An 86,159-nucleotide genomic window follows, 5' to 3' on the forward strand; every position below is an offset into this window, starting at 1 on the left:
GAGGTGAACTCTACTACTAGCTACGGGTCGTGGAAGCAGGAAGAAAGCCTCAACGCCGAGTGAAAGTCTGCTTTTGCCCGGGGTTGTGTAAGTCTTTCAGAGCGGTTCCTAGCGAAAGCGGAAAACCCGTTCCCAGGCCTGGCGGACAAACTCCCTGAGCCAGCCGGATTTTTGGGCGCTCTCCACCTGGGCCTTGACCACCGCCTGCATGCCTCCCTCTCCCCAGCTTTGGTTGCGCTGGAAGTACTCGATAAAGCTTTTGCCGGCAATGCGGGTGAGATAGCCAGCGCTGGCTGCCTGGATGGGTGCTGTCAGCCAAAAGCCAACAACGCTGACCTCAGCCACTGTAGCTAGGATCCCGGTGGTCAGTTGGATTGCCCCTTCCACCAGACCCAAGCCAGCCAAGGTCTTAGCCAAGGACAAAGCCAGCTCCCGCCCCTGCTGCAGGTTCATCTTGCAGCCGTAGAGGGATCCCAGCTCCACCACCATCTGGGCGTTGATGGCGGCAATGGCCAGGAGATCCAGCGCTGGGATGGGGTTGGCAAAGACCACACCGGTTACAATCCACTGAAAGCGATCGACCACTTCCTCCGCCTGGCGGCGCAACTGCGCCTGGAGAATGCGCTTGGCCTCCTCGCCCAACTGCTGGGATTGCAGGAGGGCATTGTCCAAGGCCAGGGAGCTCCCCTCCGCATAGAGCACCGCCTGCACCCGATCCCGCACTGCCGCCACCTCGGGTTGCGGCTGCCAGGTTTGGGATCCCAGGCGCACGGGGGCCGGATTGGCAGCAGCTGGCAGCACGTCTTCCGGTTGGATAAGGGGGTAAACCCGTTCCCGCAGCCGCTGGAGCAGAAGCTGCTGTTCCTCGGGAGTGTAGAGGTCAATTTTGTTGAGCACCAGGAGGGCCCGTTTGCCCAAGGCCAGAAGGCGGCGCAGGGGCTCCAGCTCCGACTGGCGTAGGTCCCCATCCACCACTACCAGTAACAGCTCGGCAGCCTGGGCTTGAGCCTGGGCCTCTTCTTCCCGCATGGCTCCTGCTGGCCCAATTTCCAAAATGCCTGGACAGTCCACGATCTTCACGGGGTGGAGGATGCCGGGCAGGTTCCAGTCGTAGACGGCCACGGCTTGCGTGGTGCCTAGGGTGGCCCCCACTGCTCCCACTGGCCGCCCCAGGAGAGCGTTCACCAGCGAGGTTTTGCCCGACGAGCCTGTGCCGAAAACCACCACCTTCAGTTGGGGCTGGGCCAACTGCTGGGCTAAGCGGGCTGACCGTTCTGCCAGCGCTGCTCGGGCCACCTGATCCTGAATCTGGGCTACTTGAGCCTCCAGTTGGGCCAGGTTGCGCCGGGCTGCCTCCCACTTTTCGGCGGGGGTTGTCGGGGGGGCTAGCTGAGGAAGGCGCTGGGTTGGAGACGAGGAAGCTCGGCCAAAGAGAAACAAGTAATAGACCGAGGCGGCCAAAAACACCACTAGCAGCAGCGTCAGCACTCCAACTAACAGACCCCCTAAAAGGGGGTGGTAGCGGGTGGCGTAGTAGAGCTCGAGAAAGGACTGAATCAGCCACACAATTAGGCCTGTAAACAGGGCCAGCAGCGCCAACAACAGCAGCAAGCGCAGGTAGAAAGCCAAGCGCATGGGCCTCAATAGCCACAACCGATTGACTCTAGCCGCGGCTGCCCCTATCCCGCCAGCTTGAGGTCCTGCCGCTGCGTTCTGGCAAACTTCCAGCTAGGAAGGAGGGCGCTCGAGGATGCCACCTCCCAGCAGCAGATCCCCCTGGTACCAAACGGCGGCCTGGCCGGGGGTGACGCCAAACTGGGGCTCGGCAAATTGCAACTTCACGCGTTCCGGCGATTCCGGGATCAAGGTAGCTGGCACGGCAGGGGTACGGTAGCGCACCTGCACTTCTACCTCCAAGGGCTCGGTTGGCGCTGAGATCGACACCCAGTTGACCTGCCGCACCCAGGCTTCTGCTTGGGTGGCTTCTTCCCGCTCTCCCACCACCACGCGGTTCATGGCTGCATCGATGCGCACCACATAGAGCGGACGAGGGGCAGCAATGCCTAAGCCCTTGCGCTGGCCAATGGTGTAGTGGTGAATGCCCTGGTGGTACCCCAGGACCCGCCCCTGAGTATCGACAATTTCCCCTGGCCTTTCCCCCAAGTGCTGATCCAGGAAGTTGCGCATCGAGCCGTAGGTTTCAATTAGGCAAAGATCCTGGCTCTCCGGCTTGTTGGCGGTGGCCAGGCCGTAGCGCCTAGCCATCTGGCGGGTCTGGGCCTTGGTGTACTCGCCCAAAGGGAAGAGGCTGTGGGCCAGGTGCTCTTGGCTGAGGTCGTAGAGAAAATAAGACTGATCCTTTTGGCGATCCACAGCCCGCAGCAGTTGGTAGCGCCCTAGCTCGGCGTTGAAACGTACCCGCGCGTAGTGGCCAGTGGCAATCTGCGAGATGCCCAACTGCTCCTGGGCATAGGCCAGCAGGGGACCGAACTTGACCAGCCTGTTGCAGCGGGAGCAGGGCAGGGGTGTGATCCCGTCCGCATAGCCGGCTAGCAGGTACTCGACAATGTGGGCTTGGAACAACTCGCGGCTATCCACAATGTGGTGCGGGATCCCCAGTTGCTCACAAACAGCAGCAGCATCCACCAGGCCGTCGGTGCAGCACTGGCCTTTCCCCCGCATCAGCCACAAAGTAACCCCTTCCACGGCGTAGCCCTGTTCGTGGAGGAGAGCTGCCACTGTGGAGCTGTCTACCCCCCCAGAAAGAGCCGCCACGATGCGGGGCCGAGAGGGAAGTCCGGCTGTCTCAGGATGGGGTTTGGTAGCCATCATAGAGCAGGGGATAAGAACAGCAAAGCTTGCCTCCTCCTCAAAGGAGCCCTCCAGCAAGCTGAACCCCGATCTTCAGCTTAGCTTGCTTCTAATCCGCTGGTGGGGATCCTGCTTCTAGGAAGCCCCTTTGGCGCAGCCGTCGCAGGGAATCCAGAGCGGTTGCGGCAACGCTATCGTTGGGATCCTTGGCCAGATAGTTGAGAGCGGAAACGCTCTTAGGCGAGGGCAGATTTCCCAAGGCCTGGGCCAGCCGCTGCCGCACCAGCCAATCTTCCGATTGGGCAAAGCGCAAGAGGTGATCCAGCGCCCGCAGATCTCCCAGTTCCCCCAAGGCAGCGATGGCCGCCTGCTGGAGCAACTCTTCCGGCCCCTCCAACGCCCGCAGCAGTACGTCGTAAGCTCGGGGATCCTTCAGGTTGCCCAACGCTACGGCAGCACTAAAGCGCACCAGCCACTCCACATCTTCGTAGAAGGCACGCACCAGCGCCTCGAAAGCCCGGGGGTCTTCTAGGTATCCCAGAGCGCCTGCTGCATTGGCGCGAATGCTGTAGTCCGGGTCCTGGGTGAGGATCTCCACCAACTTAGGCAGACAGGCGTCAGTTTGCTTGACCCCGAGCGCAAAGACGGCAAAAGAGCGCACTTGCAGGTTTTCATCGTCAACGACCTGCAGAATCAGCGGCACCGCCTGCTCTGCTGGCACGTCCCGCAACTGCGCCAGGGCCCGCATCCGATCCGCTGGTCGTGGGCTGCGCAGCCGCTCGGCAATCTCCTGTAATTGGCTAGGGTTGGCGGGATCCAAAGTGGGGAGAGCCAGAATGCTTACAAGTTTTAATTATGGCAAACTTTGCTGCCTTGGGTCAGGAATTGCTGTTCTAGTGGGAGAGGCTTGACAAAGAGGCAGATCGAGGTTAGCCCCATTGCGAGGATTTTGGATATTTTAGTCCAGAGACGCTCTCCCAGGGGTTTTTATGGTTCGCCCACTGCTTTTGCTTGGGATCCTGCTGGGGTTGGCAGGAGGCATGTCTCTGGCTCCCGCTTTGGCCAACGCCCAGGCAGTTCGGGACGCCGAGCTGGCCCTGCAGCCGCTTTTGCCGCCGGGATCCCGCATCCTCCGCTCCCGCCGGCTCAGCAACACGGAAGCGGAAGTCTGGGTAGAATTTCGCGGCAACAGCAACCCCGTGATCATGCGGCTCAACCCCTCAGGCCGCTGGGAACAGGACATGAATGCTACCCTGGCCCGTGGAGCTAGCCAGCTGCGGGCTCTTGCCCGGCAACAGACGGCGGCTTTGCCCGAAGGCTTTGGCCAGACTGCTCCCGACCAGCCTCGGCCCTTGCCAACCCAACCTGCCTCCATCCTGATCCCACCTGTGGATCGGGAGCAGGAAACCCAGCGGGCTCTGAGTAGGGCGGGACGGGCGGATCCCTTTGTGCCCCAGAACGTGCGCGCTCCCGAGCCCCCTCTACCACCCCTAGATCTGCCGCCCCTTCCAGAACTGCCTCCCCTGGAGGGCGCTACGCCGCTCCCCACACCCACGCCAGATCCGGCTGCTTTTGCCCGCAGCGTGCAGGTTTCTGGGGTTATCCAAATTGGCGGTGAGTCCTTTGCCCTCATTTCTGCCCCTGGCACCCTTCCCGCAGTTGTGCAGGCTGGGCAAAACTACCAAACTGCCCAGGTAGCCAAGGTATCGGTGCCAGAGCGGCAGGTTGTGCTCTCAGAAGGGGGGGAGACGGTGGTCAAAACGATGCAGAATACAACAGTGATTGTGGGGGCGCCGTAGCTTGTCGGCCCTGGTGGCAAAACTTAGAAGCGGGGCTCACTGCCCAGGCGGGAGGGCTGCTGTTTGAGGTAGCGCAAGAACTCCCGCAGCTCAGTTTCAGTCAACTGGTGGCGAGATTTTTTCTGGAAGCGACGTTCCAAAAACTCTTGGCCCTCCTTGCGGCCCCAGCCAATGCGCTGCATTTCCACGTCCGTTTGCGCAATGAGATCCGAAAGGTCGTCGCTTTGAGTCTCCGCTTCTTTAAGGGCCTGGGATCGGGCTGAGATCCCTGCTGCTTCAGGGGTTGGAGGGGTAGAGGAAGACTGGGACTGTCCATTGCCCAAGTTAGGAGTTGGCCAACTGGGAGAGGACAGATAGGAAGCCCTGGCAGGGGCAGCGTCTAGGCCTAAACTTAAAGAGGAGGTAGGGCGACCAAATCCTGCATGCTGGAGAGCCCGCTTCAAGGCAGCATCTTCAGCTTCTTCGATGGTGTTTGAGCCGGCCATGCCACTGCCCAAAACGGTGTTGTTCACCACTACCTGGGCTTTGACGATGTAGATCCCTTCTTCCACGCGCAACAGATCGGTGAGCAAGCTGCCCATGGGGTACCGCTCTCGAAAGTCTTGAATCATCTTGGCGCCGGAATCTGTTGCTTCTAGAGCCCCAACTCCAGGCTAGCTTGAAGGTACGCCCTACATCCAGATCTTCTTGCCCACATTTAAGCCAGTCGATATTGGCTAGAAATGCTTGCCAATAGGAGAAGTCTTTCCTAGCAGTTAACGTCTGGCTCGGCAAAGGTATGCTTAGGCTAGGAATCTACCAGCAGCACCCAGGGAGGCACAGCAAGTATGGCTAGCGATACCACGGCGGCCAAGTCAGCCAGCTTGGGGCAGGCAGCTATTCGAGAGCGCAACTATGGCACTGCTTTGCAGTTGTTGCGGCGGGCTTATCGGGCCGATCCCAGCCCTGAAAATGCCCTTTGGTTGGCCACTGCCTACGAGGAGGCAGGCTACCTTCAGTTAGCTGCTCTCTATCGAGAATTGGCCCAAGAGCGCAGAGAGACTCTCAAAGCAAAGTCTCCTCGCACCCTTGAGGAGCTAAAGCAGCCATCTCCCCAATCGCCGGCTCGCAAGACCCTTCCCTCGCCGCAGCCGATCCCGCTGTCAAGTCCGTCCACCTCTTCTGGGGATCAGCCAATTGAGCTCTCCAAGCCCACACCCCTGGATCCCAAAAGCCTCAGCCGTCGGGTACCTTTGCGAGGGCAAGCCACAGAGGCTGCCTCTTCCGGAGAACAACCGGCCCAAAACGCCAGCTACCTGCCAGTTCAACACGCTCCAGATCTGCAAAACCCCCAGCAGGGATCCCCCTTCGTGCGGCGGCTCAACCAACTGCATCGGCAATTTAAGGATCGGCCTACGGCAGAGCTGGCTCTGCAACTGGCGGAAGCCTACGACGAGCAAAAGAACTTCAAAGAGGCCCAGCGCTACTACCGGGAAGTTTTGGATTTGGATGACTCTTGGCTGCTGCGACCGATGGTGCTAGAGCGCCTGGAAGAACTGCAGCGCCTGCAGGGGCAGGAAGGCCAAGCGAGATCCCTGGCAGAGCCTTCAGCCCAGAACTTGCTCAAGCTGGCCGAGAAACTGGAACAGGAGGGGGAAATGGCTCGGGCTGAGCAGGTTTACCGGCAAATCCTGAAAATGAATGCCACCCTGGACATCCATGCCAAAGCGCGCAAAGGACTAAACCGGCTCTATCCCAACGGCAAGCCGTGATGCCAACCAGCCCAGGCAGACTCAATCGCCCAAGGAATAGCTGGGGCAAGGTTATCGAGGAAAGGGGACGCGGAGACCCACCGCTTTGGCTGTGGGGTAGCTTACTTCCCTGCGGGCTGCGGCAATGGTCTGGGGCAGCACCCCTACCAGCCGCGCCAAAACCTCATCGGGGAGTTGGCTGACCACCTCAGCAGAGAAAAACTCTTCTAGGCTAAAGAGCAAGATTCGTGCCCGCTGGGCCGACAGGGGGTTGTCGGTAATCTGCTGCAGCCAGCGCATCCAGTGCAGCCGCTTGGCATAAGCATTCTGCCGCTCTTGGTAGCTCCGGGGATGCAACAGAGCCACATCCCCAATCGGAACCACACTGCTCGACTCCACATCCAAAGGACCCCCCACCGCAGCGCCCGGCCCGGCAAACTCGGCATGAAACGTTTTGCAGATGATCAAGGCGTTGTGTCGCTGGGGATCCACCATCAGCAGTTGGCCACTGCTGAGGCTGCAGACTAGCTGCTCTGGATCAACCCACGGAACCAGGCTGTGGCTGTTGGGAGAGGACTCGTTCATACCCCTCCAAGATATCTCGTTCCCCTTACATGAGATCTTCAACTTTTGCAGCCCTGCTTGACCAAATCTTCATCTTGGGATCTCGCCGACAAGCCGGATGGCGATCCCTTCACCGGCCTGGCAGCGGCCAATGCGACGGGCATAGGGGTAGCTGGCCTCCTGCAGTTCTTGCAATAGCTCCGCCGTGTGGCTCGGATCTACAGCCACCAACAAGCCGCCGCTGGTTTGCGGATCCGACAAGAGCAATTGCTGCCACTCGGGCAGAGAGTTGGCCTCTATTCCCTCATAGCTTTGCCAGTTGCGACGGGCCGCGCCTGGGAAGATCCCAGCCTCAGCCAAGGAGAGGGCTTCTGGCAAAAAGGGAATGGCAGCCAGATCCAACTCAGCGCTCACCCCCGAGCCACGGCAGACCTCTAGCAAGTGTCCCAAAAGACCAAAGCCCGTTACATCGGTTAGGGCGTGAACCTGGGCTCGCCGGGCCAGTTGCGGGCCAATGCGGTTGAGCTGGGTCATCACTTGTAAAACTTCTGCATAGCCCGCTGTGCTGAGCTGACCCTTCTTCAGGGCGGTGGTCATTACCCCGATCCCCAGCGGCTTGGTCAGGATGAGATCGTCGCCAGGCTGAGCAGTGGCGTTGCGACGGATGTGCTGCGGGTGGGCCAGCCCTGCCACCACCAGGCCGAAGATGGGCTCAGGGGAATCGATGGAGTGCCCCCCAGCTAGAGGGATCCCCGCTTCCTGACAGACTTGGATCCCCCCGGCCATGATCTCCCGAATGACCAACGGGGGCAGGGTGTTGACCGGCATGCCCAGAATGGCCAGGGCAAGGATAGGGGTGCCCCCCATCGCGTAAACATCGGAAAGGGCATTGGCGGCAGCGATGCGGCCAAAATCCACCGGATTGTCCACGATGGGCATGAAAAAGTCGGTGGTTAGAATGAGGGCCTGCTCGTCGTTGAGTTGGTAAACAGCAGCGTCGTCGCTGGTTTCAGCTCCCACCAACAGGGCTGGATCCGACCAGAGGAGGGGCAGCTCCTTGAGAATCTGCTGCAGCAGCGCAGGGGCAATCTTGCAGCCGCAGCCGCCACCATGGGAGTACTGGGTGAGGCGAATAGGAGGCTCCATATCAGGCGAAGGGCGAAAAGGTGGGCTTGACTTCACTGTAGCGGCCTCTGCCGGCAACTGGAAAAGGAGAGCGCTGGGTTAAGGTTGAAGGGATCCCTTATCCCTACCGTTGCCATGGCCTTTGTTCCCTTGCACTTGCACAGCGAGTACAGCCTTCTAGACGGGGCTAGCCGACTGCCACTTTTGATTGAGCAAGCAGTGGCTATGGGTTTCCCAGGGCTGGCCCTGACGGATCACGGCGTTATGTACGGGGCCATCGAACTGGTGAAACTGTGTAAAAGCAAAGGGATTAAGCCAATCATCGGCAACGAAATGTATGTTATCAACGGCAACATTCGGGACAAAAGCCGCAAGTACCCCAAGTATCACCAAGTGGTCTTGGCCAAAAACACCCAGGGCTACAAAAACTTGGTGAAGCTGACCACCATTTCCCATCTCCACGGCGTTCAAGGCAAGGGGATCTTCGCTCGACCCTGCATCAATAAAGAGTATTTAGTGCAATACAAGGAGGGGTTGATTGTTACCAGCGGCTGCCTTGCTGGAGAGGTTCCCCAGGCCATTTTGCAGGGGCGGCCAGAAATTGCTCGTCAGGTTGCTGCCTGGTACCAGGAACAGTTTGGAGATGACTACTACATCGAGATCCAGGATCACGGCTACCGGGAAGACCGCTTTGTCAATGTGCAATTGGTTCGCATTGCTCGGGAGTTGGGGATCCCAATCATCCTCACCAACGATACCCACTTTATTTCTTGCTGGGATGTGGAGGCCCACGATGCCCTGCTCTGTATCCAGACAGGCAAATCCCTCACCGAGAAAAATCGCCTTCGCTACACGGGCACAGAGTACCTAAAAAGCCTAGAGGAAATGCGCCGCCTCTGCCGCGATCACCTCGAGCAGGAGGTCATCGACGAGGCGATTGCCAATACCCTCAAAGTGCTGGAAAAGATTGAGGACTATGACCTATTTGGGGAAATACGCATGCCTGACTACCCAGTTCCCCCAGGTCATTCTGCCGATAGCTACCTTGCTGAATTGGCCTGGCAAGGCTTGGCAAAGCGCTGTGGCGTCGCCCATCCGGATCAGATCCCCCAAAACTATCGGGAGCGCCTGCGCTTTGAGCTGGATATCATCCAGCAAAAGGGGTTTTCCAGCTATTTCTTGGTGGTCTGGGACTACGTTCGCTATGCCCGTGAGCACGGGATCCCAGTGGGCCCAGGCCGTGGTTCGGCAGCCGGATCCCTGGTGGCCTACGCCCTACAGATTACCAATATCGATCCTGTCAAATATGGGTTGCTCTTCGAGCGTTTTCTCAACCCAGAACGGCAATCAATGCCAGACATCGATACTGACTTTTGTATCGAGCGTCGGGGAGAGCTGATCGAATACGTAACCCGCAAGTATGGACAGGAGCGAGTGGCTCAGATCATTACCTTTAACCGCATGACTTCCAAAGCTATCCTCAAGGACGTTGCTCGGGTTCTGGATATCCCCTATTCAGAAGCTGACAAAATGGCAAAGTTGATCCCGGTGTCCCGGGGCAAGCCGGCAAAACTAGAGGAGATGATCGGCGAGAACACTCCTGCTCCAGAGTTCAAGGAAAAATATGAGAAAGACCCAACCACCCGCCGCTGGATTGACCTAGCTCGATTGCTAGAAGGCACCAACAAAACCTTTGGAGTCCATGCCGCTGGAGTAGTCATCTCCAAGGATCCTTTGGACGAGATCGTGCCTTTGCAGTACAACAATGAAGGCCAAATTATTACCCAGTACTCGATGGAGGACATCGAGTCTTTGGGCTTGTTAAAGATGGACTTTTTGGGGCTGCGCAACCTAACCCTGATCCAGCGGACTGTAGAGCTAATTCGAGAACATAGAGGCGTTGTGATTGATTTGGACAACCTACCACTGGACGATCCAAAGACTTACCAACTTTTGGAAAAAGGGGAGGTGGAAGGGATCTTCCAACTGGAATCTTCCGGGATGAAGCAGGTGGTGCGAGAGCTCAAGCCCTCAAATCTGGAAGATATTTCCTCGGTCTTGGCTCTCTACCGACCGGGGCCATTGGATACGGGCATGATCCCAGACTTTATCGATCGCAAACATGGCCGCAAGCCGATAACCTATGCCCACGACCTTCTCAAGCCAATCCTTCAAGATACCTATGGGGCTATCCTCTACCAAGAACAGATCATGCGCATTGCCCAGGACATGGCCGGCTATACCCTGGGCCAGGCTGACCTGCTGCGGCGGGCGATGGGGAAAAAGAAGGTCTCGGAAATGGAGAAACACCGCGAGCAGTTTGTTCGAGGAGCAGTCGAGCGAGGTGTGGCTAAAGAAGTAGCCACGGAGCTCTTCGACCAGATGGTTGCTTTTGCCGAGTATTGCTTTAACAAATCCCATTCTACAGCCTACGGATTGATTACTTTCCAGACCGCCTATCTAAAAGCCAACTACCCAACAGAATACATGGCAGCGCTGCTTTCTTCTGTAAGCGGGGATCAGGATAGAGTCCAGCGCTACATCACCTACTGCCTGTCAATCGGAATCCAAATTGAGCCGCCTGACATCAACCGCTCCGGCCTAGACTTTACGCCTCAGGGATCCAGCATTTTGTTTGGTTTGGGGGCAGTGAAGAATGTAGGCGAGGGAGCGGTGCAAAACATTCTGGCCACTCGCCAGGCTGGCGGCCCCTTTACCTCTTTGGCCGACTTTTGCCAGCGGGTCGATCTGCGCATCGTCAACCGCCGGGCCATAGAGTCGCTCATCTGTGCAGGCGCTTTCGACGGTATTTCCGGCAACCGCAAACAGCTCATAGCGGATCTGGATCCCGTCCTCAGTTGGGCGGCGGAGCGGGCCAAGTCCAAAGCCATCGGCCAAGCCAGCCTATTTGATTTGTTGGGCAGCAGCAGTCAGGGCTTTACGGAAGCGCCCCAAGGGCCTGCAACTGAAGATTTTCCACCGCAGGAAAAGCTGAGGCTAGAGCGGGAACTGTTGGGCTTTTATGTTTCGGATCACCCTCTGCGGCGGCTCCAAAAGCAAGTACAGCTGCTAGCTCTTGTCAACCTCGCTGACTTGAAGACCTGCTCGTCTGAGGTCTCAGTCGGCATTCTCGCTCTAGTGACCGCTATCAAAACCGTCAGCACCAAAAAAGGGGAGCGCATGGCCATTTTGCAACTAGAAGATCTGACAAGCACTTGCGAAGCGGTGCTCTTCCCCAAGACTTACAAGCGTTTGCGCAGTTGCCTGCAGGTGGATCAACGGCTCTTGGTTTGGGCTAAGGTCGACCAGCGGGATGAGCAGGTGCAATTGATTGTGGAGGATCTGCAGCCCATTGAAGCGGTAAGCTGGGTCACGGTGGAAGTTCCCCTGGACTCTGCTGGAACCGTAGAGGAGCGGCGCCGTCTGCAAGCGGTACTTGCCGGTCAACGCTCGGAAGCTCAGGAAGAAAATCGCATTCCCGTGGTGGCTGCCCTCGTCGCCCACCCCCACACCCTCTGGGTGCGGCTGGGATCCGAATTTTGGGTGAAAGATGCCGAGGCCACCGTTGCAGCTCTGCGCCAGGCCGGCTACACTGCCCGCAAGGAAGCGCTAGCCTCCTGAGAGACCACCCAACTGTTGTCCCAGCCAGCTGCGCAACTGCGCTACCGTTAGCCGCGGAGAAGGGCGCGGTAGGGGCCGTTCTGGATCCCCAGCCACCTTCAGCACGGGAACCTCGAGGGAGTACTGCTCCCACCAAAGGGGGTTGGAAGTAATGTCACGGATTTCCAGCTCCCTGACTTCAGGGATCTGCTGCAACTTCTCCGCTAAGCCCTCGCAGAGGTGGCAGCCAGGCTTGCTGTAGAGAATTAGCGGCGGCCAAGGCATAGGGGATCCCTCAGGCAAGCCGACGGTGTTGCAGCGAGGGCATCTGCCGTCGGACAAGCTGCAGCCGCTCTGGGTCGATCTCAGCAATGGCCGCACCTGGTTTTTCGCCGCCGGCATCCGCCAAGATCGTCCCCCAGGGATCCACGATCATGGCGTGCCCGTGGCACTGCCGCCGCGCGTAGTGGGTGCCCACCTGGGCAGGGGCGATGACATAACAGGTGTTTTCAATAGCCCGACACTGCAGTAAAACCTGCCAGTGATCCCGGCCCGTGTATGCCGTAAAGGCGGCAGGGATCAGCAACACCTCTGCCCCCCGATCCACCAGGGAGCGATACAGCTCGGGAAAGCGCACGTCGTAACAGACCGAAAGGCCAAGGGTGCCTAGCCGTTCTTCCTGGTAGACAACCACCTCGTTGCCGCTCACCACCGTGTTGGACTCGCGGTAGGTGTTGCCGTCGGGCAAGTTGACGTCGAAAAGGTGGATCTTGCGGTAGCGAGCCAGCTCTCTGCCCTCTGGGCTGTAGAGGGCGGCCGTGTTGTACACCTTGCCCTCTCCATCTGGCACCGGGTATCCCCCACCTAACACAAATACCTGGTAGCGCTGGGCCATCTTGGCCAAGAATTCCTCCGCCCGCTGCGCGATCTCTGGAGCAAGACGAACTTTCTCTTCCTCTGGCCCCATGAAGGCAAAGTTTTCCGGCAGGGTTACGAGCTCACAGCCCCGGCGCGCCGCAAAGTCAATCCACTCCTCTGCCTGCTGGAAGTTGCCGGCCAGATCAGGCGTGCTGGTCATCTGAAGGGCGGCTGCCAAGTAGGATTGCATAGGGAAACTCCGGGAAAACTCAAAGGATCCAGCTGGCTAGCCCGCCAGATGCCACCAGCCGAAAGCAGGCCCCACAAATCGCACTATCACCCAGACAATGGCTAGGAGAATAATGCCGGCCCAAGTGCCTCGAGTTGTCCAGTTGTAGATCGTGCGGGCTTGGGCTTTGGTGAGAGGAATGCTTTTGAAGCTGGGAAACAGCAACTCTTGGTCGGGATCTGGGCTGCTGCGGGTTTTGCGGCGTTTGGCTTCGCCCATGACCTGGCCTCCAAGGGTTTTGGCGCAGTCGCGACTTTCATCTTAACCTAATTCCCTTTGGGCCTCTCCTAGGCGGTGGGGTCGGCTGCAGTTGAGGAGGCAAGACTTAACTAGAAGCGCTGGTGTAGAAGCGCAAGGCAAAGCGCCAGAACAGATGGGATCCCCACAGCAACCCTGCTGCCAACAGGGCGGATCCCACAAGCCAGGGCCATTGGGCTCGCCCCAACAAAGCTTCCGCCGGCACTGTGGTCAAGAAAGCCACCGGCACGACGAAGGTAAAAAACAGCCGATAGGCCACCGGATAGGCCACCAGCGGGAATCGCCCGGCCTCTACCAAGCCCCGCAGCACCTCGGTGACGTTGTAGATCTTAACAAACCAGATGCTGGTGGCCGCCAGCATAAACCAGAGGCTGTAGAGAATGACCAGCCCCAGCAAAAAGGGCACTAGCCCCAGGACATAGGCCCAGGCTGGCAGCTCCAACTGGATCCCGGCGTAGAGAATCAGCAACAGGCCAGAGCCGATATCCACCAGGCCCCAGGGAGAGAACACCCGCGTTGACAGCCAAAACTGGCTGCTGATGGGCTTGAGCAAAACAAAATCCAGGGTGCCCTCCTGCACCTGCTGCACGATGCGATTGAGGTTGACGTTAAAGAGGCTGGTCGACACCCCCTGGAGGATGGTGAACACCCCCAGGACGATGAGCGCCTCCGGCCAACTCCAGCCCCCCAAGCGGTGCCCCTGCTGGTAGAACAGCGACAGCCCAAACAAGGCTGACGCCAGGCCGCCTAAGCTGCTGAGGCTGGCAAAGAAAAAATTGGCCCGGTACTCCATTTCTGCTGCTACAGAAGTGCTCCAAAACAGCCACAACACCTGCAAGTAGCGCAGCACTTGGGTTCTCTCCAGTCTCAGCCTTTATTCCACTTGCGGTAGCAGCGGGCAGTGATGAGATAGGGATGAAACACTTCCAAAAAGTGACTTTGCAGCACCTGGAAGAATTGCTCAACTTTCTGGGGGTCGTCCAGGTGGAAAGGAAACTCGTCGTTAAACCCCTTGAAAAAATACCAGTTGATCAACAACTTACCTTCCGGCTTGAGCCAAGCGTAAAACTGGCGCAACTGAGCTGCTGGATCTGGCAGGTGTTCCACCACATCGAAGCAGAGGATGGTATCAAAGATCCCTTCTGGCAAGGTTTCTGGACAGTGGATCCGCTCGCTTAGACCCAATTTTTCCGCCCGCAGTTGTACAAACTGCCGATGGATGGGGTTGATATCCCAAAAAATCACCTGCTCCACTGCTGGGCAGAGGGCTGCCCCAATGGTGTGGGTGCCAATGCCTCCGCCAAAATCCAGCACCAGCCCGCGGGCCTGATCCGCCACCAGGCGCAGGGTGTCACCGATGTAGTCGGTGCTGCTTAGGTGCCAAGCGGCCAAGTCCAGCAGATAGGCAGATCCCACCCGATCCCGGTAAAAGGCCTCTACCTGATCCCAGCCGAAGTCGCGCCGGCCCAGCTCTGCCAACTGTTGTTGCCCAGCTCGCAGCTTTTCCTGCAGCTCGGCGGCTTCAAGACCGAGGAAGGCTCCCAGGTGAGCTTCCAGGTCAAAGCCATTTTGCCAGTAGCTGCTCAGCGCAGGGGGAATGGAAGCCACGGGAACCCAAAGCTCACTAGGCTGCTGGTCTCAGGATACCGCAAGGCAGGGGATGGCAGTGAAGCTTTCGTTCTCTCTGAGCGCTTCTTTCTCGGTGTCCTGCTGGGATCCCGGCTCAGGAACATTGGGCGGCGTCTTCAAAAGGATAGCCAAGGTATCGGGACTGAAGTGGTCGGTGCTCCTAACAATGGCTGTTACCCTCGGCCCAAACCCGATCTGGTCAAAAAGCTGCAGCCGATGAGAGGAGACCCGTTTCCCATTGACGAACAAACCGTTGGTGCTTTGACGAGAGCCAGGGCTGCCGTCAAAGATCACGTAGCTGTATCCAGCCTGGCTTTCTTCAGGAACGCGGATAATGACAGCGTGCTGGCGGGAAACAAAGGGGTCATAGAGACGGATGTGGCTGTTGGCGGCTCGCCCTACCGAGTAGTAAATCTTGTCCAACACAACGCCGCGCTGACCTAGCTGATCCTTAAAGATCAGGATTAGGCGGGCAGGGCTGTGTTGGGAAGCATCCATGCTCATCTGGAACAAGGTCTAGCATTGCCCTGGCCTTCAAAAAGGCAGGGCGTTACACAGAAGCTGCAGCTCGGTTCAAGTGGGGCTTCTCCTCTCCCTGGGTTTGCTACAGTATACATCGCCAATCTGAAGGGAGGTGGAGTAGAGCTCTATACCTGGCGGCCGAGCTCTTGCCCAAGGCAAAGAGGTGGGTTGCGAGTTTACCCTGGAGAGGAGATCATAGAGTCCTATCCGAGCTAAAAGTTCCCATTAACAGCGTGACAGTGGAACCTAGGCAGATTCAGTTAGATCCTCAAGCCCTTGGCCCCACCACAGCTACTGCAGCCATCAAAGCCCACTTGGATTTGCTGTTGTTGGGCCTGGAGTCCTTGAGCGGGGAGAGTTCCGAGGCCGTTCTGGCAGCAGCCAAGGCCCTGAACCTAGAAGAGTACATTGGCGATCGGGTGGCCCTCTGGCGCCTGCGCAACGCCAATCCCCTCCGCCGCACTAGCGGTGAACCCAAGAAAGTCGAGATCGCAGAGGCCCGCGCCCTGGCCAGAGTAATTGCCTATCTGGCAGCCCAGCAACAGGCCCGTATCCGTAGCACGCTGGAGCAACTGGAAGCTGCCCTCAAGCAGGAGCTCAGCCCTTTCCGTCAGCCGCTGGTGGGCGATTATCTAGGCGAGTTTATCTCCCACTACCGCAGCCGTATGGTGGATGGGGATGTCCGCGATGAGGATAGCCTTGCCGAACTGGCTCTGCGCATCCTGATTGAGCTGCTGTTCTACAGTAGCCCCCGGGGAGCAGAGCGGCTGTGGAAAGCCTTGCTCAATCGCCCTGAGATGGATCTCCCTGCCAGCAGCAAGGTAGGATCGGATGCCCTGCCCTCTTCCTAGCCCTCAGCCTTGGAATTATGCCCAGCCTCACCCTCAGCCAAACCTATCACCAACCCACCTCGACCCTCACCGTGCGCGGGGAAGCGCCCCTCCCTTCCCGGCCAGTTGATGGCTCTGCTAGGTTGCCATTACAAGCGATTGAGAGCAACTTTGAGTGTCAGCTGGAAATCCGCCAGGGAGAGACCACCAAAACTCTGCAGGGAGACAGCGTTTGGCTCAAGAATTTGATCACGGTGATCGACCGCTACGTTGGATCCCAGCTCAGCGGTACGCCCAAGGGAACTTTCAGTGGTACGGCGGCCATCCGTCCGCTGGATTTTATTTCCCACCGCCTTACGGTGCGGCAGGGGGAGGATCGCATTGCCCAGGTGGATCTGTCGATGACGCAGTTGTATGACCTCCTGGAAAACCTCTCGCAGGCGGCTGAAGATCTGCCCCAACTGGACAAACTGGCAACGCCGCCGACGCCGGCTTGGTATCGACAGCCCACCGCAATTGCTGCCTTGCTGGCAGGCGGGATTGTCCTGGCGGCTGGGGTTGGCCTCTGGGTCAGCCGCAGGGATCCCCCCCCTCCTCCCTCCCCACCCCAGGAGCAGCTCACTGCGCCGGAAGCCGCTGGAGATCTGCAGCAGCGTCTGGAAAGCACCCCGGCCCAGTAGTGGCAGTCTCCCCCAGGTTTGCAGGAGAGCTTAGTCTACTACTGGGTAACGGTGGATGAGACGGGATTCCCCTTGGCTGCCGAACCAAAGAATGCGCCCGCTCGGGAGCGCCGCGCCATAACCCCCTTTGCCGACGTGCCTGAGGTAGCGCCGGATCCCTTGCCAAGGGGGGCTAGGCAGTTTCGCGTCAGCCTGGGGCCGGCTGACCAAGTGGAAGTGGCCGCAGTCCAGTAAAGCTGGGTTCAATTAGGAGCTGGCGCCTTTTGGAGCGGGTGGGGATCCCCAGCACGGGCAAGGTTTTGGTAGCCAATGCCTCCTACGAGCCGCTCAACATCACCAGTTGCGCCGGGCTATCGCGCTGCTCAAGGGCAAGGCTGAGCAAATCGGGCACAACGGTAAAGTAGTCCACGGCAACTTCCTCTGCCTACAGCCATCCGTCTTTGCCACTACTGGATTCCCCTGACGCAGCCCAATGTCCTCCATCGCGATGGGCACCGCTGCCAATACTGCGGCTGCTATGGTGAAGACCTCACCCTAGATCCCGTGATCCCGCGGCGGCAGCGATACCTGGGAAGTGGCTGAAGTATACCATTGGCCTGGAAGAAGCTTCGCCGCCACAGCCGTTAGATAACCTCGGCTAGATCCTCATGGATGGCGGCACTAGCGGGGAGGGGGAAGGGATCCTCTCCTCGATCCAGCGATGGATAATGGCATTAACCTCGGCGGGACACTCATCGTGGGGACAGTGGCCAGCCTCTAAGAAGTATTCCACTGCCGTGGGGTAGTAAGTGCGATAGAGCTGCGAGCGCTCGCGAACCCGCATCCAGGGATCCCGCTCGCCCCAGATGAGCAGCAGGGGTCGCGCTAGGCTGCGCAGCAGCTCGTCCACGTAGCGTCCTTTTTGTCCGCCTCGCATCAGAGCCACAAACACATCGACCGCCCCTGGCTCCCGCGTAGGCCGGTGAATGTCTTCCACCAGCTGGTCTGTCACTGCCGCCTGATTGTAGTAGACCTGCTTGAGCTTGGCCCGGATCACCTGGGGCTGGCGCAAGTACTGAAACAACAGGTAAGACACCAAGGGCTGACGCAGACTCCAACCCACCAGCTTGCCCAGCCACTGCCGGGATCCCTTGGCAGTGGAAAAGCCGCCGGCTCCATTGAGCAGCACCACACCCCGCACCCATTCGGGATGCTCCGCTGCCAGGCTAAGCACCACATAGCCGCCCAGGGAGTTGCCAATGGCCACCACTGGCTGTCGGATCACCTGTTGACAGAAGTCCCGCAGTTGGTCTTTCCAGAGCTCAGCGTCGTAGTTCCACTTGGGCTTGGCGGAACGGCCAAAGCCAAGCAAATCAATGGCATAGACCTGGTAGTGTTGCGCCAATTCGGGAATGTTCTTGCGCCAGTGGTCAGTGGAGGCTCCAAAGCCGTGCACCAACAGCAGAGGCTGGCCCTGCTCGCCCTGTTCGACATAATGGACAGGCTGCCCTCGCCAAATCCAGCGGGCCGAGATAGGAGTGGCCAGTGCCGATGTTGAAGCCATAAGGGTTGCTCGCAAGCTTCTCTTCATCCTAGTCGATTTGCCTGGCCAACTCCGAAGGCTACGGGTCAGAGTATTAAACACGGGTTGGATACGCAAATGATCGCATTTTTAACAGGTCATCTTGTTGCTGTGGAACTGGGAGAGCGCAGCAGCCTCACTCTAGAGGTGCAAGGGATCGGCTATCGCATCCAGGCGCCGGCACGTTTTCTCAAGCAACTGCCCCCCATAGGGGAGCCCGTGCGAGTGTTCACCCATTTGCTCGTGCGGGAGACCGAGCTGGTGTTGTATGGGTTTGGCTCGGCAGCGGAGCGGGATCTGTTTGCGGAACTAATTAAAGTACCAGGGGTGGGGCCAGCCCTAGGCTTGGCATTGCTCAACACCTTTGCCCTACCGGAGCTGGTCCAGGCAGTGGTAACTGAAAATGCCCGCCTCCTCTCCCTGGCTCCAGGCGTAGGACACAAGACCGCCCAGCGGCTGGCGCTGGAGCTAAAAAGCAAATTGGCCCACTGGCGAAAAGGCCTGGAGAATGCCAATCAGCCTTGGTCGGGGGGGCCGCCTTCCCCTATCCGCGAAGAGGTGGAAATGGCCTTGCTGGCCCTTGGCTATAGCCCCCAGGAAATCCAAGCAGCCCTCCAAGCCCTGCCACCCCAGCCCCGGCAAACAGAGGATTGGCTGCGCGATGCCATCAGCTACCTCAGCCAACAGCCATGAATTCCTCTGCTCCCAAGCAGCGCCGCGTTGGCATTCTCGGCGGCACCTTTAACCCCGTCCACCACGGCCATCTGATCATGGCCGAGCAAGCCCTCTGGCAGTTCAACCTGGATCAGGTGCTGTGGATGCCGGCAGGGGATCCGCCCCACAAGCCCTTAGCTGGGGGCGCCAGCAAAGAGGATCGCCTGGCCATGGTAAAGCTGGCCATTGCTGACCATGAGCGCTTTGCCTGCTCGGACTTGGAGATCCGCCGTCCCGGCCCTTCTTACACTATCGAGACCCTACGCTGCCTCATCCAGGAGCAGCCCAACACCCAGTGGTACTGGATTATCGGCGTGGATGCCCTGCGGGATCTGCCCCAGTGGTACCAGGCAGAGGAGCTGGCCCGCCTCTGTCAGTGGATTGTTGCCCCTCGCCTTGATGCTGGCGACGCTGCCCAGGTGCTGCGGGCGGTGGCTGAGAAGCTACCCATCCAGGCGGAAATCCTGGAAGCCCCTACCCTAACCCTTTCTTCCACCTACCTGCGCCAGCAGATCCAAAAAGGGGGATCCATCCGCTACTTGGTACCCCCCGCCGTGGAGCACTACATTCGCCAACACCGACTCTATCTCGATCCTTGAAGAAAGGAAGAGGAGGGATCCCTCCTCTCCGAATAAACCAACTGGCTACAGCAACGGCTCGCCCAACTTTTTTTCCTGTCGAGGAGAGACTGAGGGTTAAAGGTGCTGTTTTCCTATGGTGGGAGGGGCTTGAGCGAGCAGGCAATCTCCAGTGAAAACTGCAACCCAACCTGCTTAGTAAGCCAGGCCCATGCTGCGGGTGGTTTCGGGGCCCAGATAGACGCGGATGCTCAGGAAATCGGTGGGGCAAGCGGTTTCACAGCGTTTGCAGCCAACACAGTCTTCGGTGCGGGGGGCTGCGGCGATCATGCCGGCTTTGTTGTTCCCCTTCCAGGGCACCATTTCCAACACATCGGTGGGGCAAGCCCGCACGCACTGAGTACAGCCGATGCAGGTGTCGTAGATCTTGACCGTGTGAGCCATTGGTGTTCTCCAGTCGAGCAGTTCAAAAGATTTACCGAAGAGCGCGGCAGCCAAACCGCTGCGCAGGTGCCCCCAGTGTACTGTAGCCCTGTCCAGCCACCCCAATCTCCGATGCAAATGTTTACATCCTCCGTCTTCCCAGCGGACTGCTGGTGGGGTTGGGCTAGGATGACCTGAGGAAGGATAGGGCAAGGGATCCTCCCGATGAGGCACTCGCCGCGGGATTGGAAACAGCAAGCCCAAGGCCAGCTGCGCCGTCTTTGGCCCATTTTGGCCGAGATCTACACAGAGAACGTCCCTCGCTTGCGCCGCTGGGATCAGCAGCTCACCAACTGGGTGTACCGCCGCGGCTGGAGGGTGGATCCCTCTCTGCCCAAGGTGGCCATCTACGTGCTGGCGGCGGTGGCGATCCTGGCGATCCCACCTCTCACCTTTGTGGCTTTGGGGGCTTTTCTCACCTTTCTGGGTGTCCAAATTGTTCAAAAGTGGGCAGAGGTGGATCCCGACCGCCAAGTTCAGCGCCGCTACTTGCCCAGGGCTCATGAGGATGAAGATGACTAAGGAGCTGGCAGACGGGCAACTAGCCCTCTCCAGGTGGTGGGGGCTGCTGGATGCCTAAGCGTTGCTTTACCTGTCTGATCACCTTCTGGTGGGAGCGGTTTTCTAGCCTCTCTAGGCCGATGGCGCCAGCCAGGATCCCTAACTGCAGGGCCAAGCTGGGCAAGGTGGTCTCTAGATCCCGCCCTGCCAAGGCCTGAAAGAAAAACACCAACGCACCAACTGTGGCCGAGAATCCCACCGCCAGGTAGATAAAGCGGCGCAAGCTGCGGTAGGGAGCGGCCACTTCGGCAAGCAACCTTGCCCGCTCCAGGGTGGGATCCCGACTGGGTGACAGAGGTGCGCTGGCTTTGGGTGAAGGCTTGGAATGCAGTCCTGTCATTCTATACCTCCTCAGGCAACAGCAAGGGATCCCGCCCAGAAATTGCCGCCAGGCTTTCCTCAGCGGCTCGACAGGCGGCCAGAATGTCCTGCTCTTCTCCGCCCAAGTACACGCGGCCAAAGCTGCCAAAGGGCATTACCTCGAGGATGTTGATCCGGGCCGATTTTTCTGCCTCGTTGGCGGCCAGGGGGGCATAGCCTGCCGGCTGCACCTCCAGGATGTAGAGGGTTTGGCCCGCTAGGAGCATTTGGCCGCGGCGGAAACGGTTGATCAGCTGAGTCTGGTGGGGATCGATGTTGCGGATAATTTGGCTGGAGATGATGCGCGGCCTTAGGCGCTCCTTTTCGCTTACCCCCAAAGCCGCTAGGATGGCTTGCCCAGCCGTGCGGGTATCCCCCTGGTTACTGGAGTGAACCTCCAAAAGGCCGTAGAGGCGCTCCACCACCTGCAACCCTGGCCTTACCGAGGTGGCTTTGAGGGCAATGTCCATGACGCGGTTGATCTCGATGCCGGGGGAGATTTCGACCCAGAGGGAAGTGTCCCCTGGCAGGGGCAAGAAGCCCTGGGCCACCGTGCCCAAGTAGGCGGCGTACTGGGGCTGGAGCCGATCCAAGAACACGTAGCTGCGTAGATCAATCCCCAAAGGAGTTCCCCCCTAGTCGCTTGGGCTCTGTAGGATGACAACCTGGGAGTGGATCCCTATCTTCAGTCTCGCCTGGTCCGGCCAGCTTTGGAGAAGGGGGTCAGCGGGACTACAGGTCGCCCTAGGTCACTCCTTTCACCGGGCTCAGGGCTTCCAGAATGAGAGCCGCATCCACTTCCTCCAGAAAGCGCTGGGCCGCCGATTGGCTGTTTCCGACTGATGGTAGCTGCGAGGCGATGGCCTCTGTCAAATCCGCCACAGCTAGAGACGCAGATGGCGACGCCTTTCCCCCAGCGGCTGGAGCTGCGGAAACTCCTCCAGGATAGGAGCGGCGGCCTGGACATGGGAAGCCTCGACCAGAGCTGGCAGGTGGCTAGCGGCCCAGTCGGCATGGATTAGCAGCCCAAGGGTAGAGATCCCTTCTGGGCCATAGCGAGCCAAAGGATCCAGCAAAGCCGACTTCGCCAAAGGTCAGGGAGCTGTGTAGCCCAGGTGGGTAGCTAGGATCGGCACTTTGCTAGCCTGCAACAGGAACTCCACCCAGCCGGGGCGGCCACGTAGCGGGTTTGCCGCAGCAGCAACAGCAGCAAGTCCTCTTGAGGATTGGCTGCGGGGTCTCGAGCGGGCAAGACCTGGATGGAACACTCCCTTCCCTCTTGCCTAGCCGACCGGCGACAGACCTGAGAAATGGCTAGATCCACAAGGGCTGAAACTGAGGATCCCGTAGGCGCAGGGGCTGGCCACGATCCCAAGCCTCTCAAGGCCGCCGCAGCAGCAGGATTGCCGTCACCATCAACAGCGTTAACAACAGGCAAAGAATCAGGAACCCACTGAGCAACTGGGTTTGGCTGGGGAAGAGCACCGCGCCGAAAAACCCCACGGCCAAAATAACCCCCAAGCTGAGGGTAAGGCCCAAGAGCATGGATCCCTGGAGGGTATTTTCCCGCCGCAGCACCCATTGCTGGCCGTTCCAGAACCAGATCTTGCGGTAGGGATAGGAAACAGCCAACTGCTCAATGTGCAGGCGGTCGGGGGTAATGGCGAAGATATGCTGGCAACGGCTGCACCCGAAGGCCTCAGTTAGGGTGATCAGGCGCAGCTGGCCTTGCTGGTAACACGGGCAGGGGTAGATCTTGGTGGGCTCGATGGGCTGAGCCACCCGCAGGGACGATTTCCGCCGAGGACACTTGCGGAGAGAAGAAAACGCCACAGCTCTCAGTTGGTGAGAAGTCGGGATCCCTCACATCTTAATCCCTAGCCAGGTTGATTCAAGCTACCCAGAGATGGTGGGCATAGCGCCAAGTGAGGATTTGGTTGAGGGCGAAAAAGATGAAAGCCAAAAGCACATACCCCAGCTTTAGGGTATTGCCAAGATAGGGCCGGATCCGTTCGGGGATGAAGCTAAAATCGGTGTACTTAGCCCAATGCACCAACGCCAATACCTGCACGATGTGAACCGGTAGGCAGTAGCGAATCATGCTTCGCTGGCCCAGGGGACTCATGCCGGCTACAGCAATGTAGAACATGGCCCAGGCGGCTAGGTGAAACCCCAGTCGCTCTTGCCAGCACCGGCTCTTGCCCACCAGGACACTCAACCCATCCAGCAAGCCTGTAACAACTAGGGATCCCAGCGTAACAGACACAAACAGTTGGCTAAGAGCATCAGACCACAGCCCAGCATCCTTCACAGGTGCAGAAGGAGAGAGCAAGACTTGCCATCGCTCAGGGGAAAGGACATAGGTAGAAGCCTGGAAAAGGGCTTGGTAATTGGCCTGCACGCCGGTAAAGTAGCGCTGCATTTCGATGTAGAGATCCCAACGGCCAAAGCGGAGCTGACAGTAGAGGAAAAAACTCAGCCCGCCCAACAAGGCCAAAACAGCGGCGCCGGCTGTCCAAAACCAACGGCGGGATCCCTCCCCCAGGCGCAGCAGAGGAAGCAACGCCACCGGCAGGCCCACAATGCGAGTGGCACTCATCGCCAAGCCGTGGGCCCCAGCCAAAAGTGCCGCCCGGAGAGAGTTCAAGTCCATTGACCAGTAGAAAAAACCTAGCAGGCTGGCTACGAACAGAGACTCGCTGTAACCTACTACCAAGTAGAAGCTACTAGGATAAACCAAGATTATTAGACTTGCCAAAACCTGCCAAAGAGTGGGGATCTGCCAGCGGCGGTAAAACAGGAAAAGGTAAATCCACATCAGCCAGCAAAAGAGCTGGGCAGTAAGATAAAGCCCCAGCTCCGGCTCAACTCCTAACAGGCGGCTCGTGATGGCCACCGCCAGAGGATAGCCCGGAAAGAAAGCCACATTGCTCTGCTCGTAGGCGATCTTGTCAAAGCCCACAAACTGATAGCCCCGCCGCACAATGCTCAGGTACCAGTAGCTATCGCGCTGGGTTAAACCCTTGAAGATAGAAGCATAGTCATCCCCCTTGCTCCAGAGGGAGATCAAGAAGATCTCCAGCCCTGTCAAGGCTAAGCTTGGCAGCAAAACCTGGATAGAGAAAGGGGCAAGACGCTGCCAGCTTTGCCGCAAAAGAGGGCCAAGCGAGAAGCTCATCGTCGGACCTTCGCGGGTGCGGGTGGCACTTTGATCTCTTCTTGGTAATCGCTGTCGGAGTTCACCTGCCAGAGATCGTGGCTGCCGGGGCGGAGAACGTTTTCGGCCGCCAATAGGCCCATCAGCAGGCTGTGATCCTGGTTGTTGTACTTAAACGAGCCATAGCGGCCCACCAGTTGCAAGTTTTCAAACTGGCCGAGGTACCTTCGCAAGATGGCCAAGTCTTCTTTGTAGCTGCCGGTGTAGATAGGATAGGTGCGGGGTAGGCGCACCACAAAGCCGCCAGAGATCTTCTGGCCTTGCAGCAGGCCAATTTGGCGTAGCTCCCTCTCGGCCAAAGCCAGCAATTGCTCCTCGGGAGCTTGCCACAAGGGATCCCCAAAGTTGCACCAATACTCACAGCACAAGGGGGTTTGTTCTCGGTTGGGGAGCATAGCCGGCGACCAATTGGCGAAGTTGGTTACCCGACCGACCTGCACTGTTGGGTCGTTGATATACAGCCAGTTATCGGGGAAAAGCTGGGATCCCTCCACAATCAGATAAACCAAAACGGTGTTGCGAAACTTGAGGTTGCGGGCTGCCTGCAGTACCTCTGGAGGAGGCAACTCCTGTAGGCTCTGCACCAAAACTGTCAGAGGGATCGAGGAGATGACGTGGGAGGGGGAGACCCATGTTTCACTTCCATCCTGAAGATTGCGCAATTGCAGCTTGACAATCCGGGATCCCTCATGCCTAAGGGCAATGACCTCTGTATTTAGCCAAACTTTTTGACCTTCGGCCAGCAAAAACTCCTGCATTTTTTCGTAGAGCTGGCCGGATCCCAGCCGAGGAAACTGAAACTGATCGATTAGAGATTTCACCAAACCTCGATTCCACCCCAGTGCTTTTCGTATGGCCTCTCCAAGACTGAGACCTTTGATGCGCTGGGCAGCCCAATCAGCACTGATCTCGGTGCAAGGGATCCCCCAAAGCTTTTCTGTATAGCCTTCAAAGAAAATCTGAAAGAGTCGAGCGCCAAATTTGCCCTTGACCCAATCGGCAAAGTTGCGGGGAGCTGGCCGCGGAATGAGTTGTGCCCAAAGATAGGAAAGGACAATGGGCAGGCTTTCCCACCACCCCACTTTGCGCAGGACTTCCCAAGCTTGAATGGGGTACTGAAAATATTGCTTGCGGTAGTAGATGCGGGTAAGCCGCCGGACAGTTACTTGTTCGGATCCCAAAACCTGGTTCCACAACTCCAGCACCGCTGGGATCTTGGTAAAAAACCGGTGCGGGCCATAGTCGAGAATGAACCCCTGGTAGCGAATGCTTTTGGCCAAGCCCCCGACTCCCTCTTCTCGTTCCACTACCACCACGGGGAAGCCCAGCTGGGTCAAGCGGTAGGCAGCCGCCATGCCCGCCGGCCCTGCCCCCAGGATATAGATGGGATCCCGCATCTGGCCTTGCGCTCGCCTTCAAGCCTTGCCGACATTGTAGTACCTGCGAAACCCTGGGAAAATGGGCAGAGGAGGCTGCGGCTGGAGGCTGGCCTGTGCTGTTGACCAAGGGCTTTGAGGTAGAAATGTACACCGGCACCGCCGCCGGGGAAGTGGTGGGGCTGTCGGATCGCATCTGCCGGGCCTTGCCGGGGTTCATGCGAGAACCGGATCGGCGCAACGTGGAGTACATCACCCCGCCCCTTCGCCGCTACGAAGATCTGCTCTGTGCCCTTCTTCGGCCCCGCCTGCAACTGCGGCAGTTTTTGCGCCGCCTGGGCCCTTACACCCTCTTGCCGGGGAGCACCCTGGCTTTGGGCGGCAGTGACCACTTTGAGCGCTCGGATCCGGGCAACCCCTACCACGACTACATCGAGCGCACCTATGGCACGCGGGTGGTAACTGCCAGCATCCACATCAATGTTGGCCTGCCGGATAGCGAGGCCATTTTCCTCGCCTGTCGTCTGCTGCGGGCGGAAGCCCCTCTTTACTTGGCCCTGAGCGCTTCTTCCCCTTTCCTAGACGGCCAAGTAACGGGCTATCATTCCAGCCGTTGGCAGGTGTTTCCCAAAACGCCAGCTCAGGTGCCCTTCTTCCGGGATCACGCCCATTACATCGCCTGGATGCAGGAGCAACTGGCCCTGGGCACAATGCAGAATGTGCGCCACCTCTGGGCTTCTGTGCGGCCTAATGGTCCAGAGCGGCCCTACCATCTCAACCGGGTGGAGCTGCGCATCTGCGACCTGGTGGCGGATCCAGTGATGGTCCTGGCCATTGCTGCCTTGGTGGAGGCCCGCCTCTGGCAATTGCTATCCCAGCCGGAGGTTCTGGATCCTTTGCAGGGGCCCTTTACCCCAGCGGAGCTGGAGAGCCTTTGCGAGGCTAACGAGCAAGCTGCCGCCCGCGAGTCCCTGCAAGCTCGGCTGATCGATTGGCGCACCGGCCGCGAACGCTCAGCCCAGGAGTGGATTGAAGAGCTGCTGACCGAAGCCTGGCGCATTGGCCAACCCCAGGGCCTGGGCTGCTTCTTGGCTCCCCTGCAAACTCTGCTCCAACGGGGCAACGAGGCCCAGCGCTGGCTGCAGCAGGTCAGCCAGGGATCCACCCCTGCCCAGGTGTACCAACAGGCCATCCAAGAGCTAGAGGACCAGGATCGAGAAAGACAAAAAACCCTCTGCCAGCTTGTTGGTTAGGTTCTTGCCAACGGCAGCCGTCCCTCGTTTCAGTTTTCTTGGGCGGCATTTCATCCAAAGGTTGTGCCATTCCATCCCCAGAGGTAGCCCTTGGCCTCAGTGAACTCGATGAAAATCCTCTTCTTCGGGATCCCCAAAGCTGCCTCGATGGCGTTGCAAAAAAACTCACTCATGGCCCGGGTTTGCTCGGCGGAAAATTGACCCACGCTTTTGATTTCCACGTAGCAGCAGGGATCCGCACTGCCGCCAAAGGTCATTGGGATCCCTCCTTCAAAGGCGGTCATCACGTAGGCTTCCGGCTTGCTCACCTGTTTGGCCAGAGCGGCAGAGAGCGACTTGAGCAGCTCCTCCACAGCGGCAGGTTCAGGCTGCAGCGGCGTTTGCAACTTGATTAAGGGCATAGGTGCTTCTTTTGGCCGACGAGTAGATCTTGCCATTGCCGGCTCGTTTTTTCCGGGATCCACCTGTGGTAGGTTAGCTGCAGAGTTCCGCCAATCCCCATGGAGCAGAGGAAGCCGGTCAGTTCTGAGCCTCAAGCCGGGGCAGGTCCCCGGGAGGTGCGAACCGAGGCTGCTCCTGCCCCTGTAGGTCCTTACAGCCAGGGCGTTGTCGCTTCCGGGCCTTTCCTGTTTACTGCTGGCCAGTTGGGCTTGGATCCCAAAACCGGCAGGTTGGTGGGAGAAGATGTTGCCTCGCAAACTCGACAGGCGCTGCTAAACCTAAAGGCGGTGCTGGAAGCGGGGGGAACGTGCCTAGCCAATGTGGTAAAAACCACGGTCTTTTTGGCGGATATGAAAGACTTTGCCGCCATGAACGAGGTTTATCGAGAGTTCTTCGCCACCGAGCCCGCACCAGCCCGCTCCTGTATCCAGGTGGCCTGTCTGCCCCTCAATGCTTTGGTGGAAATCGAGGCGGTAGCCTGCTACCGAGATTGAAGCGTTCAGTTGCGGCTGGGGCGACAGTTTTCGTCGGCTGCAGATCCCGGCAAGTCAGGCACTGGATCGTAGCCCCCTGGGTGCCAAGGATGGCAGCGGCAGAGACGGCGGATCCCTAGCCAACCCCCTCGGATGGCCCCATAGCGCCGCACCGCTTCCAGCATGTATTGGGAGCAAGTGGGGTAGTAGCGGCAGGCAGGCGGTAGCAGAGGGGAAATGGCCACCTGGTAGCCTCGGATCAGGGCGATGAGGCTGCGGGTCAAGAGATCCGATTGTTCCCGCATGGGCAAACCCTTACCTAACGGCGGCGTCAAACCTTAGCTTACAGGCTACCTAGGTTCTACAAAGCCACTAAGGAAGCCGATGCCGACCGCTGGAGCTCCGACAACAGCAGAGCTGGGTATTCTTTGTAAGGCCAGGCAAAAGCGTGGCGAAAAGCCGCCTCCTGACACCGCTTAAGCTGATCGAAATCGATGATGTCGTGGGTCAGTAGGTTCTCGTACTCAAACGGCAGACGCACATTGTGCAAGCCGGCGTTGTCGGTGCAGATGGCGATATCCACCCCCGCCTCAAAGCAGCGGTCAAAGACCAGTTTAAGGGGCTCCAAGCTGGGCAGCGTACCTGTCTTCAGGTAAGTGGTAGGACAGACCTCCAGGCATTGGCCCCGCCGCGCCAGCTCTGGCAGCAGCTCTGGGTAGTGGAGAGGGATCTGAATGCCATGACCAATCCGCAAGACATAGGGCAACAGCTCTGGATAACAGCCATCCAGCGTCTCATAGAGGTGGGCAGTAGTTTTGAGGCCACGGGCCAGGGCATACTTGAAGAGCTCAATCCACTCGTCCATCCGCTCGCCGTAGGCCTTATCTCCTCCGGCCAGGTCGATGCCACTGACATACTCCGACTCAGCAGCCGCCTCGACCATGGCGCGGTTGATGTGGCTGGGCAGGCGGGAGTGCAAACACACGATCTGGGTGGTGATGATGGGATATTCTCGCTGCTGGCAGGCCTGCCCCACTATCTCAATGACTTGCCGCATCTGCTTGAGGCGATCGGCCTCGTCCAGCTTAGGATCCGTGCGTAGGTAGGGGGTGTAGCGAATTTCCAGATAGGCCAGGTCTTCAAAGACATAGGCCCCCCGGATCAGGCGATAGACGAAATAGGGTAAGCTCTCTAGAGTCTGCACCTGCTCCACCAGGGTGTGCAGCTCTAGGTACTCTTCCAGGGTGTTGCGGGGGCGGGTGTAGAACTCCTCAAACTCGGCGTAGTCGGGAAAGCGTTCTGCTAGGGGAGATCCGTGGCGATGCAGGTAGCGCCACAAAATCCTAGGAACAACCGAACCGCCTAGGTGGCGGTGCAACTCCGCATGCAGTGCCATACCTTAAAGCTTCGCCTGGAGCCACCCCTGGAGCAGACTTGGCTTGGTTGTTAAGTACTGTTTCTGCCTATTGTTATCCAGCAGCAGTGGCCTTGTCCAGGCCCAATTGTGCAGGGTTGGCTAACCAGGGATCAGGCAGTGAGGCTTGGGAGGGGCACCGGTTGGAGCATCCCCGGCGACGAAGAGCGAAGGAGCCTTGAGTAAGATAGTCCTGGAGGTTTACTGAGCCGAGATACTGATGAAGGGCTGTTGGCTGTAGCCGACAGCAATCTTCCTGGAAGGGTGTGGCACGAACTTAGCGTAACGAGGTTATCTTCATGGCGCTGCCCAGCTTGCACGAGTTTCCCTGGCTGACCACGGTCATTGTCTATCCGGTGGTGGCCGCCCTCTTCATTCCGGTGATCCCGGCGCCGGCGGGGGATCCCACCACCCGGGCCTATGCCCAAAAGTTGGCGGAGCGGATCCGCTGGTTTGCCCTGTTTGTTGCGGTTACTGACCTGCTCATCCTGCTGGCTGGATTCTATGTGGGCTACGACCCCAGTCAGACGGGCTTACAACTGCTGGAGCGCTACACCTGGGTGCCCCAGGTGGGCTTGAGTTGGTCAGTTGGGGCTGATGGCCTTTCCATGCCGCTGATCCTGCTCACGGCCTTTGTAACCACCCTCGCCATCTTGGCCGCTTGGCCGGTTACCCTTAAGCCGCGCTTGTTTTACTTTCTCATGTTGGCTATGTACGGCGGCCAGATTGGGGTGTTCGCCGTGCAGGACATGCTGCTGTTTTTCCTGATGTGGGAGCTGGAGCTGATCCCGGTGTATTTGCTCCTCTCCATCTGGGGGGGACCTAACCGCCTCTATGCGGCTACCAAGTTCATTCTCTACACCGCCCTCAGCTCCTTGTTTATCCTGGTGGCGGGCTTGGCTATGGCCTTCTACGGGGATCCCGTCAGCTTTGACATGACGGATTTGGCTAGCAAAAGCTATCCACTGAACTTCCAGTTGCTGCTCTACGGAGCTTTCCTCATTGCCTATGGGGTGAAGTTGCCCATTTTCCCCTTGCACACCTGGCTGCCCGATGCCCACGGCGAAGCCACGGCACCCGTTCACATGTTGCTGGCCGGGATCCTGCTCAAGATGGGGGGCTATGCCCTGATGCGCATGAACGCGGGCATGCTGCCGGATGCCCACCTTTACTTTGCACCCGTCTTGATCGTGCTGGGGGTGGTGAACATCATCTTTGCTGCCCTCACTTCCTTTGCCCAGCGCAACTTGAAGCGGAAGATCGCTTACTCCTCCATCAGCCACATGGGCTTCGTCCTCATCGGCATCGGATCCCTAACGGAGATCGGCATGAGTGGCGCCATGCTGCAGATGATCTCCCACGGGCTCATTGGGGCCAGCCTCTTCTTCTTGGTGGGGGCCACCTACGACCGAACTCATACCCTGGAGCTGGAAGAAATGGGCGGCGTCGGCCTAAAGATGCCCAAGATTTTCTCGATGTTCACCGCCTGCTCGTTGGCCTCTCTGGCGCTGCCCGGCATGAGCGGCTTTGTGGCTGAGCTGATGGTCTTTGTCGGCATGGCTACCAGCGATGCCTACTCCCTTCCCTTCCGGCTGGTGGTGGTTTTCCTAGCCGCCGTTGGAGTGATCCTGACCCCCATCTACCTGCTGTCGATGCTGCGCCAGATCTTCTTTGGCCCGGAAAACCAAGAGCTCACCGAACACGAAGAATTGGTGGATGCCGAGCCGCGAGAGGTGTTCATCATCGCCTGTCTGCTCATCCCTGTCATCGGCATTGGGCTTTACCCCAAGCTGGTAACTAGCCTCTACGACCAGTCCACGAATGCCTTGGTGGCCCTGCTGCGGCAGGAACTGCCCCAGGCCAGTGGGACAGTTGCCCAAGCTCCTGCTCTCTCCAACAGCCGTTGAAGGAGGTAGCTGCCTTTTGCCGGCTTAAACCCGCAGCCAGCCAAACAATGTCTCGATGCTCAGTTGGATCCCTTGGGCAAAGGCGGGAACGGGGATAACCTCTTGGGGATCCTCATGCACTGTCGGCTGTTGCCCGGCAGGGTAGACAAAAACAACCCTTTCTTCGGGAGCTACGATCCACCCCATTTGGCAGCCGTGGGCCAAGCCGATCAAGATTTTTTTGACCAGCTTCACTTGGTTTTGATCGGGAGAGAGAATCTCGATCACCCAATCTGGGCAGAAAGGTATGAGGTTTTGAATAGTGCCGTCTTCATCCACAGGAATCCGCTCCCAGACGATCACAGAAATGTCGGGCACAATTGCATATCCGGCGAAGGTGCAGCGTAGCTCTGGAAAGGCCATCCCTAGTTGAGGAGGCTCCAACAGCTCGTTGATGAAGCTGCCCAGTTTTAGTTGGAGACGGCTATGTTTTGCTTGTGGCATCGGTTTTTGGGTAATTTCTCCTTCCATGAACTCGCTAGGAGGCTCAGTTTCCGGCTGCTGTAGAAACTCCTCCAGAGTTAAAGACTTGGCAGGTAGACTGACCATGCTTTTTTCCTCGCAAGTTGCCTTTGGAATCTGACAGTCAGAGCTACAGATCTAAGTCTGGGTAGTGCTGCTGCTGGCGGTCATAGGGGCTTTTGCCAGCAAACAGCCCCATCAAGGGCCCCAAGATGAGGCCAAACACAAAACCTCCGGCATGGGCCCAGTAGGCGATCCCTCCCCCCTCCATGCCAATATTGATAGGAGTCTGCAGGCTAGCAATGCCATAAAATGCCTGTTGCACAAACCAAAAGCCCAAAAACACCCAGGCAGGAACATAGACGGTTGTGGTAAAAAGGCCCAGGGGCACCAAAGTCAGGATCTCAGCCTGGGGAAACCGCAGGATGTAGGCTCCCAACACCCCCGCAATAGCCCCACTTGCCCCCAGCGAAGGGATGGCGGACTCCATATCGAAAAACCATTGGGTTAGGGCGGCCAAGGCTCCACAAGTTAGGTAAAAAATGAGGTAGCGCACATGGCCCAGGCGATCCTCGACGTTGTTGCCGAAGACCCACAAAAAGAGCATGTTGCCGCCGAGATGCAAAAAGCCCCCATGCAAAAATTGTGAGGTGAATAGAGTTACCCATTCGGGGCGCAGCGAAGAGGTGATCTCGCCTCGGAAGCTGGCCGTTAGTTCCGCTGGCACCACTGCCCACTCTCGGAAAAAGGCCACCAGTTCTTGCGGGGATAGGGTAAGCTCATACACAAAAACCAGGATGTTGATGAGGACCAGGGCATAGGTAACATAGGCCGGGCGGGTAGTGGGGTTGCGATCTTGGAGGGGTACCACGGTTAGAATCCGGTTGACATCACCCTCTAGCCTAGCTCGATAGGTCTTTCCCGACCCAGCTTGAGGCTACACTAGGGTAGCTTGCTGGTAGGATCCCTAGACTGCAGGGGTGTGCTCGCTGTCCCTCACAGCTGACAGTGGATTTGAGGAGAGGATTGATGTCTGAGGTTGAGAGCCGAACTGCCCCGCTTAAGTTTTTGGTGGTCGAGGATCATCCCGAGGTCGCCCAAAACAATTGCGAGTGGCTACAGCGGATTGCAGCCGATGCCCAGTGCATTGCTGTTTCCAATCCGATGGACGCCATCCGGCGGTTGCAGCGGGAGCAGCCAGACCTGGTGGTGGCCGACTTGCTCTACGGTCAAACCACTGGCGAGCAGTCTGCCGAGCCGGGCCTAGAGTTGTTGCGCCATATTTTTGAGAACTACCCCACCCTGAACGTGATGGTTTATTCCAGCGAGCCCCTGCTGCTAACTCCCCTGGTGGGCCTAATCAGCAAGCACCAGGGCGGATTTGCCGCCGTCAACAAAATGGAGCGGCGCAGCGTCTTCCTGGAAGGGGCCAAAAGTGCTCTCAACGGGGAATTGCGCATGCCGCGAGAGTTGCGCGGCCTAACGAAGTTGACGGAGCGGGAAATTGAAGTCTTAAACTTACTCTGCAAGGAGGCCCTTACTGACCAGGCCATTGCTGACCGCATCCACACGAGCAAAAAGACCGTACAAAACTGTATTCAAAGACTCAAAGAAAAGCTTGATATCTTTGGGTCGGAAGATGAGATCAATGCTCGCGTTGCCATGTGCATGGCAGCAGTCCAGAGAAAGCTCATCCAGTGGTAGTTGTTTAGCCTCGAGTGAGGGTAGACAAAGAAGGCAGAATGTCTTCTCGAAAGGGAACCTCGTTCTGATTGACTCTCTCCAGCTCGGCCAACACGAGGGGATTGACGCGGTTTAAATAGGGCACCAAAACCTGCCCTAGCCGTGGACGATAGAAGCGGTGGTAGCTATACACTGGCGTGGCTGGGAATCCCCGTCGGATCTTATGGGATCCCCCGGCTCCGGGATCGAAGTTGCGGATTCCCTCCCGGATGGCTAGGGCAATGGGCTCGTAGTAGCACACGTTAAAGTGCAAGAACTTCACCTCTTCCCGGCAGCCCCAGTAGCGCCCAAAGAGGCGATCCCCTTTGCGGACACAAAAAGACATTCCTATCACTTCTGAATCTCGCTCTCCGGCTACTAGCACCAGTCGCTGCCGGTAGTTGGGATAGAGGGATTCAAAAAAGCGGCGGTTAAGGTATTTGCTCCAGTTCCAAAACTGAGCGCAGGTGTTGCTGTAGAAGTCGTACATGAGAGAAAGTAGACGCGGCGTGATTTCCTCACCGGTGTAGACCTTGAGTTCTATGCCGCTTTTTTCCATGGCGGCCCGCTCTCGCTTGATATTGCGCCGCTGGTTGGCGTTGAACTGGCTCAAAAAGTCTTCGTAAGAGCGGTAGCCAGGATTGTGCCACTGGTAGTTGTGGGTAATTCGGGGGGTGAATCCGTCGGCTTCTAGCTGGGATCGCCACTCCAAATCCACATAGAGCAGGCTGAACACGGAAATATCGTTCTCTTGGCAGAAGCGATCGATGGCGGCCAACATCAAGGGCCACACCTCTGCCTCTGAGTAGTCGGGGTGGACAAGAGGGCGATAGCCGGTGGCCGGCGTAAAGGGAGCCATGCCAATCAGCTTAGGGTAGTAGCGTTCCCCCAGTCGGGCGGCCACAGCAGCCCACTCCTGGTCGAAGACAAATTCTCCCTGGCTGTGGCTTTTCAAATACAAGGGAGCCGCCGCAATCAGCTGCCCCCCCGCCTCCACAAGCAGGTGACAAGGCAGCCAACCCGTGTTGCGGCCGGCACAGCCGGAAGCCTCTAAGCTGTATAGCCACTCGTATTCCAAAAAGGGAGAGGTGCGCTCCGCTTGCAGAGCGTGCCAACTAGAGGCAGGGATCTGGCGGATATCGTGACACCAGCGCACTTGCAAGCCCGTTGACATTGACCTGCTCTGCTTTTTGGGCAACTTCAAGAACTCTTGGAAAAGAGATCCTTGAGGGCAGTGCGGGCAGCCAAGTGCTTGCAGGCGGACTCGAGGATCTCGGCTTCCCGCCGCAGCCGAGCTTCAGTGCTGACCATTTCCAATAGCGCCTGCTGATCGCGAGGGGCTCCATGGAAGTGGCTAGCAACCCAGTAGGATAGCTCTACAGGGTCGGTGGGCAACGAGTCTGGCAGTGCCGCCTCCCGTTCCATCAGCTTGCTGGAGAGGCGCACCACCTCTTGGAGCAGAGTAGAAACCTGAGCGACCAAGTCTTGAAGATCGCCCTGGGGGGGCTCGTCCTCAATCCACTCCACCAGCCCAATCCGGAAAGGCTTTTCCCGCACGTAGTCCAGCACGCGGAAGCGCTGCCGTCCCACGGTCATAATATCCATGCGGTCGTCCGGCAGCCTTTGCACCTGCACCACCTCTGCACAGCAGCCCACTTGGACAGGGGATCCCTTTTGGGGATCGAACATCAGCACCCCAAAGCGCCGATCCGTCTCCAGGATGGTGTTGAGCATCATGCGATAGCGGTACTCAAAAATGTGCAGCGGCAGGGGACGGCCTGGAAACAACACCACCTCTGGCAAGGGAAATAGGGGCAGCTCGCAAACATCCACAGAAGAGGAAGGCATAAGGCTTTTGTATTTTGCGCTCCTGAGTCTAGTTTAGCGATCCCGAAAAAGCCCTAGGCAAAGCGGTGGTGCCAGAGGGTGATGGCAAGGGCTAGGGCATCGGCAGCGTCGTCGGGACGGGGTAAGCAGGGCAGGTTGAGCTCGCGGGCCACGGCAGCCTGTACGGCCTGTTTGTCGGCGCGGCCATAGCCTGTTAGGCTTTGCTTCACCTGGGCGGGGGTAAACTCCACCGGCACTAGCTGATGCTGGGCCAAGACGAGCAAAATCACCCCCCGCGCCTGGGCAATGGGGATGGTGTTGCTCATCTTGTAGAAAAAGAGCTTTTCCAGGGCCACCTGCTGAGGCTGCAGCTGCCGCAGGAGCTCCCTCAAATCCTCGTAGAGAATCTGCAGCCGTTCGTGGATGGGCTGCTCCCCGGGCGTGCTGATGATGCCGTAGTCCAGAGACTGGAGACCATCGGATCTGGCCAGAATGCAGCCAAAGCCCACCGTCCCCAAGCCGGGGTCGAGGCCGAGGATGCGCTGCTCGGGAAGGTTGTCAGGCCAGGGAGTCTTTTGCGGGGGAAGAGGTTGCGGCGGCATGGTTGCTGCGCAAGTAGATTAGCCCCGAAATCAGGGTAAGGGCCACCGCCACCCAAAAACAGGGGATCCCACCCGGCCAATTGAGGATTAGCAGGGCGATGGCTAGGATTTGAATCACCGTCTTGGCTTTGCCCCAGAAATTGGCGCTGTGAACCTGACTTTGGTTGGCCCGCCAGCCAGCGATGGCTAGCTCTCGCCCCACCAACAGGAAAGCCCCCCAGGCCGGGATCCGCCCCAGCTCCACCAGGCCCAGCAGCGGCGCCAGCACCAGCAGCTTATCCACCAAGGGATCCAAGACCTTGCCGAGGTCGGTGACCAGCCCATAGCGGCGGGCCAGGTGGCCATCCAGCCAATCGGTTGCCGCTGCCCCTAGAAACGCCCAGAGGGCCAGTCTTTCCCCCTCTGGGGATCTCAGGCTCAGTCCCCCCAGGATGAAGGGGATCCCTACTAGGCGCAGCAGGGTAAAAGCCGTGGGCAGGTTTAGCCACGCCGGTTTGCCAAGGGGAGCTGGGGGGGTCTGGCTCATTGTTTTCCTCTTTAGCTAGCGATAGCGGCCCAAGCGCTCAGTGAGCAGGCGGTAGAACCCTTCTGCATCCACCCCAAAGGCCACCTGCACGTTGGCCGGGCGGCCGCTGAGGCCCCAGCGATCCACCACCGTCCGGCCCAGGTTGAGCGGGCTGACGGTATCCACCTCTACATAGCAGGGTTTGAGCTCAAACAACTGCGGCTGCAGGAGGTAAGCAATGACACAGGGATCGTGCAAGGGCCCTCCCGGTAGGCCGTAGCGCCGGACATCAAACTTGCCGTAGAAGGTAAGCATGTCGGCCACCGTTTGCCCAACGCGAGTGCCCAGAGCGCGGATGCGCTCGATCCGCTCTGGGGTGCTGAGGACTTGTCCGGTAACATTTAGGCCGAGCATGACGACTTCGGGGATCCCGGCACTGAGGACAATCTGGGCGGCGTGGGGATCAGTGAGGATGTTGAACTCGGCAGCCGGCGTGACATTGCCCTCAAAAGCGGATCCTCCCATAAACACCAGCCGCCCGATGCGCTCCACAATCTGGGGCTGCTGCACTAGGGCCACCGCCAGGTTGGTCATCGGGCCCAACAACGCCAAGGTTACGGGCTGCTGCGCCCCCCTAAGGGTCTCCATGAGAAACTGCACCGCGTGCTGGGATCCCAGCGGCATCTGCGGCTCCGGCAAATTGGCCCCGTCGATCCCGCTTTTGCCATGCACCTCCTCCGCGGTTTCCAAGGGGCGCAACAGCGGGCGGGGACAGCCGGCATAAACTCCCACCTGCGGGCGGCCGGCCAACTCGCAGATCTGCCGGGCGTTGCGGCTAGTCTTCTCCAAAGAGACGTTGCCGGCTACCGTGGTAATGCCCAGCACCTCTAGCTCAGGCGAGGCCAGCGCCAGCAGCAGGGCTACAGCGTCGTCTTGGCCAGGGTCACAGTCGATAATCAAAGGCAGCATGGGGCACCCCCCGTGTAGGCTTCTTGAGCGCGAGGCAGATTCCAGGCCGTTTAGGAAGATTTAAGATTAGAGACAGTTCTTATCGTTATATCCTGTTGGAGACCAGCGCCTATCCGCTGCACGTTTGCTTTTTGCTCGCCTGGGAGCCGGCTGGAGGAAAGCAGCTGGCGCTAGAGGTTTTGCTGCCGCCAGACCGTTTTGTAACTGAGGTTTTCCAGGATCCCCAGACTCTCCTGGAAGCCCTGCAACAGGAAGAAAGCCATCCAGACTGCCTGGTGCTCTTGGTAGCCTTGGAGCGGCTACCCACGCTGGAGGCGCTAGGCCAACAGCTCTGCAAGCAGGGGCTGCTGTTGCCAGCCGTGGTGGCTATGGTTGCAGAGGCGGCAGAGCTCCAACCAGAAAAAGCTGCCAGCCCCCCCGCTGAGCCTCCCCTTTCTCCAGAGGCCAGAGCTTTGCTGAAGCGAGAGCAATTTTTCTACCACAACGCTACCCTGGTTCGCCTTGTCTCGCCCCAAGAGCTGCTTTGCCCCCCGACCCCGACTTCCCCTTCCACCTTGGAGCTGCTTGTTAGTCGGGCCATTGCCTTCTTTCTCCAGGTTTCTCCCATCTGCAGCTTGCCCCCAGCCCTCCCCCACCCTGAGGATAGTTACCGGCAACAGCAGCGGCTGGCAGAAAAGCTGCGGGAGCGGCTGGGCTATGCCGGGGTGTACTACCATCGGGATCCAGCCCTGTTTTATCGCCACCTGCCCCCCGAGGAGCAACAGGCCCTCATGCGGCGGCTGCGCAATCTTTACCAGGCCATTGTCTTGGACTATTTCCAATCTCCTGAGACGGTCAATGCCCGCATTGACGAGCTGGTGGCGCTTGCCTTTTTTGCCGACATCAGTGCTGCCCAACTCTTGGAGCTGCACATGAACCTGATGGAGGATTTTGCCAAACAACTGAAGCTGGAGGGTCGCAGCGAAGAGATCCTGCTGGATTACCGCCTCACCCTCATCGACGTGATGGCTCACCTCAGTGAAATGTACCGCCGCTCCCTTCCCCAACCTGCTCTAAGGGATCCCTAGCCATGTCCAGTCGCAAAGCCTATGTCCTCAAGCTCTATGTGGCGGGCAATACGCCCAGTTCTCTGCGCGCCCTCAACACCTTGCAAGAGATCCTGGAAAAGGAGTTCGGCGGCGTCTACAGCCTGAAGGTAATCGATGTCTTGAAGAGCCCGCAACTGGCAGAGGAGGATAAGATCTTGGCGACACCAACCCTGACCAAAGTTTTGCCGCCGCCGGTACGGAAGATCATTGGCGACTTGTCCAACCGCGAGAAGGTGCTCATCGGCCTAGATCTACTCTGCAAAGAAGCGGACGAAGAGGATTAAGAGGAGAGAGTAGGATGAGCCAGCCATTGGAACCTTCTGGGCCGGAAAACCTGCAGGAGAATACTGCCGAGGAGCTCCTTAGCCGCCGCAACGGCAGCCCAGAGCTGCGCGGGATCCCCAAGAAGCAAACGGGCATCGAAGGTTTTGAAGACATCAGCCACGGCGGCCTGCCCCTGGGGCGCGCCACCCTGGTCAGCGGCACCTCGGGTACGGGCAAGACCCTGTTTGCCTTGCAATTTATCTACAACGGCATCGTCAAGTACCAAGAGCCGGGAATCTTCGTTACCTTTGAGGAAACCCCTGCCGACATTATCCGCAACGCCTCCAGCTTTGGCTGGGATCTGCAGGCCCTCATCGACAAAGGTCAGCTCTTTATCTTGGATGCTTCTCCAGACCCGGAGGGCTACGAGGTCAGCGGCAACTTCGATTTGTCTGGCCTCATCGAACGCATCCAGTACGCCATTCGCAAATACAAGGCCAAGCGGGTTGCCATCGACTCGGTGACCGCCATCTTTCAGCAGTACGACCCTGCCGGCGTGGTGCGGCGGGAGCTCTTCCGCTTGACGGCCCGCCTCAAGCAGGCCAACGTCACCACCGTCATGACCACGGAGCGCACGGACGAGTACGGCCCGATTGCTCGCTACGGGGTGGAGGAATTTGTCTCCGACAACGTGGTAATCCTGCGCAACATCCTGGAAGGAGAGAAACGGCGGCGCACCATCGAGATCTTGAAGCTGCGCGGCACCACCCACATGAAGGGCGAATATCCCTTTACCATCACCCACGAGGGGATCAGCATCTTCCCCTTGGGGGCGATGCAACTTACTCAGCGCTCCTCCAATGTGCGCATCTCTTCTGGAATTGAGAAGCTGGACGAAATGTGTGGCGGTGGCTTCTTCAAGGACTCAATTATCCTGGCCACCGGCGCCACGGGAACTGGCAAGACTTCGCTAGTGAGCAAGTTCCTCGAGCGGGGCTGCCTGAATGGGGAGCGCTGCCTTCTCTTTGCCTATGAAGAGTCGCGGGCGCAGCTTGCCCGCAATGCCTCTTCCTGGGGCATCGACCTAGAGGGGTTTGAACGGCAGGGCCTCCTCAAGATCATCTGCGCCTACCCCGAGTCTGCTGGTCTGGAAGACCATCTGCAGCGGATCAAAGCGGAGATGATGGCCTTCAAACCTTCCCGCATGGCCATTGACTCCCTCTCGGCGCTGGCGCGGGGCGTAAGCCAAGATGCTTTTCGGCAGTTTGTTATTGGTGTAACTAGCCTAGCCAAGCAGGAGGAGATCACTGGCTTTTTCACCAATACTACTGACCAATTCATGGGATCCCACTCCATCACTGAGTCCCACATCTCCACCATTACCGACACAATTATTCTGCTGCAGTACGTGGAGATTCGGGGCGAGATGGCGCGGGCCCTCAACGTCTTTAAGATGCGGGGATCTTGGCACGACAAGGGCATCCGCGAGTACGTCATCTCCAACTCGGGCATTGAAATTCGCGATTCCTTCCGCGGCTACGAGCGGATTATCAGCGGATCCCCGACCCGAATCAGTGTGGACGAGAGAAGTGAGCTTTCCCGAATTGTGCAAAACCTAGATTAGGTGAAAGGTTCACCAAACGCTGCTCATTCAACCGTAACCGACTTGGCCAAGTTACGCGGCTGATCCACGTCGGCTCCCCGGCGGAGGGCCATGGCATAGGCAAACAACTGCAAGGGGATGACGTTCAAAACCGCTGACAGCAGAGGAGTGGTGCTGGGCACCTCGATGACGTGGTCGGCTTTCTCCCGCACCTGGGTATCTTCCGGGTTAATTAGAGCAATGACCCGCCCGCCCCGCGCCCGCACCTGCTCGATGTTGGAGAGCATTTTTTCGTAGACAGGATCGCGGGTGGCAATGCACACCACTGGCATGCGCTCGTCGATGAGAGCAATGGGGCCGTGCTTCATCTCCCCTGCTGGGTAGCCCTCGGCATGGATGTAGCTCACTTCTTTCATCTTTAGCGCCCCCTCTAGAGCAATGGGGGCATTGACCCAGCGGCCCAGGTAGAGCATGTCGGTGACATGGTGGTACTGTTCCGCCAGGTGGTCGTAGAGGGCGGCGTCTTTCAGCAAGAGGCTGATCTTGGCTGGCAGCTCGATCAAAGCTTGCAGGTGGGGTTGGATCTGGGCTGGGCTGAGGATCCCTTTGGCCTGGGCCAGTTGCAGGGCCAGCAGGTACCCTGCCACCAACATGCCGGTAAAGACCTTGGTGGAAGCCACGGCGATCTCCGGCCCGGCGTGGATGTAGATAACCCCCGCATCCGCCAGGCGGGTGGCCTGGGATCCGATGGCGTTGACGATGGCTAGGGTGGGGATCCCTTGGCTACGGGCCTCGCTCATGGCTGCCAGCGTATCCACCGTCTCCCCGGATTGAGTAAGAGCCAAAAGCAGGCTGTGGGGGCGCAGCACCGGCTGGCGGTAGCGAAACTCGGAAGCGTAGTCCACCTGCACCGGGGTGCGGGCCAGGCTCTCAATGAAGTACTTGAGCACCAGGCAGGCGTGCCAGGCAGTGCCGCAGGCCACAGCGTGGATCTGCTCCACCTGGGCCAGTTGCGCTTCTGCCAGGGCCAGCCCCTCCAGGTTCACCCGGCCTGCTTCCAGATCCACCCGCCCCCGCAGCGTCTCGGTGATGGTGCGCGGCTGCTCGTGGATCTCTTTTTGCATGAAGTGCTTGTAGCCGCCCTTGGCCGCCGAGACCGGATCCCAGGCCACTGTAAGGGGGGTTTTGCGCAGCTCCTCGCCGGTAATGCGCTGATAGCGCACGCTGGAGTCGGTGAGGATGGCCATCTCTCCATCTTCCAGGAACACCACCCTGCGGGTGTGGCGGATGATGGCGGGCAGATCCGAGGCCACAAAATTTTCCCCTTCCCCCTCCCCAATCACCACAGCCCCGGCATTGCCCAGGCGGGCGGCAATCAGCCGATCCGGCGCCTCCCGATCCAAAGCCACCACGGCATTTCCCCCCCGCAGCCGTCCCATCACTTTGCCAAAGGCCACCTCAAAGGATCCCAGCTCCTCGACGTAGAGACCGAGCAGTTGGGCAATGACTTCGGTATCGGTTTGGGAGCGAAAGGTAACCCCTCGCCGCAGCAGCTCTTCCTTTAGCTCCAGGTAGTTCTCCACAATGCCGTTTTGAATAACCACGACGCGCCCCTGGACGTCGCAGTGGGGGTGGGCATTTTCTTCGCTAATGCCGCCGTGAGTGGCCCAGCGGGTATGCCCAATCCCCACCCTGGCTGTGGGCATGTTTGTAGTGAGTTTCACCACCAGGTTGTGCAGCTTGCCGGTGGCCCGCACGATCCTCAAGCCTTCTTCTGGATCCACGGTGGCAATGCCTGCGGAGTCATAGCCGCGATACTCCAAGGTGCGTAGGCCCTCCACCAGAATGGGGGCAGCCCACTGAAAGCCCACATAGCCGACAATGCCACACATTCCTCACACCTCAACCCTGGTCGACGGCGCGGCGTCCTATACCCGCAAAGCCTACCCCAGCTTCGGGATCCCTTCAATGGCTTTTGCCGCTGCTAGGGGAGCGGATCTCGGCAGGGATCTTGGCTTCCTCTTGGGGAACCGGCTGCTGCCCCATAGGGGCGAGGGTAAAAGAAACGGGCGCGACTTGGACGGCAGCGGGCTGAATCCCCTTGTCGGAAGGGGCGCTGGAAACCAAGTTGCTCAGCCCCAACACCAGCTCTCGCAGGGCGCGGCGAAACTGGGGATCCCCGGTAAGCTCGTCGATGTCAGCCGTGATCTTTTGCACGTTCTGAAAGGAGATGCGGGCGGAGTCCAGGGTTTGGCGCAAGGTTGCTAAGGTGCCCGGGTCGCTTAGGGCAGCCGCAAGCTGCCGCAGATCCTCAGTGGCCTTGGCCGCGTTCTCCGCCGTTACTCGTGCCCCTACTAGGATCTGGCGCACCTCCTCCTGCAGTTGCGGATCGGTAAGCAGCGGGCGAACCGCGCTCGACATCGCCTCCAGATCGGCGCTCACCTGCTGGATATTCTCTAGGGCGGCCTGGAGCGAGGCGCGATTTTCTAGAAGCAGGGCCGTGAACTGGTCGGCAGCCTCCTGGAGACTTGCGGCAGTTTGGCTCACTGCTCTAGCCGCCTCGGTGAATTGCAACAAGTCCAGATCTTCCGTGCGCAGGGCTGCCACCCGCTCTTCCAGGGTTTCCGAGAGGTTGGCCACGCTGTCGGCAACGCGGGTGATCCCTTCTAGGGTGGCGTTAAGGGTGCTAAAAACCTCATCATCGTCAACCCGTGCAAGCAACCGCTCCAGGGGAATCAGCAACTGGCCAAAATCCACCCCCGGTGTGCCCTCCACCACATCGCCATCGCAGATGATTTGGCTGCGGTCGCAATCGGCAGCTAGGGGGGATCCCACTGCCCCCTCGACACTCCCCCTAGGCAAGATGTCCACCACCGTCTCCCCCACCAGCCCTGTTTGCTTGGTAATAAACAGAGCATCGCGAGGGATGATCAAGGGCTGGTCGATGGCCACCTGGACCTCCACCTGAGCTGCCTGAGGCACGATGCGCTCCACCCGGCCCACAGCTACCCCCCGCAGCCGCACGCTAGAGCCCTCCGCCAGGCCGGCCACGCCGGGATAGGTAACGGTAAACCGAAAGCCGCGGCTGCCAAAGCGCAGGTTGTAGATCCACAGAAACAGCCCGGCAAAGATCAGCGCCCCCGCCAAGATCAACAGGCCCACTGCCCCTTCTCGGATGGCTCGCGAACGCATCACACCTGCCCTGCCACTTGAATTGGCCCTTCTACACTACCGCTGAAGAATTGCCGCACAAAGGGGTTGTCGCTCGTCTCAATCTCTTGCACGGATCCCTCCCACTGCACTCGCCCCTGGGCCAAGAGCACAACGCGGTCGGTGGCACGGTAGATGGTGCTGTGCTGGTGGGTTACGACGATGTAGCTCTCGCAAGCTTTTTTCACCTGTTGCAGATCCCGGATGAGGTCTTCGATTACGGTGGAAGCAATGGGATCCAGGCCCGCTGTGGGCTCGTCGTAAAGTAGCAGTTGCGGCTCGTCTTGGGGCAGAGAGGGATCCTCTATGATGGCGCGGGCAAAGCTAGCCCGTTTGCGCATCCCCCCAGAGAGCTCTTCCGGCAGGCTGTTCTCCTTACCCGCCAGCCCCACCGCCTCCAGCTTGGCCGCCACCAGTTCCCGAATGCGGGCTCGCGGCAGCCGCGAGTGCTCGTAGAGCAAAAACCCGACGTTTTCCTCCACCGTTAGGGAGTCGAACAGGGCCGCTTGCTGAAATACCATGCCCAGCCGCAAAGGAGGAGTGCAGTGGCCGGCCTGAATCTCTGGCAAAGGAATACCGCACCAGAGCACTTCGCCAGCGTCGGGCTCCGTTAGGCCCGCGATGATGCGCAACAGGGTCGACTTGCCAGTGCCGGAAGGCCCCACCAGTCCTAGGGCATCGCCCCGGTACACTTTGAGGTCAATCCGATCCAGCACCACCGTAGCCCCAAAGCGCTTAGAGACCTGCCGCAGCTCTACCAGAGGGATCGGCTCGTCTACCTTGGCTGGAGAGTGTCCACCCCCTACCCCTGCTGGGGGCTTCTGGTGGTTGTCCTTGCTTGTGGCAATGGCTTGCTGGCAGCACTTTGTCCACCACTTCCGGCAAAACTGCGGAATCAGGGTACGTTCCTCCGGTGGCTTGCCTCCACTGCTAGTCTACAAGGCCCTTCCCCTGCCCGGACAACCTGCTGGCGATTTAGTCCAGCTGTAGCTCGGCGGCAGACTCCACTTCAGCAAGAGCGGCTAAGCCGGCAGGGACCTCCTCTGTTAAACGGGGCAGAGCCGAATCTGGCTGGGCCACGGCTGGGGGAGAAGGACTGCGGCGCTGGGAGAAGCCCCAGACAAACACAGGGAACACAGCCACCACCATTCCCCAGTCCGGGATCTCGATCTGGGGGAAGAACACCTCCAGCAGCATGAGGCTTCCCACTAGGGCGATGATGGCAAAGGCAGCATCTTCCAGGCGGGAAAACTCATCCAGCCAGCGCAAGAACAAAGAGGCCATGTAGCGCATCAGGGTAATGCCGAGGATGCCGCCAAGGATGATCACCCACGCCTTGCGGGAGACGGCCACGGAAGCAGCAATGCTGTCGAAGGAAAACACAAGGTCGGTGAGCTCCACCATGACCAGCGTTTGCCAAAAATTGGCCTGGCGAGTGATGTCCTGCGCTGGGCCTTCCTCTTTCCCGCGAAAATGTTGCCAGGCCAGCCAGAGCAGGTAGCAGGCCCCCAAGAATCGCGCGGGCGGGTACTCGACCAACCACACCGCTGCAAACACGATGGCAATACGAAAGCCATAGGCGCTGACAATGCCCCAGCGCAAAGCCCGGTTCTGCTGCTGGGGGGTGGGCAAATGCTTGACCAAAGCAGCCAAGGCGACAGCGTTATCGGCAGAGAGGGCCGCCTCCAAAAACACCAGAGCCACCACCAAAAAGAGATCCGCCCAACTAAAGGACTGAATTATCCCTTGAACAAGAGCCACAGCAGTGTCTATTGCCTTGATTGACATAGCAGCGAGCTTCCTGTGCTCCGGTCAAAGAGTCGTTCGTCCCGTGCAGCCAACCCCAGACGGCTATCCTACGTCCATAACCCCCCTTTCGGAAGATTTTTGTGGTCGTTGAGGAAGCGCCCCAAGAAGGGTAGCTGGAGAAAGGCTCGACCCCTCAGCTTCCTCCCAGCGGAGAAATTCAAAGCTCCAGCATAGCTATGGCCCGAGTATAGCTTGTCCAGCTCAGGATCGTTTTACATTTCTTAACCTTCCCTATCTCCAGGGGTTGCAGGCGAAAGCAATCGCGTCGCTAGCCGCTGTCCACAGCGCAGGATCTGGCCTGCCAAAATGGCCGCCCCAAAGCCGTTGTCGATGTTCACCACTCCCACTCCCGCCGCACAGGAGTTGAGCATGGTCAGTAGGGCAGCCAAGCCCTGGAAGCTGGCCCCGTAGCCAACGCTGGTGGGCACAGCGATTACCGGACAGTCTGCCAGGCCCGCCACCACGCTGGCCAAGGCTCCCTCCATGCCTGCCACTACAATGAGCACATCGGCTTCCAGAGCGGCGCGGTGGTGCAGCAGGCGGTGGATCCCGGCCACTCCCACATCCCAGAGGCGGTTGACCTGAAACCCGGAGAGCTCGGCGGTGAGAGCGGCCTCTTCAGCCACCGGCACGTCGGCAGTGCCAGCGGAGATCACGCTAATCTGGCCGGGATAGCTATGCACCTTTTGGGGAGGGATCCAGCACAAGCGCGCTACAGGAGAATACTGGGCCTGGGGCAAGCGGCAGCGAACTTGGGCATAGACCGAGGGATCGACGCGGGTGGCCAAAGCTAGGGATCCCTGGCGGTGCAGCCGCTCCAGAATCTGGGCAATCTGCTCGGGAGTTTTGCCCGGCCCCCACACGGCTTCGGGAAAGCCGGTGCGCAGAAGGCGATGGTGATCCACACGGGCGAAGTCTCCTACCGCCTCAAAAGGCAGGAAGCGACAGGCTTGCAGGGCCTGCTCGGGAGAGAGCTTCCCCTGAGCCACCGCCTGGAACAGTTCCTTCAAGGTTTGGTCAAGCGGCATAGAAGGGGGGTTGGGCAGCTCTACTACGCTAAGGAACCGCGCGGGAAAAACAACACCGGATGCCAACTTTGCCGTAGAATCTCGCCGGTGAGGCTACGGATTGACCACTCCCAAAAGGTTCCCACCCGTGGGGAGGCGGTGGCAATGGCGGTCATGTCCTCCTCAGCAGCGGTGGCTAGGATTTCCTGAAGCGGGGATCCCACCCGCACCAAGGCCCGCAACTGCACCGGTTTTACCTGCTCGACCAGCGGTTCGACTAACCGGGCCAAGTCGGCCTCGGCCCTGCGCTTGAGCTCTTCTGCCGGCGATCCCTGGTTGCGGCGGGCGCTGGGATCCACCACATAGAGCAGCGTAATGGCCTGACACTGGGAAGTTCCTGGCAGCAGTTGGCCAAGACGGCTGAGGAGCTGCCGGCGGGGCTCCTCAAAGTCAAAAGGCACTAGGAGGGAGCGAAATAGGTGGCGGCTGCGCAGGCGCAATTCTTCCAGAGTAAAGGCGGCGATGAGTTGCGGACGCATCACCATTACCGGGATGGTCAGCTTCGGCAGCAGCTCCAAGGTGGTGCTTCCAAACAGTTTTTCGGTGAGCAGATTGTGGATCCCCATGCCTGTGATTAGCAAGTCGGAGCTGCAGGTTTGGATCCCTCTTAAAATCAGATCCACCGCCTTGCCCGCCTGCACCAAGACTTCGACTTCCAGCCCTGCAGGAACGGCGCTCAACACCTCTTGTAAGCGAGCCTGTTGCGCCTGCACTTTGGGGGTGAGGTCTTCGGGAAGGCCAATGTCGTCGTCCTGCCGAGCAACGCTATGCACAAAAGCAACGCGCTCAATCCCATTCAGGTAAAGTTCTTCTAGGCATTTGCCAAAACGCTGCAGTCCATCGCGGCAATCGGTGGCGATCAACAGGCTTTTGAACATATGGCTTTAGGCAGAGGGAGGTAGCCAGCAACAGCGACCTGCCCTAGGGGGGCAATCTCAGGCTAACACCTCGCACCCCGGACCTGTCCTTGAAAGGAGTCCCGATCTACTTCTGCTGCGGCTTTTTCTGCTGCGGCTTTCGCTCACCGATAGGGATCCGCCAAGTTGCGAAACTGGGTGTACTGGCTTTCAAACAAAAGGCGCACCGTGCCCGTGGGGCCGTTGCGATGTTTGGCAACAATTACCTCCGCAATTCCGCGATCGCTGGTGTTGGGATCGTAGTACTCGGGCCGGTAGATCATCATCACCACGTCGGCATCCTGCTCGATGCTGTTGTGCACCAGCAGGCCGTTGGCCACAAAGTTGTGGTGGCGGGGCATCTCGATGTCGTAAACCGGTTGCGGCTCCCCCGGCTCGCTAATGAAGACGACGGGATCCCAGATCAACCCCTCCTGCACCACCACCGCCACCTCCTCCTCCAGTTGCAGCTCGTCGAGGGTTTTCCAGCCGTCCCGAGTTAGGAAAGGGTGGTTGCCAGTGGCACGAATGGAAAAGTTGAGGCGGGTTTTTAGAAGACATGTGGGCTGCCGCCCACTGCAAAATACCCTCACTGGCTGTTGGGGCACCAGCCGCCCGCGCCCATTGAGGCTAAGCAGGCGCGGCAGTTCTGCTGAAGGCGGCAGGGCTGCCAGTTGCTCCAGCCGCCAGATCTTGCCGCGATCCACGTCCCTCACGCGGGTATCGCCGGCTAGACAACCCGACTCCCGCAAATCTGCCAGTTGCGGACGCTTGTCTGAGCGCGACTCCACTGCCCGGCTGAGCTGAGATAGCACCAGCACCGGCACCATCAGCTCTTTGGCTAGCGCCTTGAGGCCGCGGGTAATGCGCGACAATTCCTGCACCCGGTTGTCGGACTCAGATCCCTGGATTAGCTGCAAGTAGTCGATCAACACCAACCCCAACGTCCCTCCTTGCTCCACCTGCAGACGCCGCGCCTTAGAGCGAATTTCTGTAACCGTGCAGTTGGGCGTGTCGTCGATAAACAAAGGCAGTTGCGACAAAAAGCCAATCGCCTGCCCCAGGCGTTGCCACTCATTCTCGCTGATGCGCCCGGATCGCAGACGGCTACTATCAATGCGCGCCTCGCTGGCCAAGAGCCGCTGCACCAGTTGCTCCCGCGACATCTCCAGGCTGAAGATGGCCACCGGTTGCTTGACGTAGGCAGCCACATTTTGGGCAATGTTAAGAGCCAGGCTGGTCTTTCCCATCGAGGGACGGCCGGCTAGGATGACCAAATCCGACCGCTGCAAGCCCTGGGTCAGGTTGTCGAGGTCAATGAATTTGGTCGGGATCCCAGGGATCTGAGCCCCGCTCTGGAACCTCTCCTCCAACTCTGAGAAGATGTTTACCAAAACTTCCGAGGCTGGAACAAGGCTGCGCTGCACCCGTTCCTGGGTGAGGCTGAACACCTCTTGCTCGGCTCGATCCAGGAGCTGAGGGAGAGGCTGGCTAGTGTCGTAGGCCAGACGCGCCAAGGTGTTGCTGACTTGAATCAGCCGGCGGCGCATGTATTTGTCCACCACCAGACGGGCATACTGGTCAATGTTGACACTGCTAACCGTCTGCTCCACTAGGCGGCGAATTGCCGCCGTTCCTCCCACCCGCTCCAAGAGCTGGTGATCTGCCAACCAGGCAGAAACAGTGGTCAGGTCAGTGGGCTGGCCCTGGCTGTACAACTGCAGAGCAGCCCGGTAGATCTCCTGGTGGGCGGAGAGGTAGAACATCTCAGGCCGCAAGAGCCCCGCCACCCGCGCCATCGCCTCAGGGTCAAGGAGGATGCCGCCCAAGATCTCCTCCTCAGCTTCTATGTTCTGAGGCGGAAGCCGATCCCCACCGGTCAGGTCGTAATCGCTAATCACCACCAGCCAGGGTAGAAAAACCAAGCTCTCCCCCGCTCTCCGACTGCTAGGCTGCACACCCTAGCGCAGCGGGCCAAGTGGGCATAGCCGTCTGAACCAGAACCTCTTTTCTACTCAGGCGTGACCTGAATGCGCAGCGTAGCGGTAACCTCGGGGTGTAACTTCACCTGCACCAGGTAAACCCCAGTTTTCTTGATCTCCTCATCGAGTAGGACATTGCGGCGGTCGATATCGAGGCCACTGGTAGCCAGCACCACCTCGGCAATATCGCTGGCAGTTACCTGTCCAAAGAGCAGGTCTTTTTCGCCCACCTTCTTGCGGATGACAAAACGGCCAATCGTCTCCAAAGCCTTCTTGTAGTTTTCCGCCTGTTGCTTCTCAGCCAGCTTGCGGGCTGCTTCCTGCTCCCGCCGCATCTGCTGCTCCTTGAGAAGTCCAGGCGTAAGCCGCACCGCCATCTGCCGCGGGAAAAGGTAGTTGCGGGCATAGCCCGGCCTGACACTCACCACCTCTCCCGGCTTGCCGAGCCCAGGAACCGCCTGGCGCAGCATCACCCGCACATCTTTTGCCATAGGAGGAAGGCACCCACTCTCTTGACAGCCTTCTATTCTAGGCATTCCCCCGACCAATGTCAGCCCAGCCCCAGCCTCCCCCTGGGGTCTCTACCCTGATTAAGCCCGACAGTCGCGACCTCGGCTGCTGGGCCTAGAAATAACCTAGAAATAACCTGAGTTTAACCTCTTGTTAACCAAAAAAGGGTTGACCTTACGTTACATTAGCGACCGATTAGCGACTGAGTTGCAAGGGCTGGGGTCTCAACGAGATCCTGTGCTTTCTTCGGCCCGGTGGACTGAACTCTTGGAGTTAGGTTTCACAGTTGCAGCTTTTTGACCTGGGCTAGGACACGCTCTTCAGTGGAGAGATCTCTGTATGTTGATGTCGCATTCCTTGGGTCGTCGTTCCTTCCTTAAGTCCTTGTCGGCAGTTGCTGCTGGTTTTGCGGCAAGTCAGGCCGGCTGGCAGCGAGTGTTTGCCCAGCAGAAGACGATAACCATCAACGGCGCTGGAGCTACCTTCCCGGCCCCCCTCTACCAAACGTGGGCCCAAGAATTTGGCAAGAAAAACCCCAACATCCAAGTCAACTACCAATCGGTGGGGAGCGGCGCTGGCCGTCAGCAATTTGTGGCCCGCACTGTCGACTTCGGCGCCACTGATAGCGTGCCGCGTCCTGAGGAGATTAGCCAGATTGAGGGTGAAGCCAACCCTCCCAAGGGCATGGTGGCCGTGCCTATGGTGGGCGGGGCATTGGTGGCAGCCTATAACGTCCCCGGCGTAGGTCCTGAACTTCGCCTCTCTCGCCTGGCGCTGGCCAATATCTTCCTGGGCAAGATCAAGAAATGGAACGATCCGCTGCTGGCTGGCCTTAACCCAGGGGTGACTCTCCCAGATCTGCCGATTACTGTTGTGCACCGCTCTGATGGCAGTGGCACCACCGACATCTTTACCACCCACCTCAGCGCCATTAGCCCCGAATGGCGGCAAAAAGTGGGCCGTGGCTCTTCCGTGAACTGGCCAACTGGCGTGGGAGCTCGCGGTAACGAAGGCGTTTCTGAACAAGTCAAGCAGATTCCTGGCTCAATCGGCTATGTGGAGTACGGCTTTGCTAAGCTCAACAACCTAAATTTCGCTCGCCTGGAAAACCGGGCAGGCAAGTTCGTCGTCCCCAAAGTTGAGACGGAGCAGGCAGCGCTGGCGAGAATCAAGCTCGACGAGCGGCTGCTGGGGGTTGACCCAGATCCCGAAGGGGAAGACTCCTACCCCATTGTGGGCTACACGTGGATCTTGGCTTACCAAGTCTACCCCAAAGCTGAAACCTCCAAGGCTGTCAAAGAGTTTCTTCGCTACGGCCTCACCGAAGGGCAATCCTTTGCGGAGCCGCTGGGCTATGTGCCTTTGCCGGAGGAAACGCGGAAGAAAGCTCTGGCTGCCCTGGAAAAAATCACTCCGTAGAGGTTTGTACCCCCTACCCAGCAGATGACCACTACCTTTTCGGAGAGCAGTTCTCTATTTCGGCCCCGGCCCGTCTTCCAGCGCCGGCGCGACTGGCTATTTATTTGGGCAACGCGGATCGCCGTCTTTTTCTCGGCTTTCCTACTGTTGTGGATTGCCCTGGAGATTGGGATTCAGGCGCTACCTGCCATTCGGAAGTTCGGGCTGGGCTTTTTCTGGGGCACCACCTGGGATCCTGTTGTGGACATTTACAGTGCTTGGCCCCAGATCTACGGCACGCTGGTAACTTCTCTGATTGCTCTGATCGTGGGCGTTCCCTTAAGCTTTGGCATCTCCATCTTTTTGAGCGAGGACTTTTTGCCCAAGCCTTTGCGCACAGCCTTGATCATCGTGGTGGAGCTGCTGGCAGCCATTCCCAGTGTGGTCTACGGCATTTGGGGGTTGTTTATCTTCATCCCCTTCTTCCGCCCTATACAGATGTTTTTGTTCCAGCACTTCAACTGGCTGCCCATTTTCAGCACACCACCAGTAGGGCCTGGGATGCTGACATCGGGGGTTGTCTTGGGGATCATGATCATCCCCATCATTACTGCCATCGCCAGGGAAGTGCTGGTGTCCGTTCCGCCAGAGTTGCGGGCGGCTGCCTATGCGATGGGAGCCACTCGCTGGGAAGCCATCTTTGGTGTCGTGCTGCCGGCAGCAATTGGCGGCCTCCTGGGAGCGGTGGTTTTGGGTTTGGGACGCGCCCTAGGGGAGACGATGGCAGTAGCGATGCTGATTGGGAATGCCCGCGGCATTAGCATCTCGCTTCTGGCTCCTGCCAGCAGCATCCCAGCCCTATTGGCCAACGAGTTTGCGGAAGCGGGCCCCGAGCAGGTTGCAGCACTTATGTATTTGGCCTTGATTCTGTTAGCCCTCACTCTGGTGGTTAACATTGCGGCGGAGCTGATGATACGCCGTGTCAAGTTTGCGCTAACAGCTTCGTGGGAGTAGAGGAACATGACGGCGCAAGTGCAGGCGGTAGAGCAAGACAATTTGTTTAAGCGCAGAGCGAAGCCCTGGCAGCGCATCTTCTTGGATGTAGGAATGACAGCGCTGACAGCTATCTCCAGCATCTTCGCCATTTTTGTGCTGGCTCTCATCCTCTACTACGTTTTCACCAGGGGCATCGAGCGCCTGAACTGGCAGACGCTGACCCAGCTTCCCCCTCCTCCGGGCGATCAGGTGGGCGGATTTGGCAATGCGGTGCTGGGGACGATTATTGTGGTGTCGATTGCTATCTCCATCACATTCCCCATTGGTCTATTCGCAGCCATCTATCTCTCGGAGTTTGGCAAAAACAGCCCCGCGGCCTCCTTTCTGCGCTTCATTATCAAGGTGTTGACGGGGGTTCCCTCCATCATTGCCGGGGTGTTTGCCTATGGGGTGCTGGTGCTTTCCACCAAAACTTTCTCGGCCCTTGCCGGCGGGATGGCTCTATCGGTGCTGACCCTGCCTATCATCATTTTGTCCTGTGAAGAGGCGCTGCGCCTGGTGCCGGCCGATACGCGGGCTGCTGCCTATGCGTTGGGGGCTTCGCGAGTGCAGACGGTGTTTCGCGTGGTGTTGCCAGCGGCTCTGCCGGTGATCCTGACGGGGGTGACGTTGGCCATTGCCCGCGCTGCAGGTGAGACGGCGCCCCTGATCTTCACGGCTTTGTTTAGCTTTCTCTGGCCCAGCGGTTTGTTGAAGCCAGTGGCCTCGCTGGCTGTGTTGATCTACAACTTTGCCCTTGTCCCCTTTGAAAACCAGCAGAAGCTTGCCTGGGGAGGGGCTTTGGCTCTGGTGATTTTGGTCCTGATTACCACCGTCAGTTTCCGGCTCCTTGTGAGTCGTCGCCAAGAAGCCATCACTATCTAAGCCTTGCAGCAACGTTATCTTCTTTTCAACACGCCTATGCGCTCTCCACTCTCTGACAAGTCGGGCTCTCCTGAGCAATCCACCCGGTTGGAGGTTGAACTAGAGACGCGGGATCTGAGCGTCTACTACGGCTCCCACCTGGCGGTTAAGCAGGTTTCCCTGAGGATCCCGAAAAATCACATCACAGCCTTTATTGGACCCTCAGGTTGCGGCAAGAGCACCATTTTGCGCTGCTTCAACCGCATGAATGACTTAATCCCAGGGGCAAGGGTAGAAGGCTCCGTTATCTTCCACGGGAAAAACATCTACGACCCGGATGTGGATCCCTCTGAGGTGCGGCGGCGGGTTGGCCTAGTGTTTCAGAAGCCCAACCCCTTCCCCAAATCCATCTACGACAACATTGCCTTTGGGCCCCGGATTAATGGCTACCAGGGGGATCTGGACGAGCTCGTGGAGCGGGCACTGCGCCAGGCCGTTCTCTGGGATGAGGTGAAAGATAAGTTGAGGATGAGCGCCCTTTCCCTCTCCGGCGGACAACAGCAGCGCCTCTGCATTGCCCGCACCCTGGCCATTCAGCCGGAGGTAATTCTAATGGACGAGCCTTGCTCCTCGCTGGATCCGATTTCTACGCTGCGCATTGAGGAGCTGCTTAAGGAATTGGGCCGTCGCTACACGATCATCATCGTCACCCACAACATGCAGCAGGCAGCTCGCGTGTCCGACTTCACTGCCTTCTTCAACACTGAACTTGACGAGAGAGGGATCCGCTACGGACGAATGGTAGAGTTTGACCGCACCGAGAAGATCTTCAACTCTCCCGCCAACCGCGAGACGGAAGAGTATGTGAGCGGGCGCTTTGGCTAAGTCGCGGCTGACAGAAGGGATCCCGGTCGTCTATCTTGATGGAGTGGAAGGCCAGTGGCTAGGGCATGGCCGAGCGAGTCCGCCTGGATACCTGGCTGGTGGAGCGAGGGTATTTTTCTTCGCGCCAGCAGGCGCAGCGGGCTATCTTGGCGGGAGAAGTCTTCCTCAACGGAGCACGGGCGGAAAAAGCCGGGACGTGGGTAAGCGGAGATCCTGTAGTCCACATCCAGGCCAAGTCTGCTTTTGTCTCGCGAGGAGGAGAAAAGCTTCAGGGGGCACTGCAAGCTTTTCCCATTCAAGTCCAGGGTCGCATCTGTTTGGATGCTGGCATCTCCACTGGGGGCTTCACCGATTGCCTCCTGCGACGAGGGGCGCAGCGGGTCTATGGGGTGGATGTGGGCTATGGCCAATTGGCCTGGTCTTTGCGAACTGACCCGCGGGTAATCCTTAAGGAACGAACCAACTTGCGCTATCTTCAGCCAGCCGATCTCTACGGAACCGAGGTGCCCACTCCCAACTGGCCGGATCTGGCAGTGGTGGATCTCTCCTTTATTTCCCTGACTAAGGTGTTGGATCCTCTGTGGAAGCTGTTGCGCTCGCCGCGGGAAGCCTTGCTGCTAGTCAAGCCGCAGTTTGAGGCGGGCCGAGGCCAGGTGGGCAAAAGGGGGGTAGTGCGGGATCCGGCTATCCACGCTCGCGTGCTCCAGACGGTGATGCAGGCGGCAGTGAGTCGCGGTTGGCGGGTGCAGGGCTATACGTGGTCGCCTATCACTGGCCCTGCCGGCAACATCGAGTACTGGCTATGGCTTGCTGAAGGGGAAGGGATCCCTCTCCCCGACCTCGGTGCACTTCAGCAGATGAGCGAGCAGGCAAGAGCAGCTCTGTGCCCGTAGCTCCGCGCTGAGCTAAAACCCGGGGTAGACTTGACCTTGGCGGCGCTGGAACTGAAAAAAACAGGGGCACGCTGGTAGCAGATTGCTGGTGTCAAATCCAACTTGACGGAGGGAGGGAATCGCCGCCTCAATGGGTTGCAGGATTCACCACGGGTCATTTGAAGAAGCCTAAGCGGGCTCGAGCCAATTTTGCAACAAGAGTTTACGAAAATCCAGAGCTTTTTGCCTTAGTCTGTAACTCTTAACGCTCTTCTCATAGAGGCAGTGCTAGACTTCTCTTACCCAGTTAAAGGTATTGCCTAGCTGACCTAAACCCGAGCGCTCGGTTACTGAACCTCGAGAAGGGGTTGAGTTTGTTGCCTCTAGTTTTTGCCTAGCTTTGCCACTGCTTGCAGCAAGGTTAAGTCCTGTTCTTAAGTCTTTTTGAGGAGGAGTTGGAGGGACGCTGGGATGAACTATCAGACGGTCTGGATTAGGGAGGAGACGCGCAACCACCAGGGTCATTTTATCCCGCAATCGGAGTACATCCTAGTCGAGGCTAACTGCAACGGCTGGGCGCTCATTTGTGCGGACAATGCCCGCTGCTACTACGTAGATCCTGAAGCCCTTCAGTTTGAGTCAGGCTGAGGCTTGCTGCTAGGCAACGGCAGGCCCTCTTTGCAGCCGTTCTTAGAGCTGGGCAAAGCGATCGGTGGCCGCCAGGAGGGCGGTGCGGATCCCAGGCTCGGTAATGGAATGGCCAGCGTCGGGGATCAGGTGAAACTCTGCCTCCGGCCAGGCCTGATGTAACTCCCAGGCGGAAAGAGGAGGGCAGACGACGTCGTAGCGCCCCTGGACGATGACGGCTGGCAGGTGGCGCAGGCGCTCTACCCCCTTGAGGAGTTGATCCTCTGTCTCCAAAAAACCGCGGTGGATGAAGTAATGGCACTCGAGGCGGGCGAGGGCCTCAGCAAAGCTCTCCTGGCCAAAGCGCTCGATGAGTTCAGGGCTAGGGATAAGCTTGCTGGTGCTGGCCTCCCAGATGGCCCAGGCACGGGCTGCCTTCAGGCGCACCTGCGGATTGGGGTCGTTAAGGCGGCGGTAGTAGGCTGCCAGCAGGTCACCCCGTTCCTCTGGGGGAATGGGCTCGAGGTAGTGTTGCCAGGCATCGGGGAAAAGGTAGCTGGCCCCCTCCTGGTAAAACCAGTGAATTTCGAAGGAGCGCAGCAGGAAAATACCGCGCAGGATAAAGCCCAGGCAGGAGTTGGGGTGGGTCTGGCCATAGGCCAAGGCGAGGGCGCTGCCCCAGCTCCCTCCGAAGACAAACCAGCGCTCAATGCCCAAGTGCTGGCGCAGCTTCTCAATATCGGCTACCAAATCCCAGGTGGTGTTCTCCCGCAGCTCGGCGTAGGGGCGGCTCCGGCCGCAGCCGCGTTGATCAAACAGCACCACTCGCCAGCGGCGGGGGTCAAAGTACCGGCGGTAGAGAGGCTCGATCCCGCCCCCTGGGCCCCCGTGCAGAAACACCACTGGCTTGCCCTCTGGGTTGCCGCACTGCTCGTAGTAGAGGGTGTGCAGGGAAGAGACGGGCAGAAAGCCCTGGTCGTAGGGCTCGATAGGAGGGTAAAGCTCGCGCTGCATAGGCGGGATACTTGCTAGGGTCTACGCAGGGCAATGGTGGCCTTGGGGGGGATCCCTTCCAGAAAGGTTTCGCCGTCAGCAGCCACAATGGCAAACTGCAGCTCCTGCCCTGGCTGGGCGCCCAAATTGCTCCAGGGAATGGCCACCTCCAGGGAGGTATCTACCACGGCCTTGACCTGATGGCTGAGGGAGTGCCAGGTGTGGTACTCCCCTGCTTGGAGAAGTTGAGCCTCTACCTCCGCCGGGCGTTGACTAGGGGGCGGCAGCGACAGCCTCAACAGGTGGCGGTAGAGGTAGTTGAGAGGGGCTTCTGCGGGTAGTCCCTGCAGAGGGATGGGGCTGTTAAGGGTAATGCAGTTGGGATAAAACCAGAGCACCAGCAATTGCTTGGGCCGCTGCACCACTGAGTTAAAATCCAGCCGCAGATAGAGGTGGAAGTGATCGAAGCCATACCAGAGGCGGCGGACGGCGCTGTTGCGGTGCATGGTACCCCTGGCGGCGCTAATCTCCACCCGTCCAGCCTGGCTCCACTCCCGTTCGCTGGGACGGCCGTTGATGGCGGGATGGATAAACCCCTGCGGCAGCCGATCCCCTAGGCCGTCGTGATCCTCGAGGGGAAACTGCAGCACCGCCGGCACCGCCTCCCCCAGGGCGATGTAGATTGCCTGCAGGTGTTCCCGAAACAGCTGGTCGAAAACGGCGTCGTGGGCGGAAGAGTGCCCTGCCCCAAACCACCAGAACCAATCGGATCCCTCGGCGGCCCACAGAGCTTCCCAGGCTTGGGGGTTGGCGCGGGGGTGATCTTGAATCACCTGACGGGCCTGGGCTAAGAGCTCCCAGGCGCGGTTTTTGACGGGATCCCCGATCCAGGTGGTCAAGTCGGCCTCAATCCAGGAGCCGCTGTGCAGTTGTTCTGCGGGCAGAAACTCGGTGGGGGGAAACTGCTCCAAAAACTCCGAGACCGTCACTAGGCGCAGCGCGGGGTGCTGGCTGAGGCGGGCGTAGAGGTTTTCCAAGAAGGGCCGGCCATCTTGGGGGTAGTACTCCCAGCAATTTTCCCCATCCAGAGCAATGGTGACCAGCCAAGGCTGTTCGGGAGGCAGGCGGTTGCGGATGTTCTCCAAGTGTCCAATGAGATCCTTGGCGGCAGCGTCGGCAGGCATGGCGCTGTAGCTAAAGCCAATGAGATCGGAAAGGCGGTGATCCCGAAAGACAATGGCCAGATCCCCTGCCTCGCTCTCCAGACGGTAGGGGCGGTAGAGCTTTTCCGGCTCGAGGACATGGCCCTGCCCGTCGCGGTGAAAGGGCTGGCCCAGGCTCCAGCCCAGCACTCCCTCGTCAGAGATGATCCACTCAAAGCCCTGCTTGCGCACGATAGGCACGATAGCGGGGCTGACCGCCTGTTCGGAAGGCCACAACCCCCGCGGCTCGCGGCCAAAGCGCTCCCGGTAGATCTGCTTGGCCCGCTCCAGCTGGCTGTGGACATCCTGCTCCCAGTGGAAGGGGTAGCGGGGCAGGGGCAGGCCAGGCCGAGCCACCCGCGCCGAGCGCTCGCTCACCAATAGAGGCAAGATGGGATGAGTGTAGGGGCTGGTGGTCAGCTCCAGTTGGCCGCTACTTTGCAACTTGGCGTGCTGGGGCAGGATGGCGGCCAGGATCTGCTGCTGCTTGGCGTAGATCCGCTGCCGATCCGAAAGGGTAAAGCCAGATCCCATCTTGATCCAGCCCTCGATCTCGGGATCTTCGTGGAAGAGGGGATCAAACCAGGACAGATTGTGCCAGGCCAGGAGGTCGCTGAAGTCTTGCGGTGTCCAGTACTGTAGGCACCAGTTGATCCCTTGGGATTCCCGCTGTTCGTGGAGTTGGCGATAGCGGGGGTAGGGCTCAATCATGGTGGGGTAGTGGCTGTCGAAGAAGCGCTCGACAATAAAGCGCCGCTGCTCCAGGGTAAGCTTTTCAACGGGGGAGAGGGTCAGTTCCAAGTAGGGATCGAAGGCCGAGCCGGCCACGTAGTCTTCAATTTGCACAATCAGGGAAGGCACTAGGTTAACCGTTTGGTGCAAGCGGGGATAGCGCTCCAGCAGCAAAACCAAGTCCAAGTAGTCTTTGATCCCGTGCAGGCGCACCCAGGGCAAGCGATATTTGCCTGCCAGCGGACTTTTGTAGAGGGGCTGGTGTTGGTGCCAAACCAGGGCAACATACAGGGGGTGGGTCATGGGAGGCACGGGCTCCAACCATCACCCGGATAGTAGCCCATCTGTCCAGGTCTCTAGGGAACCAACTTGCCATTGGCCCAATTTCCCAAGACAATGGCGGCAGATGGAAAAGCCAGGCCATGACTGCTGCCACCAACGTTCTAGAACAGTCGATTGTCGTCTTCTCCCAAAACTATTTGCCCATTAGCCGGGTCAATATTAAGCGGGCGATTGTACTGCTGCTAACAGGCAAAGCAGAGCCGCTGAGGATGATGGATGTGCGGGTGTGGCAGGTGCGCTCCCCCAGCCGGGTCATCGAGGTGCCTGAGCACATTCGCCTCACCATCAAGGGCAAAGAGCGGCCCTGGCGGGTGCCTCCTGTTACTCGGCGCGAGGTTCTGCGGCGGGATCACTACACCTGCCAGTACTGTGGCAGCACCCATAACCTGACCCTAGACCACGTTATCCCTCTTTCCCGCGGTGGTTCCCACACCTGGGACAATGTGGTTACTGCCTGCGAGCGCTGCAACCAGCGCAAGGGCGACCGCACCCCCGAAGAGGCGGGGATGGTCCTGCGCAGTAAGCCGCGAGCTCCCCTCCATCCGACCGTGGCCTTTGCAGAGCAGTTCTGGCGGCAACAGCAAACTCGGCAAGAACAAACCGCTAGCTACAGCCCAAGCTAGAATCGGCAAATCCCGGTTGCTATCGATGAGGATCCGCGTCGGCCATGATGACCGTAATGGAGTTTTTTGCCCTCAGCGCTGGCGAGTGGATGTGTCAGCGCACCAGCCATCACCTGGCCTTTCGCCGCTCTGAAGGGGGAAGGTCGCAGCTGCAAATTGTTACCCTGGCAGCAACCGATCCGGAAGTCATTCGGGTTTGCGAACTGTTCAAGGTAGATCCACGGCGAGCCGTGGGGGCGGCGCGAGTCCAGTGGAATGGGGAGCAGGACTGGGACAACGAAGAGTACAAGGGCGAGGTGGTGCTGGTCCCAATTCCCGATCCTGACAACCCCATGCGCGGGCAACTGTTGCGGGATCAAGGCTATGCCGAGAAAGTGCCGGTGGCCGGCACCTACGTGATGGGAGCCGATGGCGCCCTCACCCTCTACACCGAGTACGAGATGACTGAGTCGGAGGAGCGCATTTGGTTTGCCAGCCCCAACCTGCGCCTGCGGACCAGCCTTGTCAAGCGCTTTGGCGGCTTTAGCATGGCTTCCTTCTGCTCTGAGGTGCGCAAACTCCCGCCCAGCCTCTCTCCCAGCCCAGCGGCGGCTTAGGCGCCAGCTTCCCCCTCTTGGGAGTTGGCTGGAAGGCTGGGGAGGATTCCATTGGCAGGTCAACTGGTGGGGAAAGCCCGGCTATGGTGGATCTCAGCAACTTTATCCAGGGCATAGAGCAGCTGATCGAGCTGGCCCAAAAGCTGGAGGAGAAAAAACAAAGTGGAGAACTGCGAACTGAGGTCCGCCTCCAGACCCGGCCTCTATCGACCTCCATCCCTCGCTCTGGTTCTATCCCCCGCCACTTCCAGACAGGGGATCCCGGCTGGAGCAGCAAGCTCCAGGGGATGGCTGCAACCTGCTTCCAGGAAGCCCCCGAGGCTAGTGGGCCAATCTCCGCTGAGCGCCCAGAGTCGAGGTCGGGGCTGCGCCTCAAGGACGTGGGGGGACTCAAGGAGCAACTCCAAGCCTTGCGGGAGCTGGTGGAGATCCCCCTCAAGCGGCCCGAGCTACTGGCCAAGTTGGGGCTAGAGCCGCCCCGGGGGGTGTTGTTGGTTGGCCCCCCTGGCACTGGCAAGACCCTGACGGCCCGCGCCCTGGCCGAGAGTCTGGGGGTGAACTACATTGCCGTGGTTGGCCCGGAGCTAATGGGCAAGTACTACGGCGAGGCGGAGGCACGCCTGCGGCAGCTGTTTGAGAGAGCGGCTAAGTCTGCCCCTTGCCTGGTGTTTATCGACGAAATTGACGCCCTTGTGCCCAACCGCAGCACCGTCGAGGGGGAGGTGGAGAAACGCCTGGTGGCCCAGCTGCTGGGGCTAATGGACGGGTTTGTGGCCCAAAAAGGCATTGTTGTGCTAGCGGCTACCAACCGACCCGAAGCCCTGGATCCGGCCCTGCGGCGACCGGGGCGCTTTGACCGCGAGATCGTCTTCAAGGTGCCGGATCGGGAGGGGCGGCGGGAAATTCTCGCCATTCACACTCGCAGCATGCCCCTAGCAGAGGATGTGGATTTGGATAGCCTGGCAGAGCAAACGCTGGGCTTTGTGGGGGCAGATCTGCGCGGCCTGTGCCAGGCGGCGGCCTATGCGGCCTTACGGCGCCAGGTGCCGGATCTGGAATCCCCTATCCCAGAATCCCTGAAAGTAACGGCAGCGGACTTTCAGGAAGCTCTGCAACAGGTGAAGCCGGCGGTGTTGCGCTCAGTGGAAGTCGAGTCGCCCCAGGTGAGCTGGGATCAAATTGGCGGCCTGGAGCGGGCCAAGCAGGTGCTGCAGGAGGCCATTGAGGGATCCCTGCTGCACCCAGAGCTCTACGAGCAGGCCCAGGCCCATGCGCCCAAAGGGATCCTCCTCAGCGGGCCGCCCGGCACGGGTAAAACCCTCTTGGCCAAGGCCATCGCCTCCCAGGCCAAGGCCAACTTCATTGCCGTCTCCGGCCCAGAGCTCTTGAGCAAGTGGGTGGGATCCTCCGAGCAGGCGGTGCGGGAACTCTTTGCCCGTGCCCGCCAGTGCGCTCCTTGCGTGATTTTCATCGACGAGATCGACACCCTGGCGCCGGCGCGGGGCAGTTACTCCGGAGATAGCGGCGTCAGCGACCGCGTCCTGGGCCAACTGCTGGCCGAACTGGATGGGATCCGCCCCAGCCAGGGAGTCTTGGTGGTGGCTGCCACCAATCGCAAAGCCAGTTTGGATCCCGCCCTCACCCGCGCTGGCCGGCTGGAGCTGCACCTAAGCGTGGAACTGCCGGACCGCGCCGCACGGCGGGAAATCCTGGCCGTGCACAACCGCAGGCGGCCCCTAGGGCCAGATGTGGATCTGGAGGTGTGGGCCGAGCGCACGGAAGGCTGGAGTGGGGCCGATCTTGCTCTATTGAGCAACCGCGCCGCCATCGCTGCCATCCGCCGCCACCGGGCCACCTCTGAGGAGGTGGATCCCAAGGCTCTGGTCATCCGCCAGGAAGACTTTGCCCAGGCCTTTGCCGAGCTGCAGCAGCAGCGACAGGTTAGCTAGAAAACGGGGATCCCTTGCCATTCCGGTTGCCGGTGGGCGTGGGCTGCCTCGCCGCAGGTGCGGGGAGTGGGAAAGATCTTGTCAGGGTTAGCGAGGCGCTGCGGGTCGAACACCTGCCGCACCCACTGCATGCTCTCCAAGTCTGTGGGCGTAAACATCTCCGACATGTAGCAGCGCTTGTCGGCACCGATGCCGTGCTCGCCAGAAATGCTGCCCCCCAGACGCACGCAGAGCTTGAGGATCTCGCCCCCCAGTTTTTCCACCTGCTCTAGGGATCCCGGCACCGACTCGTCGTAGAGGATTAAGGGGTGCAGATTGCCGTCGCCGGCATGAAACACGTTGGCCACCGGGTGGCCGTACTCGCGGCTGAGGCGCTCGATTTCCTTCAGGACATAGGCTAGCTGGCTGCGGGGGATCACCCCATCTTGGACGTAGTAGTTGGGGCTGAGCTTGCCCATGGCGGCAAAGGCTGCCTTGCGCCCCTTCCACAGACGCGCCCGCTCTTCTGGGCTGGAGGCAACTTGCACCTGGCGCGCCCCGTTTTTTAGGCACAGGGCCTTTACCTGCTGGCTGGCTTCCTCCACCTCCAGCTCCAGGCCGTCCACCTCCACCAGCAAGATGGCCGCCGCATCCCGTGGGTAGCAGCCCGACTGCACCACATCCTCAACGGCGTTGATGCTGAAGTTGTCCATGATCTCCAGGCCAGCAGGGATGATCCCGGCGGCGATGATGTCGGAAACGGCAGCTCCTGCTGCCTCGACACTGTTAAAATCCGCCAGCAAAACCTGCACCTGGGCCGGCGCCTTGAGCAAGCGCAGGGTAATCTCGGTAGCAATCCCCAGGGTGCCCTCGGAGCCGACAAACAGGCCCACCCAGTTGTAGCCGGGCATCTCCGGGATCTTGCCCCCCCAGCGCACCACCTCCCCATCCGGCAGCACCACCGTCAGGCCGAGAATGTGATTGGCTGTTACACCGTATTTGAGGCAGTGGACGCCGCCGGAGTTTTCCGCCACATTGCCGCCGATGGAGCAAACTGACTGGCTAGAGGGATCCGGGGCATAGAAATAGCCTTGGGCAGCCACTGCCTGGGTAATCCAGGCGTTAATCACCCCCGGCTGCACCACCATGCAGCGGTTCTCCAAGTCGATTTCCAGGATTTGCTTCATCAGGGTGGTAGCGATGATGACGCTGTTTTCCACAGGCAGCGCTCCCCCCGATAGCCCAGTGCCGGATCCCCGCGCCACAAAGGGCACCCCGTAGCGGCTGCACAGCTTTACCACCTGGGCCACCTCTTCTGTTGTGCGCGGCAATACCACCAGAGCCGGCCTTTGCCGGTAGCTGGTCAGCCCGTCGCATTCGTAGACCAGCAGCTCCTCCGGCTTGCTAATCACCCGCTTGGGATCCAAAACCTTTTTCAGCTCAGCCGTCAGCTTGATCCAATCGAAAGTCAGGCCGGTTTGCAAAAGGTGAGAGGAGCGGACAACCATTTAAACTGCAGGGGGATATCGTCTCTGGAGTCTTGAGGTCCAGCTTAACCCGACAGCGCCTATGCAGCCCTCCTCCCGCAGTGCAGAAGAGATCCTCCAGCAAGTGCGGCAGCTCTACGAGCTCTACCCTTTCCCACCGCAGCCCATCGGCACTGTTCCCCCGCCGGGGTGGAACTGGCGCTGGAGTTGGCCCCAGGCCTATGCCTTTTGCACGGGATCCCATCCGGGCCGGCGCAAGGTGCGCATCTTGGATGCCGGCTGCGGCTCCGGAGTAGGGACGGAGTATATCGCCCACCAGAATCCCGACGCCGAAATTTGGGCTTTTGACCTAAGTAGCCGCGCCCTTGAAATTGCCGAGGCTCGCTGTCGGGCTTCCCAGGCGCCGCCAGTGCAGTTTTGCCAGCTCAACGTTTACGACATCGACCGGCTGCCAGGGCAGTTCGACTTCATCAACTGCGTGGGCATGCTCCACCACTTGCCGGACCCGGTGGCGGGGCTGCAGGCTTTGGCGAGCAAACTAGCTCCTGGCGGGATCCTGCATTTGTTTGTCTACGGCGAGCTGGGCCGCCATGAGATTCGCCTGATGCAGAAGGCCATTCGCCTCTTGGTCACCGGCTCCGAACACCAACCTCTCGCCTCCCCCGAGCAACTGCAAAAGGGCCTCCAGGTAGGTCGCCGCCTTTTCGAGATCCTGCCAGCAAGCAACCGCATCCAGCAGCAGGAACAGGCCCGCTGGGCCCTCGAGAACGTGGACGACGAATGCTTTGCTGACATGTACCTGCACCCGCAGGAGGTGGACTACAACATTGAGACCCTGTTTGAGCTCATTCGGGCTTCAGGGCTGCAGTTTCTGCGCTTTTCCAACCCCGAGTTCTGGCGGCTGGAACGGGTGTTGGGGCAGGACGAGGCCCTCCTGGCCCAGGCGGCTCAACTGCCGGAGCTGGAGCGCTACCGCTTGATTGAGCTGCTGGACCCGGTGGTGGCCCACTACGAGCTGTTTCTTGGCAGGCCCCCCCTCCCCCGCTGGGAATGGACCAGTCCAGAAGCTGTGGCCTCGGCTGTGGCCCACCTCAGTCCCTGCCTGGGCCTGTGGCCGGGGCGGAGCATTTTCAACTACGCCTACGAGGCCATTTCCCTAAGCGAGGAGGCCTTTGCCTTCCTGCAGCAGGTAGACGGGATCCGCACCGTCCAAGCCATTCAAGAGAGCCTAGCCTCTCCCCTAAGCTGGTCGCAGCTACAGCAGTTGCTGCGCTGGCAAGTGCTGCTGTTGGAGCCGCAAGAGAACGGTTTTTGAGCGCCCTCGCCACTGAGTCGCGGAGAAAACTTGCTCCCCCAGGCCTTTCTACCCTATGCTGGAAGGCTGTGACTTTGCTCCAGCTCACTCCCATGCCCAAAATCAAAACTCGCAAAGCCGCTGCAAAACGCTTTCGCCTCACCGGCAACGGCAAGTTTATGCGCCGCCGGGCGGGGCACAACCACTTGCTCGAGCACAAAACCAGCAACCGCAAACGCAAGTTGGCTGGCGTGGCCCTGGTGAGCAAACAGGATCTGGCCAACGTGCGCCTGATGCTGCCCAACGCCCACTAGGTCCTCACCGGTTGCGGCCCAGCCAAAAGTCTTTGGGCTTGTCAATTGCAAGGTGTACTTGCCGGTATTGGGTTACTGCTATGAGAGTTAAACGCGGCAACGTTGCTCGCAAGCGTCGCAAGAAGATCCTCAAGCTGGCCAAAGGCTTCCGCGGAGCTGGCTCCAAGCTGTTCCGCACGGCTAACCAGCAGGTGATGAAAGCCCTGCGCAGCGCCTACCGGGATCGCCGCCGCAAGAAGCGGGATTTCCGCCGCCTCTGGATTGCCCGCATCAATGCGGCCACCCGCGCCCAGGGCCTGCGCTACAGCGAATTCATCGACGGCCTCAAAAAAGCCAATATCCAGCTCAACCGCAAAATGCTGGCCCGCCTGGCTTTCCTGGACCCCGAGGCCTTTACCCAGGTGGTGGAAGCAGCCCGCCAGTCCCGCGCTTCCTAGGGGGAATGGGATCCTGGTCTCCGTTGGCCGCGGCAATCCAGAAATCTTGCTTGGCGGCCAGCTTGGCTTTGTGCCTGGGAAGGGGGAGCCCTGCCGCCGCCCGCCCTTGGCCGGAGATTGTCCGTTCGGGACAGTTGCGAGTTGCGGTCAAAGACAACTTGAGGCCGCTGGGCTTTCGCGATCCCGAGGGCAAGCTGCAGGGGTTTGAGATTGAGCTAGCCCGCGAGCTGGGATCCCGGCTCCTGGGGTCAAGAGAGGCGGTGGAGCTGGTGCCGGTGGCCAACGTGGAGCGGCTGCAGGCAGTGGCCGCGGGGGAGGTGGACCTGGCCATTGCCCAGATTGGCATCACGCCGGATCGGGCCCGCCAGGTGGAGTTTACCTCTGCCTACTATCAGGATGGCCCCAGCTTGGTGGTGGCCCGCTCCCAGAACTGGACAAGCTGGTCGGAGCTACGCGGCGCTCGCGTTGCCGTCCTGCGCGGATCTGCCGCTATTCCTCACCTCAATCGCTACCTTCCAGGGGTCGAGTTGGTGCCGGTGGATTCCTATCAGGAAGGGGCGGAGTTGCTCTTGAAAGGATCGGTGCAGGCCTGGACAGCAGACCGGTCGGTGCTGGCCGGGTGGCTGGCGGAGCACCCCCAGTTTCAGTTCTTGGGATCCCCCTTGGGGGCGGTGGGGCTGGGCATTGCCATGCCCAAAGGGCTAGAGCACGCTGAATTGCGGCTGCGGGTGCGCCGCGAGCTAGAAAACCTGCGTGCCGAGGGCTGGCTGGCAGAGCGGGCCAGAGCCTGGGGTCTGCCCTGAGCTCTTGACCTCAGTGCCAAAAGTGACGGATGCCGGTGCAGACCATGGCGATACCCGCAGCATTGGCGGCGGCAATGGAGTCGGCATCGCGGATGCTGCCTCCCGGCTGAATCATGGCGCGGATCCCAGCGCGGGCTGCCGCCTCGACACTGTCGGCAAAGGGGAAGAAGCCGTCGCTGGCCAAAACCGCTCCCGCGGCCCGTGGACCGGCCTGGCGAAGGGCAAGCTCGACGGCCCCCACCCGGTTCATCTGGCCTGCTCCAATGCCGAGGGTTTGCCCCTGGCGAGCAACGACGATGGCGTTGGATTTCACGTGTTTGCAGACTATCCAGGCAAACTCCAGATCCGCCCACTCCTCGGGGGTAGGCTGGCGCTCGGTCACCACCTGCCAGGAGGGTTGGCGAACGGATCCCTGCAGCCGGTCGGCCTCTTGCACCAGAAAGCCGCCGGCCAAGGTACGAACGGTTTGGGCTGGCCCCACCTCAAAGTCCGGCAGAACCAAAAGCCGCAAGTTCTTTTTGGCCGCCAGCTGCTCAGCTGCCTCAGGCGTGCAGCCCGGGACGACCACGCACTCCAAAAAAGGCTCCGCCAGCTGCCGGGCGGTTTCCGCATCCAAGGTTTGGTTGAGGGCAACGATGCCCCCGAAGGCGGAAACGGGATCGGCAGCCAAAGCAGCCTCCAGAGCGGCAGCTAGGGTTGGGCGAACGGCTACCCCACAGGGGTTGTTGTGCTTGACAACCACCGCTACCGCTGGCTTAGAGCCGTTGGCAAGTCCTATGCTCAGTTCTGCCGCTAGGGCGCGGGCCGCTTCCAGATCCAGCAGGTTGTTGTAGCTTAGCTCTTTCCCCTGTAACTGCTTGGCTCGATGCCAGCCAGGGGCAGCCGCATCCACCACATACCAGGTGGCAGCCTGGTGGGGGTTTTCCCCGTAGCGCAGGCGTTGCCACGGGATCCCTTGCAGGTGAAAAACCTGTTCAGCAGCGCCTGCAGAAGCTGGAGGTTGAGAGGGTTGGGACAGCTCTGAGCGGGCCAGGTAGTTGACGATGGCGCGGTCGTAAGCTAAGACCCGCTCAAAGGCGCGGCGGGCACACTGGAAGCGAAAGGCCAGCCGTTCCGCCTCGCTGGAGGAGCTAGAGAGCAGTTGCAAATACTGAGGGTACTGGCTGGGATCCGTGAGCACCGTAACATAGGGATAATTTTTGGCCGCTGCCCGCACTAACGTCGGCCCGCCGATGTCAATCTGCTCCAAAGCCTCCTCCAGAGCCACTCCGGGTTGAGCCACCGTCTGCTCGAAAGGGTAGAAGTTGACCACCACCAGTTGGATGGGCGGGATCCCCAGCGCCTCCAAGTCTGCCCGGTCTTCGCGGCGCTCCAGGCGAGCCAAAATGCCGCCGTAGATGCGGGGGTGCAGCGTTTTCACCCGTCCCCCCAGAATCTCCCGCGCACCGGTGTGGGCCGAGATGGGGGTAACCGGGATCCCAGCTTCAGAGAGCACCTTGGCCGTACCGCCGCTGCTGAGGAGTTGAAAGCCGTGCTCCTGGACAAGCGCCTCAGCCAGGGGGACAAGGCCGGTTTTATCAGAGACACTGAGGAGGGCCAAAGGGGGGAAGGGCTGAGTAGGCATAGGTTGTCGGTAGATACGCTGGTGGCCTCTGGATTCCACGCCATTTCCACGCCATAGGATAGCGCCCTTGCCAGAAAATCAGCAGCTTGTCCTAAAAAGCAACCCCAAGTGGGCAAAAAGGGCTCCCAGCTCTAGCGGGAAAGTGCTATGACAGGATGAGCGTGAGGTGCTGCTGGGAGGGGGTCATCCGGATCCTATGGCGAGAGTCCTGCAGCTTCTGATCCAGGGTTGGTACTACTCCATCCCCCTGTTGGCCTTCTCAGTTCTCTCGGTGGCTTGTTGCCTCGAGCGGGCCTTGTTCTGGTGGAAGGTTACCCATCGGCAGGAGGAGGTGGTGCGGCAAGCCCTCAGCCAGTACCGCCGCAACCCCAGGGCCGCCCAGTACCTGCTGGAGCAAAATGCCGACCTGCCCATTGCGCGCATCTTTTTGGCTGCCCTGGAGCTCAACGAAGCCAGCCCTGAGGATTTTAAACTGGCCCTTGAGACAGCCCTGGCAGCCGAAGTGCCGCTACTAAAGCGCTTCAACACTCTCTTTGACACGGTGATTACCGTTGCTCCCTTCCTAGGCCTCTTGGGCACGGTTACCGGCATCATCCAAATCCTCAGCTCCATCCAACTGGGGGATATTGGCGGCACCAATACGCAGGGGGTGGGACAAGGCATCGCCGAAGCCCTCTACTCGACGGCTTTCGGGTTGATCGTGGCTATTCCCACCTTGCTGATCTCCAATGTCTTTCGCTCTCTGTACCTGCGGCAACTCTCCAAGATCCAGGAGTACGGCGGCGAGCTGGAGTTGCTGCATCGGCAGCGGCTAGAGATGCAAGCCCAGCAGCTTCCCCAGTATTCCTACGCCAAGCCCGGCCCCAGCTCCACTCTTCCTCCCTACTCCCCGCTTGAGCCCTCCTAGCCTATGCGCATCCCAGAGGAGAACTTCAGGCCCGCCGAGATCAACATCGTGCCCTTAATCGATGTCATCTTCTCGATCTTGGTGTTTTTCGTCATCGCCAGCCTAGTGCTTACCCGCTCAGAGGCGCTCGATGTCAACTTGCCAGAGGCCTCCACAGCCGAAGCCCGCCGTCAGCCAGACGTTACCGTGAGCATCACGGCCGAAGGCCAAATTGCTGTCAACCGGCAGAAAATTGCCAATCTTGGTGCCCTGATCCCCGCGGTGGAACGTATTCTGGCCGAGAAGCCGGCTGAAGGGCGGCGCTTAGTGGTCATCAACGCTGACTTGGCCCTCTCCCACGGCAAGGTGGTGGAGGTCATGGATGCTCTGCAGCGGCTGCCCAACGTCAGCCTGGCGATCGCTGCCCGCCGCCCCAACAACCGCTGACCCCCTCTTCAAGCTGGGGGTGAGGATCCTCACCCTGCTCCCAGCAGTTGGATTAGCAGCGCCTTTTGCACGTGAAGGCGATTTTCCGCCTGATCCCAAACGCGGGACTGGGATCCCTCCAAAACCTCGGCAGTAATCTCCTCCTCCCGGTGGGCGGGCAGGCAGTGGAGCACAATTGCCTCCGGATCTGCGTGTTTCATGAGCTCGGCATTGACCTGGTAGGGCAGGAAGTGGGCTTTGCGGGCTGCCGCCTGATCCTCTTGGCCCATGCTGGCCCAGACGTCGGTATAGACCACCTGGGCTCCCGCAACGGCTTCGTAGGGATCCCGCACAACCAGCACCTGCGATCCCTGGGCCAAGGCCTGCGCTTCTGCCACCACTGCCGCATCCGGCTCGTAGCCAGGGGGTGTGGCAACGCGGATGTGGATCCCGCTTAGAGCACAGCCCAGCAGGAGGGAATGGGCAACATTGTTGCCGTCGCCACAATAGGCCAAGGTCAGGCCTGCCAGTTGCCCGAAGTTTTCCTGAATGGTGAGCAGATCGGCCAAAACTTGGCAGGGGTGAAACTGATCCGTGAGGGCGTTGATCACGGGGATCTCGGCATACTCGGCAAAGAGCTCCAGCTCCCGCTGGTCGTAGGTGCGAATGGCAATGGCGTCCAAGTAGCGGGAGAGGACGCGGGCTGTATCCGACAGGGGCTCGCCGCGGCTTATTTGCATTGCCGCTGGCACCAAGTCCAGGGTGCTGCCCCCGCACTGGGCCATGGCAACGGTAAAGCTAACCCGGGTACGGGTGGAAGCCTTCTGAAATAGCAGTCCCAGCACTCGACCCCGCAGGTCTGCCCGGTAGGGATCCCGCTTCAGTTCTGCCGCTTGGGCCAGCAAGGCCGACAGCTCCGCCGGGCTCAGGTCGCTGAGTTTGAGCAGATCCCGTCCGGCCAAGTTCAAATTCATGGATCCTGCCATCCTCGCCTACTCTGCCTGCCGACGATAAAGCCTTTCCCACCTAGGGTTAGCACCGCCTACCGAGAAGAGGAACGAACGACGCTGGAAGCCTGTTGCCGGCGGGCCGCAATTTGGGCCTGGAGGGCGCGAATGGCAGCCGCATACTGCGGATCAGCGGCAGTGGCTACCAGTTCGCGGTTCTTGCTGAGGCGCTTCAGATCTGCTTCCGACAGCTCCACCACAATGTCGGGAGTGATACCCTTTTGGTCAATCTCGGTGCCCTTGGGAGTGCGGTAGCGGGCAATGGTGACTGCCAACCCCGACCCGTCGGAGAGGGGATGCACCGACTGCACCAGGCCCTTGCCAAAGGTTGGCGTGCCAACGATCACAGCGCGCCGGTTATCTTGCAAGGCGCCGGAGAGGATCTCGCTGGCGCTGGCAGAACCCCCATCCACCAAGACGGCCAAAGGCTTGTCGGTGAGGGCGCTGTTGTTGGCCACAAGGCGATCCTGCTCCCCTTGCCGATTCACCGTCGAGACAATGCTCCCCCGATTGATCCACAGGCGCGCAATTTCGGCACTGGCGTGGAGCAGCCCCCCAGGATTGGCCCGTAGATCCAGCACGTAGCCAGCCACCCCTTGTTTTTCTAGGTCGCGAATGGCCTGGCGCACCTTTTCGGCGGCGTTGCCGGAAAATTGGGTGATGCGGATATAGCCAATGAGCAGGCCATTTTCTTTGCGAGCCTCGTGGCGTACTGTAGCTAGCTCAATTCTCTCCCGCACCAAGTCAAACACCTTCAGCCCTTCTCCCTCGCGGCGAATGGTTAGCCGCACCCGGGTGCCTGGCTCACCGCGAATGAGGCTGACGGCAGTATTGGTGTCCATGCCCTCGGTGGATCGGTCGTCGATACGCACGATAACGTCCTTGGACTTGATCCCAGCGCGATCGGCAGGGGATCCCTCAATTGGCGAGATCACAACCAGCTCATTGGTCTCCTGATCCACACCCAGCGTGATCCCCACGCCAGTCAGCTCCCCCGAGGTGTCGATCTGCATGCTGGCAAACTGCTCCGGATCCAAGAAGCGGGTGTAGGGATCGTTGAGCTTCTTGAGGGCCTCGCGAATGGCCTTGTAGGCCTCCTCGCGGGTGGCATATTCTCTGCTGAGCAGCTCGCGGCGCACCGCTTCCCAGTCGACGGAGTTAAAGGAAGGATCGACGTACTCCCGATTGACGATCTGCCAAACTTCGTCCACCACTTCTTTGGGATCCCGGCGAAACCCCGCCCAACCTGGCATGGATAGCTGCACGCCAACCAACGACACGGCTGTAACCACGGCAGCCGTTGCACTCACCACAAACCCACGTTTTCTCATCGGCTCTCCTGGAAAACACGGTACTGGTTGAAGATGGGCTGGGTTTTGCCAGACTAGGCTCCTCTAGGGGCAGCTAGCAGTGCCCAAATTCTGATAGGCTGCTGAGAGTGCTGCCCAGTTTTGCCCAAGCTAGCATAGGGATTCTGGCAAGGCTGCTCCCAGGATCCCATTAGATTGGAACTTTTTGTAGCCTTTTGGGTTGGGTTTTGTTGCCTCTCTGCCCATGTCTCCTGGAGCTCCTGCAAGAACTGCCAACTCCTCCCTGCTAGTCCAGGTGCAGACGGCTCGAGCTGCCGCCCAGCGCACAGCCACCTTGCCCACCGAGATTCGGGATGCGGCTCTCGAGGCCATGGCCACAGCTTTGCTGGAACAGCAAGAGGCCATCCTAGCGGCCAATCGGGAAGATCTGGAGCGGGCAGCGGAGCAGGTTAAAAGGGGGGAGTTGTCGGCTGCAGCCTATGCCCGCTTAAAGTTGGATGCCCACAAGTTGGCCGAGATGGTAGCTGGAGTCCAGCAGGTGAGGCGGCTGCCCGACCCGGTAGGGCGATCCCTCCTCATCCGCGAGCTGGACGAGGGGCTGGTGCTGGAGCGGCGCACCTATCCCCTGGGAGTGCTAGGCGTCATCTTTGAGTCGCGGCCCGACGCCCTGGTGCAAATTGCTGCCCTAGCGGTAAAGACGGGCAACAGCGTCCTGCTTAAAGGCGGATCGGAGGCGCTCTGCTCCTGCCAAGCGTTGATGGCCGCGCTGCAGGCGGGGCTGCGGCAAGTTCCCGACTTTCCTAGGGGATCTTTGCAGTTGCTCACCCGTCGCGAGGAGATTAAAGAGCTGCTGCAACTGGAAGGTCTGGTGGACCTAATCATTCCCCGCGGCTCCAGCAGCTTTGTCCGCTACATTATGGAGAATACCCGCATCCCGGTTCTGGGCCATGCGGATGGGCTGTGCCACCTGTACGTGGATCGGGCTGCTGATGTGGACATGGCGGTGAGGCTAACCCTAGATAGCAAAACCCAGTACCCTGCCGCCTGCAACGCCATCGAGACCCTGCTAGTCCATGCAGAGATTGCTCCCCGGTTTTTGCCTCTGGCCGTGCAAGCGCTGCGCGAGAAAGGGGTAGAGTTGCGCGGGGATCCCCGCTGCCGCGAGCTGGTGCCCGATCTGATCCCGGCCACTGAAGCTGACTGGAGCACTGAGTACGCCGACTTGATTCTAGCCATTAAAATGGTCGATTCCCTCGACGAGGCCATTGCCCACATTCAACGGTACGGATCCCGGCACACCGAGGCCATCGTGACCGAAGATGCCGTCGCTGCCCAGCGCTTTCTCGACGAAGTGGACGCAGCAGGGGTCTTTCACAACGCCTCCACCCGCTTTGCCGATGGCTTTCGCTACGGCTTTGGGGCAGAAGTGGGCATTAGCACCCAAAAGCTGCCACCCCGGGGCCCGGTAGGCTTGGAAGGCCTAGTAACCTACCGCTACCAACTGCGGGGGCGAGGCCATCTTGTAGCTGACTATACCGGCCCTCAGGCCCGTCCCTTCCTGCATCGGGATCGCTTAAACGTTACCGGCTTAGCCTAGAAGGGATCCCCTTGACCAGCTCGGTTGTCTTAACTTTTTTGGCTAAAAGTTGAGGTAAATTTTTAAAAGGTGGCCTTATGCGGCGCTTCTGGATTGGCCCTGTGCAGGCTGGACTTCTGTCCTCTCGCTAAGGAGCTTCACGGTTTTATGCCCGTTCGTCTGTACGTTGGAAATCTGCCGGCAGAGGTAGATCGCGAGGCCCTGGAGAAGCTCTTCAGATCTGCAGGTGAGGTCATTTCCACCAAGGTCATTCGGGATCGGAAGACCGGCAAGTGCCGCGGCTTTGGTTTTGTTACGGTAAGCACTGAGGAACAGGCGCAGCAGTATATCGAGAAATTCAACGGCCACAGCTTTGGCGACGTCAACTTGCGCATTGAACTTGCCCAGCCGCGCGAGAAACGGGAAGGTGCCGAAGCCAAAGCAGCAGTCTCCCCTTCCCCCGCCAAGGACTCCGCCCGGGAACCGGCCAAAGGTTCCAAAACGGCAGGGGAAAAGTCCGCCTCAGGCAAGAAGCAGCGCCAGCGTGTCAAGGCGGGCCCTGAGGCAAAAGAGGCTGTTGAGCCGGATCCCCGCTGGGCCAGCCAGTTGCAGCGGATCAAGGAGCAGCTTTTGCAAGCCACCCACTCCTAACCCCCCAAAGGGGTGGTAGACAGGGCTGCTGCCTGGGCTTAGCCTAATAAAAGCTTGTACTCGAGGGGGAGTTGGGATGGGAAGTCTGGCGAGGGCTTTTGGCAGGTGGGGACAAGGGCTGGCCAAGCTCGGCCTGCTCGGCATGCTCCTAGTTTGGCTGGGAATGAGCGGCACGGCACCTGTTGTCTTTGCAGCTCCGGCAGACCTGGAGAAGCAGGTGCTGGAGATCATCCGCAAGAATCCGCAGGTGATCCTGGAGGCCGTGCAGGAGTACCAGCAGCGGCAGTATGAAGAGCAGCAGCGGCAACAGCAGAAGCTAGCAGAAGAGTTTGGCCGGCAGTTGCGGCAGAACCCCCGCGCTGTCATTGGCGATTCCCCCAGAACCGGCTCCGAGTCCTTGCGGCTAGTTTTGGTGGAGTTTTCCGACTTTCAGTGTCCCTTCTGTGCCCGTGCCCATCAGACTCTGAAGGAGTTCATGGCTAGACATGGGGACGAGGTAACCTTGGTGTACAAGCACCTGCCCTTGACCAGCATTCACCCTGAGGCGATGGCGGCAGCGCGCGCCGCTTGGGCTGCTCACCGCCAGGGCAAGTTTTGGGAGTTCCACGACGAGCTGTTTGCCAACCAGTCCCAGCTAGGGGAGGAGTTTTACGTAGCTACAGCCCAAAAGCTGGGCTTGAACGTGGAGAAGTTCAATCGGGATCGGCGCAGCCGGGCGGCAGAGCGGGCTGTACAGCGAGACATGGATCTGGCCTCTCAACTGGGCATCAGCGGTACCCCCCATTTCATCTTGAACGGCATTGCCTTCTCGGGGGCTCAGCCTTTGGAAGTGTTTGAGCAGACGCTGCAACAGGCCAAGCAGGCTCGCTAGGACTCCACCCCTGTCTCCCTCTCACGGCACGGCAGGCCTGAAGGGGGAGCATTTACTTCACCGGCAAAATGCGGGCATCAAACCCCGCCTCGGCTAGGCTGCGCCGCGCTCGTTCGGCATTGGCCCGCTGCCGGTAGGTGCCCACCTGAATCACTGAGCCGCGCACAAAGGCATCGGGCGCAAACTGCCGCACCTTGGGCAGCGCCTCTTCGCCAGCCTGAACCACCACCCAAAACCCGGCCGAGCTAGCCTCAGGCAAGGAGGGAGGAGAATCCCGAACCAGGATAGGTTGGGAGCGGCGCAGGTCAGCGGGAAAGATCCCTGCCTCGTAGCCGTGGCTAGCTAGGTAACGCACTTGCTCGCTGGCCGTTGCCAGATCGGCAAAGCCGCCGGTGCGCACAACCCGCCGGCTGTCGTAGATTAGGGGCAGGGATCCCGGCAGCAGGTGCTCCAAAGCAGCCAATTTCTCGCCGCTGGGATCGGCCACCAACACCCAATAGCGTTCCCCTTGGGCAGGCTCCTCAGGTGGTGAAGCGGCATTCTCTTCTGCCAGCGACACGACCACTGCCGGCAAGCCCTGAGCAGTCAGCCAACGGGCCTGTTCCTGCGCCAGTGATAGGCGAGAGAAAGTCCCCGTCTGTAGGGCAGGCTGGCCGCGGTAACGCACCTCTATAGCCTGGGGAAAGAAGCGGCGCACCCGCTCCTCCAGCCGTGGATCTCTGCTGGGGTTGGGCACTTGGGTGGCAAAGGGCCGCTGCGGGTCGAAAGGGGGAGCCGTTGGCGGGGCAAGAAAGGCCGGCGGCAGGGGTGGATCCCTGTCTTGGCGGCTCACCACCCGCACGGGCAGCCCTAGCTGTTCCAACTCGGCCTGGCGGCGTTGGGCGTGGCTGCGGTTGACAAACGTTCCCGCCAGAATGAAGACCTGGCCATCCCCCTGCACAAAATAGGCATCCGGCACCTGCCTGCGCACCTGAGCTAAGGCTTCTGGTCGCTCAGCCAGGACATGGACTTGGTAACGGATTAGGGCAAAGGCAGGCGGCAAGGCAAGGAGACTAGCCACCAGGGAGCTGCCCCACCAAGCCGCCATTGTCAGCCTTGGCCAAGCCCTGCTAGGCAAGAGACTAGTCTCTCCCCCCCACCTAGCCCACGGTTGGTCTCTCCTTTGGCGGCAGTGGCGCAGCCCAGCGTTCACAGGAGAAGCGCAATGAGGTCTACCTCCAGTATAGTGAGGAGGATTTGGCAACGCTTGCTGCCTGCACTCCCTAGAAGCGACGGCGACGGTAGCTGTAGCGACGCGGGGCAGCAGGGGCAGGGGATCCTCCTAGGGAAAAGCGAATAATCTCAGTCTTGTAGGGTTGGGAGCCTTCCGTGTAGCGGGCAAGCTGAATAGCGGATCCCTGGCCAGAGGGAAGAGCTGGCAGAGAGGAATCTGGCCAAGCAGCTTCGAGGGCGATGAAAAACTGCGAGCGCAGCAGCACCTCCCAGGGGGAAAGGGGCTTGGTTTGCTCGGGCACCAGGCGGCCTAGCGCAATCTGAAGACGCGGCCCCCCTTGCCGGGATCTCCAGAGCTGACGCGCCAAACTCCCCAGGGACGCCTGCTCAGAGGCTCGGACCAGCAGCTTCAGTCCCCTCAGGGGGTTGAGGCTGTAGGTAAGTAGGAGAGAGTACATCGGCAGCCAGCCAGCGGAGGAGCGTTTTGAAGTAAGCTCAAAAAGGATCTCTAGGCTCACTGTAGCACTGCCATTTGGCTATCTAACTCCGGCGATGGCGGCAATCCTCGAGCAGCGCTGGCTACTCCAGCCTGAGGACCAGCCAAGGGCGCGCCAGTTGGCGGAGGCGGTGGGGATTTCGCCTCTGCTGGCTCAGATCCTGCTCAACCGCGGCCTCCGCAGCCCTGCCGAGGTTCGCCACTACCTGCAGCCGGATCCCTCCTGCCTGCCGCCGCCCAGCCGGGACTTCGCCGACCTGCCCCTGGCGGTAGAGCTGTTGGAGAAAGCCCTGCGCCAGCAGGAGCCCATCGCCATCTGCGGCGACTACGATGCCGACGGCATGACCAGCACAGCCCTGCTGCTGCGGGCGCTGCGGGGCACGCCGGTGGTTTACCGCATTCCCAGCCGCCTTACGGAGGGCTATGGCCTTAACAGCCGCATGGTGCAGGAGCTGCACCGCGAAGGGGTGCGCCTTATCCTCACCGTAGACAACGGCATCGCTGCCCACGAGCCCATCCGTTTAGCCAAAGAGCTGGGGCTGGCGGTGATCGTGACCGATCACCACGATCTGCCCTCCCAATTGCCCCCTGCCGACGCCATCCTCAACCCCAAGCAGCTCCCAGAGTCGTCTCCCTACCGGGGAATGGCCGGGGTGGGGGTGGCCTACCTACTGGCCCAGGCCTTGGCGGAGCGCCGCGGCGATGAACGGCTAGGGCGAGTGGCGCTGGAGCTGTGTACAGTGGGCACCATTGCCGATTTGGCCCCTCTGACAGGGGTAAACCGCCTCTGGGTGCAGCAGGGGCTAGCCCTTTTGCCCACTTCCCAGGTGGCCGGGATCCGCGCCCTCTTGGCGGTGATGGGAATGACGGGATCCCCGGAGGAGCTGCGGCCAGAGTGGGTAGGGTTTGGCTTGGGGCCCCGCATCAACGCCATTGGGCGAATTGGCCGACCGGCAATGGGGATTCAACTGCTGACCACCGACGATCCCCAGCAGGCGGAGAAACTTGCCCGCCGCTGTGAACGCCTCAACCAGGTGCGGCAGGAGATGTGCAGCCGCATCGAGGCCGAGGCTTTGGAGCAGATTGCCCAGCGAGGGTGGGATCTGCCGCAGGAGCGGGTGTTAATCCTTTTGGGAACCCCCCAGCAGCGCTGGCACAAAGGGGTCATTGGCCTGGTGGCCGCGCGGCTGGCGGAGCGCTTTGGCTGTCCAGTATTTATCGGCAGCCAGTCGCGCCAGGGGGAGATTACTGGCTCGGCGCGGCAGGGGATCCCGGAGTTCGACGTGTTCCAGGCCCTGGAGTTCTGCAAAGATCTGTTTACTAAGCATGGCGGCCACCCAGCCGCCGGCGGCTTTAGCCTAAAAGCAGAGAACTGGCCCCTTTTGGAAAAGCGGCTGCGGCAATTGGCCCAACAGCGCCTGCAGCCAGAACAAATCCGGCCCCTGGTGCAGATTGACCTGGAGGTGGCGCTAGCTGACCTCACTCTTGACCTCTATCAAGAGTTGCAGCGCCTCCAGCCCTGCGGTATCGGCAACCCGGAGCCGGTCTTCTGTAGCCGCAACCTGCAGGTGTTGCAACAGCAGCGATTTGGCCCCCGACCTGGGGCTGTGGGCGGTGTTTCCTCAGCCGAGGATGCCCCCAGCCACTTGAAGCTGCTGCTGCAGGATCCCCCTGAGTCCTGCCGCTCCCCCCTGGGAGCCAGGGCCCGCCGCCGTCCCCTTTGGGCCACTGTCTGGCGAGGGGCCGCAGCCTATCCCCTGCCCGAGCGGATTGATGTTGCCTACACCCTCAAAGCCAGGCGGTGGGAAGACGAGACCCAACTAGAGCTGGAAATTCTCGGGATCCGGCCTGCCCAAGCGGCTAGTCCCGGAAAATCCTCCCCCTCCCAACAGAGAAGGGATCTCTCCCCCCTTCTTCTCTACCGCCCTGCTCCGCCTCTCATCCGACCGCTGCGGTGGCAGGTTGTGGACCGCTTTTCTGACCTCCTGCCCCAGGCGCAGGGAACCATCCTCTTCTACGGCTTTCGCCGTCCCACCTTGGTTCTGGCACCTGAGCGGCGCTCTCCGCTGACTCTTGACTACGACCGCCCCCAGGCGGGCCGCCGCTACGACCAATTGTGGCTGTGGAGCTGGCCCCCCTCTTTGGAGCACCTCAAGTGGCTGCTCCACTGCCTTTCTGGCGAAGCGCCGCTCATTGCCGTGCATCAGCAGACCGTGCCCCTACCCTCCGCGGCCACCCTACAACGGCAACTGCGCCACTACCTGCAAACCTATCCCCAGGTGGATCTGTTGCGCCTAAGCCAGCAGTGGTGGCTGTCGCCAGCGCTCCTGGTGGCGGGCCTGCGTTCGTTGGGGCATGCTTGCCCTGAGTTTGGTCCAACGGGATCCCTGGAAGAAGAGCTGGAGGCCCAACGGGCCTGGTACCGCAGCTCCTGGGAGCAGGTGGCTGCTCTGCTTCAGGGATCCCCAACGCCGCTGCTGCGCTATGGGGCTTAAACTGCTGCTTGGCTCTGACTACCACGGCAACGACCGGCTGATCCGGCAGGCCCTGGCTTATCTGCCGCAGGTGGATGGCTACATCAACTGCGGCGATTTCTGCTCCAAGGCCGGCAAGCCCTCCCGCAACGCCACCCAAGGCTTTCATCCGGCAGCCCCAGCCGAGGTAGCCCAGCTGCAGTCTTTTCTGGCGGCAGTGGATGGGCTAGGCAAGCCCTGGCTCTTTCTGCCCGGCAACCACGACCCAGCCGCCACAGTGTTGGAGGCCCTGGCCGGCAATTGGGGACAGGCCATTACCCAGTCCTGTTGCTTTGAGTGGCTAGGGCTGCAGGTGCTGGCAGTGCCCTGGACGCCTCCCTGCGGCTGGAGCTGGACGCTTACCCGCAGTCACCTGCAAGAGCTACTTGCCCTTTACAGCCAACTGCCGCATCGCATTGACCTGCTGCTTAGCCACGCGCCGCCGCGGGGCTTGTTGGACGAAGGGGGCAAGTGGTACCACCGCCGCATGCCTACTCTGCGTCCCCTTTTGGATCTGCTCCAGCCGCGCTACTACATCTGCGGCCACATGCACTGGGATGGGGGAAAGGTAGAACGGTGGGGATCTACCCTCGTCATCAACACAGCCTTGCACAACATGCTTTTGGAGATCCACTGAGAAGCAGAGAGCGCGGGCTTAACGGCCAGAGAGGGTAGCCCTGCAGATTGCAGCCAAGCGCTCGGCTAAGATAGCGGAGCCAGATGAGTTTCACTCCCCATGCCCCGTTCCCTAGTTCTGGCCAGCAGCAACCCCGGTAAATGGCGGGAGTTCCACGCCTTTTTCCAGGCCCATGCTCCCCGGTGGGAGTTGCGTCCCCTGCCGGCAGCGATAGAAGTGGAGGAAAGCGGCAGCACGTTTGTCGAAAATGCCCTTCTCAAAGCCAAGGCCGTAGCAACGGCTCTGGGGGAGTGGGCCATTGCCGATGACTCTGGCCTGGCGGTGGCAGCCCTGGGGGGTGCCCCTGGGGTTCATTCGGCCCGCTATGCCCCTGACGATGCCGCCCGCATTCAGCGACTGCTGCGGGAGATGGAAGGGATCTCCAACCGCCAAGCTACCTTCCACTGCGCCATCGCTGTAGTGGATCCCCAGGGCCAGGTGCAGGCACTGGTAGAGGCTCTCTGCCACGGGGAAATCTTGACCCAGCCCCGGGGAGAGGGGGGGTTTGGCTACGACCCGCTCTTCTGGGTGCCAGAGGTGGGGCTGACTTTTGCTGAGATGAGCCCAACGCAAAAAGAAGCCGTCAGCCACCGCGGCCAGGCCTTGAGGGCTCTCAAGGAGCAGTTGCTTATCCTGGAGCGCCGTCTAGGCTAGCTTGGAGAAAGGGCTGCAAGTCCAACTCGGTCTAGGAAGATGGGAGTGGCAGTCTTGCGTTGGGAGCCTGAAGAATGACCTTCTCTGAGGAGCGCGATCCAGACCGTTTTCCAGACGCAACGGCTGCTAGCGGCCAGGGGAATGCCTCCGCTCCCAGCAGCTCGGAGTCCCAAGGCCGGCGTTCCCCACCTCCCCTGCCGGAGGAAGGTCCTGGCCCCTCTGAGGAAAGTGCGGAAGACTGGCTGGAGGATGAAGAGGCCCAGAACGACGGGAAGGCGTCCGCCGCTCCTCTTGCCAGGCGCGCGCTGCCAGCGGAGGAGGCTAAAGAGAGGGCCACCCCAGGCCGAGAAGCTGCTGCTGGATCTTCGCGGGCTGCTGATCGCGTCAGGGGGACGGCGTCCTCTCGGCCCGGCTCTGCTGGACAAGCCTTGGTTCCCCGGCGCCTTGTCTCTAGCAACCGGGGCTTTGAGGGATCCGCCCGCTCTTCCGCCTATGCCAGCTCCTACAGGGGTGACGATGGCTCCACCTCCAGCTACGGGGGAAGAGGAGGATATGGAGGGGGAGGCCGCAGAGGCAGATCTTCAGGGGGGATCTCCTCCTCGGATCTGACGGCTTTGCTGGTGGTGGCCCTGCTGGCTTTTTTCGGAGGGTTTGCCATCCGCAACATCTTTGCCGAGTCGGGCGGCTTTGACGATGAGCGCCCCATTCGCGCTGCCAATGTGCCGGCGGCTTTTCGGGATTTTTGCTTTGCCTACAACGGCACCGCCTCCTTTACCGTGGTCCAACTCACCAGTGTCTCTGCCCTCACCGTGGCCTCGGTGCCCATCTACAAAGTGGATACCTGCACCATTCCCGTCAGCCAAACGGCCAATGCCCTGCAGGCCTTGGGCATCCGCGGACGGGCCAACACCCTGGGCCCCCAACTGGGGGGCTCCAACCTCACCCTCATCCAGCTTCCCTTGGCCAGTAGCTTAGCCCGCGCCCTCTACAGCCAGTTTCCCGGCTTGGCTGCCCAAGGCGACAAGGCGCAGGTTTTGTCCCAATTGGAAACCACTATCAACAACGCCCTGCGTTCCAACCTCGAAGGGCTGGCCCTGCAAAACCTGCAGCCCACCAACATCCCCGATGTGTACGTGATGGTGCCAGGCCACTCCTTTGACTTGCAGCCGCAGCTTGAGCTGCGCTAGTCCTTCGGCCAGGGATGGAGAGGTGTTCATCACCCTAGAAGGTGGGGAGGGGGTAGGTAAAACTACCCAGCAAGCCCTGCTTGCGCAGCAGCTTTGCCAGGCGGGCTATCCCTGTCTGTGTACCCGCGAGCCGGGAGGGACGGCGCTGGGCCGGGCGCTGCGGGAGATCTTGTTGCATGGGGATCCCCTGACGCCGCTGGCTGAGTTGTTTCTGTACGCGGCAGACCGGGCTGAGCATGTGCAAAAGTGTATTCTTCCGGCTTTGGCAGCCGGCCAGGTGGTGGTTTGCGACCGCTTCACCGATTCCACCCTGGCCTACCAGGGCTACGGACGGGGGCTGGATTTGCAGCAGGTTCGCCAGCTTAACCACTTGGCCACTGGCGGTCTGCAGCCGCATCTCACCCTATGGCTGGATCTCCCGCCAGAGGTGGGGCTAGCGAGAAAGGCCTCCGGCCCGCTGGCGCGAACCGGGCTTGCCGACAGGCTCGAACAGGAGCGCCTGGAGTTTCACCGCCGCGTCCACCAGGGCTTCCAAGCTCTGGCCGCTGCCGAGCCGCAGCGGATTGTCCGCATTGACGCCGGGGGATCCCCCCTGGAGGTGGCTGCCCGCATCTGGTCGGTGGTCAAGCCTCGCCTGCTGACAGCAGTCCCAAGGCCCTAGACGCTGTCCCAGGGATAAAGGTTAAGATTTGGTTAAAAAGGGGGGAGCAGGGAGCGGCTCAAGCTAGGCTAGCCTGCCTAGGGCAAGGGGGTTTTGCCGCTCCTTAGAGTTGTTGTCGTGGGTAGAGGAGACTTGCGGTGGACATCATTGCTGCTGAATCGAAAACTGAGAGCCTCGGCAAGACGGAGTCCTCGGAGTCACTCTTGCTCTCGTCTTCGAGCTTGCCCCCGCTAGCTGCTTTGGCCCACCAACTGCTGAGCCAGCAATGGCAGCGGCTGCAGAAGCATGTGGGGAGAGTGCTCAAGCACCACCCGGAGGCGGCAGAATCCCTTCATCAGATCCGGGTGAGCTTGCGCCGCATCGGCACCTGGGCGGAAGTGTTTCAGGGATCCCTGCGCCTGCCCAAGCCGCTCAGGCCCAAACGTTTGCGAAAGTTGATCAAGACGCTAGGCCAGCAGCGGGATCTGGACGTGTTGCTAGAAATCCTCCACGAGCCCTGTTGGCAAGGGATCCCGGCAGACCAGCAGGCGGAGCTAGAGAAGCTGAAGGAAAAGCTGCAGCGGCGCCAAGCTCAAGCCGAGAAACACTCCCGCCGCATTCTGGCAGAGGAGGACTTCCTGAAGTTCCAGGCTGCTTGCGAAGAGTGGCTGGTTTCTCCTCGCTACCGGCCTGCGGCCCAGCTTCCTGTGCAGGAGAGCTTGCCCCATCTTTTGGCGCCGCTAGTAGCGGCGTGGTTCCTGCAGCCGGGTTGGCGGATCCCAGCCTTCCCCGAAACCGAAGCTCAGGCTGAACAACTGCATGACCTGCGCAAAGCCACCAAACGCCTGCGCTACCAGCTAGAGTTTTTTGCCCCCTTCTACGGAGAGACCCTCCAAAGCTGGGTGAAGGCCCTCAAGCGTCTGCAGGAACAGTTGGGCCGCTTTAATGACTTGCAAGTTCTCCAGGCCCAGCTACCTGCCGACTCAAGCTTGCAGAACTGGCTGCAGGAACAACAGAAGCTGGCTCTCCAAGATTGGCCCGCGCAGCAACAGCGTTACTGTAACCCTGCCGAGCAGCAGCGGCTATATCAGTTGCTCTTCTTGGTTGGGGAGAACAGCAACGGGGAAGTCCAGGTGGTAGGCTAGAGCAGGGGTTTGAACCGCAGTTGGCCGGACAGGATCGCTCCAGATCCATGGCTAGGTGTAAGGGCGACGTCCAGCTCCACTAGGTTTGAAAATGCCCATGAAAAAGAGAATTGCCACGGCCGTTGCTTTGCTCTGCTGTCTACTGGCCCTACTTTTCTTTTGGCGCTTAGGAACTGCTGCCCGAAAACCAACCCTCCAACTCTACATCTGGTCGGAATACATTGACCCAGCCATTCTCACGGCCTTTGAGAAAGCCACTAACAGCCGCGTAGTGGTGAGTGTGTACGAGTCCAACGAGGACATGATTGCCAAGCTGCGGGGGGGCGGCGTCAGCCAGTACGACATTGTCGTGCCCACCGACTACGTTGTGCCCAACATGGTGGAGCTGGGCCTGCTGCAGCCTCTCAACAAAAACCTCATTCCCAATCTCCGCAACCTGGACGAGAAGTTTGTCGGCTTGCCCTTTGACCCAGAAAACACCTACACCGTTCCCTACCAGTGGGGCACCACCGGCATTGGCTACCGCAAAGACCGCCTGCCGGAAAACTTTGAGCGTTCCTGGGGGCTGATCTTTGATCCTAAGCAGCAGTACGGCCCCTTTGTGATGATCGACGAGATGCGCTCTATGCTTGCGGCTGCCGCCTTCTACCTGGGCTTTGACCCCAGTACTACCGTTCCCGCAGAGCTGCAGCAGATTCAGGAGCTGTTGATTCAAGCCAAACGCCGCAGCGCCGGTCTCATTGGCGGGGTGGGCGGCAAAAATCAACTGGTCTCCGGAACAGCCAACGTGGCGGTTGTCTACAGCGGCGATGCCCTGCAAGCTGCCGAAGAAAATCCCAACATTGGCTACTTTGTCCCCCGCGAGGGCGCCCACATTTGGCTTGACGTGATGGCTATCCCTGCCAAAGCTCCTAACCCAGAGCTGGCCAACCGCTTCATCAACTTCATTCTGGAGCCGGAAATTGGCGCCCAACTGAGCAACTACAACCGCTTTGCCACCCCCAACGCTGCTGCCCTACCCAGGATCAACCCCCGGGATCGCCAAAACCCAGCTATCTATCCCGATGAGACGACCTTTGCCAGGCTAAAGTACCTCAAAGTGCTGTCGCAGGAGCAGCTACGTCTGGTTGACGCTGTCTGGACTGCCGTCAAAAGCAGCTAGGGATCCACTGCCTGCGGCTTGTTAGCTCTCGACACAAAACTTGACACTTTTTAATATCTGAGCCACATTGGGAATGTCACCTACTGATGGAGTTACAGCCATGGAAAACCAAGAAGCTAAGTTTGGCTTTACGCCCTTTGCCGAAAAATGGAATGGCCGGCTGGCGATGCTGGGCTTTGTAATCGGCGTTTTGACCGAGCTGCTCACGGGCCAAGGGATCCTCTCTCAAATCGGCCTGATGTAATCCCAAGCCCTGGCACAGACCCTTTCTGCTCGGCTGGCAGCCGAGCTTTTGCTTTGCTGAGGCTCTACCCCCTACAAATTCTGCAAGTACTGGCAAATGTCGGCTAGGATGCGCTCCAGCTCCTCTAGGCCCTGGGAAGCCCTGGCCCATTCTGGTGCAGCACTGTCCAGGGATCCCTGCTGGGCCAGTTGCACCCCCAGGTGCTCGAGCTCGCGGGCTGCTTGAGAAAAGGCATGGGCCCCCACGTTGGCGCTGGCTCCCTTGAGGCGGTGGGCAATTTTCCTCAAGTCTTCAGCATTACCCGCTGCAACGGCTTGGCGCAGCCGCGGCAACTGGTTCTGGCAATCCTGGACGAACACCTGCAGCAGCTCCCGCTGAAACTGGCTGTCGCCGCCCGTAACCCGCTCCAAGCAAGCCGAGTCGATGGGATAGGGCAGCGTGGGATCAGAGTTGCCGCTGGCACCCTTAGGAGAAGGCGGAGCGGGCGAAGCCACCTCGGAGGTAGGCCCATTGGCTGCTCCTAGTGCGGAGGAGGCGATCTGGCGGCTCCAGTAGTTGATCACTCTCTCCAAATCCTCCTTTAGCACCGGCTTACTGAGATAGTCGTCCATCCCTGCTTGCAGGCAGCGCTCCCGATCCTCGTGCATAGCGTTGGCCGTGATGGCAATCACCACGGTGTGGTGGCCAGATCCCTGCTCCCGCTGGCGCAGACGGCGCGTGGCCTCGTAGCCATCCATTACTGGCATTTGGCAATCCATGAAAACGAGGTCGTACTTGACTTGCTCCAGCAGATCCAACACTTCTTGGCCGTTGGCCACCACATCCGCCAAGTAGCCCAAGCTCTGGAGCTGGCGCAGGGCCACCTTCTGGTTGACGGGGTTGTCTTCTGCCAGCAGAATGCGCAGGGATTGCTGGGGACGGCTGGGTGAGGGCGCACTTTGAGAAGAGGCAGTGCTCATAGATAGCAGCGAAGTGGCCAGGCCAGAGGATTTGCCCAGCGCCATGACCAGCGCTTCCTGCAGGCGGCTTTGTTTTACCGGCTTAACCAAGTAGGCGGCAAAGCCAATCTCGGCGGTGCGGCGGGAGTGCTCCCCCACTCCCAGTGAAGTCATCATCACCAGTTGCGTCTGGGACAGTTCCGGGTCGGCTTTGATCCAACGGCCCAGGGTCTCCCCATCCACCTCTGGCATTTGCATATCCAAAACGGCCAGGGGGAAGGGTCTGCCCTCGCGAACGGCTTGGCGCAGTTTGTCCATGGCCTGATAGGCATTTTCGGCCTCTTCCACCACCATTCCCCAAGCCGTGGCCTGGCAGCGCAGGATCTTGCGATTGGTGGCATTGTCGTCCACCACCAACAGTCGCTTGCCCTGCAAATCCACCGGGACCCGAGCAGAAGGCTGGGAAAGCTGCTGGGCATAGGGCTGCCGCTCCAGGGTCAGCTCAACGCTGAAGGTGCTGCCCTGTCCCTCCTGGCTTTGCAACGAGATGGTTCCCCCCATCAGTTCTGTCAGTTGTTTGCAGATGGCCAAGCCCAGTCCCGTACCTCCGTATTTGCGGGTAGTAGAGGCATCCACCTGGCTAAACGGTTGAAACAGCTTGCTCTGCGCCGCCGCCGGGATCCCGATCCCGGTATCTCTCACCGAGAGCTTGAGGTGGGCATGGGTAGCGGTTTCTTGCAGCACCTCTGCTTGGATCACCACCTCTCCTCGGTGGGTGAACTTAATGGCGTTGCTTACCAAATTGTTGAGGATTTGCCGTAGTCGCGAGGCATCTCCCCGCAGGTAGCGCGGCACTTCCGGCGGCATGAGCACTGCCAGCTCCAGGCCCTTGGCGTGGGCAGTGGAAGCAAACAGATCCGC

The 86,159-nt window shown here is 59.8% G+C and carries 90 protein-coding genes and 1 pseudogene; 43 read left to right on the forward strand and 48 right to left on the reverse strand.

Annotated elements, in window-relative coordinates:
• Window positions 1–108 precede the first annotated feature (108 nt).
• The 3 genes from NW814_RS00005 to NW814_RS00015 all read right to left on the reverse strand — a co-directional run bounded on the left by NW814_RS00005 (window position 109) and on the right by NW814_RS00015 (window position 3,631).
• On the reverse strand, window positions 109–1,635 hold the full coding sequence (locus tag NW814_RS00005) for a DUF697 domain-containing protein (RefSeq protein WP_414404705.1): 1,527 nt from the start codon (window positions 1,633–1,635) through the stop codon (window positions 109–111).
• 93 nt (window positions 1,636–1,728) lie between these two features.
• Complete coding sequence (gene mnmA / locus NW814_RS00010; RefSeq protein ID WP_414404706.1) at window positions 1,729–2,829, reverse strand: tRNA 2-thiouridine(34) synthase MnmA; 1,101 nt, start codon at window positions 2,827–2,829, stop codon at window positions 1,729–1,731.
• A gap of 91 nt (window positions 2,830–2,920) precedes the next feature.
• Complete coding sequence (locus NW814_RS00015; protein ID WP_414404707.1) at window positions 2,921–3,631, reverse strand: HEAT repeat domain-containing protein; 711 nt, start codon at window positions 3,629–3,631, stop codon at window positions 2,921–2,923.
• Window positions 3,632–3,800: 169 nt separating this feature from the next.
• Between NW814_RS00015 and NW814_RS00020 the strand changes: the two genes are divergently transcribed.
• Complete coding sequence (locus NW814_RS00020; RefSeq protein WP_414404708.1) at window positions 3,801–4,610, forward strand: hypothetical protein; 810 nt, start codon at window positions 3,801–3,803, stop codon at window positions 4,608–4,610.
• Between the two features lie 23 nt (window positions 4,611–4,633).
• Here NW814_RS00020 and NW814_RS00025 read toward each other — a convergent pair whose 3' ends face one another.
• Window positions 4,634–5,221: a hypothetical protein gene (locus NW814_RS00025; protein ID WP_414404709.1), complete on the reverse strand. Its 588-nt coding sequence runs from the start codon at window positions 5,219–5,221 to the stop codon at window positions 4,634–4,636.
• Between the two features lie 216 nt (window positions 5,222–5,437).
• Between NW814_RS00025 and NW814_RS00030 the strand changes: the two genes are divergently transcribed.
• Complete coding sequence (locus NW814_RS00030; protein ID WP_414404710.1) at window positions 5,438–6,361, forward strand: hypothetical protein; 924 nt, start codon at window positions 5,438–5,440, stop codon at window positions 6,359–6,361.
• A 51-nt stretch (window positions 6,362–6,412) separates the two neighbouring features.
• Here NW814_RS00030 and NW814_RS00035 read toward each other — a convergent pair whose 3' ends face one another.
• Window positions 6,413–6,925 carry a hypothetical protein gene (locus tag NW814_RS00035; protein WP_414404711.1) on the reverse strand — a complete coding sequence of 171 codons (513 nt, stop codon included), beginning with the start codon at window positions 6,923–6,925 and terminating at the stop codon, window positions 6,413–6,415.
• A 69-nt stretch (window positions 6,926–6,994) separates the two neighbouring features.
• Window positions 6,995–8,050, reverse strand: coding sequence for a selenide, water dikinase SelD (gene selD / locus NW814_RS00040; protein ID WP_414404943.1), 1,056 nt, complete (start codon window positions 8,048–8,050; stop codon window positions 6,995–6,997).
• Between the two features lie 114 nt (window positions 8,051–8,164).
• Between selD and NW814_RS00045 the strand changes: the two genes are divergently transcribed.
• Window positions 8,165–11,650, forward strand: coding sequence for a DNA polymerase III subunit alpha (locus NW814_RS00045; protein ID WP_414404944.1), 3,486 nt, complete (start codon window positions 8,165–8,167; stop codon window positions 11,648–11,650).
• Here NW814_RS00045 and NW814_RS00050 read toward each other — a convergent pair.
• From NW814_RS00050 to NW814_RS00075, 6 genes are all read right to left on the reverse strand, one after another.
• Complete coding sequence (locus NW814_RS00050; RefSeq protein ID WP_414404712.1) at window positions 11,639–11,914, reverse strand: glutaredoxin family protein; 276 nt, start codon at window positions 11,912–11,914, stop codon at window positions 11,639–11,641. The two genes, NW814_RS00045 and NW814_RS00050, sit on opposite strands and share 12 nt — an antisense overlap.
• Window positions 11,915–11,924: 10 nt before the next feature.
• A complete protein-coding gene (locus NW814_RS00055; protein WP_414404713.1) occupies window positions 11,925–12,737 on the reverse strand; it encodes a carbon-nitrogen hydrolase family protein in 813 nt (270 codons plus the stop codon).
• Window positions 12,738–12,773: 36 nt separating this feature from the next.
• Window positions 12,774–12,995, reverse strand: coding sequence for a DUF2839 domain-containing protein (locus tag NW814_RS00060; RefSeq protein ID WP_414395038.1), 222 nt, complete (start codon window positions 12,993–12,995; stop codon window positions 12,774–12,776).
• Between the two features lie 106 nt (window positions 12,996–13,101).
• Window positions 13,102–13,884 carry an ABC transporter permease gene (locus NW814_RS00065; protein WP_414404714.1) on the reverse strand — a complete coding sequence of 261 codons (783 nt, stop codon included), beginning with the start codon at window positions 13,882–13,884 and terminating at the stop codon, window positions 13,102–13,104.
• A 17-nt stretch (window positions 13,885–13,901) separates the two neighbouring features.
• Window positions 13,902–14,642 (reverse strand): class I SAM-dependent methyltransferase, encoded by a 741-nt coding sequence (locus NW814_RS00070; RefSeq protein WP_414404715.1) that lies wholly within the window; start codon window positions 14,640–14,642, stop codon window positions 13,902–13,904.
• 30 nt (window positions 14,643–14,672) lie between these two features.
• Window positions 14,673–15,161: an FHA domain-containing protein gene (locus tag NW814_RS00075; protein WP_414404716.1), complete on the reverse strand. Its 489-nt coding sequence runs from the start codon at window positions 15,159–15,161 to the stop codon at window positions 14,673–14,675.
• 257 nt (window positions 15,162–15,418) lie between these two features.
• Here NW814_RS00075 and NW814_RS00080 point away from each other — a divergent pair, with 257 nt between their 5' ends.
• The 4 genes and pseudogenes from NW814_RS00080 to NW814_RS00095 form a co-directional block, all read left to right on the forward strand.
• Window positions 15,419–16,036: a DUF3038 domain-containing protein gene (locus NW814_RS00080; RefSeq protein ID WP_414404717.1), complete on the forward strand. Its 618-nt coding sequence runs from the start codon at window positions 15,419–15,421 to the stop codon at window positions 16,034–16,036.
• Between the two features lie 17 nt (window positions 16,037–16,053).
• Window positions 16,054–16,695, forward strand: coding sequence for a DUF4335 domain-containing protein (locus NW814_RS00085; RefSeq protein ID WP_414404718.1), 642 nt, complete (start codon window positions 16,054–16,056; stop codon window positions 16,693–16,695).
• A gap of 18 nt (window positions 16,696–16,713) precedes the next feature.
• Complete coding sequence (locus NW814_RS00090) at window positions 16,714–16,929, forward strand: hypothetical protein (RefSeq protein WP_414404719.1); 216 nt, start codon at window positions 16,714–16,716, stop codon at window positions 16,927–16,929.
• Window positions 16,930–16,973: 44 nt separating this feature from the next.
• A pseudogene (locus NW814_RS00095) lies at window positions 16,974–17,250 on the forward strand (HNH endonuclease); the annotation flags it as partial.
• An 82-nt stretch (window positions 17,251–17,332) separates the two neighbouring features.
• On the opposite strand, the gene NW814_RS00100 reads toward NW814_RS00095, so the two are convergent.
• Window positions 17,333–18,238: an alpha/beta fold hydrolase gene (locus NW814_RS00100; protein ID WP_414404720.1), complete on the reverse strand. Its 906-nt coding sequence runs from the start codon at window positions 18,236–18,238 to the stop codon at window positions 17,333–17,335.
• A 96-nt stretch (window positions 18,239–18,334) separates the two neighbouring features.
• Between NW814_RS00100 and ruvA the strand changes: the two genes are divergently transcribed.
• Together ruvA and nadD are read left to right on the forward strand one after the other, a co-directional pair.
• The gene (gene ruvA / locus NW814_RS00105; protein WP_414404721.1) at window positions 18,335–18,949 is read left to right on the forward strand and encodes a Holliday junction branch migration protein RuvA; all 615 of its coding nucleotides are present in this window, start codon (window positions 18,335–18,337) and stop codon (window positions 18,947–18,949) included.
• On the forward strand, window positions 18,946–19,569 hold the full coding sequence (nadD, locus tag NW814_RS00110) for a nicotinate-nucleotide adenylyltransferase (protein WP_414395050.1): 624 nt from the start codon (window positions 18,946–18,948) through the stop codon (window positions 19,567–19,569). The genes ruvA and nadD overlap by 4 nt, the downstream gene beginning before the upstream one ends.
• Window positions 19,570–19,743: 174 nt before the next feature.
• Here the strand turns inward: nadD and psaC are convergent, their stop codons facing one another.
• Window positions 19,744–19,992, reverse strand: a complete 249-nt coding sequence (psaC, locus tag NW814_RS00115; protein ID WP_011429399.1) for a photosystem I iron-sulfur center protein PsaC — start codon at window positions 19,990–19,992, stop codon at window positions 19,744–19,746.
• Window positions 19,993–20,196: 204 nt separating this feature from the next.
• Here psaC and NW814_RS00120 point away from each other — a divergent pair, with 204 nt between their 5' ends.
• Window positions 20,197–20,553 carry a hypothetical protein gene (locus NW814_RS00120; protein ID WP_414395053.1) on the forward strand — a complete coding sequence of 119 codons (357 nt, stop codon included), beginning with the start codon at window positions 20,197–20,199 and terminating at the stop codon, window positions 20,551–20,553.
• 19 nt (window positions 20,554–20,572) lie between these two features.
• On the opposite strand, the gene NW814_RS00125 is transcribed toward NW814_RS00120, so the two are convergent.
• The 7 genes from NW814_RS00125 to NW814_RS00155 all read right to left on the reverse strand — a co-directional run bounded on the left by NW814_RS00125 (window position 20,573) and on the right by NW814_RS00155 (window position 25,566).
• Window positions 20,573–20,932, reverse strand: a complete 360-nt coding sequence (locus NW814_RS00125) for a DUF3493 domain-containing protein (RefSeq protein WP_414404722.1) — start codon at window positions 20,930–20,932, stop codon at window positions 20,573–20,575.
• Between the two features lies 1 nt (window position 20,933).
• Window positions 20,934–21,575 carry a hypothetical protein gene (locus NW814_RS00130; RefSeq protein WP_414395057.1) on the reverse strand — a complete coding sequence of 214 codons (642 nt, stop codon included), beginning with the start codon at window positions 21,573–21,575 and terminating at the stop codon, window positions 20,934–20,936.
• Window positions 21,576–21,696: 121 nt separating this feature from the next.
• Window positions 21,697–21,834 carry a hypothetical protein gene (locus tag NW814_RS00135; RefSeq protein WP_414404723.1) on the reverse strand — a complete coding sequence of 46 codons (138 nt, stop codon included), beginning with the start codon at window positions 21,832–21,834 and terminating at the stop codon, window positions 21,697–21,699.
• Window positions 21,835–21,836: 2 nt separating this feature from the next.
• Window positions 21,837–22,028, reverse strand: a complete 192-nt coding sequence (locus tag NW814_RS00140) for a hypothetical protein (RefSeq protein ID WP_414404724.1) — start codon at window positions 22,026–22,028, stop codon at window positions 21,837–21,839.
• Window positions 22,029–22,332: 304 nt separating this feature from the next.
• Window positions 22,333–22,785: a hypothetical protein gene (locus NW814_RS00145; protein ID WP_414404725.1), complete on the reverse strand. Its 453-nt coding sequence runs from the start codon at window positions 22,783–22,785 to the stop codon at window positions 22,333–22,335.
• Between the two features lie 58 nt (window positions 22,786–22,843).
• Window positions 22,844–24,130, reverse strand: coding sequence for a hypothetical protein (locus tag NW814_RS00150; RefSeq protein ID WP_414404726.1), 1,287 nt, complete (start codon window positions 24,128–24,130; stop codon window positions 22,844–22,846).
• Window positions 24,127–25,566, reverse strand: a complete 1,440-nt coding sequence (locus tag NW814_RS00155) for an NAD(P)/FAD-dependent oxidoreductase (RefSeq protein WP_414404727.1) — start codon at window positions 25,564–25,566, stop codon at window positions 24,127–24,129. The genes NW814_RS00150 and NW814_RS00155 overlap by 4 nt, the downstream gene beginning before the upstream one ends.
• 95 nt (window positions 25,567–25,661) lie before the next feature.
• On the opposite strand from NW814_RS00155, the gene gshA reads away from it, so the two are divergent.
• Window positions 25,662–26,798, forward strand: coding sequence for a glutamate--cysteine ligase (gshA, locus tag NW814_RS00160; protein WP_414404728.1), 1,137 nt, complete (start codon window positions 25,662–25,664; stop codon window positions 26,796–26,798).
• A gap of 50 nt (window positions 26,799–26,848) precedes the next feature.
• On the opposite strand, the gene NW814_RS00165 is transcribed toward gshA, so the two are convergent.
• Window positions 26,849–27,199, reverse strand: coding sequence for a phenylpyruvate tautomerase MIF-related protein (locus tag NW814_RS00165; protein ID WP_414404729.1), 351 nt, complete (start codon window positions 27,197–27,199; stop codon window positions 26,849–26,851).
• A 156-nt stretch (window positions 27,200–27,355) separates the two neighbouring features.
• Between NW814_RS00165 and NW814_RS00170 the strand changes: the two genes are divergently transcribed.
• Window positions 27,356–27,733: a RidA family protein gene (locus tag NW814_RS00170; protein WP_414404730.1), complete on the forward strand. Its 378-nt coding sequence runs from the start codon at window positions 27,356–27,358 to the stop codon at window positions 27,731–27,733.
• Between the two features lie 5 nt (window positions 27,734–27,738).
• Here the strand turns inward: NW814_RS00170 and yidD are convergent, their stop codons facing one another.
• Window positions 27,739–28,017, reverse strand: coding sequence for a membrane protein insertion efficiency factor YidD (yidD, locus tag NW814_RS00175; RefSeq protein WP_414404731.1), 279 nt, complete (start codon window positions 28,015–28,017; stop codon window positions 27,739–27,741).
• A 56-nt stretch (window positions 28,018–28,073) separates the two neighbouring features.
• Complete coding sequence (locus tag NW814_RS00180; protein ID WP_414395074.1) at window positions 28,074–29,108, reverse strand: adenosine deaminase; 1,035 nt, start codon at window positions 29,106–29,108, stop codon at window positions 28,074–28,076.
• A gap of 332 nt (window positions 29,109–29,440) precedes the next feature.
• On the opposite strand from NW814_RS00180, the gene NW814_RS00185 reads away from it, so the two are divergent.
• Window positions 29,441–31,033, forward strand: coding sequence for an NAD(P)H-quinone oxidoreductase subunit 4 (locus NW814_RS00185; protein ID WP_414404945.1), 1,593 nt, complete (start codon window positions 29,441–29,443; stop codon window positions 31,031–31,033).
• Between the two features lie 24 nt (window positions 31,034–31,057).
• Here NW814_RS00185 and NW814_RS00190 read toward each other — a convergent pair whose 3' ends face one another.
• Window positions 31,058–31,621 (reverse strand): Uma2 family endonuclease, encoded by a 564-nt coding sequence (locus tag NW814_RS00190; protein ID WP_414404732.1) that lies wholly within the window; start codon window positions 31,619–31,621, stop codon window positions 31,058–31,060.
• A 43-nt stretch (window positions 31,622–31,664) separates the two neighbouring features.
• Window positions 31,665–32,405, reverse strand: a complete 741-nt coding sequence (locus NW814_RS00195) for a rhomboid family intramembrane serine protease (RefSeq protein ID WP_414404733.1) — start codon at window positions 32,403–32,405, stop codon at window positions 31,665–31,667.
• A gap of 158 nt (window positions 32,406–32,563) precedes the next feature.
• On the opposite strand from NW814_RS00195, the gene NW814_RS00200 reads away from it, so the two are divergent.
• Window positions 32,564–33,238, forward strand: coding sequence for a response regulator transcription factor (locus tag NW814_RS00200; protein ID WP_414404734.1), 675 nt, complete (start codon window positions 32,564–32,566; stop codon window positions 33,236–33,238).
• A gap of 4 nt (window positions 33,239–33,242) precedes the next feature.
• On the opposite strand, the gene NW814_RS00205 is transcribed toward NW814_RS00200, so the two are convergent.
• The 5 genes from NW814_RS00205 to NW814_RS00225 are packed head-to-tail and all read right to left on the reverse strand — an operon-like array spanning window position 33,243 to window position 37,159.
• Window positions 33,243–34,430: a GNAT family N-acetyltransferase gene (locus NW814_RS00205; RefSeq protein WP_414404735.1), complete on the reverse strand. Its 1,188-nt coding sequence runs from the start codon at window positions 34,428–34,430 to the stop codon at window positions 33,243–33,245.
• Between the two features lie 26 nt (window positions 34,431–34,456).
• Window positions 34,457–35,104, reverse strand: coding sequence for an LON peptidase substrate-binding domain-containing protein (locus NW814_RS00210; protein ID WP_414395084.1), 648 nt, complete (start codon window positions 35,102–35,104; stop codon window positions 34,457–34,459).
• Window positions 35,105–35,157: 53 nt separating this feature from the next.
• Window positions 35,158–35,685 carry a crossover junction endodeoxyribonuclease RuvC gene (gene ruvC / locus NW814_RS00215; RefSeq protein WP_414404736.1) on the reverse strand — a complete coding sequence of 176 codons (528 nt, stop codon included), beginning with the start codon at window positions 35,683–35,685 and terminating at the stop codon, window positions 35,158–35,160.
• Entirely contained in the window at window positions 35,642–36,211 is a 570-nt protein-coding gene (pgsA, locus tag NW814_RS00220; protein ID WP_414404737.1) for a CDP-diacylglycerol--glycerol-3-phosphate 3-phosphatidyltransferase, read from the reverse strand. Before pgsA ends, ruvC begins: the two co-directional genes overlap by 44 nt.
• 15 nt (window positions 36,212–36,226) lie before the next feature.
• Complete coding sequence (locus NW814_RS00225) at window positions 36,227–37,159, reverse strand: nucleoside hydrolase (RefSeq protein ID WP_414395089.1); 933 nt, start codon at window positions 37,157–37,159, stop codon at window positions 36,227–36,229.
• Between the two features lie 179 nt (window positions 37,160–37,338).
• On the opposite strand from NW814_RS00225, the gene NW814_RS00230 reads away from it, so the two are divergent.
• From NW814_RS00230 to kaiC, 3 genes are read left to right on the forward strand one after another with little or no spacing between them, the layout of a single operon-like run.
• Window positions 37,339–38,226: a circadian clock protein KaiA gene (locus NW814_RS00230; RefSeq protein ID WP_414404738.1), complete on the forward strand. Its 888-nt coding sequence runs from the start codon at window positions 37,339–37,341 to the stop codon at window positions 38,224–38,226.
• A gap of 2 nt (window positions 38,227–38,228) precedes the next feature.
• Complete coding sequence (kaiB, locus tag NW814_RS00235) at window positions 38,229–38,531, forward strand: circadian clock protein KaiB (RefSeq protein ID WP_414395092.1); 303 nt, start codon at window positions 38,229–38,231, stop codon at window positions 38,529–38,531.
• A gap of 14 nt (window positions 38,532–38,545) precedes the next feature.
• Entirely contained in the window at window positions 38,546–40,135 is a 1,590-nt protein-coding gene (gene kaiC, locus NW814_RS00240; RefSeq protein ID WP_414404739.1) for a circadian clock protein KaiC, read from the forward strand.
• Window positions 40,136–40,158: 23 nt separating this feature from the next.
• Here kaiC and glmS read toward each other — a convergent pair whose 3' ends face one another.
• The 8 genes from glmS to rplI all read right to left on the reverse strand — a co-directional run bounded on the left by glmS (window position 40,159) and on the right by rplI (window position 49,569).
• Window positions 40,159–42,006, reverse strand: coding sequence for a glutamine--fructose-6-phosphate transaminase (isomerizing) (gene glmS, locus NW814_RS00245; RefSeq protein WP_414404740.1), 1,848 nt, complete (start codon window positions 42,004–42,006; stop codon window positions 40,159–40,161).
• A gap of 73 nt (window positions 42,007–42,079) precedes the next feature.
• Entirely contained in the window at window positions 42,080–43,306 is a 1,227-nt protein-coding gene (locus NW814_RS00250) for an MlaD family protein (protein WP_414404946.1), read from the reverse strand.
• Window positions 43,306–44,043, reverse strand: a complete 738-nt coding sequence (locus NW814_RS00255; RefSeq protein WP_414404741.1) for an ABC transporter ATP-binding protein — start codon at window positions 44,041–44,043, stop codon at window positions 43,306–43,308. Before NW814_RS00255 ends, NW814_RS00250 begins: the two co-directional genes overlap by 1 nt.
• 256 nt (window positions 44,044–44,299) lie before the next feature.
• Entirely contained in the window at window positions 44,300–45,112 is an 813-nt protein-coding gene (locus NW814_RS00260; protein WP_414404742.1) for a TerC family protein, read from the reverse strand.
• Between the two features lie 242 nt (window positions 45,113–45,354).
• A complete protein-coding gene (gene larB, locus NW814_RS00265; RefSeq protein ID WP_414404743.1) occupies window positions 45,355–46,161 on the reverse strand; it encodes a nickel pincer cofactor biosynthesis protein LarB in 807 nt (268 codons plus the stop codon).
• Window positions 46,162–46,184: 23 nt separating this feature from the next.
• Window positions 46,185–47,078 (reverse strand): universal stress protein, encoded by an 894-nt coding sequence (locus NW814_RS00270; protein ID WP_414404744.1) that lies wholly within the window; start codon window positions 47,076–47,078, stop codon window positions 46,185–46,187.
• 143 nt (window positions 47,079–47,221) lie between these two features.
• Window positions 47,222–48,997, reverse strand: a complete 1,776-nt coding sequence (dnaB, locus tag NW814_RS00275) for a replicative DNA helicase (protein ID WP_414404947.1) — start codon at window positions 48,995–48,997, stop codon at window positions 47,222–47,224.
• Between the two features lie 110 nt (window positions 48,998–49,107).
• The gene (rplI, locus tag NW814_RS00280) at window positions 49,108–49,569 is read right to left on the reverse strand and encodes a 50S ribosomal protein L9 (protein ID WP_414404745.1); all 462 of its coding nucleotides are present in this window, start codon (window positions 49,567–49,569) and stop codon (window positions 49,108–49,110) included.
• 358 nt (window positions 49,570–49,927) lie between these two features.
• Here rplI and pstS point away from each other — a divergent pair, with 358 nt between their 5' ends.
• The 6 genes from pstS to NW814_RS00310 all read left to right on the forward strand — a co-directional run bounded on the left by pstS (window position 49,928) and on the right by NW814_RS00310 (window position 55,290).
• On the forward strand, window positions 49,928–51,007 hold the full coding sequence (pstS, locus tag NW814_RS00285) for a phosphate ABC transporter substrate-binding protein PstS (RefSeq protein WP_414404746.1): 1,080 nt from the start codon (window positions 49,928–49,930) through the stop codon (window positions 51,005–51,007).
• 24 nt (window positions 51,008–51,031) lie between these two features.
• Window positions 51,032–52,000 carry a phosphate ABC transporter permease subunit PstC gene (pstC, locus tag NW814_RS00290; protein WP_414404747.1) on the forward strand — a complete coding sequence of 323 codons (969 nt, stop codon included), beginning with the start codon at window positions 51,032–51,034 and terminating at the stop codon, window positions 51,998–52,000.
• Between the two features lie 6 nt (window positions 52,001–52,006).
• A complete protein-coding gene (pstA, locus tag NW814_RS00295; protein ID WP_414404748.1) occupies window positions 52,007–52,906 on the forward strand; it encodes a phosphate ABC transporter permease PstA in 900 nt (299 codons plus the stop codon).
• 36 nt (window positions 52,907–52,942) lie between these two features.
• Window positions 52,943–53,770, forward strand: coding sequence for a phosphate ABC transporter ATP-binding protein PstB (gene pstB, locus NW814_RS00300; RefSeq protein WP_414404749.1), 828 nt, complete (start codon window positions 52,943–52,945; stop codon window positions 53,768–53,770).
• 65 nt (window positions 53,771–53,835) lie between these two features.
• Window positions 53,836–54,663: a TlyA family RNA methyltransferase gene (locus NW814_RS00305; protein ID WP_414404750.1), complete on the forward strand. Its 828-nt coding sequence runs from the start codon at window positions 53,836–53,838 to the stop codon at window positions 54,661–54,663.
• 450 nt (window positions 54,664–55,113) lie between these two features.
• Window positions 55,114–55,290 carry a hypothetical protein gene (locus NW814_RS00310; protein WP_414404751.1) on the forward strand — a complete coding sequence of 59 codons (177 nt, stop codon included), beginning with the start codon at window positions 55,114–55,116 and terminating at the stop codon, window positions 55,288–55,290.
• A 42-nt stretch (window positions 55,291–55,332) separates the two neighbouring features.
• On the opposite strand, the gene pip is transcribed toward NW814_RS00310, so the two are convergent.
• Both pip and NW814_RS00320 read right to left on the reverse strand, forming a co-directional pair.
• On the reverse strand, window positions 55,333–56,283 hold the full coding sequence (gene pip, locus NW814_RS00315) for a prolyl aminopeptidase (RefSeq protein WP_414404752.1): 951 nt from the start codon (window positions 56,281–56,283) through the stop codon (window positions 55,333–55,335).
• A gap of 14 nt (window positions 56,284–56,297) precedes the next feature.
• Window positions 56,298–58,499, reverse strand: coding sequence for a glycoside hydrolase (locus tag NW814_RS00320; RefSeq protein ID WP_414404753.1), 2,202 nt, complete (start codon window positions 58,497–58,499; stop codon window positions 56,298–56,300).
• Window positions 58,500–58,618: 119 nt separating this feature from the next.
• Between NW814_RS00320 and NW814_RS00325 the strand changes: the two genes are divergently transcribed.
• From NW814_RS00325 to NW814_RS00335, 3 genes are all read left to right on the forward strand, one after another.
• Complete coding sequence (locus tag NW814_RS00325; RefSeq protein ID WP_414404754.1) at window positions 58,619–59,161, forward strand: HNH endonuclease; 543 nt, start codon at window positions 58,619–58,621, stop codon at window positions 59,159–59,161.
• 47 nt (window positions 59,162–59,208) lie between these two features.
• The gene (locus NW814_RS00330) at window positions 59,209–59,757 is read left to right on the forward strand and encodes a phycobiliprotein lyase (protein WP_414404948.1); all 549 of its coding nucleotides are present in this window, start codon (window positions 59,209–59,211) and stop codon (window positions 59,755–59,757) included.
• An 83-nt stretch (window positions 59,758–59,840) separates the two neighbouring features.
• Complete coding sequence (locus NW814_RS00335; RefSeq protein ID WP_414404755.1) at window positions 59,841–61,706, forward strand: AAA family ATPase; 1,866 nt, start codon at window positions 59,841–59,843, stop codon at window positions 61,704–61,706.
• Here NW814_RS00335 and glcD read toward each other — a convergent pair.
• Window positions 61,703–63,193: a glycolate oxidase subunit GlcD gene (glcD, locus tag NW814_RS00340; protein WP_414404756.1), complete on the reverse strand. Its 1,491-nt coding sequence runs from the start codon at window positions 63,191–63,193 to the stop codon at window positions 61,703–61,705. The genes NW814_RS00335 and glcD overlap by 4 nt on opposite strands.
• 61 nt (window positions 63,194–63,254) lie before the next feature.
• On the opposite strand from glcD, the gene NW814_RS00345 reads away from it, so the two are divergent.
• From NW814_RS00345 to NW814_RS00360, 4 genes are all read left to right on the forward strand, one after another.
• A complete protein-coding gene (locus tag NW814_RS00345; RefSeq protein ID WP_414404757.1) occupies window positions 63,255–64,487 on the forward strand; it encodes a class I SAM-dependent methyltransferase in 1,233 nt (410 codons plus the stop codon).
• A gap of 92 nt (window positions 64,488–64,579) precedes the next feature.
• Window positions 64,580–64,780: a 50S ribosomal protein L35 gene (rpmI, locus tag NW814_RS00350; protein ID WP_414395125.1), complete on the forward strand. Its 201-nt coding sequence runs from the start codon at window positions 64,580–64,582 to the stop codon at window positions 64,778–64,780.
• An 80-nt stretch (window positions 64,781–64,860) separates the two neighbouring features.
• The gene (rplT, locus tag NW814_RS00355) at window positions 64,861–65,217 is read left to right on the forward strand and encodes a 50S ribosomal protein L20 (protein WP_414404758.1); all 357 of its coding nucleotides are present in this window, start codon (window positions 64,861–64,863) and stop codon (window positions 65,215–65,217) included.
• A 5-nt stretch (window positions 65,218–65,222) separates the two neighbouring features.
• Window positions 65,223–66,020 (forward strand): transporter substrate-binding domain-containing protein, encoded by a 798-nt coding sequence (locus NW814_RS00360; RefSeq protein WP_414404759.1) that lies wholly within the window; start codon window positions 65,223–65,225, stop codon window positions 66,018–66,020.
• A 10-nt stretch (window positions 66,021–66,030) separates the two neighbouring features.
• On the opposite strand, the gene purH is transcribed toward NW814_RS00360, so the two are convergent.
• Window positions 66,031–67,644, reverse strand: coding sequence for a bifunctional phosphoribosylaminoimidazolecarboxamide formyltransferase/IMP cyclohydrolase (gene purH, locus NW814_RS00365; protein ID WP_414404760.1), 1,614 nt, complete (start codon window positions 67,642–67,644; stop codon window positions 66,031–66,033).
• Between the two features lie 220 nt (window positions 67,645–67,864).
• Here purH and NW814_RS00370 point away from each other — a divergent pair, with 220 nt between their 5' ends.
• Complete coding sequence (locus NW814_RS00370) at window positions 67,865–68,551, forward strand: MotA/TolQ/ExbB proton channel family protein (protein ID WP_414404949.1); 687 nt, start codon at window positions 67,865–67,867, stop codon at window positions 68,549–68,551.
• A gap of 3 nt (window positions 68,552–68,554) precedes the next feature.
• Complete coding sequence (locus NW814_RS00375; protein ID WP_414404761.1) at window positions 68,555–68,977, forward strand: ExbD/TolR family protein; 423 nt, start codon at window positions 68,555–68,557, stop codon at window positions 68,975–68,977.
• A gap of 29 nt (window positions 68,978–69,006) precedes the next feature.
• On the opposite strand, the gene argF is transcribed toward NW814_RS00375, so the two are convergent.
• Both argF and ctpC read right to left on the reverse strand, forming a co-directional pair.
• Complete coding sequence (gene argF, locus NW814_RS00380) at window positions 69,007–69,924, reverse strand: ornithine carbamoyltransferase (protein ID WP_414404950.1); 918 nt, start codon at window positions 69,922–69,924, stop codon at window positions 69,007–69,009.
• A 74-nt stretch (window positions 69,925–69,998) separates the two neighbouring features.
• On the reverse strand, window positions 69,999–71,294 hold the full coding sequence (gene ctpC / locus NW814_RS00385; protein WP_414404762.1) for a carboxyl-terminal processing protease CtpC: 1,296 nt from the start codon (window positions 71,292–71,294) through the stop codon (window positions 69,999–70,001).
• A gap of 223 nt (window positions 71,295–71,517) precedes the next feature.
• On the opposite strand from ctpC, the gene NW814_RS00390 reads away from it, so the two are divergent.
• From NW814_RS00390 to NW814_RS00400, 3 genes are all read left to right on the forward strand, one after another.
• Entirely contained in the window at window positions 71,518–72,870 is a 1,353-nt protein-coding gene (locus NW814_RS00390; protein ID WP_414404763.1) for a glutamate-5-semialdehyde dehydrogenase, read from the forward strand.
• Between the two features lie 147 nt (window positions 72,871–73,017).
• Window positions 73,018–73,500, forward strand: a complete 483-nt coding sequence (locus NW814_RS00395; RefSeq protein ID WP_414404764.1) for an RNA recognition motif domain-containing protein — start codon at window positions 73,018–73,020, stop codon at window positions 73,498–73,500.
• Between the two features lie 76 nt (window positions 73,501–73,576).
• Window positions 73,577–74,371, forward strand: coding sequence for a DsbA family protein (locus tag NW814_RS00400; RefSeq protein ID WP_414404765.1), 795 nt, complete (start codon window positions 73,577–73,579; stop codon window positions 74,369–74,371).
• A gap of 52 nt (window positions 74,372–74,423) precedes the next feature.
• On the opposite strand, the gene NW814_RS00405 is transcribed toward NW814_RS00400, so the two are convergent.
• Entirely contained in the window at window positions 74,424–75,431 is a 1,008-nt protein-coding gene (locus NW814_RS00405; protein WP_414404766.1) for an SPOR domain-containing protein, read from the reverse strand.
• 202 nt (window positions 75,432–75,633) lie between these two features.
• Window positions 75,634–76,041 (reverse strand): hypothetical protein, encoded by a 408-nt coding sequence (locus NW814_RS00410; protein ID WP_414404767.1) that lies wholly within the window; start codon window positions 76,039–76,041, stop codon window positions 75,634–75,636.
• A 94-nt stretch (window positions 76,042–76,135) separates the two neighbouring features.
• Here NW814_RS00410 and recJ point away from each other — a divergent pair, with 94 nt between their 5' ends.
• The 8 genes from recJ (at window position 76,136) to NW814_RS00450 (ending at window position 84,300) form a co-directional block, all read left to right on the forward strand.
• A complete protein-coding gene (gene recJ, locus NW814_RS00415) occupies window positions 76,136–78,574 on the forward strand; it encodes a single-stranded-DNA-specific exonuclease RecJ (protein WP_414404768.1) in 2,439 nt (812 codons plus the stop codon).
• Entirely contained in the window at window positions 78,564–79,229 is a 666-nt protein-coding gene (locus NW814_RS00420) for a metallophosphoesterase family protein (protein WP_414394360.1), read from the forward strand. The genes recJ and NW814_RS00420 overlap by 11 nt, the downstream gene beginning before the upstream one ends.
• A gap of 99 nt (window positions 79,230–79,328) precedes the next feature.
• The gene (rdgB, locus tag NW814_RS00425; protein ID WP_414404769.1) at window positions 79,329–79,922 is read left to right on the forward strand and encodes an RdgB/HAM1 family non-canonical purine NTP pyrophosphatase; all 594 of its coding nucleotides are present in this window, start codon (window positions 79,329–79,331) and stop codon (window positions 79,920–79,922) included.
• A 74-nt stretch (window positions 79,923–79,996) separates the two neighbouring features.
• The gene (locus NW814_RS00430) at window positions 79,997–81,109 is read left to right on the forward strand and encodes a hypothetical protein (protein ID WP_414404770.1); all 1,113 of its coding nucleotides are present in this window, start codon (window positions 79,997–79,999) and stop codon (window positions 81,107–81,109) included.
• A gap of 22 nt (window positions 81,110–81,131) precedes the next feature.
• Entirely contained in the window at window positions 81,132–81,770 is a 639-nt protein-coding gene (gene tmk, locus NW814_RS00435) for a dTMP kinase (protein WP_414404771.1), read from the forward strand.
• A gap of 137 nt (window positions 81,771–81,907) precedes the next feature.
• Window positions 81,908–82,894: a CHAD domain-containing protein gene (locus NW814_RS00440; RefSeq protein WP_414404772.1), complete on the forward strand. Its 987-nt coding sequence runs from the start codon at window positions 81,908–81,910 to the stop codon at window positions 82,892–82,894.
• A 91-nt stretch (window positions 82,895–82,985) separates the two neighbouring features.
• Window positions 82,986–84,056, forward strand: a complete 1,071-nt coding sequence (locus NW814_RS00445) for a spermidine/putrescine ABC transporter substrate-binding protein (protein ID WP_414404773.1) — start codon at window positions 82,986–82,988, stop codon at window positions 84,054–84,056.
• Window positions 84,057–84,156: 100 nt separating this feature from the next.
• A complete protein-coding gene (locus NW814_RS00450; protein ID WP_414346668.1) occupies window positions 84,157–84,300 on the forward strand; it encodes a high light inducible protein in 144 nt (47 codons plus the stop codon).
• A 71-nt stretch (window positions 84,301–84,371) separates the two neighbouring features.
• Here NW814_RS00450 and NW814_RS00455 read toward each other — a convergent pair.
• Window positions 84,372–86,159 (reverse strand): response regulator (locus NW814_RS00455; RefSeq protein WP_414404774.1); only part of this gene is annotated, 1,788 nt, incomplete at its 5' end.

It is taken from the genome of Synechococcus sp. R65.1 (assembly GCF_047461755.1).
GTDB lineage: Bacteria > Cyanobacteriota > Cyanobacteriia > Thermostichales > Thermostichaceae > Thermostichus.

Coding starts and splice junctions, on each gene's coding strand:
- NW814_RS00035 (WP_414404711.1), bottom strand. CDS start 6,925: ATGAACGAGTCCTCTCCCAACAGCCACAGCCTGGTTCCGTGGGTTGAT.
- ruvC (WP_414404736.1), bottom strand. CDS start 35,685: ATGCCGCCGCAACCTCTTCCCCCGCAAAAGACTCCCTGGCCTGACAAC.
- recJ (WP_414404768.1), top strand. CDS start 76,136: ATGGCGGCAATCCTCGAGCAGCGCTGGCTACTCCAGCCTGAGGACCAG.
- NW814_RS00005 (WP_414404705.1), bottom strand. CDS start 1,635: ATGCGCTTGGCTTTCTACCTGCGCTTGCTGCTGTTGTTGGCGCTGCTG.
- rpmI (WP_414395125.1), top strand. CDS start 64,580: ATGCCCAAAATCAAAACTCGCAAAGCCGCTGCAAAACGCTTTCGCCTC.
- NW814_RS00335 (WP_414404755.1), top strand. CDS start 59,841: ATGGTGGATCTCAGCAACTTTATCCAGGGCATAGAGCAGCTGATCGAG.
- NW814_RS00060 (WP_414395038.1), bottom strand. CDS start 12,995: ATGGGCGAAGCCAAACGCCGCAAAACCCGCAGCAGCCCAGATCCCGAC.
- NW814_RS00020 (WP_414404708.1), top strand. CDS start 3,801: ATGGTTCGCCCACTGCTTTTGCTTGGGATCCTGCTGGGGTTGGCAGGA.
- NW814_RS00180 (WP_414395074.1), bottom strand. CDS start 29,108: ATGGCACTGCATGCGGAGTTGCACCGCCACCTAGGCGGTTCGGTTGTT.
- NW814_RS00420 (WP_414394360.1), top strand. CDS start 78,564: ATGGGGCTTAAACTGCTGCTTGGCTCTGACTACCACGGCAACGACCGG.
- ctpC (WP_414404762.1), bottom strand. CDS start 71,294: ATGAGAAAACGTGGGTTTGTGGTGAGTGCAACGGCTGCCGTGGTTACA.
- NW814_RS00345 (WP_414404757.1), top strand. CDS start 63,255: ATGCAGCCCTCCTCCCGCAGTGCAGAAGAGATCCTCCAGCAAGTGCGG.
- NW814_RS00025 (WP_414404709.1), bottom strand. CDS start 5,221: ATGATTCAAGACTTTCGAGAGCGGTACCCCATGGGCAGCTTGCTCACC.
- NW814_RS00305 (WP_414404750.1), top strand. CDS start 53,836: ATGGCCGAGCGAGTCCGCCTGGATACCTGGCTGGTGGAGCGAGGGTAT.
- NW814_RS00120 (WP_414395053.1), top strand. CDS start 20,197: ATGAGGCACTCGCCGCGGGATTGGAAACAGCAAGCCCAAGGCCAGCTG.
- NW814_RS00050 (WP_414404712.1), bottom strand. CDS start 11,914: ATGCCTTGGCCGCCGCTAATTCTCTACAGCAAGCCTGGCTGCCACCTC.
- NW814_RS00125 (WP_414404722.1), bottom strand. CDS start 20,932: ATGACAGGACTGCATTCCAAGCCTTCACCCAAAGCCAGCGCACCTCTG.
- NW814_RS00075 (WP_414404716.1), bottom strand. CDS start 15,161: ATGGATGCTTCCCAACACAGCCCTGCCCGCCTAATCCTGATCTTTAAG.
- NW814_RS00400 (WP_414404765.1), top strand. CDS start 73,577: ATGGGAAGTCTGGCGAGGGCTTTTGGCAGGTGGGGACAAGGGCTGGCC.
- NW814_RS00270 (WP_414404744.1), bottom strand. CDS start 47,078: ATGTTCAAAAGCCTGTTGATCGCCACCGATTGCCGCGATGGACTGCAG.
- NW814_RS00325 (WP_414404754.1), top strand. CDS start 58,619: ATGACTGCTGCCACCAACGTTCTAGAACAGTCGATTGTCGTCTTCTCC.
- larB (WP_414404743.1), bottom strand. CDS start 46,161: ATGCCGCTTGACCAAACCTTGAAGGAACTGTTCCAGGCGGTGGCTCAG.
- glmS (WP_414404740.1), bottom strand. CDS start 42,006: ATGTGTGGCATTGTCGGCTATGTGGGCTTTCAGTGGGCTGCCCCCATT.
- NW814_RS00200 (WP_414404734.1), top strand. CDS start 32,564: ATGTCTGAGGTTGAGAGCCGAACTGCCCCGCTTAAGTTTTTGGTGGTC.
- psaC (WP_011429399.1), bottom strand. CDS start 19,992: ATGGCTCACACGGTCAAGATCTACGACACCTGCATCGGCTGTACTCAG.
- pgsA (WP_414404737.1), bottom strand. CDS start 36,211: ATGAGCCAGACCCCCCCAGCTCCCCTTGGCAAACCGGCGTGGCTAAAC.
- pstA (WP_414404748.1), top strand. CDS start 52,007: ATGACGGCGCAAGTGCAGGCGGTAGAGCAAGACAATTTGTTTAAGCGC.
- NW814_RS00190 (WP_414404732.1), bottom strand. CDS start 31,621: ATGGTCAGTCTACCTGCCAAGTCTTTAACTCTGGAGGAGTTTCTACAG.
- yidD (WP_414404731.1), bottom strand. CDS start 28,017: ATGCGGGAACAATCGGATCTCTTGACCCGCAGCCTCATCGCCCTGATC.
- NW814_RS00330 (WP_414404948.1), top strand. CDS start 59,209: ATGACCGTAATGGAGTTTTTTGCCCTCAGCGCTGGCGAGTGGATGTGT.
- pstB (WP_414404749.1), top strand. CDS start 52,943: ATGCGCTCTCCACTCTCTGACAAGTCGGGCTCTCCTGAGCAATCCACC.
- pstC (WP_414404747.1), top strand. CDS start 51,032: ATGACCACTACCTTTTCGGAGAGCAGTTCTCTATTTCGGCCCCGGCCC.
- NW814_RS00320 (WP_414404753.1), bottom strand. CDS start 58,499: ATGACCCACCCCCTGTATGTTGCCCTGGTTTGGCACCAACACCAGCCC.
- NW814_RS00055 (WP_414404713.1), bottom strand. CDS start 12,737: ATGCAATCCTACTTGGCAGCCGCCCTTCAGATGACCAGCACGCCTGAT.
- NW814_RS00310 (WP_414404751.1), top strand. CDS start 55,114: ATGAACTATCAGACGGTCTGGATTAGGGAGGAGACGCGCAACCACCAG.
- NW814_RS00210 (WP_414395084.1), bottom strand. CDS start 35,104: ATGCCTTCCTCTTCTGTGGATGTTTGCGAGCTGCCCCTATTTCCCTTG.
- nadD (WP_414395050.1), top strand. CDS start 18,946: ATGAATTCCTCTGCTCCCAAGCAGCGCCGCGTTGGCATTCTCGGCGGC.
- NW814_RS00085 (WP_414404718.1), top strand. CDS start 16,054: ATGCCCAGCCTCACCCTCAGCCAAACCTATCACCAACCCACCTCGACC.
- kaiB (WP_414395092.1), top strand. CDS start 38,229: ATGTCCAGTCGCAAAGCCTATGTCCTCAAGCTCTATGTGGCGGGCAAT.
- NW814_RS00430 (WP_414404770.1), top strand. CDS start 79,997: ATGACCTTCTCTGAGGAGCGCGATCCAGACCGTTTTCCAGACGCAACG.
- NW814_RS00445 (WP_414404773.1), top strand. CDS start 82,986: ATGCCCATGAAAAAGAGAATTGCCACGGCCGTTGCTTTGCTCTGCTGT.
- NW814_RS00395 (WP_414404764.1), top strand. CDS start 73,018: ATGCCCGTTCGTCTGTACGTTGGAAATCTGCCGGCAGAGGTAGATCGC.
- NW814_RS00155 (WP_414404727.1), bottom strand. CDS start 25,566: ATGCGGGATCCCATCTATATCCTGGGGGCAGGGCCGGCGGGCATGGCG.
- NW814_RS00390 (WP_414404763.1), top strand. CDS start 71,518: ATGTCTCCTGGAGCTCCTGCAAGAACTGCCAACTCCTCCCTGCTAGTC.
- NW814_RS00100 (WP_414404720.1), bottom strand. CDS start 18,238: ATGGCTTCAACATCGGCACTGGCCACTCCTATCTCGGCCCGCTGGATT.
- pip (WP_414404752.1), bottom strand. CDS start 56,283: ATGCAGCGCGAGCTTTACCCTCCTATCGAGCCCTACGACCAGGGCTTT.
- NW814_RS00030 (WP_414404710.1), top strand. CDS start 5,438: ATGGCTAGCGATACCACGGCGGCCAAGTCAGCCAGCTTGGGGCAGGCA.
- purH (WP_414404760.1), bottom strand. CDS start 67,644: ATGCCTACTCAGCCCTTCCCCCCTTTGGCCCTCCTCAGTGTCTCTGAT.
- NW814_RS00165 (WP_414404729.1), bottom strand. CDS start 27,199: ATGCCCTTAATCAAGTTGCAAACGCCGCTGCAGCCTGAACCTGCCGCT.
- ruvA (WP_414404721.1), top strand. CDS start 18,335: ATGATCGCATTTTTAACAGGTCATCTTGTTGCTGTGGAACTGGGAGAG.
- pstS (WP_414404746.1), top strand. CDS start 49,928: ATGTTGATGTCGCATTCCTTGGGTCGTCGTTCCTTCCTTAAGTCCTTG.
- kaiC (WP_414404739.1), top strand. CDS start 38,546: ATGAGCCAGCCATTGGAACCTTCTGGGCCGGAAAACCTGCAGGAGAAT.
- rplT (WP_414404758.1), top strand. CDS start 64,861: ATGAGAGTTAAACGCGGCAACGTTGCTCGCAAGCGTCGCAAGAAGATC.
- NW814_RS00205 (WP_414404735.1), bottom strand. CDS start 34,430: ATGTCAACGGGCTTGCAAGTGCGCTGGTGTCACGATATCCGCCAGATC.
- NW814_RS00260 (WP_414404742.1), bottom strand. CDS start 45,112: ATGTCAATCAAGGCAATAGACACTGCTGTGGCTCTTGTTCAAGGGATA.
- NW814_RS00150 (WP_414404726.1), bottom strand. CDS start 24,130: ATGAGCTTCTCGCTTGGCCCTCTTTTGCGGCAAAGCTGGCAGCGTCTT.
- rdgB (WP_414404769.1), top strand. CDS start 79,329: ATGCCCCGTTCCCTAGTTCTGGCCAGCAGCAACCCCGGTAAATGGCGG.
- rplI (WP_414404745.1), bottom strand. CDS start 49,569: ATGGCAAAAGATGTGCGGGTGATGCTGCGCCAGGCGGTTCCTGGGCTC.
- NW814_RS00250 (WP_414404946.1), bottom strand. CDS start 43,306: ATGCGTTCGCGAGCCATCCGAGAAGGGGCAGTGGGCCTGTTGATCTTG.
- NW814_RS00450 (WP_414346668.1), top strand. CDS start 84,157: ATGGAAAACCAAGAAGCTAAGTTTGGCTTTACGCCCTTTGCCGAAAAA.
- NW814_RS00410 (WP_414404767.1), bottom strand. CDS start 76,041: ATGTACTCTCTCCTACTTACCTACAGCCTCAACCCCCTGAGGGGACTG.
- NW814_RS00375 (WP_414404761.1), top strand. CDS start 68,555: ATGCGCATCCCAGAGGAGAACTTCAGGCCCGCCGAGATCAACATCGTG.
- NW814_RS00045 (WP_414404944.1), top strand. CDS start 8,165: ATGGCCTTTGTTCCCTTGCACTTGCACAGCGAGTACAGCCTTCTAGAC.
- mnmA (WP_414404706.1), bottom strand. CDS start 2,829: ATGGCTACCAAACCCCATCCTGAGACAGCCGGACTTCCCTCTCGGCCC.
- selD (WP_414404943.1), bottom strand. CDS start 8,050: ATGGAGCCTCCTATTCGCCTCACCCAGTACTCCCATGGTGGCGGCTGC.
- NW814_RS00225 (WP_414395089.1), bottom strand. CDS start 37,159: ATGCTGCCTTTGATTATCGACTGTGACCCTGGCCAAGACGACGCTGTA.
- NW814_RS00360 (WP_414404759.1), top strand. CDS start 65,223: ATGGGATCCTGGTCTCCGTTGGCCGCGGCAATCCAGAAATCTTGCTTG.
- glcD (WP_414404756.1), bottom strand. CDS start 63,193: ATGGTTGTCCGCTCCTCTCACCTTTTGCAAACCGGCCTGACTTTCGAT.